This window comes from Thiomonas sp. DCM-2 (assembly GCF_056820905.1).
This window is the reverse complement of record NZ_CM165962.1, coordinates 3,073,691-3,187,312: the sequence shown is the minus strand read 5'-3', so window position 1 is coordinate 3,187,312 and position 113,622 is coordinate 3,073,691. Positions and strand designations below refer to the sequence as shown.

102 protein-coding genes and 1 pseudogene (2 of these 103 only partly in view) are annotated in these 113,622 nt (G+C 65.4%); 72 read left to right on the top strand and 31 right to left on the bottom strand.

From position 1 onward, the window contains the following. A pseudogene (locus AC1ZQA_RS15460) lies at positions 1-287 on the bottom strand (transposase) (its annotated part extends 69 nt beyond the left edge of the window); the annotation flags it as partial. A 145-nt stretch (positions 288-432) separates the two neighbouring features. Between AC1ZQA_RS15460 and AC1ZQA_RS15455 the strand changes: the two are divergent. From AC1ZQA_RS15455 to AC1ZQA_RS15370, 18 genes are all read left to right on the top strand, one after another. Beyond that, on the top strand, positions 433-1,593 hold the full coding sequence (locus AC1ZQA_RS15455) for a Fic family protein (protein ID WP_482677719.1): 1,161 nt from the start codon (positions 433-435) through the stop codon (positions 1,591-1,593). Between the two features lie 19 nt (positions 1,594-1,612). Then, entirely contained in the window at positions 1,613-4,105 is a 2,493-nt protein-coding gene (locus tag AC1ZQA_RS15450; RefSeq protein ID WP_482677718.1) for a type I restriction-modification system subunit M, read from the top strand. Then, positions 4,098-5,420, top strand: a complete 1,323-nt coding sequence (locus AC1ZQA_RS15445) for a restriction endonuclease subunit S (RefSeq protein ID WP_482677717.1) — start codon at positions 4,098-4,100, stop codon at positions 5,418-5,420. The genes AC1ZQA_RS15450 and AC1ZQA_RS15445 overlap by 8 nt, the downstream gene beginning before the upstream one ends. A gap of 2 nt (positions 5,421-5,422) precedes the next feature. Next, on the top strand, positions 5,423-7,255 hold the full coding sequence (locus AC1ZQA_RS15440; RefSeq protein WP_482677716.1) for an AAA family ATPase: 1,833 nt from the start codon (positions 5,423-5,425) through the stop codon (positions 7,253-7,255). Then, positions 7,255-10,596 (top strand): type I restriction endonuclease subunit R, encoded by a 3,342-nt coding sequence (locus tag AC1ZQA_RS15435; RefSeq protein ID WP_482677715.1) that lies wholly within the window; start codon positions 7,255-7,257, stop codon positions 10,594-10,596. The genes AC1ZQA_RS15440 and AC1ZQA_RS15435 overlap by 1 nt, the downstream gene beginning before the upstream one ends. Before the next feature lie 4 nt (positions 10,597-10,600). Next, positions 10,601-11,314: a M48 family metallopeptidase gene (locus AC1ZQA_RS15430; RefSeq protein ID WP_482677714.1), complete on the top strand. Its 714-nt coding sequence runs from the start codon at positions 10,601-10,603 to the stop codon at positions 11,312-11,314. Positions 11,315-11,319: 5 nt separating this feature from the next. Continuing rightward, entirely contained in the window at positions 11,320-12,024 is a 705-nt protein-coding gene (locus tag AC1ZQA_RS15425; RefSeq protein WP_482677713.1) for a hypothetical protein, read from the top strand. A 75-nt stretch (positions 12,025-12,099) separates the two neighbouring features. Continuing rightward, entirely contained in the window at positions 12,100-12,438 is a 339-nt protein-coding gene (gene tnpA, locus AC1ZQA_RS15420) for an IS66 family insertion sequence element accessory protein TnpA (protein ID WP_482676863.1), read from the top strand. Continuing rightward, entirely contained in the window at positions 12,438-12,785 is a 348-nt protein-coding gene (tnpB, locus tag AC1ZQA_RS15415; protein ID WP_482676862.1) for an IS66 family insertion sequence element accessory protein TnpB, read from the top strand. The genes tnpA and tnpB overlap by 1 nt, the downstream gene beginning before the upstream one ends. Before the next feature lie 62 nt (positions 12,786-12,847). Next, the gene (gene tnpC, locus AC1ZQA_RS15410; RefSeq protein ID WP_482676861.1) at positions 12,848-14,443 is read left to right on the top strand and encodes an IS66 family transposase; all 1,596 of its coding nucleotides are present in this window, start codon (positions 12,848-12,850) and stop codon (positions 14,441-14,443) included. Then, positions 14,440-14,988: a hypothetical protein gene (locus tag AC1ZQA_RS15405; RefSeq protein WP_482676860.1), complete on the top strand. Its 549-nt coding sequence runs from the start codon at positions 14,440-14,442 to the stop codon at positions 14,986-14,988. The genes tnpC and AC1ZQA_RS15405 overlap by 4 nt, the downstream gene beginning before the upstream one ends. A 68-nt stretch (positions 14,989-15,056) precedes the next feature. Next, positions 15,057-16,745, top strand: coding sequence for an McrB family protein (locus AC1ZQA_RS15400; RefSeq protein ID WP_482677712.1), 1,689 nt, complete (start codon positions 15,057-15,059; stop codon positions 16,743-16,745). 14 nt (positions 16,746-16,759) lie between these two features. Continuing rightward, entirely contained in the window at positions 16,760-18,115 is a 1,356-nt protein-coding gene (locus tag AC1ZQA_RS15395; protein WP_482677711.1) for an McrC family protein, read from the top strand. Between the two features lie 186 nt (positions 18,116-18,301). Further along, positions 18,302-19,525 (top strand): lysozyme inhibitor LprI family protein, encoded by a 1,224-nt coding sequence (locus AC1ZQA_RS15390; RefSeq protein WP_482677710.1) that lies wholly within the window; start codon positions 18,302-18,304, stop codon positions 19,523-19,525. Positions 19,526-19,678: 153 nt separating this feature from the next. Further along, positions 19,679-20,554 (top strand): SIR2 family NAD-dependent protein deacylase, encoded by an 876-nt coding sequence (locus tag AC1ZQA_RS15385; RefSeq protein WP_482677709.1) that lies wholly within the window; start codon positions 19,679-19,681, stop codon positions 20,552-20,554. Positions 20,555-20,723: 169 nt separating this feature from the next. Continuing rightward, positions 20,724-22,187, top strand: a complete 1,464-nt coding sequence (locus AC1ZQA_RS15380; RefSeq protein WP_482677708.1) for a hypothetical protein — start codon at positions 20,724-20,726, stop codon at positions 22,185-22,187. Positions 22,188-22,371: 184 nt separating this feature from the next. Then, positions 22,372-23,277: a restriction endonuclease gene (locus AC1ZQA_RS15375; RefSeq protein WP_482677707.1), complete on the top strand. Its 906-nt coding sequence runs from the start codon at positions 22,372-22,374 to the stop codon at positions 23,275-23,277. After that, positions 23,274-23,645, top strand: a complete 372-nt coding sequence (locus tag AC1ZQA_RS15370) for a hypothetical protein (protein ID WP_482677706.1) — start codon at positions 23,274-23,276, stop codon at positions 23,643-23,645. Before AC1ZQA_RS15375 ends, AC1ZQA_RS15370 begins: the two co-directional genes overlap by 4 nt. Before the next feature lie 54 nt (positions 23,646-23,699). Here the strand turns inward: AC1ZQA_RS15370 and AC1ZQA_RS15365 are convergent, their stop codons facing one another. From AC1ZQA_RS15365 to AC1ZQA_RS15350, 4 genes are all read right to left on the bottom strand, one after another. Next, a complete protein-coding gene (locus AC1ZQA_RS15365) occupies positions 23,700-24,719 on the bottom strand; it encodes a helix-turn-helix transcriptional regulator (RefSeq protein ID WP_482677705.1) in 1,020 nt (339 codons plus the stop codon). Further along, a complete protein-coding gene (locus AC1ZQA_RS15360; protein ID WP_482677704.1) occupies positions 24,719-26,347 on the bottom strand; it encodes an NERD domain-containing protein in 1,629 nt (542 codons plus the stop codon). The genes AC1ZQA_RS15365 and AC1ZQA_RS15360 overlap by 1 nt, the downstream gene beginning before the upstream one ends. Positions 26,348-26,479: 132 nt before the next feature. Next, positions 26,480-27,796 carry a DUF445 domain-containing protein gene (locus tag AC1ZQA_RS15355; protein ID WP_482677703.1) on the bottom strand — a complete coding sequence of 439 codons (1,317 nt, stop codon included), beginning with the start codon at positions 27,794-27,796 and terminating at the stop codon, positions 26,480-26,482. A gap of 11 nt (positions 27,797-27,807) precedes the next feature. After that, positions 27,808-27,993 carry a hypothetical protein gene (locus AC1ZQA_RS15350; RefSeq protein WP_482677702.1) on the bottom strand — a complete coding sequence of 62 codons (186 nt, stop codon included), beginning with the start codon at positions 27,991-27,993 and terminating at the stop codon, positions 27,808-27,810. A 237-nt stretch (positions 27,994-28,230) separates the two neighbouring features. Between AC1ZQA_RS15350 and AC1ZQA_RS15345 the strand changes: the two genes are divergently transcribed. After that, positions 28,231-29,736 (top strand): DUF2779 domain-containing protein, encoded by a 1,506-nt coding sequence (locus AC1ZQA_RS15345; RefSeq protein WP_482677701.1) that lies wholly within the window; start codon positions 28,231-28,233, stop codon positions 29,734-29,736. A 92-nt stretch (positions 29,737-29,828) separates the two neighbouring features. Further along, on the top strand, positions 29,829-32,051 hold the full coding sequence (locus AC1ZQA_RS15340; RefSeq protein ID WP_482677700.1) for a DUF262 domain-containing protein: 2,223 nt from the start codon (positions 29,829-29,831) through the stop codon (positions 32,049-32,051). A gap of 433 nt (positions 32,052-32,484) precedes the next feature. On the opposite strand, the gene AC1ZQA_RS15335 is transcribed toward AC1ZQA_RS15340, so the two are convergent. Next, positions 32,485-32,712 (bottom strand): DNA translocase FtsK, encoded by a 228-nt coding sequence (locus tag AC1ZQA_RS15335; RefSeq protein ID WP_482677699.1) that lies wholly within the window; start codon positions 32,710-32,712, stop codon positions 32,485-32,487. 134 nt (positions 32,713-32,846) lie between these two features. On the opposite strand from AC1ZQA_RS15335, the gene AC1ZQA_RS15330 reads away from it, so the two are divergent. The 4 genes from AC1ZQA_RS15330 (at position 32,847) to AC1ZQA_RS15315 (ending at position 36,634) form a co-directional block, all read left to right on the top strand. Further along, positions 32,847-34,976 carry an AAA family ATPase gene (locus tag AC1ZQA_RS15330; protein WP_482677698.1) on the top strand — a complete coding sequence of 710 codons (2,130 nt, stop codon included), beginning with the start codon at positions 32,847-32,849 and terminating at the stop codon, positions 34,974-34,976. Beyond that, on the top strand, positions 34,973-35,242 hold the full coding sequence (locus AC1ZQA_RS15325; RefSeq protein WP_482677697.1) for a DUF4113 domain-containing protein: 270 nt from the start codon (positions 34,973-34,975) through the stop codon (positions 35,240-35,242). The genes AC1ZQA_RS15330 and AC1ZQA_RS15325 overlap by 4 nt, the downstream gene beginning before the upstream one ends. 118 nt (positions 35,243-35,360) lie before the next feature. Then, complete coding sequence (locus AC1ZQA_RS15320) at positions 35,361-36,473, top strand: J domain-containing protein (RefSeq protein WP_482677696.1); 1,113 nt, start codon at positions 35,361-35,363, stop codon at positions 36,471-36,473. Beyond that, a complete protein-coding gene (locus tag AC1ZQA_RS15315) occupies positions 36,470-36,634 on the top strand; it encodes a YrrC family ATP-dependent DNA helicase (RefSeq protein ID WP_482677695.1) in 165 nt (54 codons plus the stop codon). Before AC1ZQA_RS15320 ends, AC1ZQA_RS15315 begins: the two co-directional genes overlap by 4 nt. A gap of 88 nt (positions 36,635-36,722) precedes the next feature. Here AC1ZQA_RS15315 and AC1ZQA_RS15310 read toward each other — a convergent pair whose 3' ends face one another. The 5 genes from AC1ZQA_RS15310 to AC1ZQA_RS15290 all read right to left on the bottom strand — a co-directional run bounded on the left by AC1ZQA_RS15310 (position 36,723) and on the right by AC1ZQA_RS15290 (position 38,651). After that, positions 36,723-37,190 (bottom strand): type II toxin-antitoxin system YhaV family toxin, encoded by a 468-nt coding sequence (locus AC1ZQA_RS15310; protein WP_482677694.1) that lies wholly within the window; start codon positions 37,188-37,190, stop codon positions 36,723-36,725. Then, positions 37,190-37,507: a type II toxin-antitoxin system PrlF family antitoxin gene (locus AC1ZQA_RS15305; RefSeq protein ID WP_482677693.1), complete on the bottom strand. Its 318-nt coding sequence runs from the start codon at positions 37,505-37,507 to the stop codon at positions 37,190-37,192. The genes AC1ZQA_RS15310 and AC1ZQA_RS15305 overlap by 1 nt, the downstream gene beginning before the upstream one ends. Before the next feature lie 122 nt (positions 37,508-37,629). Further along, on the bottom strand, positions 37,630-37,857 hold the full coding sequence (locus AC1ZQA_RS15300; protein WP_482677692.1) for a hypothetical protein: 228 nt from the start codon (positions 37,855-37,857) through the stop codon (positions 37,630-37,632). Positions 37,858-37,971: 114 nt separating this feature from the next. After that, entirely contained in the window at positions 37,972-38,400 is a 429-nt protein-coding gene (locus tag AC1ZQA_RS15295) for a PIN domain-containing protein (RefSeq protein ID WP_482679350.1), read from the bottom strand. Next, on the bottom strand, positions 38,397-38,651 hold the full coding sequence (locus tag AC1ZQA_RS15290; protein ID WP_482677691.1) for a type II toxin-antitoxin system Phd/YefM family antitoxin: 255 nt from the start codon (positions 38,649-38,651) through the stop codon (positions 38,397-38,399). Before AC1ZQA_RS15290 ends, AC1ZQA_RS15295 begins: the two co-directional genes overlap by 4 nt. A gap of 550 nt (positions 38,652-39,201) precedes the next feature. Here AC1ZQA_RS15290 and htpX point away from each other — a divergent pair. Then, positions 39,202-40,071, top strand: coding sequence for a zinc metalloprotease HtpX (gene htpX / locus AC1ZQA_RS15285; protein ID WP_482677690.1), 870 nt, complete (start codon positions 39,202-39,204; stop codon positions 40,069-40,071). Positions 40,072-40,139: 68 nt separating this feature from the next. On the opposite strand, the gene AC1ZQA_RS15280 is transcribed toward htpX, so the two are convergent. Beyond that, positions 40,140-40,502 carry a phage holin family protein gene (locus AC1ZQA_RS15280; protein WP_482677689.1) on the bottom strand — a complete coding sequence of 121 codons (363 nt, stop codon included), beginning with the start codon at positions 40,500-40,502 and terminating at the stop codon, positions 40,140-40,142. 247 nt (positions 40,503-40,749) lie between these two features. Between AC1ZQA_RS15280 and AC1ZQA_RS15275 the strand changes: the two genes are divergently transcribed. Beyond that, positions 40,750-41,700 (top strand): IS110 family RNA-guided transposase, encoded by a 951-nt coding sequence (locus AC1ZQA_RS15275; protein ID WP_482679349.1) that lies wholly within the window; start codon positions 40,750-40,752, stop codon positions 41,698-41,700. A gap of 23 nt (positions 41,701-41,723) precedes the next feature. On the opposite strand, the gene purB is transcribed toward AC1ZQA_RS15275, so the two are convergent. Further along, the gene (gene purB, locus AC1ZQA_RS15270) at positions 41,724-43,127 is read right to left on the bottom strand and encodes an adenylosuccinate lyase (RefSeq protein ID WP_482677688.1); all 1,404 of its coding nucleotides are present in this window, start codon (positions 43,125-43,127) and stop codon (positions 41,724-41,726) included. Positions 43,128-43,238: 111 nt separating this feature from the next. Here purB and AC1ZQA_RS15265 point away from each other — a divergent pair, with 111 nt between their 5' ends. Further along, positions 43,239-43,859: a glutathione S-transferase N-terminal domain-containing protein gene (locus AC1ZQA_RS15265; protein WP_482677687.1), complete on the top strand. Its 621-nt coding sequence runs from the start codon at positions 43,239-43,241 to the stop codon at positions 43,857-43,859. 25 nt (positions 43,860-43,884) lie between these two features. Here AC1ZQA_RS15265 and AC1ZQA_RS15260 read toward each other — a convergent pair whose 3' ends face one another. From AC1ZQA_RS15260 to thiL, 3 genes are read right to left on the bottom strand one after another with little or no spacing between them, the layout of a single operon-like run. Further along, the gene (locus AC1ZQA_RS15260; protein WP_482677686.1) at positions 43,885-44,397 is read right to left on the bottom strand and encodes a CinA family protein; all 513 of its coding nucleotides are present in this window, start codon (positions 44,395-44,397) and stop codon (positions 43,885-43,887) included. A gap of 4 nt (positions 44,398-44,401) precedes the next feature. Continuing rightward, entirely contained in the window at positions 44,402-44,923 is a 522-nt protein-coding gene (locus AC1ZQA_RS15255) for a phosphatidylglycerophosphatase A family protein (RefSeq protein ID WP_482677685.1), read from the bottom strand. A gap of 4 nt (positions 44,924-44,927) precedes the next feature. Continuing rightward, the gene (gene thiL, locus AC1ZQA_RS15250; RefSeq protein ID WP_482677684.1) at positions 44,928-45,899 is read right to left on the bottom strand and encodes a thiamine-phosphate kinase; all 972 of its coding nucleotides are present in this window, start codon (positions 45,897-45,899) and stop codon (positions 44,928-44,930) included. A gap of 133 nt (positions 45,900-46,032) precedes the next feature. On the opposite strand from thiL, the gene AC1ZQA_RS15245 reads away from it, so the two are divergent. The 3 genes from AC1ZQA_RS15245 to AC1ZQA_RS15235 all read left to right on the top strand — a co-directional run bounded on the left by AC1ZQA_RS15245 (position 46,033) and on the right by AC1ZQA_RS15235 (position 49,499). After that, positions 46,033-48,321, top strand: coding sequence for an NADP-dependent malic enzyme (locus AC1ZQA_RS15245; RefSeq protein WP_482677683.1), 2,289 nt, complete (start codon positions 46,033-46,035; stop codon positions 48,319-48,321). 406 nt (positions 48,322-48,727) lie between these two features. Next, entirely contained in the window at positions 48,728-49,090 is a 363-nt protein-coding gene (locus tag AC1ZQA_RS15240) for a guanyl-specific ribonuclease (protein WP_482679348.1), read from the top strand. Continuing rightward, the gene (locus tag AC1ZQA_RS15235) at positions 49,053-49,499 is read left to right on the top strand and encodes a barstar family protein (RefSeq protein WP_482679347.1); all 447 of its coding nucleotides are present in this window, start codon (positions 49,053-49,055) and stop codon (positions 49,497-49,499) included. The genes AC1ZQA_RS15240 and AC1ZQA_RS15235 overlap by 38 nt, the downstream gene beginning before the upstream one ends. Before the next feature lie 247 nt (positions 49,500-49,746). On the opposite strand, the gene rsmA is transcribed toward AC1ZQA_RS15235, so the two are convergent. The 3 genes from rsmA to AC1ZQA_RS15220 form a co-directional block, all read right to left on the bottom strand. After that, positions 49,747-50,544 (bottom strand): 16S rRNA (adenine(1518)-N(6)/adenine(1519)-N(6))-dimethyltransferase RsmA, encoded by a 798-nt coding sequence (rsmA, locus tag AC1ZQA_RS15230; RefSeq protein ID WP_482677682.1) that lies wholly within the window; start codon positions 50,542-50,544, stop codon positions 49,747-49,749. Next, a complete protein-coding gene (locus tag AC1ZQA_RS15225) occupies positions 50,537-51,808 on the bottom strand; it encodes a peptidylprolyl isomerase (protein ID WP_482677681.1) in 1,272 nt (423 codons plus the stop codon). Before AC1ZQA_RS15225 ends, rsmA begins: the two co-directional genes overlap by 8 nt. A gap of 157 nt (positions 51,809-51,965) precedes the next feature. Beyond that, positions 51,966-54,227, bottom strand: a complete 2,262-nt coding sequence (locus tag AC1ZQA_RS15220) for an LPS-assembly protein LptD (RefSeq protein ID WP_482679346.1) — start codon at positions 54,225-54,227, stop codon at positions 51,966-51,968. Positions 54,228-54,470: 243 nt separating this feature from the next. On the opposite strand from AC1ZQA_RS15220, the gene AC1ZQA_RS15215 reads away from it, so the two are divergent. The 3 genes from AC1ZQA_RS15215 to AC1ZQA_RS15205 are packed head-to-tail and all read left to right on the top strand — an operon-like array spanning position 54,471 to position 57,686. Next, positions 54,471-55,499, top strand: coding sequence for an aminoglycoside phosphotransferase family protein (locus AC1ZQA_RS15215; RefSeq protein WP_482677680.1), 1,029 nt, complete (start codon positions 54,471-54,473; stop codon positions 55,497-55,499). A 17-nt stretch (positions 55,500-55,516) separates the two neighbouring features. Next, positions 55,517-56,248 (top strand): N-acetylmuramate alpha-1-phosphate uridylyltransferase MurU, encoded by a 732-nt coding sequence (gene murU, locus AC1ZQA_RS15210; RefSeq protein WP_482677679.1) that lies wholly within the window; start codon positions 55,517-55,519, stop codon positions 56,246-56,248. Between the two features lie 34 nt (positions 56,249-56,282). After that, complete coding sequence (locus AC1ZQA_RS15205) at positions 56,283-57,686, top strand: aminopeptidase P N-terminal domain-containing protein (RefSeq protein ID WP_482677678.1); 1,404 nt, start codon at positions 56,283-56,285, stop codon at positions 57,684-57,686. A 12-nt stretch (positions 57,687-57,698) separates the two neighbouring features. On the opposite strand, the gene AC1ZQA_RS15200 is transcribed toward AC1ZQA_RS15205, so the two are convergent. After that, entirely contained in the window at positions 57,699-58,502 is an 804-nt protein-coding gene (locus AC1ZQA_RS15200) for a carbon-nitrogen hydrolase family protein (RefSeq protein WP_482677677.1), read from the bottom strand. Positions 58,503-58,539: 37 nt separating this feature from the next. Next, positions 58,540-62,793: a YhdP family phospholipid transporter gene (locus AC1ZQA_RS15195; protein ID WP_482677676.1), complete on the bottom strand. Its 4,254-nt coding sequence runs from the start codon at positions 62,791-62,793 to the stop codon at positions 58,540-58,542. Between the two features lie 198 nt (positions 62,794-62,991). On the opposite strand from AC1ZQA_RS15195, the gene glnE reads away from it, so the two are divergent. The 25 genes from glnE to AC1ZQA_RS15070 all read left to right on the top strand — a co-directional run bounded on the left by glnE (position 62,992) and on the right by AC1ZQA_RS15070 (position 88,756). Continuing rightward, entirely contained in the window at positions 62,992-65,742 is a 2,751-nt protein-coding gene (gene glnE, locus AC1ZQA_RS15190) for a bifunctional [glutamate--ammonia ligase]-adenylyl-L-tyrosine phosphorylase/[glutamate--ammonia-ligase] adenylyltransferase (protein WP_482677675.1), read from the top strand. Between the two features lie 314 nt (positions 65,743-66,056). Further along, positions 66,057-67,754, top strand: a complete 1,698-nt coding sequence (locus AC1ZQA_RS15185) for a proton-conducting transporter transmembrane domain-containing protein (RefSeq protein WP_482677674.1) — start codon at positions 66,057-66,059, stop codon at positions 67,752-67,754. Between the two features lie 14 nt (positions 67,755-67,768). After that, on the top strand, positions 67,769-68,530 hold the full coding sequence (locus tag AC1ZQA_RS15180) for a hypothetical protein (RefSeq protein WP_482677673.1): 762 nt from the start codon (positions 67,769-67,771) through the stop codon (positions 68,528-68,530). After that, on the top strand, positions 68,515-71,628 hold the full coding sequence (locus AC1ZQA_RS15175; protein ID WP_482677672.1) for a DUF2309 domain-containing protein: 3,114 nt from the start codon (positions 68,515-68,517) through the stop codon (positions 71,626-71,628). The genes AC1ZQA_RS15180 and AC1ZQA_RS15175 overlap by 16 nt, the downstream gene beginning before the upstream one ends. Next, positions 71,625-71,951, top strand: coding sequence for a P-II family nitrogen regulator (locus tag AC1ZQA_RS15170; protein WP_482677671.1), 327 nt, complete (start codon positions 71,625-71,627; stop codon positions 71,949-71,951). The genes AC1ZQA_RS15175 and AC1ZQA_RS15170 overlap by 4 nt, the downstream gene beginning before the upstream one ends. Before the next feature lie 292 nt (positions 71,952-72,243). Continuing rightward, positions 72,244-73,665, top strand: a complete 1,422-nt coding sequence (locus AC1ZQA_RS15165; protein WP_482677670.1) for a form I ribulose bisphosphate carboxylase large subunit — start codon at positions 72,244-72,246, stop codon at positions 73,663-73,665. 74 nt (positions 73,666-73,739) lie between these two features. Then, positions 73,740-74,069 (top strand): RuBisCO small subunit-like domain-containing protein, encoded by a 330-nt coding sequence (locus tag AC1ZQA_RS15160; protein ID WP_482677669.1) that lies wholly within the window; start codon positions 73,740-73,742, stop codon positions 74,067-74,069. Between the two features lie 115 nt (positions 74,070-74,184). Beyond that, complete coding sequence (locus AC1ZQA_RS15155; protein ID WP_482677668.1) at positions 74,185-76,920, top strand: alpha-carboxysome scaffolding protein CsoS2; 2,736 nt, start codon at positions 74,185-74,187, stop codon at positions 76,918-76,920. A gap of 16 nt (positions 76,921-76,936) precedes the next feature. Continuing rightward, positions 76,937-78,502 carry a carboxysome shell carbonic anhydrase gene (locus AC1ZQA_RS15150; RefSeq protein ID WP_482677667.1) on the top strand — a complete coding sequence of 522 codons (1,566 nt, stop codon included), beginning with the start codon at positions 76,937-76,939 and terminating at the stop codon, positions 78,500-78,502. Positions 78,503-78,512: 10 nt separating this feature from the next. Continuing rightward, on the top strand, positions 78,513-78,767 hold the full coding sequence (csoS4, locus tag AC1ZQA_RS15145) for an alpha-carboxysome shell vertex protein CsoS4 (RefSeq protein ID WP_482677666.1): 255 nt from the start codon (positions 78,513-78,515) through the stop codon (positions 78,765-78,767). Then, positions 78,767-79,012: a carboxysome peptide B gene (locus AC1ZQA_RS15140; RefSeq protein ID WP_482677665.1), complete on the top strand. Its 246-nt coding sequence runs from the start codon at positions 78,767-78,769 to the stop codon at positions 79,010-79,012. Before csoS4 ends, AC1ZQA_RS15140 begins: the two co-directional genes overlap by 1 nt. Positions 79,013-79,114: 102 nt before the next feature. Next, positions 79,115-79,411 carry an alpha-carboxysome major shell protein CsoS1 gene (gene csoS1 / locus AC1ZQA_RS15135; protein WP_464925947.1) on the top strand — a complete coding sequence of 99 codons (297 nt, stop codon included), beginning with the start codon at positions 79,115-79,117 and terminating at the stop codon, positions 79,409-79,411. Positions 79,412-79,456: 45 nt separating this feature from the next. After that, entirely contained in the window at positions 79,457-79,753 is a 297-nt protein-coding gene (csoS1, locus tag AC1ZQA_RS15130) for an alpha-carboxysome major shell protein CsoS1 (RefSeq protein WP_464925946.1), read from the top strand. An 84-nt stretch (positions 79,754-79,837) separates the two neighbouring features. Continuing rightward, the gene (gene csoS1 / locus AC1ZQA_RS15125) at positions 79,838-80,176 is read left to right on the top strand and encodes an alpha-carboxysome major shell protein CsoS1 (RefSeq protein ID WP_482677664.1); all 339 of its coding nucleotides are present in this window, start codon (positions 79,838-79,840) and stop codon (positions 80,174-80,176) included. Positions 80,177-80,190: 14 nt separating this feature from the next. Next, the gene (locus AC1ZQA_RS15120; protein ID WP_482677663.1) at positions 80,191-80,622 is read left to right on the top strand and encodes a ferritin-like domain-containing protein; all 432 of its coding nucleotides are present in this window, start codon (positions 80,191-80,193) and stop codon (positions 80,620-80,622) included. After that, positions 80,615-80,881, top strand: coding sequence for a 4a-hydroxytetrahydrobiopterin dehydratase (locus tag AC1ZQA_RS15115; RefSeq protein ID WP_482677662.1), 267 nt, complete (start codon positions 80,615-80,617; stop codon positions 80,879-80,881). The genes AC1ZQA_RS15120 and AC1ZQA_RS15115 overlap by 8 nt, the downstream gene beginning before the upstream one ends. Before the next feature lie 3 nt (positions 80,882-80,884). Next, positions 80,885-81,523 carry a ParA family partition ATPase gene (parA, locus tag AC1ZQA_RS15110; RefSeq protein ID WP_482677661.1) on the top strand — a complete coding sequence of 213 codons (639 nt, stop codon included), beginning with the start codon at positions 80,885-80,887 and terminating at the stop codon, positions 81,521-81,523. Further along, complete coding sequence (locus AC1ZQA_RS15105) at positions 81,520-81,765, top strand: hypothetical protein (protein WP_482677660.1); 246 nt, start codon at positions 81,520-81,522, stop codon at positions 81,763-81,765. Before parA ends, AC1ZQA_RS15105 begins: the two co-directional genes overlap by 4 nt. A gap of 130 nt (positions 81,766-81,895) precedes the next feature. Continuing rightward, the gene (locus tag AC1ZQA_RS15100) at positions 81,896-82,741 is read left to right on the top strand and encodes a CbbQ/NirQ/NorQ domain-containing protein (protein ID WP_482679345.1); all 846 of its coding nucleotides are present in this window, start codon (positions 81,896-81,898) and stop codon (positions 82,739-82,741) included. 64 nt (positions 82,742-82,805) lie between these two features. Then, a complete protein-coding gene (locus AC1ZQA_RS15095) occupies positions 82,806-85,163 on the top strand; it encodes a nitric oxide reductase activation protein NorD (protein WP_482677659.1) in 2,358 nt (785 codons plus the stop codon). A 12-nt stretch (positions 85,164-85,175) separates the two neighbouring features. Further along, positions 85,176-85,805: a hypothetical protein gene (locus tag AC1ZQA_RS15090; protein ID WP_482677658.1), complete on the top strand. Its 630-nt coding sequence runs from the start codon at positions 85,176-85,178 to the stop codon at positions 85,803-85,805. Positions 85,806-85,821: 16 nt separating this feature from the next. Next, positions 85,822-86,646 carry a S1 family peptidase gene (locus tag AC1ZQA_RS15085; protein WP_482677657.1) on the top strand — a complete coding sequence of 275 codons (825 nt, stop codon included), beginning with the start codon at positions 85,822-85,824 and terminating at the stop codon, positions 86,644-86,646. A gap of 58 nt (positions 86,647-86,704) precedes the next feature. Further along, positions 86,705-87,007 (top strand): hypothetical protein, encoded by a 303-nt coding sequence (locus tag AC1ZQA_RS15080; protein ID WP_482677656.1) that lies wholly within the window; start codon positions 86,705-86,707, stop codon positions 87,005-87,007. Between the two features lie 66 nt (positions 87,008-87,073). Then, positions 87,074-88,018, top strand: a complete 945-nt coding sequence (locus AC1ZQA_RS15075; RefSeq protein WP_482677655.1) for a transaldolase — start codon at positions 87,074-87,076, stop codon at positions 88,016-88,018. 27 nt (positions 88,019-88,045) lie between these two features. After that, positions 88,046-88,756, top strand: coding sequence for a 16S rRNA (uracil(1498)-N(3))-methyltransferase (locus AC1ZQA_RS15070; RefSeq protein WP_482677654.1), 711 nt, complete (start codon positions 88,046-88,048; stop codon positions 88,754-88,756). 13 nt (positions 88,757-88,769) lie between these two features. Here the strand turns inward: AC1ZQA_RS15070 and AC1ZQA_RS15065 are convergent, their stop codons facing one another. After that, positions 88,770-89,729, bottom strand: coding sequence for a LysR family transcriptional regulator (locus AC1ZQA_RS15065; protein WP_482677653.1), 960 nt, complete (start codon positions 89,727-89,729; stop codon positions 88,770-88,772). 366 nt (positions 89,730-90,095) lie between these two features. Between AC1ZQA_RS15065 and AC1ZQA_RS15060 the strand changes: the two genes are divergently transcribed. The 9 genes from AC1ZQA_RS15060 to AC1ZQA_RS15020 all read left to right on the top strand — a co-directional run bounded on the left by AC1ZQA_RS15060 (position 90,096) and on the right by AC1ZQA_RS15020 (position 99,834). Then, the gene (locus AC1ZQA_RS15060; RefSeq protein ID WP_482677652.1) at positions 90,096-91,175 is read left to right on the top strand and encodes a class 1 fructose-bisphosphatase; all 1,080 of its coding nucleotides are present in this window, start codon (positions 90,096-90,098) and stop codon (positions 91,173-91,175) included. A 162-nt stretch (positions 91,176-91,337) separates the two neighbouring features. Further along, positions 91,338-92,213, top strand: a complete 876-nt coding sequence (locus tag AC1ZQA_RS15055) for a phosphoribulokinase (protein WP_482677651.1) — start codon at positions 91,338-91,340, stop codon at positions 92,211-92,213. 18 nt (positions 92,214-92,231) lie between these two features. Further along, positions 92,232-94,259, top strand: a complete 2,028-nt coding sequence (gene tkt, locus AC1ZQA_RS15050) for a transketolase (RefSeq protein WP_482677650.1) — start codon at positions 92,232-92,234, stop codon at positions 94,257-94,259. A gap of 20 nt (positions 94,260-94,279) precedes the next feature. Beyond that, positions 94,280-94,984, top strand: coding sequence for a phosphoglycolate phosphatase (gph, locus tag AC1ZQA_RS15045; RefSeq protein ID WP_482677649.1), 705 nt, complete (start codon positions 94,280-94,282; stop codon positions 94,982-94,984). A 65-nt stretch (positions 94,985-95,049) separates the two neighbouring features. Then, positions 95,050-96,057, top strand: coding sequence for a type I glyceraldehyde-3-phosphate dehydrogenase (gene gap, locus AC1ZQA_RS15040; RefSeq protein WP_482677648.1), 1,008 nt, complete (start codon positions 95,050-95,052; stop codon positions 96,055-96,057). Positions 96,058-96,116: 59 nt separating this feature from the next. Next, positions 96,117-97,322: a phosphoglycerate kinase gene (locus AC1ZQA_RS15035; RefSeq protein WP_482677647.1), complete on the top strand. Its 1,206-nt coding sequence runs from the start codon at positions 96,117-96,119 to the stop codon at positions 97,320-97,322. A 39-nt stretch (positions 97,323-97,361) separates the two neighbouring features. Then, positions 97,362-98,426 (top strand): class II fructose-bisphosphate aldolase, encoded by a 1,065-nt coding sequence (fba, locus tag AC1ZQA_RS15030; protein ID WP_482677646.1) that lies wholly within the window; start codon positions 97,362-97,364, stop codon positions 98,424-98,426. 95 nt (positions 98,427-98,521) lie between these two features. After that, on the top strand, positions 98,522-99,079 hold the full coding sequence (locus tag AC1ZQA_RS15025) for a thioredoxin family protein (RefSeq protein WP_482677645.1): 558 nt from the start codon (positions 98,522-98,524) through the stop codon (positions 99,077-99,079). Next, positions 99,076-99,834 (top strand): HAD family hydrolase, encoded by a 759-nt coding sequence (locus AC1ZQA_RS15020; protein WP_482677644.1) that lies wholly within the window; start codon positions 99,076-99,078, stop codon positions 99,832-99,834. The genes AC1ZQA_RS15025 and AC1ZQA_RS15020 overlap by 4 nt, the downstream gene beginning before the upstream one ends. 62 nt (positions 99,835-99,896) lie before the next feature. Here the strand turns inward: AC1ZQA_RS15020 and AC1ZQA_RS15015 are convergent, their stop codons facing one another. From AC1ZQA_RS15015 to leuS, 4 genes are all read right to left on the bottom strand, one after another. After that, a complete protein-coding gene (locus AC1ZQA_RS15015; protein WP_482677643.1) occupies positions 99,897-100,577 on the bottom strand; it encodes a hypothetical protein in 681 nt (226 codons plus the stop codon). A 99-nt stretch (positions 100,578-100,676) separates the two neighbouring features. Next, positions 100,677-101,768 (bottom strand): DNA polymerase III subunit delta, encoded by a 1,092-nt coding sequence (holA, locus tag AC1ZQA_RS15010; RefSeq protein WP_482677642.1) that lies wholly within the window; start codon positions 101,766-101,768, stop codon positions 100,677-100,679. Continuing rightward, positions 101,768-102,259, bottom strand: a complete 492-nt coding sequence (locus AC1ZQA_RS15005) for an LPS-assembly lipoprotein LptE (RefSeq protein ID WP_482677641.1) — start codon at positions 102,257-102,259, stop codon at positions 101,768-101,770. The genes holA and AC1ZQA_RS15005 overlap by 1 nt, the downstream gene beginning before the upstream one ends. Continuing rightward, positions 102,260-104,905, bottom strand: a complete 2,646-nt coding sequence (gene leuS / locus AC1ZQA_RS15000) for a leucine--tRNA ligase (RefSeq protein ID WP_482677640.1) — start codon at positions 104,903-104,905, stop codon at positions 102,260-102,262. 139 nt (positions 104,906-105,044) lie between these two features. Between leuS and AC1ZQA_RS14995 the strand changes: the two genes are divergently transcribed. After that, the gene (locus tag AC1ZQA_RS14995; protein ID WP_482677639.1) at positions 105,045-106,376 is read left to right on the top strand and encodes an NAD(P)/FAD-dependent oxidoreductase; all 1,332 of its coding nucleotides are present in this window, start codon (positions 105,045-105,047) and stop codon (positions 106,374-106,376) included. A gap of 45 nt (positions 106,377-106,421) precedes the next feature. Further along, the gene (locus AC1ZQA_RS14990; RefSeq protein WP_482677638.1) at positions 106,422-106,721 is read left to right on the top strand and encodes a hypothetical protein; all 300 of its coding nucleotides are present in this window, start codon (positions 106,422-106,424) and stop codon (positions 106,719-106,721) included. Between the two features lie 125 nt (positions 106,722-106,846). Here the strand turns inward: AC1ZQA_RS14990 and AC1ZQA_RS14985 are convergent, their stop codons facing one another. Continuing rightward, positions 106,847-107,719, bottom strand: a complete 873-nt coding sequence (locus AC1ZQA_RS14985) for a LysR family transcriptional regulator (RefSeq protein ID WP_482677637.1) — start codon at positions 107,717-107,719, stop codon at positions 106,847-106,849. 176 nt (positions 107,720-107,895) lie between these two features. Here AC1ZQA_RS14985 and AC1ZQA_RS14980 point away from each other — a divergent pair, with 176 nt between their 5' ends. Together AC1ZQA_RS14980 and AC1ZQA_RS14975 are read left to right on the top strand one after the other, a co-directional pair. Next, positions 107,896-108,465, top strand: a complete 570-nt coding sequence (locus tag AC1ZQA_RS14980; protein WP_482677636.1) for a hypothetical protein — start codon at positions 107,896-107,898, stop codon at positions 108,463-108,465. Beyond that, a complete protein-coding gene (locus tag AC1ZQA_RS14975; protein ID WP_482677635.1) occupies positions 108,465-109,178 on the top strand; it encodes a class I SAM-dependent methyltransferase in 714 nt (237 codons plus the stop codon). Before AC1ZQA_RS14980 ends, AC1ZQA_RS14975 begins: the two co-directional genes overlap by 1 nt. Before the next feature lie 103 nt (positions 109,179-109,281). On the opposite strand, the gene gatB is transcribed toward AC1ZQA_RS14975, so the two are convergent. Genes gatB through gatC form a run of 4 tightly spaced genes read right to left on the bottom strand, consistent with a single transcriptional unit; the run spans position 109,282 to position 113,201 of the window. After that, the gene (gene gatB / locus AC1ZQA_RS14970; protein WP_482677634.1) at positions 109,282-110,730 is read right to left on the bottom strand and encodes an Asp-tRNA(Asn)/Glu-tRNA(Gln) amidotransferase subunit GatB; all 1,449 of its coding nucleotides are present in this window, start codon (positions 110,728-110,730) and stop codon (positions 109,282-109,284) included. A gap of 11 nt (positions 110,731-110,741) precedes the next feature. Beyond that, complete coding sequence (locus AC1ZQA_RS14965; protein WP_482677633.1) at positions 110,742-111,380, bottom strand: LysE family transporter; 639 nt, start codon at positions 111,378-111,380, stop codon at positions 110,742-110,744. A 4-nt stretch (positions 111,381-111,384) separates the two neighbouring features. Further along, positions 111,385-112,896, bottom strand: a complete 1,512-nt coding sequence (gatA, locus tag AC1ZQA_RS14960; RefSeq protein ID WP_482679344.1) for an Asp-tRNA(Asn)/Glu-tRNA(Gln) amidotransferase subunit GatA — start codon at positions 112,894-112,896, stop codon at positions 111,385-111,387. 5 nt (positions 112,897-112,901) lie between these two features. Continuing rightward, positions 112,902-113,201: an Asp-tRNA(Asn)/Glu-tRNA(Gln) amidotransferase subunit GatC gene (gene gatC / locus AC1ZQA_RS14955; RefSeq protein WP_482677632.1), complete on the bottom strand. Its 300-nt coding sequence runs from the start codon at positions 113,199-113,201 to the stop codon at positions 112,902-112,904. 245 nt (positions 113,202-113,446) lie between these two features. Here gatC and AC1ZQA_RS14950 point away from each other — a divergent pair, with 245 nt between their 5' ends. Further along, positions 113,447-113,622: the 5' portion of a rod shape-determining protein gene (locus AC1ZQA_RS14950; protein WP_482677631.1), read on the top strand. Its footprint extends 868 nt past the window's final position; only the first 176 of its 1,044 coding nucleotides appear in the window; it begins with the start codon at positions 113,447-113,449; its stop codon lies beyond the right edge, outside the window.

Below are 113,622 nucleotides of genomic sequence, written 5' to 3'. Positions count from 1 at the left end.
GTTCATTTGAAGGCTGGCAGTTCGTGTTGTGGGCAGCGACGAAGTGGTCGATTCGCTGCAGGAGCTGCTTGACGCTGGTGAACGAACGCGGCGGATGGCCCTGTCGGCGATCATGCCGAAGAAGCCCTCGACCTGGTTGAGCCAGGAACTGTTGGGCGGGATGAAGTGCGTGGTCCAGCGCGAACGCGCAGCCAGCCAGATCTTGACATTCGAGTGGTTGTGCGTGGCATCTTGTCCGCGATGCAGTGGATGCCGAGGGCGGCCGGTACAGCTTGCTCGACACATCGTGGGCGTCTTGGTGGTGAGCGATGCGACCATTCAGACGCTGATCAACATCGAAGCCAAGGCGCGAAGTGCAATTCGGCCCCCCTGCTATTGCTCAAATCGGTTTTTTGTGCAATAAACCCCACGTCTTACTGCACAAAGCCATTCATGGAGCGCGGCGCCACCGGCAACTACGAAACCTCCGTCGCGGCAGGCGAAACCTGCCGCGCGTTCGTGCCTGCGCCGCTGCCGCCCGACCCGGCGCTGTCGGTCGACGCCAGCCTCCAGGAACGACTGGACGAAGCCCATCTGGCGCTGGGCCGCCTGGACAGCATCACCGTCCTGTTACCCGAGACCTCGGTGTTCCTCTACAGCTACGTCCGCAAGGAGGCGGTGATGTCCTCGCAGATCGAGGGCACGCAGTCGTCTCTGTCGGACCTGATGCTCTACGAGGCCGAGGGCGCCCCCGGCGTGCCCCTGGACGACGTGCGCGAAGTGTCCTGCTACGTCGCGGCACTCGAACACGGCCTGGCCCTGCTCAAGGGCGGCCTGCCCCTGTGCACCCGGCTGATGAACGAGATGCACGCCAAGCTGATGACGCACGGTCGTGGCATCGGCAAGGCTCCGGGCGACGTGCGCCGCACGCAGAACTGGATCGGTGGCCCGTCACCGGCACGCGCGGCCTTCGTGCCCCCACCGCCGCAGCGCGTGAGTGACTGCCTGTCCGACCTGGAGAAATTCCTCAACGACCAGCCGATCCGCCATTCGGCACTGATCAAGGCGGCGCTGTCGCACGTGCAGTTCGAGACCATCCACCCCTACCTGGACGGCAATGGGCGCCTGGGCCGCCTGCTGATCCCGCTGGTCCTTGTGCACGAGGGCGTGCTGCGCGAGCCGCTGCTGTACCTGTCGCTGTACTTCAAGGCCTACCGCAGCAATTACTACGAGATGCTGCAGCGGGTGCGCCTGCACGGCGACTGGGAGGAGTGGCTGTGGTTCTTCGCCACCGCCGTGCGTTACTCGGCCGCGCAGGCGGTGGACACCGCCAAGGCGCTCAACGCGCTGGGCGAGGCCGACCGGGAGCGCGTCCGCAGCCTGGGCCGCGTCGCCCCTTCGGCGCTGCAGGTGCACCAGGCCCTGTTCGCCCGCCCGGTCAGCACCATTCCCGCCATCGGCGCCGTCACTGGCCAAAGCCCGCACACCGTGGGCAAGATGCTCGACGCGATGATCGAGCTGGGCCTGGTGCGTGAGGTGACGGGCATGAAGCGCAACCGCATCTACGAATACACCGCCTACCTGGAACTGCTGAACCGGGAAGGCGAACCATGACGATTCTGGAAGCCCACCGATGCCATTGACCCTGCCCCAGTTGGAGCGTCACCTGTTCAAAGCCGCCGACATCCTGCGCGGCAAGATGGATGCCTCCGAGTTCAAGGAATACATCTTCGGGATGCTGTTCCTCAAGCGCTGCTCCGACGTGTTCGACCAGCGGCGCGAGGAGGTGATCCGCCTCGAAATGGAAGGCGGCAAAACCGAGGCCGAAGCACGCGCGTCTGCCGAGAATCAGCGCTGGTACAAGAAGGAAGGCGCGTTCTGGGTGCCGCCGCAGTCGCGCTACGAGACCCTGGTCAACGACGCGCATCAAAACGTTGGCGACCACCTGAACAAGGCGCTCACCGGCATCGAGACGGCCAACACCAGCCTGTACGACGTGCTGGAGCACATCGACTTCACACGCAAGGTCGGCCAGAGCAAGATCCCCGACATCAAGCTGCGCCAGCTCATCACGCACTTCGGCACCTACCGGCTGCGCAACGAGGACTTCGAGTTCCCCGACCTGCTCGGCGCCGCCTACGAATACCTGATCGGCGAGTTCGCCGACTCGGCCGGCAAGAAGGGCGGCGAGTTCTACACGCCCCGCTCGGTCGTGCGGATGATGGTGCGGTTGATCAAGCCCACACTGGCGCACGACGTCTACGACCCCTGCTGCGGCTCCGGCGGCATGCTGATCGCGGCCAAGGAATACATCGACGAGCACGGCGAGGACGGCCGCAAGGCCAACCTCTTCGGCCAGGAGTTCAACGGCACGGTGTGGTCCATCGCCAAGATGAACATGCTGCTGCACGGCATCAGCACTGCCAACCTGCAAAACGAGGACACCCTGGCCGAGCCGCAGCACGTCGAGGGCGGCGAGCTGATGCGCTTCGACCGCGTGCTCACCAACCCGCCGTTTTCGCTGCCGTGGGGTAACACCGAGAAAAACGCCGATGGCACACCCGCCTGGGCGCCCAAGTTCCCGGAGCGCTTTCGCTTCGGCCAGGTGCCGCTGGGTGCCAAGAAGGCCGACCTGATGTTTTTGCAGCACATGCTGGCCGTCACCCGCGACGGCGGCATGATCGCCACCGTCATGCCGCATGGCGTGCTGTTTCGCGGTGGTGAGGAGAAGACCATCCGCGCCGGCATCATCGACGCCGACCTGCTGGAAGCGGTGATCGGCCTTCCGCCCAACCTGTTCTACGGCACTGGCATCCCCGCCTGCGTCCTGGTGTTGCGCCAGCAGGTGCACAACGGCGCCCAGCGCATCAGCGGCAAGCCTGCTGAGGGCCGGGGCAAGGTGCTGTTCATCAATGCCGACCGCGAGTTCTTCGAAGGCCGGGCGCAGAACCACCTGCTCCCCGAGCACATCGAGAAGATCGTCACCACCTTCGACGAATTCCGCGCCATCCCAGGCTTCTCGGCCATCGTCGATAACGCCACGCTCCAGGCCAACGACTACAACCTCAACATCCGCCGTTATGCCGACAACGCCCCGCCGCCCGAGCCGCACGACGTGCGCGCCCATCTGGTGGGCGGCGTGCCCAAGGCCGAGGTGGCGGACAAGGCGACGCTGTTCCACGCGCATGGGCTGAACCCGCTGGACCTGTTCGTCGAGCGCGACGCGAAGTATTTCGACTTCAAGCCCGCGTTGGCCAAGCGCCAGGACCTCAAGCCCGCCATCGAAGGCAACGCCGGCCTCGTTGCCAAGGAGGCCGCGATACGCGAGGCGTTCGAACAATGGTGGCAAGCGCATAGCGGTTGCATCACCGCCTTGCATGGGCAAACGAGCCTGGTGGCCACGCGTGAAGCGCTGCTTGCCAGCTTTGCCGAGGCCCTCATGCCTACCGGCGTCTTGGACGCCTTCCAGGTGCGGGGCATCAGTGCCGGGTTCTGGTACGACAACCTCAATGACTTCAAGGCCGTCTTGGTGCGCGGCCCCCTGGGCCTGATCCGCGGCTGGCGCGACACCATCCTGAGCGAGTTGCAAGACGAGGAAACACGCAAGACTGCCAACCCGCTGGAGCACAAACTCGTCAAGTGCTTGATGAGCGACTTCGTAGAAGCCATCACCGAGCTGGAGGCGAAAAAGGCGGAACTGGACGGCCAGATCAAGGCGGCCAGCCCCAAGGATGCCGAGGCCGAAGACGGTGAAGCCGCCGAAGCTGCGGACGAGGACGCCGATGACGAGAATGCCGTTGACGAAGCCCAGCTCAAGGCGTGGAAGAAGGAACTCGCCGCCGTCAAGAAGCAGCTCAAGGCCAGGAAGGAGAGCTTTGCGGCGCACCTCGATGCCGCCGTCGATGGCCTGACCGCCGAGCAGGCCGCCGGGCTGCTGTTGGTCATCTTGCACAACGACATGTCTTCAATAGTCGAGCGCTACATCGCCGCCCAGCGCAAGGCCATCGTCGCCGCATTCGAGAACTGGTGGGACAAGTACCGCGTCACGCTGACCGAGATCGAAGGCAAGCGCGATGCGGCGGCGCGGGCGTTGCAGGGGTTTTTGGAGGGGTTGGGGTATGTCTGACTGGTCCAATGGTCAGCTTGGCGACTTGATCGCTGCACTCGACGCTGGCGTAAGCGTCAATGCCGAGGATCGTCCTCATGGTGCGGGCGAAGTCGGCGTGCTCAAGACCAGCGCGGTCAGCGGGGGCCGATTTATTCCCCAGGAGAACAAGGCAGTCATCGAGCACGAACGACGCCTAATCGCCGAATCGGTTTTGGGCGATTCGATCCTTGTGAGCCGAATGAATACCCCAGCACTGGTCGGAGAGTCGTGTTACGTGCGCGAGGCGTACCCCTCGCTGTTCTTGCCAGATCGACTCTGGCAACTGAAGCCTAAAGACCGGGCCAAGATCAGTATGCGTTGGCTGTCTTTCGTGCTGCAGTCCGCCGCATATCGCCGTCACGTCGAGATTCACGCGACCGGTACGAGCGGCAGCATGAAGAATCTGCCCAAGTCCAAGCTGCTGGAACTTCCGGTCAGCTATCCGACGCCACCCGAGCAGATGGAGATCGCCGAGATCCTCGACGCCCTCGACACCGCCATCTCCGAAACCGAGGCGATCATCGCCAAGCTCAAGGCCGTCAAGCAGGGCCTGCTGCACGACCTGCTGACGCGTGGCATCGACGCCAACGGCGAACTGCGCCCGCCCCAGGCCGAGGCGCCGCATCTCTACAAGCAGTCGCCGCTGGGGTGGATTCCGAAGGAATGGGACATCACCACACTGGATGCGGTGTCCGCAACTGTCACTAGCGGCTCTCGTGACTGGGCGCGCTTCTATGCTGACAGCGGCGCGTTGTTCGTGCGCATCGGCAATCTCACGCGCGATCACATCAACTTTCGGTTTGACTCCACCTTCTACGTGCGCCCGCCGCGCAACGCCGATGGTCAACGGACGCGGCTGGCGCCTGGTGACATCCTGATTTCGATCACCGCGGACCTGGGCATCGTGGGGGTCGTTCCCGATGGGATGGGGGAGGCGTACATCAACCAGCACATCGCCCTCGTTCGCCCGAGTCACGACGTCGTCAACCCGCGCTTCGTGGGCCACTACCTGGCCAGCCCGGCCGCGCAGACCTACATCAGCAAGCTGAACGATGCCGGCGCGAAAGCTGGCCTGAATCTGCCAACCGTTCGCGGGCTGCTGACAGCGCGGCCTGTGCGTACGGAGCAGGACCTCGTCGCGGAACGGTTAGACGAGATCGACCACCGCATCCAGAACGCCGCAACTGAGTCGGCAAAGCTGCGCGAACTCAAGGCTGGCCTCATGGACGACCTCCTCACTGGCCGCGTCCGCGTGACGCCGCTGCCAGCCACTCAATCTGAAGGGAGCGCTTGATCATGCGCCTGCTGCACTACATTGAGATCGAGAACTTCAAGCGCTTCGGCGACAAGCAGCGAATCGAGCTGGACCACCCAGCGGTGTTGATTGGCCCCAACAACTGCGGCAAGACCAGCGCCATCCAGGCGCTGGCGCTGTGGTCGCAGGCGGTGCGCACTTGGTACGACGTGCGCAAGGATTCCTCGGCCAAGGAACGCACGGCCACGTCCCTCAACCGACTGAACATCGTGGCCGTGCCGGTGACCCGCACGCGTTTCTTCTGGCACAACACCCAGGTGCGCCGGGGCACCAAGGACATCCCCATGCGGCTGACCGTGGGCGTGAGCCACCAGGGACAAATTCGGGCCTTGCCGATGCGCTTCCGCAGCCAGGGCGACGAGCTGGTGTACTGCACGCCGGACGAGTCGGTGATCGGCGATCTGGATTTGATCCGCCATGCGGCCAGCCTGCGGGTGGAACTGCTCTACCCCATGTCCGGGCTCGACATGGAGGAACCCATCCTGCAGCCCGGCCGGGTGGACGTGCTGCTGGGCCAGGGGCGAACGGCCGACGTGCTACGCAACCTTTGCCTCGTGGTGGCCAAGTCGTCCATGGATGACTGGCAGCGTGTCACCCAGTTGATCCAGCGCCTGTTCAACGTGACCTTGGGTATGCCAGAAGGAACCGCGCGCGGCACCATCGCGCTGAGCTACCGCCAGCCGGGGGTGAAAGAGCAGCTTGACATTTCCTCGGCCGGCCGCGGCATGCTGCAGATGCTGCTGGTGTTCGCCTACCTTTACTCGCACAAGCGCAGCGTGCTGCTGGTGGACGAGCCGGACGCGCATCTGGAAATCCTGCGCCAGAAGCAGGTGTACGTGCTGCTGCGCGACATCGCCAGCGAGAACGGCTCGCAGGTGGTGATGGTCACGCACTCCGAGGTGATCCTGGATGAGGCGCTGGACATCAACCTGACCCTGCTGCTCGAAGGCCGCGCCGACGACCTCGCCAGAAAGCACGATATTCGCAACAGCCTCAAGCACTTCGGCGCCGACCACTACGTCAAGGCGCGCGAGCGCGGCTACGTGCTGTACGTGGAAGGCGGAACCGACGTAGACATGCTGCGCGGGCTGGCCGAGCGTCTGCAACACCCGGTGGCGGCGATCTGGGATGAACGCATCAACAGCTTCTATGTGCAGAACAACTACCCTCTGCAGGACCTTGATGCCGAACTGGAGCGCGTGGAAGGCGGCTTCGGGCTGACGCCGCGCGATCACTTCAACGGGCTGCGGAGGCTGCTGCCCGACTTGAAGGGTCTGTCCATCCTGGACAACGACGGCCAGAACCGTCAGGACCGCGACGACGGCGCGCTGCAGATCCGCTACTGGCGCCGCTACGAGGCCGAGAACTACTTCATCACGCCCGAGCTGCTGCGCGACTTCGCCTACCGCCAGTACCCGGCCGACGATCTGTTCACTCAACAGGCCCGCGCTCACGTGGACAATGCCTTGGCCGAAACGCTGCGCGACGAGGTGTTCGGCGGCAGCCAGGCGGACTACGACACCTGGGCCGCCTCCCCGGCCGATGCGGCCCGCCTGATCTGGGAGGCCAGAACCGAGCGGCGCAAGCTGAGCATGTTGGCCGAGTCATTCTTTCGGCGCCTGGCAGAGCGGATGGGTGGCGCGATGCTGCTCAAGAAGGGTGAGCTGCACCGGCTGATCCCTCACGCCGAACTGTCCGCTGCCGCCGCGGACGAGGTGCGGGACAAGCTGGACCTGCTGCAAACGTTGTTCCAGTCCGCGCGGGAGCACGCAGAGGTCGACCTGCAGGCCGCAGACGACGGGGAGCCAAGCTGATGGGCTGGGAGCTCGAAGACGTCGAAAAGCCCTTCGTCGCGCAGTTGCAGGCGCTGGGTTGGTCGCACAGCGAAGGCAGCATTGACGACCCGTCGGTGACTGGTCGCAGCCGCTTCACCGAGGTGATCCAGGAAGGCGTGCTGCGCGAGCGCCTGCGCGCCCTCAACCCCGGCCCCGATGGCCAGCCCTGGCTGGACGAGGCGCGCCTGTCGGAAGCCGTGGCCGCGATCACCCGGCTGGGCACGCACAGGCTGATGGAGGCCAACCAGAAGGCCACCGAACTGCTGATCAAGGGGCTCACGGTCGAAGGCCTGCCGGGCTGGGACGGCGGGCGCGGGCAGACGATTCGCTACATCGACTGGAACACGCCGACGAACAACCGCTTCACGGTCGTCAATCAGTACCGCGTCGACTGCCCGCCGGGCTACAACAGCGGCAAGGCCTTCATCGTGCCCGACCTGGTGCTGCTGGTGAATGGCGTGCCGCTGGTGGTGGTGGAGTGCAAGAGCCCGTCCATTCCCGAACCCTTGGCCGAGGCCGTGGACCAGCTGCGCCGCTACAGCAACCAGCGCAAGGCCGCCTTCGAGATCGACGACAACGAGGGCAACGAGGCGCTGTTCGCCACCAATCAGTTGCTCATCGCCACGAGCTTCGATGAGGCACGCGTGGCCTGTGTCGGCGCGGCCTTCGAGCACTACGCGCAGTGGAAGACCGTCGTCGGGCCCGATGGCTACGGCAGCGAGATCGAGGTGGCGCAGAAGCTGGGCAGGCTCGGACTGTCGGAGCAGGAGCGCCTGATCGCCGGGTTGCTGACGCCGGCGCACCTGCTGGACGTGATAAAGAATTTCCTGCTGTTCATGCAGGTGGGCGGCCAGACCATCAAGTCGGTCTGCCGCTACCAGCAGTACCGGGCGGTGAACCGGGCCATCGCGCGGCTCAAGACGGGCAAGACCCGCCTGCAGCATGGTGAGCACGACCAGCGCGGCGGCATCATCTGGCATACCCAGGGCTCGGGCAAGAGCCTGACGATGGTGTTTTTGGTGCGCAAGATGCGCACCGATCCGCAACTGCGGCGCTTCAAGGTCATCGTCGTCACCGACCGCAAGGACCTGCAGAGCCAGCTCTCGGTGACGGCCACGCTCACCGGCGAGGTGGTGGAGGTGGCGGATAGCACGGCGGGCGTGAAGGCCCTGGCGCGGCGCAAGGGGCCGGGGCTGATCTTCGCGACCATCCAGAAATACCGCGACGCTGACACGGCCGGCGATGCGCCGCTCACAGCCGACGACCTTCCCAAGGTGGAAGAGCCGAAGGCCGTCTATGGCCAAGGCGACAAGGCCGGTCAAACGTCCGCAGATCGGTTCGAGGTGCTGAACGAGGATGACAGCATTCTCGTGCTGGTGGACGAGGCCCACCGCACGCAGGCGGGCGACCTGCACGCCAACCTGCTGGCGGGGCTGCCCAACTGCGCGCGCATCGGCTTCACCGGCACGCCGATCATCATGGGCGAGAAGAAGCGCACCCATGAGATCTTCGGCGAGTTCATCGACCGCTACACAATCAAGGAGGCCGAGGCCGACAGCGCCACGGTGCCGGTGCTGTACGAGGGGCGCACCGCCAACGGCGCCATCAAAGATGGCGCCAGCCTGGACGAGCTGTTCGAGGACCTGTTCCGCCAGCACACGCCGCAGGAGCTGGAGGCGATCAAGCAGAAATTCGCCACCAAGGGGCATATTTTCGACGCCCCGGCGCTGATCGCCGAGAAGGCACGCGATATGTTGCGCCACTACGTCACCTACATCCTGCCCAACGGCTACAAGGCGCAGGTGGTGGCGTACAGCCGGCTGGCGGCGATCCGCTACTTCGAGGCACTCAAGAAGGCGCGGGACGAGCTGCTGGCCGAGGCCGAAGGCCTGAGTCCGCAGGACAAGGCGCTGGACGACGAGGCGCTATGCCAGCGGCCGCCCCAGGTTCAGGCCGTGGTGCAGGCCTGGCGCTACCGCGACATTCTGTCGCGCATCGAGTTCGCGCCCATCATCTCAGGGCAAACAAACGACGCCCCGGCCTGGAAGACCTGGACCGACGGCACGGCGCACGAGCAACGGATCAAGCGCTTCAAGAAGCCGCTGTTCCACGCCGATCCCGGCAAGACCGACCCGCTGGTCTTCCTCGTGGTGAAGTCGATGCTGCTCACCGGCTTCGACGCGCCCATCGAGGGCGTGATGTACCTGGACCGGCCGATCCGCGAAGCCGAGCTGCTGCAGGCCATCGCCCGCGTCAACCGTACCGGCTTCGGCAAGCGCTGCGGAATTGTGGTGGACTACTACGGTGTGGCGCAGCACCTGAAGGAGGCGCTGGCCGCCTACGCCGACGAGGATGTGGAAGGTGCACTGGCCAGCCTGAAAGACGAGGTGCCGGTGCTGCGCGACCGGCACCTGCGCGTGGCGGACCTGTTCCGGACGCAGGGCATCGAGTCGCTGGACGACACCGAGGCCTGCGTCGAGGTGCTCGCCAGTGAGAGGCTGCGGGCCGAGTTCGCGGTCAAGCTCAAAGCATTCCTGGCGTCGTTGGACACGGTGCTGCCCCGCCCCGAGGGCCTGCCTTTCTCGGGCGACGCGAAGCGGCTGGCCTATATCTACGCGCGGGCGCGAAACCGCTACAAAGACACACCAGTTCTCGGCAAGGATGTCGGCGCCAAGGTGCGCAGGTTGATCGACGACCATGTGATCTCGCTGGGGATCGAGCCCAAGATTCCACCGATCCAGCTGCTTGATGCCGAGTTCGACACACACGTAGCCCGCGCGGCCAGCGACCGCGCCAAGGCGTCCGAGATGGAGCACGCGATCCGCTCGCACATCCGCAAGCACACGGACGAGGACCCGGTGCTGTACCGCAAGCTCTCGGAGCGGCTGAATGAGATCTTGCTGCGCTTTAGCGAGCAGTGGAACGAGGTCATCGCGCAGTTGCAGCAGATCATCGATGAACTGCGCACCGGCAAAGCCGGCACCGCCGATGCCCCGGGCGATCTGCCGGAGCATTGCGCGCCCTTCCTGCGCACGGTGCTGGACGTGGTCTGCGCCGGGCAAACGCCCACGCCGGCGGAACTGCTGCGCCTGAAGGACGTCACCGTCGGGCTGGTGGATCTGCTCGTTCAGGAACTGCAGGGCAACCGTGGCATCTGGAGCCCGAGCAAGCGGGCCGACCAGGACAACTTGAACGGGCAGTTGTTCGAGCACCTGATGCGGCTGCGTCCGCCACTGGTGGATGCCGACATGGCGGGCGTGCTGGCCGACAAGCTGATGGAGCAGGCCCGTGCCAGCCACGACAAGCTGCTGCAGGTGTAGAGCGATGCTGGCACCGCTGAAGTTGCCCAAGCTCCAGGTGGACGATCTGCAGTTCCACGTGCGGTACAGCGCCCGCCGCAGCACGATGCAGATCACGGTGGAGCGTGACGGGGAGCTGGTGCTGTCGGCGCCGCCCGAGGTGGACGAGGCCGCACTGCGCGCCTTCGTCCTGAAAAAGCGCTTCTGGATCTACACCAAGCTGGCCGAGAAGGACCGCCTGCAGCGCAGGGTGCCGCGCAAGGAATACGTCGACGGCGAGGGTTTCCTGTACCTCGGGCGCAGCCATCGGCTGAAGCTGATGGACGACCAGGACGTGCCACTGAAGCTGGTGGCGGGCCGCTTCTGCCTGCGCCGCGACGCCTTGCCTGCCGCGCGCGAGCACTTCATGCGCTGGTACAGCGAGCGAGCCAAGGACTGGCTATCGAGCCGGGTGGGCGACTACCGGTCGCGCATGGAGGTGTCTCCGGTCGGCATAAAGGTGCAGGACCTGGGCTACCGCTGGGGATCGTGCGGCAAGGGCGACTGGCTGTATTTCCACTGGAAAGCGATCTTGCTGCCGGCGCGTATCGCCGAGTACGTGGTGGTGCACGAGATCGCCCATTTGCACGAGCCGCACCACACCCCAGCGTTCTGGCTGCGCGTCGAGCGCGCCATGCCGGATTACGCGCGGCGCAAGGCCTGGCTGGCCGAGCGCGGAATGGATGTCGAAGGGATCTGAGAACGATGGCGGACTACTTCACCAGTGACCACTTCAAGCTGCTGAACAAGTGGAAGGGGCAGAAGCGCGATGAGTCGAACCCCGAGCAGAACCGCGCCTACGAGGACCTGAAAAAGGCCTACGAGGTGACGGAGGCGTGGGCGGACAAGGTCAAGGCGGAACTGTTCCCGGTGGGTCGCGTCGAGATCCGCAAGCGCCCAACCAACCAAGGCAATCACTTCGCCTCCTACAACTGGGCCAAGATCTACCCTTCACCCGAGGCGCCGAAGGAACTGGCTTACACCGTCGGAATCGGGGCAGACGACGGTTTCGTAGTCAAGATCGACACCGTCGGCCTCGACGACTCGGACGCGACGCGGCGGACGTATCTGGCGCTGCGTGGCGCCTATGACAACACGGCCCCCTTCGTTGCGAAGCTCCCGGCGTCCGATGGGCTTGGGAAATCGCTCGACCAACTGGCCGCCTGGAGCGTTGAGGCCATCCGGAACTTCAATCTCCGCTACGACGAAGTGGTGGCCAAACTGAACCTGGGTAAGACGCTGAGCGACGAGGACCTGCTCAAGCATTTCGACGGCAAGCCGGCCTTCCAGACCTTCCGCGCCTCGTGGTCGCCGCAGGACAAGGCTCTGTTCTGCCGTTTGGCCAGAGCGGTGTACTCAGCCGGGCTGGACTGGTGGCACATGGGCAAGAGCATCCAGGGTAACCGGTAAGCCAGCGGCGTTCTTTCGTTCGTTTCGGATCCCACGAAGAATGTTTCCCATCGCAGGGATGAGGAGACATTCGAGATGGAGAACGACGCGGCAGAGGTGGCCGAGGTCAAGCGGCGGCGGCACCTGGACGAGGCGTGCTGGCGCGACGTGATTGAGCGTTTCCCGGCCTCGGGGCTGACGCTCAAGAGCTTTTGTCGGCAGGAGCGAGTGTGTGTGAGCAGCTATCGGCGCTGGCGTGAGCGGCTGTCGGGCAAGGTGAAGGCTGCGCCCGTGACGGCCAAGACTGGGCGTATGGAGCAGCGTGCCGCGGGGTTCATCGAGTTGGGCGAAGTCGGTACCGGCGGCATGCATGCGCCCATGGAGTTGCGGCTGGACCTGGGCGGCGGCATGAGCCTGCATCTGGTGCGCCGCTGATGTTCTTTCCTGAGGGGCGCATCCGGGTCTTCTTGTATGGGCAGCCTGCCGACATGCGCAAGTCCTACGACGGGCTGTACGCGCTGGCGCGCCAGGGCTTTGAGGTCGACCCGCTGGGCGGGCATCTGTTCGTGTTCGCGAACCGTCGGGCTGACCAGATCAAGGTGCTGTACTTCGATCGCAGCGGCTGGTGCGTGTGGAGCAAACGGCTGGAGGCCGGCCGCTTTGTGCGCGACTGGGGCGGGCAGCGCAGCGCCGAGATCGACTTCACCGCGCTCAAGCTCCTGCTCGAGGGGCTGCAGGTGACGCGGCAGTTCAAGCGGCATCGACACGTGGAGTGGCGATAACGGGTTTTGCAATGTGGCAAAGCCCGATTCCCTTCGGGCTTTGCCATGGGCACAATGCTTTCATGCGTGCAGACCCCGCTCAAGTGCAGACCTATACCGCCCAGATCGTGGCGGGCATGGCGGTTGAGGCTCTCGTGCGGTTGCTGCAATCGCAAGCGCAGACCATCGTTGAGCAGCAGCGGCAACTGGCGTGGTTCAGGCGACAGATCTTCGGCAGCAAGAGCGAACGGCTGCAGAGCGTGGCCGATGCGCAGCAACTTCATCTCGGCCAGATTCTGGGTGATCTGCCGATCCCGCCACAAGCCCCCGAGGCTGGACGCCAAGTGGCCGGGCACACGCGGCGCGCACGCACGACAGATTGTGCTGGCGACCAGGACGCGACGGCGTTCTTCGACGCCGAGCGGGTCGAGGTGCAGGTCATCCACCTGCCGTGCGCCCAGGCGCAGGGGTTGCGTGCCGAGGAGTACGAGGTCATCGGCGAGAAGGTCAGCTACCGCCTGGCGCAGCGCCCGGGCGCCTATGTGGCGCTCAAGTACGTGCGCCCGGTGATCAAGCGGCTCGACACCGCGACCCTGCACTGCGCGCCGGCGCCGGCCAGCGTGTTCGAGGGCAGCCGCGCCGACGTGAGTTTCGTCGCCGGCATGGCGGTGGACAAGTTCCGCTACCACCTGCCGCTGTACCGCCAGCATCAGCGGCTGGCCGATGCCGGCTTCAAGCTCAGCCGGGCCTGGTTGACCCAGCTCATGCAGCAGACTGCGGCGCTGCTCGAGCCCATCGTGGATGCGCAGCTGGCCTCGATCCTGGGCGGGCATGTGATCACGATGGACGAGACCCCGATCAAGGCCGGCCGCGCCGGGCCGGGGAAGATGAAGGGCACGTACTTCTGGCCGGTGTATGGCGAGCACGACGAGGTGTGCTTCCCCCACTTCGCCTCGCGCCGCCATGAGCATGTGAGCCAAGTTCTTGGACAGTTGCCCAGTGGCACGGTGCTGCTGAGCGATGGCTACGCGGCCTATGCCCGCTATGCGAGGCAGACCGGAGTCACCCACGCGCAGTGCTGGGCGCACGCGCGGCGCCTGTTCTTCGAGGCGCAAGACGCCGAGCCGCGGGCGGCCACGCAAGCCTTGCAGCACATCACCGCGCTGTACCGTATCGAGGCCGAGATCCGCGCCGCCGGGTGGGAGGGTGCGGCCAAGCTGGCGCATCGCGCCACCCACAGCCGGGCGCGGGTGCAGGCGTTCTTCGCCTGGGTCGAGCAGCAGTTCGCGCAGCAGGGCCTGCTGCCGAGCAATCCGTTGACCAAAGCGCTGGCCTACGTGCGAGAGCGACGGGCAGCGCTGTCAGTGTTCATCGATGACCCGGCGGTGCCCATCGACACGAACCACATCGAGCGCGCGCTGCGTCCGATCCCGATGGGGCGGCGCAACTGGCTGTTCTGCTGGAGCGAGGTCGGCGCACGCCATGTGGGCATCCTGCAAAGCCTCATCGCCACCTGCGTGCTGCAGGGTATCGACCCGTACACCTATCTGGTCGACGTGTTGCAGCGCGTGGGCCGACATCCCCAGTCCCGGGTGGTCGAACTCACCCCCAGGCTGTGGACGCAGCACTTCGGGCAGGACCCGCTGTGCTCGGACCTGGACAGGGCCGCGCCCCGATGACGCAGCGGATCTCCACGCGCATTGTTGCCCAGGCGATCCTCACCGTCGACCGCATGGATCTGCGCGCGCGCGAGGCGCTCGCCGACGAGATCCATGCGCACCAGCCCACGCTGCTTGCCAGTGTGCTGGTCCTGCCGCGCCTGGGCGCCAGGCTGGAGCAGGTCGAGATTATCCTCAACATCCTCTTCGTGGTGTACCAGGCGATGAAGATCAGCGGACATGCATGGCCGATGGTCTGCGAGGATCTGCAAGATCGCTGCCTCGACCGCCTCGTGGCGAAGATGCTCTTCCTCGACGGCTTGACCACGCTGCAGCAGGCGCAGGCGCTGCAGCAGCAGATCGACTCCCACGCCGAGCCCAACCTGCTGGCGTTCGTCTACAGCCGCCTGCAGGATCACGACCTGCTGGACGTGAAAACCGATGCGATCATGTTCATGCTTCTGGCAGCGGTGAACCTCACCGAGTGCGTCGCAGCAGTATGCCCATCGCACACCACCAAGGCGGTGCAGCGGCGCACTGCCCGACGCGTGAAGACTGCTGCCTGATGCTGCTGCATCTACCCACCCAATAGCTCGAGCGCAATCACGCCGCTGGCTGAACGCTTACCATCCAGGTGCGCTTCGGGCGCAAGAACCCGGGCAGTGAGCGCGCGGTGGGGGTGCTGGGCGTTGTCCGCGGAACCCGGGCCCGCAAACTGACCTGGACCCGACCCTTAGGACCGGTCGCCAAGCTCAACCGCGAGCTTCTGACCGACGATCTGGTGACGAAGATCGAAACGGCGCTCTCGACCGAGCGCGAATCGCTGGACGACTGGCTGGTGCTCGAAACCGAGCGGCCCGGCCTGTGGCCCGATCAACTGCGGGATGACCCGCCCGATCCGGGTGAAGACATGTACGACGACGAGACCAGCGATAACGAGGAGAGGCGGCAGCCCGTCAACCGCATCTACTACGGCCCACCCGGAACGGGGAAGACCTACGAGCTGTCGAAGCTGCTCAAGCGAGAGTACGAGCAGGCCATGACCGCGGTGTCCGATGCAGAGTGGCGCGAGCAACTGATCGCAACGCGGATCGCCAACCTGACCTGGTGGGAAGGCGCGGCCGCTGCCCTGTACGAACTAGGGGGCAAAGCAAAGGTCGGGCAACTCCACGACCATCCGTTCATCCAAGCCATCGCTGCAGACAAAGGGCGCAGCAAGAACATACGGCAAACGCTCTGGGGCACGCTACAGCACCACACGATCGAAGAATCGAAAACCGTCAACACCAAGCTTCGTCTCGTTCCCGCGGTGTTCGACAAGATGGCTGACTCGACCTGGCAGCTCACTGGTGACTGGAAGGAATCGTGTGCCGACCTCATCGAAGCGGTGAAGGCCTACCAGGCCGGGGCTCCAACGTCCGGTACGGTGCAACGCTACAGCTTCGTCACCTTTCACCAGTCTTACGGTTACGAGGAATTCGTCGAGGGGCTGAGGCCGGTGCTCGATGGTGATACGGAGGCCGGCGAGATCCAGTACGAAATCCGCGCAGGTGTCTTCAAGGATCTGTGCCGCCGGGCCCGGTCGGCACCGGACCAGCGATTTGCGATGGTGGTCGACGAGATCAACCGGGGCAACATCAGCAAGATCTTCGGCGAGCTGATCACATTGATCGAACCCGACAAGCGCGAGGGTGCCGAGAACGCCGTGTCGGTGACGCTGCCCTACTCGGGCGAGACTTTCTCGGTGCCGGCCAACGTCGACATCATCGGCACCATGAACACGGCGGACCGGTCCTTGGCGCTGCTGGACACCGCGCTGCGCCGTCGCTTCGAGTTCGTGCCGGTGATGCCGGATGCCCGCGATGACCCGGGCGCGCCTCTGGCGGGCTTGCGAGTGAGTTCGGGCGAGCAGGTGATTGACGTTCCCCGCATGCTCGATGCCATCAACCAGCGCGTCGAGGCGCTGTACGACCGCGACCATTGCATTGGCCATGCGTACTTCACGCCCCTGGCCAAAATGCCCGATGGCGACGAGCGGCTGGTCGCCTTGCAGCAGGTGTTCAGCACCCGCATCCTGCCCCTGCTCGAAGAGTACTTCTTCGAGGACTGGCAGAAGATTCGCCTCGTCCTGGCCGACAACCAGAAGCCGGAGACCGCGCAGTTCGTGCGCGAAAGCGCCGATCACGAGGACGATCTGGCGCGCCTGTTCGGTGGCGACCACGGCTTGGACAGCTATGCCACGAAGCGCCGCTACGCGGTGCAGGACGCCGCCTTCTCCAACCCAGATGCCTACATCGGCATCTACCAGACCTTGTCGGCCTGACTGCCGGTGCCCCGGTGAACGGCATCACGATCTACGAGTTCGACGCGCTGATGACGGCGGGGTCGGATGCCGCGGATGCTGAGGGTGTGCATCGCATCCCCGACAAGGTCTATGTCTGGCTGGAGGATCAGTGCCTTCGAGCCGCCGAGGCGGGAGAGGCGGCGTGGCTGCGCCTCACGCAACGCCGGGGGCGCCGAGTGGTGCAGGTCACCAGCTTCGTCGGCGTGATCCGCGCACCGCATGGGTTCCAGATCGAGGTGCTGCCCAAGGTCGGCAAGGCCATCGGCGGTGGCGCGAAGGAAGCGCGCCAGCTGCTGATCGAGATGCTCTGCTGCCTGCAGGGTTTCCGTCACGTTCAGACCGACAGCGCCAAGATTTCGGCGGCGCGCATGCCGCTGCTGGAGGTCTTCATCGCGGAGTTCCTCAGCACGGTCGAGCGCCTCGTCAAGCGCGGGCTGCGCAGCGACTATTCGAGCCGGCAAGACAATCTCTTCGCCTTGCGAGGCAAGCTGCTGATAGCGCCGCACCTGCGACAGAACCTGTATCGCGGCGACCGATTCTTCACCGCGCACGACGATTTCTCGATCGACCGGCCGGAGAACCGCTTGCTGCACGCCGCGTTGCGGCGCGTGTTGATGCTGTCGGCGTCCCAGGCCAACCAGCAACTGGCCCGCGAACTGAAGTTCGTGTTCGCGGACGTGCCGGCGTCGACGCAGGCCCGGATCGACTTTCAGCGGGTGCGTCTGGATCGGGGCATGGGGTACTACGCCGACGCGCTGGCGTGGACCCGCCTGATCCTTGACGAGGAGTCACCCCTGACCGGCACGGGCGGCTACCGTGCGCCTTCGCTGCTGTTCCCTATGGAAGCCGTGTTCGAAGCATTCGTCGCCAAGCACCTGGCAAGGCAACTGGCGCGGCCACTGATCCTAAAGACCCACGTCCGCAGCCATTACCTGGTACGTCACCGGGAGCAGAACTGGTTTCGGCTGAAGCCCGATCTGCTGATTCGGGACGGTGGCCGCGACGCCCTGGTGCTGGACACCAAGTGGAAGCTGCTGGACGGCTTGAAGGCGAACGGCAGTGACAAGTACGGCCTCTCGCAGGGCGACTTCTACCAGTTGCAGGCCTACGGCCAGAGCTACCTGGACGGCCAGGGCGATGTCGTTCTGATCTACCCGAAGACCGCCGCTTTCGACCAGCCGCTGCCGGTGTTCGAGTTTCCGAAGTCGGAGGAACTCCGACTATGGGTGTTGCCGTTCTGCCTCACATCGCGACGACTGGCTGTTCCACACGACGCGCCGTTTGCCGATGTGTTTGCGTACAGCGGCACTGCGGAGGCCGTCGACGCGGAGTTGTCAGCTGTTGGTTGACAACTGCCAGCTCGAGGGAGCCTGCTCCATTACTGAATCAGGCAAGCAGGGTAGTCAGGACTGCATTTTCGCTTCGTCGATGGCGCTGACGGTGACGACATGGATAGTGGGATTCAATGAATTCCATCCTACGCAGCCGGTGCGACGTTGCCTGTCGCACCCAGCCCTCACAATTCTGCTCGTTCTATGAAACTGCGCAAAGGCCCAGACTTGATGCTCCTGACAACCCTCCTGCGGCTGCTCGTGGCCGCTCTCCTCGCAGGTCTGACGCTCTGTGCCCAGGCCACCCCGGTGCTGAGCGATGTGCAATACAGCGCTCTGATGCATGCAAACCCGCATCTCGGCGACGCCGACGCAGCGCTCAACGCGGCCTATGCTGCCGCGATCGACGGCTTGAGTGAACCCGACCGATCTGCGCTGCGCAAGGAGCAGTTGCGCTGGATCCATCAGCGCGATGCAGCAGCCGCAGCGGCCGGGCCCATTGACTCTGCGGCATTCGTCCAGGCATTGATCGACCAGACCAAGGCACGCACCGCGCAGCTGGAACGGTTGGTGAAGCCGACCGCTGCACCCAGCGCGCCGACATCGACACCGACGGCAGCGCCGATCGCGTTTCCAAGCACGGTGTCAACAGCCGTGGCCACCGCCCCGCCTGAGGTGGTCGCAGCATCGCATGCGCAGTCTGGATCTGACGCAACGCCAGCCCCTAGCGACAGTCCTCCAGTGCCGGCCACCCCCCTTTCGCTGCAGGCGGTAAAACCCGCGTCACCCACTCCTCCACAATCCAGCTCGCAGCCCCCACAGAAAGCTGCCCACCCGGCCACCGAGTTCCTGGCGCGCCTTGCCTGGGGTGGATTGATCCTCCTGATTGCGCTTGGTCTGACCGGCGCAGTGCGTGGACTGTCCGGGCGCATCGTGGTCTACACCGATTACACCGATGCTGCACTGGCAACGCTGGGATTCTGGGGTGGGTTGCTGGCGTGGGTCGTTCTGAACGCCGCGGCCAGTGTGCTGGACATGCCGCCGCTCGCCAACGCTGCGCTTCCTGCGTTTGTGCTGATCGTCGTCGCCAGTGTCATGGTGTCGGCCCGCACCGCATGGCGGGTGAATGCATCCGCCTGGTCGGCGGTGCTGTCGATCGCGGCCAAGCTCCTGGTCACGCTGGTGTTCATCGCGTATGCGCTGTTGTACCTGTCCACGGGTGTGGATCGCAAGCAGCGCGCGGATGAATCGGACCTGGCCTACGCCCTGCGCATGCAGCAGGAACAGGAGCGGGCGCGCGCCAATGCGGTCAAGTTGGCCGTTCTCACTGGGGCGACGGTGTATCTGGTGCACAAACTGACACGCAATCCCCGCTGTGTCAGCCTGCACGACTATCTGCGCATGGAGCGACTTGCCGGGCCGGCCTGACGGTGCGGCCTGCCCGCACGATGTCTCCCTCTGCAGTCCGTCCCCACCCCCCCCACCTCACCTCCGACCATGTCGACCGAAACCCCCTCCATCCAGCATGCCGCAGACCTCATCCGCGCAGCCGATTCCCTGATCGTCGCTGCAGGAGCCGGCATGGGGGTGGACTCGGGCCTGCCGGACTTTCGGGGAACAATGGGCTTCTGGCGCGCGTATCCCGCACTGGGCCAGAGAGGGCTAGGGTTCACGGATGTGGCTACGCCGCGGGCATTCCACGCGGATCCGCGGCTGGCCTGGGGCTTTTACGGCCATCGGCTGGGCCTCTATCGCCGTACCCGGCCGCATGACGGGTTTGGTCTCCTCCTCGACTGGGCATCACGCAAACCACACGGCATCAGGGTGTTCACCAGCAATGTCGATGGTCAGTTCCAGGCTGCGGGGTTCGACCCGGATTGGGTGAGCGAATATCACGGGTCGATCCACGCGCTGCAGTGCCTGGCGCCTTGCAGCAAAACCACCTGGATGGCAGCGGATTTCGATCCAGTCGTGGACGAAGCCGCCTGTCAATTGCGCAGCCCGCTGCCACGCTGCCCGCATTGCGGCGGGCTGGCGCGCCCCAACGTCCTGATGTTCGACGATTCGGACTGGATCGAAATCAGGCCGACCCTGCGTGCCGATCTGGACCGCTGGGTGATCCGCGCCATGCACCCGGTTGTCCTCGAAATCGGCGCCGGCACCGCTGTGCCCTCGGTGCGTTTGTTCACCGCGCGTATGCACCGGCTGTTTGGCGCGCGCATCGTGCGCATCAATCCGGGTGACGCGACGGTGGCCGAGGGCAGCGGCATCGGACTGGCGATGGGCGCGTTGCAGGCGCTGCGTGCTATCGACGTGGCGATGGCAGATTTGCTCGTAGCGTCGACTGCGTTCAAGAACACAACCTTCCTTTGCGGTGAATCAGTCGTTGCTCTGAGTGCTGAGGGCACCAAGTACTTCGATTTGGATCGGGCGGAAGATAAGCGGCTGCAAAAATGACAGCCTCTAACATGTCAGTTGATGCACAAGCGCTCGATGTTTGCACCGCGCAGATAACAAGACACGCGAGTGATTTTTCGGTGTGCGGCAACATTTCGTCGCTTTCCTGCTAGCGCATGGAGCGACGGACAGTAGGACAGGTAAAATTTTTCCACGGGGGATTGACTACATGAAAATATCAAAATTTCTATTTATTTCCGCAGTTACTTTCAGCGCATCGGTTGTAGGGTTTGCTCGCGCCGATCAGAGTGCAACATGCGTCCCACCGGCACAGTGGACGCAGGCGGAGCAGAAATTCGTACAAGAGGCGAGACAGACCTATACCAGTAAAGGGTTCGCTTTCGACGATCAGCAGGCTTGTGAGGCAGTCGGTGCGATGCGTGCGCGCATGGCCGCGCTGATGGGGAGCGTTGGCGCTCTGCAAATGTTGGCAAATCCAGCAAATGCGCAAGCTCTGCAGCATGCTTTGCCACTGCCTCAAGTGGCACAACAAACCCCAACAATGGGCGGTGCGAACCCGGCACAAGGCGCATCGACCGAAGCGAGCCTCGGTGCCAAGATTGCCGCGCTGCCGCATAGCCAAGGTGGCGTGCAATTCGAAAGATTGCGCGATGGATTTACTGTCAATGGCCAACGCTATGTGGATCCAGAAGGTCGAATTGTGACATTCGGATTCGATTCAAAGAGTGCAGATTTTACAGATGTTGTCCAGGTGTCGCCAACTGATTTTGTGATTAAATTCGGACGCGCCTTGCCTGGAGTAACGCCAATTAAAATCGCTCAAGCTTCCAAGATCGGAAATGAGTGGAGCATCACTACAGTGGCAGGAGAGCGGCTCACCGGGCAAAACATCATTCCTGTGTCACGCGGCTTCGTCGTCACAAGAGATGATGTGGGTTTTCTTTACAAGCCAGGTGAGGGGATCAAAAACATCACTCCGCCGCAAGGCTACACAATTGCGTGGTTCCAAAATGGTGACATTGGTTCAACTGGATACATTTTGCTGGCACGAATTCCCAACTATAATCCAAGCGGAAGCGGATTAGGATCGCTTATCGGTTCGTTTAAAGCGATGGGGGCAGATCTCGGCCTAACCAAGAAAGATGATTTTGCTTTGATGCGGATCAGCGATGGTCATATGGTCCAGATTAATGTCCCGCTCGAAGGACAGGAGGTGTTAGTGATGAGTAACTGCAGGAAAAAGAACGCAGCGATCAATATTTGCAATAATGCGACATCATATAATAGCCTCTATGATCAAAACGGATTCAAAAACTCAGGACATTATTTTTGGCGAATTTATTGGTTTGAGTCTAATGGTCGCCCGATTTCAGTCACAGAGGAGGAGGGCGTTACCAATATTTACCTAACTGACCTAGATACTGGTAGGCGTGTGGTTTTGTTTCATCGTGCTCTGGGGATTACTGATTTTTCTGTGCAACAAGATCCGGACGGCGTAGTTAATGTCGATGCAAAATGGATGTTTTCGAATCATCGCGCCGAGAATGTTGCCACTTTACTTGACAGGACTCCAGCTGTCGCCGCCTCTGGCGTCGTTGCTGAGGGTGCGGCTGCCTCAAGTCCCCTTACGGCTGCCTCTGCTCCGATTGTCGGCGCCTCCGGTGTGAAGTGACCGGTTGACCGGAATGCAATAGAGTAAGCCGCCAAAGGTTCAGCCTCGCGAAAAGGTCCGTACGGATGCCGGCAGCGGTTGGGTTTAATAAGTTCGGCGCCATTGGGCGAAGCGAGGCTTGGCTTGAGTGTTCATCTCGGTTTGTACCGGCGGCATGCTCCGGTTTTCGAGAATCAGAGATCAAATGGCCCTCCGCCGCAACGCCAAGAACCTCCATGAAATCGGCTGGACACTGCTTGCCGCAGGCGGCGGCAGTCTGTTCGCGCTCGCAGTCCTGCGCAGCAGCCTCTTGACACCTCTGCTGGCAGCGTTGCGTCCCTGGGCTTGGTTGATGGTCTCTCTGGGGGCGTTCCTGCTCGGCCTCCATGCGCTGCAATCGGGGCGCGGCAACACAAACGCGCCGCGTGTCGAGCCGGGCTTCGGACGTTCTCTGACGCACAGCCGGCATGCCGCTGGCGATGGGCTCATCGACGATGACCTGCACGACCGCTGGCGTCCTCCGCAATCCACCGCCGAGGCACCGCCGCGCCCAGTCGTCTGGACGCGGGCCGTCTTCGACCTGATCGAATGGCGGCGGTTTGAAGCCCTGTGCGAGGCCTTGCTGCAGCACGAGGGATATATCACCAGCGCGCAATCCTTCGGCCCCGACGGAGGCATCGACATCCGGCTCTACAGCGATGCTGGCAAGGCCCAACTGAGTGGCATCGTCCAGTGCAAGAACTGGACGCGCAACACCATCGGCGAAGTGCAGATCCGCGAGTTTCTCGGCCTCAAGACAGACCACCGCGTGGCCACGGCCCTCTACATCACCTCATCCAGCTTCATGCCCGCTGCGCAGGCGCTGGCCAGCCGCCACGGCCTCACCCTGGTCGATGGGCAGGCACTCTTGCGCCGCATCCAGGCGCAACCACCCGAGGTTCAGCAAACACTGCTGGCCGTCGCGACCGAAGGCGAGTACTGGCGGCCCACCTGTGTGCAGTGCGGCACCAAGATGGTCCAGCGAACCAACGCCAAGACCGCAATCCCGTTCTGGGCCTGCGCCCAGTGTCGGCACACCCTGAGAGCCCGGCGCGGCGAGGTGCCCAGATGAAGCCGGTTCCCCGGGCCACTCTCAGCTGGTTCGCGGTGGCACTGGTCGCGCTCGCGATGGCGATCCGCGCGTTTCGCACGCCGGTGCCTTTTGTGGTGCAACCCCCACCGCACAGCACGGTGCTGCCATTGCCCACATTGCAATCCCAACCGGCACAAGCTGCATCCGGCGTCCATCCCGCCATCACGCATCAAACCTTGCCTGCTGGTGCAAGGCCATCGATCGCAGCCGGGCATCGCTTGCTCAAATGCGTGGTGAACGGTCAGGTCACCTACACCAACAACCCGCAGGAATGCCCTGTGGGCACCGCATCCAGCGTGACGGTCTATCCCACCCAGGGTTACCTGCCGACAAAACCGCTGTCCTGAGTCGTCCGCCAGATCTCGCGCGCTCGTTCGGCGGGTCTGCGGGCAGACCGTCCCTCAGCCCCGATACTGCCCCCACATCCGCTGGATCTCCTGCGCCATCTCGGCCCTGAGCGCCTGCGGCCCCACCACCGTGACCGCCGCCCCATAGCCCAGCAGCCAAGCCTTGAACTGCGGCGAGACGCGCACGATGGCGCTGAGTTCGAGAAGACCATCCTCACGCTGCGCATGCACTTCCTGCGCTCGTCCTATCGGCGCGTCGAGCAAGGGCTGCCCGGCGAAGGCGGTGAAACGCAGCCGCACCCGCTGCTCCTCGCCTCCCAACTGGAACACGCCCGTCGCAAGATACGCGTCGATGTCAAAATCCACCGGTCGTTCGGTCGCCACATCGAGCACTTTGACGCCGCGGATGCGGCTGACCTGCAGCACCCGCAGATTGGCAAAGCGTGCAATCCATGCCACCAGATAGAGGTTCAGATCGCGGCTGACCAAGGCCAGCGGCGAGACAGTCATGCGGCTTTGCGCCCCCTGGGCATTGCGGTAGTCCAGCTGCAATTGCACATCCTCGTACAGCGCCTGGGTGACGGCGCGCAGTACTGCAGGCGAGGCGGCAGGCGGTGGCGCCACTGGTCGGGCGTTGATCACGCGCACCTTGTGGGCCAACCACGCCTGCGCCCGCTGGTCATGCCGCAGCCGCTCCTGTGCCTCTCGGAAGAACGGCTGCAGGGTCTGCACCATGCCCTGTGGCAGCAGCCCCTGGCCGAAGCGGTCGATCCACGCCAGCGCCAGGGCCTCGTCCACGCTCAGCCCCGCAATCGCCCGACGCTGGCTGTTGCGCACGATGCTCCAGCCGTAGGGCTTGGAGCGGTCGTCGCACACCACCTGTCCGAGCCAGGCCGAGCCGTCGCGCAGGAACTCCAGGTCGCGCTCGATGGTGCGTTTCTCGACCACATAGCCCGCCGCCTGCAGCTGGTTGATCAGATCCCGCGCGGTGATCCGCCCCGACCCCTGCGCAGGCAGTCGCTGCAGGATGTCGATGCGGCGTAAAAACGTCTGTGCGTCTAGATTGACGGCCATCAGGCATCCTCCAGTCGAGCCGCCAGCGCGGCGGTGGCCTGGGCCGAGAGCACGCAGTGCAGCTGCCACTGCGCGCGGGTGAAGGCGACGAACAGCAGGCGCTCCAGCCGAGCATCGAGCGCCGAGAAATCCATCTCGGTGAGCACGATCACGGCAGCCGCCTGTCCCTTGAAACGGTGCACGGTCTCCGCCAGCAGCGTGCCCGGGCTGTACAGCGCATTGCCCTGCGCATCGAAACCGGTGAACTGCCGCAGCCTCTGCCCGGCCAGTTCGGTTTGCCGCAGCAGCAGCGACGCGTCACGCCCACGCAGGGTCAACACCACGATCTGCTCGGGGCGCACACCCGCGGCGAGCAACCCAGCGATCACCTCGCCCGTCTTGCGCAGTCCGCCGGGATCGTCGGCCTCGCGCGGGATAAAGGCCGGCAGATCGCCGTCGATCGGGCAGCGCGCCGTGATCGGCGTGGAGCACAGCCCCAGCGCCTGCATGGTCTGCACGATGCGCCGCGGGCTGCGAAAGTTGTCCGGGCAGGACAGACCCACGGCATCGGGATGGTTCCAGATCGTCCGGTTGTACAGACGCTGCCCGCAGTCGCCCAGCAGCCAGGTCTGGCCACCTGACATGACGCTGCGACGCAGCGCGTCGACCCATCGGGCGTCCAGATCCTGCAGTTCATCGATCACCAGCAAGTCCACGTCCGCCGCGCAATCGGCCTGCAACAGCGCGGCTTCAGCCTGGGCATAGACATCTGCCGCGCTGAAGTCCGGCGCTCCGTGCACCGCGCGCCAGACCGCCAGGGCACGCTCATGAAATGTCTCCACCGCCACCGATTCGGGCAGCAGCGCACGCATCTGCAAGGCCAGCGGGCGGTTGAAGCAGACGTAGCGGGCGGCTCGCCCGGCCTGCGCCGCATCCTGCAGCAGACGCAGCGCCAGCTGGGTCTTGCCGGCACCGGCCGTGGCCTCCACCCGGAACAGACCGGTGCGGGACGTCAGTCGGGGCGCCCAGGTGGCCAGGCCATCGGACAGCCGGGTGACCGCCTGATCCAGCCAGCCGATGCGCGCCGTGGGATCGGGCGCGAGAGCAAATGCGCCGTCCAGAAAACGCTGCACGCGTTCCACTGTGGGGGCATCAGGCGGTGCGGACGGGACTGCGGCGCGCACCCGGTCACACAGTTGCGGCAGATCGTGCGAATCGACAATGCGCGCGCGCGGGTAGTTCACGCTGCCGCCCGCAACCGCCTGATCGGGCAGAACCAGCAGCTGCGCAACATAGACATGCAGGCGCTCTTCCTTGAGCCGCTGCCGCAACGCGGCGTGCTGCACCCGGGTCTGCTGGGCGATGTCCTTGTCGCGGTCGCCATACTGTTTGCGCAATCCCTGCGGCCCGACGTCCACCGGCCCGGCCTTGACCTCGAGCAGCACCAGACTGGCGTTGGGCGCCAGCACGATGGCGTCGATCTCGCCAAACCACTGCACCCCATCCTTGAGCGACGACCACACCACGTTGTGAAACACCGTGTGGTCATCGGGCAGTCCGGCCGCGAGTTGGCGCAGCACTTGCAGCTCGCGCTGCATGCCCAGACCTTCGGCATGCAGGCCGTCGATCGGCGGGCGCAGGATGGCCATGGGCGAACCTCGAGCAGTCAAAGGGGAGGGGGAATGCCGGGGGGCATCGCACCGCCGACAGCGGCAGGATAGCCCAGACGCTTATTGCCGAGGCGGCAAGCCAATCGCCGCCAATGCGTACCCCCAGAGCGTTCAATGCCCCCACGGCAGCACCACCGCATACAGCAACAGCCCGATCATCCCGCCCACCAGCGTGCCGTTGAGCCGGATGAACTGTAAATCCCGGCCCATGCTCAGTTCCATCTCGCGCGCGATCTCCCGGTCGTCCCAGCCCTTGACGGTCGATGCGATGTGCGCGGTCACGCCCTCGCGCAAGTCGTGGGCGAGCTGACCGGCAGCCGACAGGATGTGCGCATTGATTGCCTCGCGCAGGGTGGCGTCAGTGGCCAGCTTGGCACCGATGTTGCTCAGCGCCGCATGCAGATGCAGTCCCACATGCGAGTTCGGATCGGCCAGATCCCGCCGCAGCCAGGCCTTGACCTCCTGCGCCAGGCTCTCCACATAAGTGTGCACCGCCGGGCTGTCGATCAACTGGGACTTGAGCTCGGCAACGCGTGCAGCCAGTGCCGGGTCGGTGCGCAGCCGGGCGATGAAGGCGGCGACCTTGTCGTCATACGCCAGCCGCACCGGATGCGTGGAGTCGCGCAGCACCTCCTGCAATTCGTTCATCAGCGCACTGCTGATGCGCTCGGCCATGTTGTCGGCCAGAGAGTCAACCGACTTGACCGCATTGACCATGCCGACGATCGTGGGCCATTCCTTGCGGGCGTACTTCACCAACAGCGCCGAGACCCGCTGCCGCACCTCGGGCTGGTTCAGAAAATCGCCCAGCTTCTCCAGGGTGCCGTCGAGCAGTTCCTGGTGGCGCCCGTCCCGGGTGAGCACGGTGAGCACTTGTCCGGCGGTCTGCGCCGCATCCCAGCGCTGCAATGCATCAAGCACCAAAGCCTTGAGTCCCTGCTGCAAGCGGCGGTCATCAAGCCAGTCCAGCGCCTGCAAGCCCCACTGCCGGGCGGCGTCCACCCAATGCGTGACCCGCTCGGCGTCGCTCAGCCACTCCCCCAGACGCCTTGCCGGGTCGAACACCGCCAGCTTGTCCAGCAAGGTCTTGGGATCGAGGAAGTGATCGCGCACGAACACCGCCAGGGTGTCGGCGATGCGGTCTTTATGACGCGGGATGATGGCGGTGTGGGGAATGGGCAGTTCCAGCGGATGGCGAAACAGTGCCACCACGGCAAACCAGTCGGCCATGGCGCCGACGGCGGCGGCTTCGCAGAACGCCTTGATCCAGCCCCAACCACCCTGGCCGCCAAGGGCGGAGCTCAGCACGAGGCCGGCCAGAGCCGCCAGCAGCAAGCCCAGGGCAATGCGCTGCATGCGCAGCAGCGCAGACACGCGGGGATCCTCCGCGGGAACGTCAGGCGTCGGGGTGGAGACGGTCGAGGACATGGGGGCTCCGTTCAGGCTTGGGCGACTTGCGCAGGCGCACCGCGCCACGCCTCGATCAGGCCGATGACACCGGCCGCAAGCAGGCTGCCGAGCAGAAGAACAAACGCCAGTCCGCCCAGCAGCACGCCTGCGAGGACGAGCAGGCCCTTGCACAGGGCAGCGAAGGTGGCGATGAAGGTGGAGAGGAGGATGAACATGGGGGGCTCCTGAAGACGGGTCGGACAGCGACCCTGCAGGCGAAGGATGCGCGGGTGACGCGACACCCTGTGACGCATGGCGACAAGGTGGCGGATTTGCCCGAGAGATGATGCGCCATCGGAAGGCGAGGGCTCGGTCATGGCATGGGGCGATCCGCAGGGAACCTATCCCGCATGCGGCAGGAAGTATCGCACGCTGCGCGCATCATTGCACCATCGCGATTCTGACTGCCCCCCATGCGCTCCTTGTCCAAATCCAAGTTGATGGCGTTTCGCCAATGTCCGCGCCGCCTGTGGCTGGAGGTGCATGCACCCCAGCGCAAGGAGGATTCGGCACAGACGCAAAGCAGCTACCGCGCGGGACTGTCCGTCGGAGAAATTGCCCGCAGCCTGTATGACCCGCAGGGCCAGGGCGTGCTGATCGATCTGGAGACCCTGGGGTTTCCAGCGGTGTTCGACGCCACCGCGCAGGCGCTGCAAGAGCGGCAGCCGATCTTCGAGGCCGCGTTCACTGCGGGCGGGGGCCTGGCGCTGGCTGATGTGTTGCTGCCGGTCGGCGCGTCCGCGTGGCGCATGGTCGAGGTCAAGTCGTCCGCCTCGGTCAAGGACCCGCAGCGTGAGGATCTGGCCATCCAGGCGCATATTGCCACGCAGGCGGGAGTGGAACTGGCAGGCGCCGCAATCGCGCACATCGATTCCTCCTGGGTCTATCCCGGCAGCGGAAACTACGCCGGATTGCTCAAGGAGGTCGACCTCACCGAGCAAACATGGGAACAGATGCAGGCGGTGCCGCAGTGGATCGCCCAGGCGCAGGCCGTGGCCAACATGCCGGAAATGCCCCAGCTCTCGACGGGCCCCCAGTGCGATGATCCCTATCCGTGCGGTTTTTATCCCTACTGCCGCAGTCTGGAGCCTGCGGTGGAGTTCCCCATCCAGTGGCTGCCACGGTTCTCCGCGCAGCGCTGGGTCGATCAGGGCGTGGTTGACCTGCGTGACCTGCCGAGTGAGGTGCTCAACCCGCAGCAGCAGCGGGTGCGGGACTGCACCCTGCGCGGCGAAGTCTTCTTCGACCGCGCAGGCGCCGCAGCCGATCTGGCGGTGTATCCCCTGCCGGCGCTGTTCCTCGACTTCGAGACCATCCAGTTCGCCGTGCCGATCTGGGAGGGCACACGCCCCTACCAACAGATTCCCTTCCAGTACAGCGTGCACCGCCTCGATGCCCAAGGGCAACTCACCCACTGTGAATTCCTCGACCTGTCTGGACAGGACCCGTCCCGTGCGTTTGCCGAGCAGTTGATCCGCGATTGCGGCACCCGTGAGCCGGTGTTCGTCTACAACTCGGCATTCGAAAGGGCACGCATGACCGAACTCGGGGAGCGCTTCCCGGATTTGGCGGATGTGCTGCGGGCGATTGTCGAGCGCGTGGTGGATTTGCTGCCTATTGCACGGCAGCGCTACTACCACCCGGCGCAGCAGGGTAGCTGGAGCATCAAGGCCGTGCTGCCGACGGCGGTGCCGGAACTGTCGTATTCCGCGCTGGAGGGCGTGCAGGACGGCGGAGGCGCGCAGGAGGCGTTTCTGGAAGCGATCGATCTGGGCACGGAGCCGCAGCGCAAGGCGGAACTGCAACGGCAGCTGCTGGCGTATTGCGCGCTGGATACCTATGCGATGGTGCGGCTGTGGGGGGTGTTTGCGGCGCTGGCGGGAGATGAGATTAAACGGGATTCGGTTATTCTCAATTGATATCAATTCCAATTCGAAGGTCAAATATGACAGAAAATTGCAAATCCAGATACTTTTCAACGTATAGATTACAAGACGTTGCGAAATGGCGTGTGTTGCAGCAGACGGCCGATGAAACGGGTATACCGCAAGTCAATATCCCACCGGTGCAGCGTGGGTTGGTATGGGATGTCAGCCAAATCGAGCTTTTTTGGGATTCGCTACTGCGTGGTTTTCCGTTTGGGGCGCTAGTTTTTGTGCCTTTAAGAAGTGATCCAAATCGTTTTGACCTATTTGATGGCCAACAACGCTGCGATGCCATCTACTGGGGATTTCAACCGGATTTCGAGGAAGATCTACGCCAGAACGACAAGATACGGCAGATCCTGTGGTTGGATTTGCTACCAGGCGATCGGCTCAAAAATTCAACTCGGCGCTTTCTGGTGCGCTTGACGACCAGAGCTCACCCGTGGGGATTTTGGCGAAGTGACGATGCTGCTGCGATTTCTTTGAGGGACAGGCGTGAATTTTTCGGAATAATGGAGGCGATTAGAACGAAGCATTGCAATGCTGATAAAAAGCATGGTGATTTTGAGGCAGGTTGGCGCCCCTCGCTCACAGAGTGTGTTCCTTACGACGCGGGATTTCCCGTACCGATGCCCTTGCTTTTCCAGGCCATCGATAAACAGACACAAAAGATCGACTGGAACAAAGTCGCCGAACATCGTCTTGTGCAGTTAGCTGAGGACTGGAAAAACACGAAGCTCGAGGCGGTTCTGACGAACTCTCAATACAAGGCCAACATCGAAGCGATCGAGAGAGCCTTGTTCAACGCGATGAACACTCCTGTGGTAGCCGTTCACCTTGCTCCAGATGTGAGCGATGGAGTGGATGGGTTTGAAGATCTGTTTATCAGACTCAATCGAAACGGAACGCCGCTCAGCGAAGAAGAACTGGCTTATTCGATGATCAAGGTCGGTTGGCCAGAGATCGAAAATACGATGGATGCGATCGTTGAGGCTCAGAAGCAGCATGCCAGTGAGGCGCGCTTAATCCGTATGGGCATGCGCGCAGCGCTTACAACCCATGAGGCGACGAAACTCGAACCGGCTCCCTCGCCGTCTTTAATACGTGCGATATTCGCATCAGCCGAGCCCAATAGTGCTGAGACTAAAGAGAATTTGCAAAAACGTGGAGACCTTCAAAAATTTTTCAAGCTGAAAGAGGTTTCGGAAGGCAAAAAAACTGCCAGTGTCATCGAAGCGCTTGAATGGATAGACAAACAACTCTGCTTCAACGAGCAAGACAGAAATTTTGGTATTCCGCCGTATTTACGTAGCGCAATCGCTTGGCGATCACCCGAGGTGTTTTCTTGGTTGATGCTGTTAGCAGGCCGTTATGAATATGAGGCTATCGATGATGAACTAGCAAAAGTAATTCTGGCTTTTGCGCTTTGTCTTCACTGGTTTGCGGAAGATAAAGAACGGGCTGTCAGCCGTTTGATTGAATTGTCCCACAACCGTGGTGATCTCTCGATGGTGAAATTGAACGACTTCGATAAAGATGATCGTCGTTTGATTTTGTGGCCTATTTTGACCCAGGAGGAACTGGTTGAAGCGATTCAAATCGTGCGTGTTGCGCAAACGGGAAATGAACTGTTCCTCAAAGAATGGAAGTCAAGCATTTGGCAGGGGGTCGTGACACTGCGAGAACCGGATCAGCGCGCGTCATTGCCTGAAAAAATTGAACAGGTCTGGGGAAAACGTCCAGGAGGAATCGAGCGCAGTTGGGAGGACGTCGGTAATTTAGTGGAGCGAATTCACCACCAAACTGAATTTTTAGTTTACGCTCAACGAAAATACATTAGCAAAGTCTTCAAAAAATTCGACCCGTCCGACCAGCGACTTTGGAAGGGGCACAACAGACCGTGGGATTATGACCACATTCTGGCAACCAACAGATTGGACGGCAGAACAGGTTCTGCAGGTCCCTACCATTCAATTTGCAAGCTCTGGCAAGGCACGATCGGCAATCTCGTTGCTATAGATCTCGTCCACAACCGAAGTGAGGGAGATAATTCCCCAGCTACCAAGCTGCATGCATACAAGCAACTCGTCACGGAGTATGAATGGGATCCTTTTCTTCGCCTCGACGGACTGGATCAAACAGGTGATGGCTTGCCAAACCTAGATGATTTTGATCTCGACATCGCGAAAACTGCCGATTATGGTGCGTCCGTTCGTTTCGTTCTTGCAAGTCAGCGTCGAATGGTCGAACTTTATCGCCATTGGTTTGACGAATTAGACGTGAAAAGGCTGATTGGCCCGACGGCGTAGTGGCGACTCGATCGAAAGTGGCTCGGCTCAGTTTTGGGCGCTGCGTACTTTGCGTCGGCCTAAGCTAAAACTTTTTAATCTAGGAGGAAACAATGGGATACATCTGCTCAATTTGCGGTCATACATCCAGTTCGGCGATGGCGGGCTCTTGCTCGCATTCGCCATCAAGATCACACATTTATATCGAACAAAATCCTACGGGCTATCTCTGTAAATTCTGTGGCCATACTTCCAGTAGTGCGATGGGCGGATCCTGCAACGCGAGTCCATTCCGAGCGCACCAATACATAGCCCGGCATGGTGGAGATTACACGTGCATGTATTGTGGCCATAAATCACACGATGCGATGTCTGGGACTTGCAGCAGCAGCCCACACAAACACCACGAATACCTGTAACCGGTCGAGGTCGCTGCTTCACAGTTCGTCGGCGGTCAAGGGCAGTGTCTCCCATTGATCGCCCACCTTTTGTCCTCCCCCTCCATCCTCACCACCACCCCCTCCGCCTGCATACGCTCAAACAGGGCGCACGCCCGCGCGTAGCCCAGCCGCAGGTGCCGCTGTACCAGCGACACGCTGGCCTCGCGCTGTTGCAGCACCAAGGCCTTGGCCGCCTGATACAGAGCCTCCTCCGATTCCGTCGAATCGGTCGTCGTGTGCATGTCTTCCTCCATCCTGAGCAACGCAGCGTGACCGCAGGCCAAAAGCCTGTGATCTCCAGCGGGGCCAGTGTCGCGCCGTCTTGCGACACGAGCTGTCGCAGCGTCGATCCACAATGCCCTCTGGAGGATGTCTCATGCCCGCACCAGCCCAAACCTTTACCGTCTTCGAGCAAACCTTGGCCCCAGCCCTTCGCCTATGGATGCTGCGCGTGCTCTCGCCACTCGGCGAAGTCGGCGCCCTGATCGAGCGATGTGGCAGGGAGGAGCAGATTCTCTGCGCCCTGGGAATCGACCTCCATCCGCTGGGCGCCTTGACGGCCCAGTCCCGCACCAACGCCGTCAAGGCCTTGCTGTATGACAAGTGGAAGGCTGCGGAACAGGCTAGCGACCGGGACGCCCTCGACCCGGTTCTGGCCAACAACATCCAGCGCCTGGGCGATCTGGTCGGATTGCATGCCGCCGAGCAGCAGGTCCTCGCCTTCGTCGTCTGTCTGAGACAGACCAGTCTTCTCGAGGCCGTGACCGATCTGTTTGGCCCTGTCGATGTGCATCAGGCACAGATCCGCACCGCCGCCGTGTTGCAACTGCCGCTGCCCGTGGTGCAGTCTGCCTTGTCGTCCAAGGGTCGCCTTGCTCAGTGCGGCCTGCTGCGCCTGGACCGCGATGGCGCGCGCGATCTCACCAATATCTTCACTCTGCTGTCGCGCGAGTTCACCGCCGGTCTGCTGCTGCCCGATGTGGATCTGCTGAGTCTGCTGCGCAACCGCATCACGCCTGCCGAGCCGCCCGAGTTGACCCTGGCTGACTATGCCCACCTCGAGCCGCATGTCAGCCGTCTGCGCGCCTACCTCCAGCGTGCGGAAGCGCAGGGCCGCACCGGCGTGAACGTGCTCCTCTATGGGCCACCTGGTACTGGCAAGACCGCACTGACCAAGGCGCTGGCTGCGTCCATCGGCGCCGAACTCTACGAGGTCAACACGGTCGATGCCGATGACGATCCGATCCGGGGCATGGACCGGCTCAACGCGTACCGCGCGGCGCAGCAGTTTCTGCAACAACGCCGTGCGCTGATGCTGTTCGACGAAGTGGACGATGTGTTCGATTCCGGCGATAGCCCGCTCGTTCGCCTGTTTGGCGGTCGGTCCAGCCACGGCCAGCACAAGGGCGCGATCATCAAGACCCTGGAGAGCAACACCATCCCGACCTTCTGGCTGACCAACGATGTCAGGGGGCTAGACCCTGCCTTCGTCCGCCGGTTCGACTGGGTGCTGGAACTGCCGATCCCGCCACGTGGGGTGCGCGAGCGACTGATCGACCAGCACGCCGACGGGCTGATCGATGCCCGTGCCCGCCAGCGCCTGGCCGACTGCGAGCAGCTCGCGCCGGCACTGCTCACCCGCGCAGCCAGCGTGACGCGGGTCTTGGCAGACGATCTGGGCATTGATGCCGCGCAGGACACCTTTGTCAGCCTGGTGGACAACACACTGCGTGCGCAGGGGCACCCATCGCTGCGCGTGGGAGGACTGGATGTGGCACCCGACACCTATGACCTGGCGTTTCTGAACGCCGACACCGATCTGGACGGACTGATTGCTGGCGTGCGGGCCCATCGCAGTGCGCGGGTCCTGCTGCACGGTGCCCCTGGCACCGGCAAGACCGCCTTTGCCCGCCATCTCGCTGAGCGGCTGGATCAACCCCTGCTGGTCAAGCGGGCGTCTGACCTTTTGTCCAAGTGGGTCGGAGAGTCCGAGCAGAACGTGGCGGCGGCGTTTCGACAGGCGCAGACCACGCGCAGTGTGCTGCTGATCGATGAGGTGGACAGCTTCCTCCAGGAACGGGGCAAGGCCCACAACGGCTGGGAGGTCACCCTGGTCAACGAGCTCCTGACCCAGTTGGAATCCTTCGATGGCCTGTTGCTGGCGACCACCAACTTCCTGGAGGGCCTGGATGGTGCCGCGCTGCGGCGTTTCGATCTCAAGATTCAGCTGCGACCGCTGTCGGCCGCGCAGGCCTGGGCGTTGCTGCAGCGGCATTGCGCAGCCGCCGGGCTGCCCGACCCTGATGAAACGCTCCAACCCGAGGTCGATCTTCTGGCAGGCAGGGTCACTCCGGGAGACTTTGCTGCGGTGGCGCGCAGAGCGCGATTCGCTCCGCTACCAGACGCCAAGGCGTGGCTGGTGGCCCTGCGGCAGGACTGCGCACTGCGGCCGGGGCTGGGGCAGCCAGCGGGGTTTGTCCGCCTGGTCGAGCGCAAGGCGTCATGAGCAGGAGGTCAAGGCGCGGCCAGCGCCGCCAGGATGGGCTGGTCGTTAGGGTGATGCAGCATCTGCGCAACACGCACCCGCACTCGAGGAAGCCAGTTGGCTTGAGTCAAACCGGATTGGTCCCTGAGGTCAGACCACTGGCCACCGGGGCGTCTGCCACAGCGGGTGCCTGGCGCATGAAACGCGCACGATTGTCTCCAAGGTACACGACGTGCTGGGAGGAGTTGGCGGTGGTGGGGGGCGGGAGGCAGGTCGCCTTGCGATGAACGGTGGCATTCAGCAGTCTCCCGTTCAGGAAGTGCGCGCCACTGGAGCAAAATACGCCCCATCCCAGTCGCGGGACGCCCCGCATCGCCCGCACCCGCCCTCCAGCCCCTGCCCATCGTGCCCCGCTCCCTCCCCGCCATCACCCTACAGCCGCCTGCCGCCGACAAGCCGCTGGGCAAACAGCACAAGACCTTCAACACCCTGGTCGGCAAGATCCAACGCGCAAGGTCCCGGCTGCAGCAATGGCACGAGGCGATGCAGCGCGCCGCTCAGGCCCAGGCAGCGCACATCGACCCCAAGATGCGCCGCCTCAATGCGCACCGCAAGGACCTCGTGCTGGCCCTGGATGCCCTGCAAGACGATCCCCGGTACAACAAGACCGACCGCAAGCGCCTGCGCAACCTGATCGAAGCGCTCGGCCTGGCCTGCCTGGACATGCAGCCCGACGCCGAGATCGAGGCGATTCTGAACCGGCAGCGCACGCCCAGACGCGAGGAACGCTCCGGCGCGATGGATGACCTGTTTGGCTTTGACGCGTTCGACGCAGCCGACGCGCAGGCACCGGATGCCAGCGACCCGGATTCCTTCGACGGCGCGTTCGATGACAGCGCCGGATTTCAGCAGCAGCCCCCGGCCGATGTCTCGAGACCGCCCCGGGATCACGCCCCGACCCTGCGCGCCATCTACCGCAAACTCGCCAGCGCCCTGCACCCCGACCGCGAGCCCGATCCTCAAGAGCGTGCCCGCAAGACTGCCTTGCTCCAGCGCGCCAACGCCGCGCACCAGAGCGGCGACCTCCTGGCCTTGCTGGGGTTGCAGCTCGAAATTGACTTGGTCGACACCACCCAACTCTCCTGCCTGGGCGATGCGCAGATCAAGGACTATGTCCAGGCGCTCAAAGCGCAGCTTGCCGACTTGGAAGAGGAAATCGATTCGATCGAGGACGGTTTCCGCTCGACCCTTCCTGTTGCAGCCACCGCGCGAAGGCTCGACCCTCGCACGATCGATACCTTGGTTGCGCAGGAACTCGATGCGCTGAACCATGTGGAGCAGGAGCTCAAGACGGTGCTGTCGCGCAAGACGGACATTCGCTTCATGCAATCGTGGCTGCGGGAGCAGGACCGGGCCAACCAAGCCTTGGCCGAAGAGGCCTGGGATCAGGCACTGGCCGCGTTTGACGAACTGCTGGCTCAGGAGTTTGCGCCTCGCCCACGCCGCCGCCGCCGATGACCGCTACCGCCACTGACCAGCCTGTGCGCCTGTCGGGCTCGGTCGAGCGCGTGATCTTGCACAGCGAGCAGACGGGGTTTGCTGTGTTGCGCATGAAAGTGCGGGGGCAGCGCGAAATGGCCACTGTGGTGGGGTCGGCTGCCCGCATCAGCCGTATCTGAGGTCTGGACGTTTGCCGGTGCAAGCATGGCCATGGCCCATCTATCGCGGATCAATCTCGGAGGGCTTGGCCTGGTCGAACTGAATCCTTCAGGCCGGATCGTCCGTTTTGCGCCAGTCAGTTTGGCTCTCGGTCAAGAGCGCGGCCCAATCGTCCGGTGGATTACCACGCCCAAGCATCCTCTCGAACACCGTGTACGGATCAGACTTGCTGCCCGCCGAGCGCAAGGTCTGCGCGTCGTTGACCCAGGCAAACACGATCATCCGGCCATGGGAGTCGTAGCGGAAGAACAGCCTGAACCGGCGTCCGATCTTCGCGCGCCGCCAGTGCCGGAAGGCTGGTCCCAAAGTATTGCCCTGCCGGAATTCGTCGCGCGAGGGATCGCTCGGCACCCCGTCCAGGATCAACTGGCTCAATGCCCTGAACAGTTTGACGTTGGCGTTTTGCGCAAAGCCGAGTGGGTCGTTGCGTTCGGCCCGCTCAGCGGCGGCCTGGAGTCTGCGCAACTGCTCAATGACGCCCTCGTGAAACAAGAGCGTCCATCCATGACGTTGCATCAGAGCGCCACGTCGCCGTCGATGTCCTCATCGATGTTCACTGCGTGGCCCACTTGTGCCAGCAATGCTTGTGCCAAATCCTCCGGTAAGGACTGGATGCGTCGCCCGGCTCGAATGTCCGCTTCCAGCAGCCCCAGGAAGGCGCTGATGGCCGGGTCCTCTTGTTCGGCCTCTGCGCGGGTCACGACGACTTCGCCGCCACGCAGGTCGAACGCCACCTTGCTGCCCGTGCCAACACCCAACGCTTGTCGAATGGACTTGGGGACGGTCAGCTGACCCTTGGAAGTCAGGGTTGCGACTGCGTGGATTTCGGGCATGGCAGTACTCCGGAGGGCAACTAGAATAACCAAAATGTAAGGAAAAATCCTTGCATAGTCAATGCAAGCTTCTGGGCGGCAGCGTGCGCTGCGTTGGCTGCAAGGTTTGTTGCCAGACCCCGTTACGCTGGTTCAATCACGCGTGCGACGTCGCCCTGGCATGCGGCGCACTGACCCACCAGCAGCAGATTGCCACCCTTGATCGTGCCGCTGAAATGGGTGATCGTTGTTCCGCGATGGCACTGCCCGCACCAGACGTTGGACAGCAGCCGCTGGCGAATGTCGGCAGGAATGGCGTTCCAACGCTGGCGAGCGGGTCGAGTGAAAACGGGGAGCGATTCAACGGTCATGGTTCAGCTTGCCCGCGACGGGCGTCCTTCAAGAGCGACAACAACTGCTGTTTTTGCGTTGACAACGCGCCGAACACGAGGTCAGGAACGCTGCCGATGGAAGCGCGGACGGCCTCACCCTTGCGGCTCCCAAGGATTGAGCACCGCCACCCCGCACCCCTGGAAGTCCGAGACATTCCGCGTCACCAGAGTCATCCCGTGAACCATTGCGGTGGCAGCGATCAAGCTATCCCGGAAAGGGCGTGGGTCCGGTACATGAAGCGCGGCACTGCGCAGCGAGACTGCCGCGTCCACGGACAGAATGCGCCCAGCGAAAGCGGGCAACACCTGCGTCTGGAACCAAGCCCGAAGCAAGGCGCCCTGAGACCCATCGCGGCGCTCGACCAGCAAAACGCCCATTTCCAGCTCCTGCACCGTGATGGCCGATAGATACAGATCCGTCGCATCCACGCGATCGGCCCATTGCGCCACATACGCATCCCCGCGGCTCAGGCGAACCTTGCGCAACTCCGAAACGACATTGGTATCGAGAACGAACATCAGGAAAGATCTGCAGGACGTGCCAGCTCACGCGGGTGCGGCGTCTCGAGTTCGACATCCGCAACATCCGGCATCGCCAGCAGATCGGCGATCTTCCTCTGACTTGCGGTCAGGCGCCGATATTGCTCCATACTCATCAGGACATGCGACGGACGCCCCCGGTCGGTGATGAACACGAGCCCGTCATTCGCGGCCTTTTTGGCCTCGCTGGCTCGTTGGTTGAATTCGCGGCTGGAGAGGGTAGTGATGGTCACGGGGACACCTCGCTCAAACAATGTATGGAGGTTACTACATCTTCCGCGCGCGGAAGAGCGCAGGCAGTGTCGTTGGAGGAGTCTGCCGGACGTACGCCGGTCCTGCGCCCGAAAGATTTGGGTGGGGCCGCGTGGCATGAATGTCAAAAAATGGAAAATGCAAAATTAAAAAACAGACCGGCATGACTCGGCGTCTTCAGACATTCCATGGCGTAGCGCCCCCATGTTCGACCGCCTTATGACTCAAAAAGTCAATATAAACCATGTGTTTACATCGCTTTGCACCGTTTGTTGCCAGTTGGGGGAAGGGGTCTCATAACCCGAATGTCGTTGGTTCAAATCCTGAGGGGCCAAAATAGCCACAAAACGGCTCGAAATCGCCTCAATTCGCCACGTCAATCCCATCATGTGGAACCACATTCTCCGCATGTCACCAGTGCGCTGAAATCAGCGCCTTATTCAGTGTTGCCTTAATCCTTGAGCTGGCTTGAACTTTCGATTGCCTGCACAATCTACAGCGCTGCTGTATCCAAACGTATCGGAGTGACACATGTTCAATCTCATCAAAACCGCCATCCTGATGGCCGCGATCACCGCGCTGTTCATGGTGATCGGCTCCATGCTGGGCGGCCAGAAGGGCATGGTGCTGGCGCTCTTGTTCGCCCTGGGCATGAATTTCTTCAGCTACTGGTTCAGCGACAGGATGGTGCTGAAGATGTACAACGCGCAGGAGGTCGACGCAAGCAGCGCGCCGCAGTTCTACGCCATGGTGCAGGAACTCGCGCAGCGCGCTGGCCTGCCGATGCCGCGGGTCTATCTCATCCAGGAAGACGCGCCCAACGCCTTTGCCACCGGCCGCAACCCGGAACACGCCGCGGTGGCTGCGACAACCGGCATTCTGCGCGTGCTCAGTGCCCGCGAGCTGCGCGGGGTGATGGCGCATGAACTGGCGCATGTGAAGCACCGCGACATTCTCATTTCCACCATCTCCGCCACCATGGCGGGTGCCATTTCCGCGCTGGCGAACTTCGCCATGTTCTTCGGCGGCCGTGATTCCGAGGGACGACCGGCGAATCCCGTGGCCAGCATCGCCGTGGCGCTTCTTGCTCCGCTGGCGGCCAGTCTGATCCAGATGGCCATTTCCCGCGCCCGCGAGTTCGAGGCCGACCGTGGCGGTGCCGAGATTTCGGGCGACCCGGCCGCGCTGGCCGCTGCCCTGCAAAAGATCGAGGCCTACGCGCGCGGCGTGCCCTTCGCTGCCGCGGAGGCGCACCCCGCCACCGCGCAAATGATGATCCTCAACCCACTGCACGGCGGAGGGATTGCCAAGCTGTTCAGCACCCACCCTGCCACCGAGGAGCGGGTTGCCCGGCTGATGCAGATGGCGCAGCAGGGCAACGTCAACGCCTGGCAGGGCTGACCGTCACGGCGTCTCGCAAAAAAACGGCCCGGCAGATTGCGTTGCCGGGCCGTTTTTTCTGAAGCGTTCTACCTCCGACGCCCCAGTTGCAGGCCCTCGAGCGCGCTGTCGATGATGACCCCGGCAATGCTGTACAGAATGGAGCCAAGCAGCGCCGCGCCAAAGCTGCGCACTGCAAAGCCATCGATCACGCCCGACGCGGCGTAGAACATTGCGGCGTTGAGCACAAAGAAAAACAGCCCGAGGGTGAGAATGGTGATCGGCAGGGTGAGGATGAACAGGATGGGCCGCACCAGCGCATTGAGCAGGCCGATGAACAGCGCCGCCCACATCGCGGCAGCAAATCCCGACACCTGGACGCCGCTGTACAGGTAGGCCACGGCCAGCAGGGCACAGGCGGACAGCAGCCACTTCAGCAGGAGTTTGAGCATGATGGGCTTCTTGTATGTTCAAACCAGACCAGCGCGGTACAGTCCAATCATCGCTGAGGTGACCAGACCGGACCGTGCAGCCTGTAGCCTCCTCGAGTCGACGAGCGTGCTCGCCAGCTCGTTTTTGAGTCGATTGCGCACGGACCCCGTGCTGGTCTTTCTGGTGCCCGAACGGTTAGCCGAGCGGCGTTTGGCCTGCTCGCATGCACAAGGAAGGGAGATGAAGACCATGTCTGGATCATCCGTGATGGTGGGGATCGACGTTGCCAGTGCGCACGTCGATGTGGCGTGCTTGGGAGCGGCTTTGCCAGTTGAGTTGGCCCATGTCCCCAACGATGCCGAGGGGCATTGTGCGCTGGCCGACGCCTTGGTCAAGCTGCAACCCGCGCTGGTACTCATGGAAGCCACTGGCGGCTACGAGGCGGCGCTGGCGTGCGCGCTGCAGGCGGCGGGACTGCGCGTGGCGGTCATCAATCCGCGCATGGCGCGTGACTTCGCCCGCGCGATGCAGCGCCTGGCCAAGACCGACCGCATCGACGCGGCGACCCTGGCCGAGTTCGCGGCCGTGCTGGCCCAGCGTCCTGACTGCGAGCGCTTCGTGTGCCCGCTCAGTGAGCCCGAGCAGCAGGATCTCGCCGCCCTGGTGACCCGCAGGCGCCAGCTCGTGGCCATGCAGTTGTCCGAACGCCAGCGCCTGCGCTTGGCGCGCCCGGTTGCCCACCCGAGCATCGAGGCCTTGCTCGAGGTCATTGCTCGCCAGCTCGACGACGTCGATGCCCAGATGCTCAGCCATGTCGAGCAGCACCACGCCGCAATGGCCAAGCTGCTGCAAAGCGTGGCGGGCATCGGTCGCATCGCCGCTGCCACGCTGATTGCCGAGCTTCCGGAACTGGGGCGGCTCAACCGCCGCCAGATCTGCGCGCTGGTCGGCGTGGCCCCTTACGCCAACGATTCGGGCTCCAGCCGGGGCCGAAGGCGCATCATCGGCGGGCGCTTCGAGGTGCGGCGCGCCCTGTACATGGCCACGCTCACCGCAACACGATGCAACCCTGCCATCCGCGCCTTTTACGAGCGCCTGTTGGCCGCGGGCAAACTCAAGAAGGTGGCCTTGATCGCCTGCATGCGCAAGCTGATCACCCACCTCAATGCCATCGCCCGGAACCACCTGAACGCTCAACATCACCCTCTCACCGCTTGACTTTCAACACGGTTACTCAAAGGTCAGCCATCCGCGACCAGGCGTTTTGCCAGCGCTGCCGCCAGACCGGTGTAGTTTGACGGGGTCAGCGCCAGCAGGCGTTGCCGGTCGGCCTCGGGCAGGTTCAGCCCGGCGATGAACGCGCGCATCGATTCCTCGGTGATGGCCTTGCCGCGGGTGAGCTCCTTGAGCTGCTCGTAGGGGTTGGGCAGTCCGTGGCGGCGCATCACGGTCTGCACCGGCTCGGCCAGCACTTCCCACGCGGCGTCGAGATCTTCGGCCAGGCGTTCGGGGTTGACCAGCAGCTTGTCCAGACCGCGCAACAGTGCGTCCCAGGCCAGCACGCTGTGACCGAGCGCCACGCCCATGTTGCGCAGCACGGTGGAATCGGTGAGGTCGCGCTGGAACCGCGAGATCGGCAGCTTGTCGCTCAGGTGCCGCAGCAAGGCGTTGGCGATGCCCAGATTGCCCTCGGCGTTCTCGAAGTCGATCGGGTTGACCTTGTGCGGCATGGTCGACGAGCCGATCTCGCCTGCCTTGGTCTTTTGCCGGAAATAGCCCCAGGAAATGTAGCCCCAGATGTCGCGGCTGAGGTCGATCAGGATGGTGTTGGTGCGGGCCACGGCGTCGAACAGCTCGGCCATCGCGTCGTGCGGCTCGATCTGGATGGTGTAGGGGTTGAATTGCAGCCCGAGCGATTCGACCACTCGGCGCGAGAACGCCTCCCAGTCGACCTCGGGATAGGCGGCCAGATGCGCGTTGTAGTTGCCCACCGCGCCGTTCATCTTGGCGGTGAGCTGCACTGCCTCGATTGCGGCGATGGCGCGCTGCAGGCGGTGCGCGACATTGGCGAACTCCTTGCCCAGTGTGGTCGGACTGGCGGTCTGGCCGTGGGTGCGCGACAGCATCGGCTGCTCGGCCAGTTCTGCCGTGAGGTCGCGCAGACGGCGCAGCACGCGCTGCAACAGGGGCAGCAGCGCCTCGCGCCGGGCGCCGCTGAGCATCAGCCCATGTGCCGTGTTGTTGATGTCCTCTGAAGTGCAGGCGAAATGGAAAAACTCCGCATGCTCTTTTACACCGGGCAGATTCGCGGTCTGTGCCTTGAGCCAGTATTCAACCGCCTTGACATCGTGGTTGGTGGTGCGCTCGATCGCCTTGATTTCCGCAGCCTGCGGGCTGCCGAAGCCCTCCACCAGCGCCTGCAGCGCGGCGCGTGCCGCAGCAGGCAGCGGGGGGAATTCCGGCAGTCCCAGGTCGGACAGGCCGATGAACCAGGCCACCTCGACCTGCACGCGGCTGCGCATCAGGGCGGCTTCGGACAGATGGGCGCGCAGGCTGTCGACCTTGGTGCAGTAGCGCCCATCCAGGGGCGAAAGCGCGTCCAGAGTGGACAGCGGCGCGGATTGCGGAGAAGGATTTGTGCTCATGTCTGCATTGTAGGAAGTGGGAGACGCCGGTCTGTGCGGGGCAGGCATGGCCCAGCCTCCCATCAAGGCCGGTTGATATACTGAATTGCCTTTCTATTGCTGCTCCACAACATGAAACTCATCGGCTCCCTGACCAGTCCTTACGTGCGCAAGGTGCGCATCACGCTGGCCGAGAAAAAAATCGACGCCAAGTGGGAAGAGGAAAACGTCTGGGCGGATTCGACGCAGATCATGCGCTCCAACCCGCTGGGCAAGGTGCCCTGCCTGGTGCTCGACGATGGCGAGGCGATTTTCGATTCCCGCGTGATCGTCGAATATCTCGACACCCTCACCCCCGTGGGCAAGCTCATCCCGGCCGGTGGTCGCGAGCGCGCCGAAGTGCGCACCTGGGAAGCCCTGGCCGATGGCGTGATGGACGCCGCAGCCACCGCGCGGCTGGAACAGACCTGGCCCGGCCGCACCGAGGCGCAGCGCTGCCCGGCGTGGATTGCGCGGCAGATGAGCAAGGTGGAGTCGGGCATCAAGGCCATGTCGCACGGCCTGGGCGACAAGCCGTTTTGCTGCGGCAACCACTTGAGCCTGGCCGACATTGCCGTGGGGGCTGCGCTGGGCTATGTGGTGTTTCGCTTTCCCGAACTGGGTTGGCAGCAGCAGTATCCCAACCTCGCCAAGCTGTACGACAAGCTGATGCAGCGCCCGTCGTTTCACGATACGGTTCCGCCGCAGAGCTGAAACAAAAAGGCCGTCAGGGTTGTCTTCATGCGGCTTGCGCCGCATCCTGCGCCCAGCGCAGGGCAAATGCCGCGGCCTGCAGCCGCACCGCGGCGCGGTCCCCCTCGAACAGCCTGTGACGGGCCTGGCTGTGCGCCGTATCGCCATCGCGCCAGGCCAAGCCAAACCACACCGTGCCCACCGGCTTGTCCGGCGTGCCGCCGCCCGGCCCGGCAATTCCGGTCACTGCAACCGCAAGGTTGGCTTGTGCATGCTGCAACGCGCCCAGCGCCATGGCGTTCGCCACCTCGGGGCTGACCGCGCCCACTTGCGCAAACAGGGTGGCGTCCACGCCCAGCAGATCGGTTTTCGCGGTGTTGCTGTAGGTCACCATGCCGCGGTCGAACCAGTCGCTCGATCCGGCGACGCTGGTCACAGCCGCAGAGACCAGACCGCCGGTGCAGGATTCGGCGGTGACCAGCCGCCAGCCGCGCTGACGCAGGACCGCGCCGAGCGCGGCGGCCTGCCTGCAAAGCGTGTCGAAATCGGGGGGCTGCATGAATTCAGAACAGGGCGTAGAGCCGGATGCCCAGCGCCATCACCAGCAGGGTGAAGGCGGCGGCGATCAGGTCGTCGAGCATGATGCCGAAGCCGCCTTTCACATGGCGATCGGCCCAGCCCACCGCCAGCCATTTGCCCGCGTCGAACGCACGAAACAGCAGGAAGGCGGCCAGTTGTTCGGCCCAGCCTGAGGGGGTGACCAGCAGCAGGATGAGCCAGAACGCGATGATTTCGTCCCACACCACGGGCGAGGCGTCTTCGAGGCCGAGGGCGCGCGAGGTGTGGCCACAGGCCCAGACACCGAGGAGGGCGCCGACGCCAATGACGACGGCCCACGCCAGCGGGGACAGCCACAGAGACAGCAGGGCGTAGCTGGCCCAGGCGAACAGGGTGCCGGCCGTCCCGGGTGCGATGGGCGACAGGCCGCTGCCAAAGCCCAGCGCGAGCACATGCAGCGGGTTGCGCCACATGAAGCGCCAGCTGGCGCGAGGTTGCGGTGTGGAGAGTGGGGGTGCGGCGGTCATGGGGTCAGGCGCTGCGGAAATGGTCGAAGCCTGCAAAGGCATTGTCCAACACCTGGCCGTGGGCGTCGATCAGTCGCAGACCGGGCTGAGACGCGATGCGGCCGATGCGGGTGACCGCGGTGGCGGCTTGCGCTGCCGCGGCCTGCACCGCGTCGCGTGCAGCGGGCGCGGCAGTGAACAGAAGCTCGTAGTCGTCGCCACCGGCGAGCTGGCACAGGCGGCGGCGCTGCAGCGGCTGCGTACGCAGCGCCGCAGTCGCCGGGCAGGCGTCGGCATCGACCGTGGCTCCCACGCCGCTGCGCCGCAGAATGTGGCCGAGATCGGCCAGCAGGCCGTCGGATACATCGATGGCCGCGTGCGCCACGCCACGCAGCGCCAGACCCAGCGCGACACGCGGCGCAGGCCGGTCCATGCGGGCGAAGGTCTCGGTCTGATCCGCCGGGGACAGCGCCCATTCGCCCAGGCGATGCCCGAGCGCCAGCCGCGCATCGCCCACGGTGCCAGAGACCCACAGATCGTCGCCGGGCCGTGCACCGCTGCGCAGCAGCGCCTGTCCTTGCGGCACGGTGCCGAGCACGGTGATGCACAGATTGCGCGGCCCGCGCGTGGTGTCGCCGCCGACCAGCTCGATGGCGTGCGCGTCCGCCAGCGCGAACAGCCCGCGGGCGAAGGCCTCCAGCCAGGCGGTATCGGCCTGCGGCAGTGCCAGCGCCAGGGTGAAGGCCAGCGGCTGCGCGCCGACCGCGGCCAGGTCGGACAGGTTGACCGCCAGTGCCTTGTGTCCCAGCGCCTCGGGGTCGGCATCGGTGAGGAAATGCCGGCCCTCGACCAGCATGTCGCTGGAGACGGCCAGCTGCTCGCCCGCAGCGGGTGCGGGCAGCAGCGCGCAGTCATCGCCCACGCCCAGCGCGGCGCGGCGCACGGGTCGGGTGAAAAAACGGGCGATGAGGTCGAATTCGCCGAGCGAAGCGGTCATGGAAGGCTGGAGGAAGCAGAGCGTGTTCGCTGCATGTTCGCACAATGGCGCGCGGACAGGCTCCTAGAATCGCTCGCTTGCGCAGCGACAAGATGCGAAACGTTCACAACGGCTGCGCGATGCGGAGACAGACATGTCCAGCCCCGAAGATCCCAAGGCCAAGCTGCGCCAGGCCGCCCTCGAATATCACGAATTTCCCCGGCCCGGCAAGCTCGCCGTGGTCGCCACCAAGCAACTGTCCAACCAGCGCGACCTGGCGCTGGCCTACTCCCCCGGCGTGGCGTCCGCCTGCGAGGAAATCCACGCCCGCCCGGATGACGTCTTTCGCTACACCGCGCGCGGCAATCTGGTGGCGGTGATTTCCAACGGCACCGCGGTGCTCGGTCTGGGCGACATCGGCCCGCTGGCGGCCAAGCCGGTGATGGAAGGCAAGGCGGTGCTGTTCAAGAAGTTCGCCGGCATCGACGTCTTCGACATCGAGGTCAACGAAAAAGACCCGGCCAAGCTGGTGGAGATCATTGCCGCGCTGGAGCCCACGTTCGGCGGCATCAACCTCGAAGACATCAAGGCGCCGGAGTGCTTCGAGGTGGAGCGCAAGCTGCGCACCCGCATGAACATCCCGGTGTTCCATGACGACCAGCATGGCACCGCGATCATCGTCGGCGCGGCCATTCTCAATGGCCTGAAGGTGGTGGGCAAGGATATCGCCCAGGTCAAGCTGGTCTGTTCGGGCGCGGGGGCTGCGGCGCTGGCCTGTCTGAGCCTGCTGGTCGATCTGGGGCTGCCGCGCAAAAACATCTGGGTCAGCGATCTGGCCGGGGTGGTTCACACCGGTCGCGCCGAGCTGATGGACGAGGACAAGCGCCGCTTCGCGCAGGACACCCCGGCGCGCACCCTGGCCGAGATCATCGACGGCGCCGACGTGTTCCTCGGCCTGTCCGCCGGTGGCGTGCTCAAGCCCGAATACACGCAGCGCATGGCCGAGCGGCCCATCATCCTGGCATTGGCCAACCCCACGCCGGAGATCCTGCCGGAAGAAGCCCGCGCGGTGCGGCCCGATGCCATCATCGCCACTGGGCGTTCGGACTATCCGAACCAGGTCAACAACGTGCTGTGCTTTCCGTACATTTTCCGCGGCGCGCTCGACTGCGGCGCCACCACCATCACCGCCGAGATGGAGGTGGCCGCGGTGCACGCCATTGCCGAACTGGCGCAGGCCGAGCAGAGCGACGTGGTGGCCGCCACCTATGTGGGCGAGCCGCTGCGCTTTGGCCCCGATTACCTCATTCCCAAGCCCTTCGATCCGCGGCTGATGATCAAGATCGCTCCGGCGGTGGCCGAGGCCGCGGCGAAATGCGGCGTGGCGCGCCGACCGATTGCCGACATGGACGCCTACCGCGACAGCCTGCAGCAATTCGTCTATCAGTCCGGCGCGCTGATGCGGCCCATGTTTTCCATCGCCAAGAAGGCGGCGAAAAAACGCATCGTCTATGCCGAGGGCGAGGACGAGCGCGTGCTGCGCGCGGTGCGCGTGGTGGTCGACGAGCATCTGGCACGGCCCATCCTGGTGGGGCGGCCCGCGATCATCGCGCAGCGCATCGACCGCTTCGGGCTGCGCCTGGAACAGGGGCGCGATTACGACGTGGTCAATACCGATCACGACGAGCGCTACCGTGATTTCTGGCAGAGCTACCACCAGCTCGCGGGCCGCAAGGGGGTGACCCCGGCGATGGCCAAGATCGAAATGCGCCGCCGCCTCACCCTCATCAGCTCGATGATGCTGCACAAGGGCGAGGCCGACGGCATGCTGTGCGGCACCTGGGGTCATACCCATATTCACCTGCACTACATCGATCAGGTCATCGGCCGCCGCCCCGGCGCCAATGTCTATGCGGCGATGAATGTGCTGGTGCTTCCCGGGCGGCAGGTGGCCCTGGTCGACACCCATGTCAACTTCGACCCCAGCGCCGCTGAAATTGCCGAAATCACCAGCATGGCCGCACGGGAGCTGCGGCGCTTCGGCATCAGCCCCAAGGTGGCGCTGCTGTCGCATTCCAACTTCGGGTCGTCGACCGCACCCAGCGCGGTGAAAATGCGGGAAGCCCTTGCCGTGCTGCGCGCGCGCGAGCCCGATCTGGAAGTCGATGGGGAAATGCAGGGCGACACTGCAGTCGATCCAGCCTTGCGCGCCAGTCTGATGGCCGACTCCACCCTCAGCGGCGAGGCCAATCTGTTGGTGTTTCCCGATCTCGACGCGGCCAACATTTCCTACAACCTGCTCAAGGCCACCGCGGGCAACAACATCGCCATCGGCCCGATCCTGCTCGGTGCGGCCAAGCCGGTGCACATTCTCACCGCGTCGAGCACGGTGCGCCGCATTGTCAACATGACCGCGCTCACCGTGGCCGAGGCGAATCTCTGAGGCACTCTTTCAAGCAAACGCCGGGCCGCCCCAAGTTTCCTTGACCCCCACGGGGGGGCGGTTCGGCGAGCCGCCCTGGGGCGCTCTCAGTCCGTCCCAGGCGGCCCTGCGCTGTTCACGGGCCTGACGGCAGACCGTAAAACCTGCCTAAAAAATGGGCGAATCCTTGTATTTTCGTGGCGATTTCGCTACGATCGGGTCTTTACTGATATGGGCTTGCGGCGAGTGCCTGTTCTGACTCTCGCCAAGCATTTGCTCCTATTTTTACGCTTTTGCGTCCAACTGCCTCTAACCGCGCATCAATGCGCGCTGCAGCATGAATCGCCGGTGCATTCGTTCCACGCTGCGCTCCCTGCTCCTGACCGCACTCCTGCTGGCCACGCTGCCATTCGCGGTGCCTGGATGGATGCCCGCGCAATGGTCCGCCCTGTCCTCGGTGCAAGCCCGCGAACTGCCTGACCGGGCAGCCGAATCTGGTGCGATTCCTGTTGTGTCTGTTGCCGACCTGCCTGAGCAGGCGCGTGATGTGCTCCGGCGCATTGAACAGGGTGGTCCGTTCGCCTACGACAAAGACGGCATCGTCTTCGGAAACTATGAACGGCTTCTACCCTCCAAACGCCGTGGCTATTACCGTGAATACACCGTTTCGACTCCAGGCGCCCGCAACCGGGGGGCGCGCCGCATTGTGTGCGGTGGAGTCCAGCACCATCCGGAAGTCTGTTACTACACCAATGATCACTATGCCAGTTTCCGACGCATCGCAAAATGATGCCGATCCCGCCGTGCTGCTCAAGTCAGTGCGGCCCAATATCGTGCAGTCGATCCGGGCTTACCGCGTTGCCCAGCTGCAGGACGCAGCCGAGACGACCGGCCAGCATTTTCTCTACGCCAATCTTTCCGAGGCAACCACCAAGCAGGAGGTGCTGGAAACGATCGCGCGTTCCTTCCAGTTCCCGAAGCACTTCGGCAAGAACCTCGACGCCCTGCACGACTGTCTGACCGACGTGGTGCATGGCAGCGGGCCGCAGCCGGGCATGGTGGTCGTGCTCGAACAGTTGCCCGCCACGCAGCGTTTCGACAAGGAGGCGCGGGAAACTCTGCTCGACGTGTTCCGTGATGCCGCCGATTTCTGGGCGGAGCGCGGCGTTGCCTTCAGGGTCTTCTATTCTTTTCTGTAACCCGCACTCCTGGCCGGGAGGAGATGCGGGGCGAAGCGGTACCGGAAACCAGAGTCAAGGCCGTCAAGGTCTGCACACCCTGGGAAGGGGCCTGGGCGCAGCTGGTGGTTTGAACGCCTCACCCCTGAACTGAACATGGCGCAAGGCGGTTCGCCCTGCGCCATGTTTCATTTGGATTAATCCATCCCCGCCTAGGGGCAACGCGGGTGCACCAATAGCGTTAAAAGGCCCTAGACCGACGTCGGGGTCAGGCTTGCGTTGGCAATGCCTGCGCCAGAGCAACGTACTCCGCGGTGCTGACTTCCTCGGCGCGACGTTGCAGGTCGAACTGGCCGCCAAAGCCCTGGCGTTCCAGCCAGGGGCCGAGGCTGTGCCGCAGCAGCTTGCGGCGCTGCGAAAACGCAGCCGTCACCAATGCCGAGAGCACGCCGCGGTCGAGGGCCGGCAGGGCGTGCGCAGGCAGCGGCACCATGCGCACCACGGCAGAGTCGACCTTGGGCGGCGGGTCGAAGGCCTCGGGCGGCACGTCGAGCAGATTGTCCATGCGGTAGCGCCACTGCAGCATGACCGACAGCCGCCCGAAGTCGCGCCCGCCAGGGGCGGCCACCATGCGGTCGATCACTTCTTTTTGCAGCATGAAGTGCTGATCCCGCACTTGGCCTGCGACATCCATCAGGTGGAACAGCAGCGGCGTGGAAATGTTGTAGGGCAGGTTGCCGACGATGCGCAGATCGGCGCCCAGACTGGCGAAATCGAAGTCCAGCGCATCCGCCTCGATCAGCTCGACCCTGTCAGGCGCCTGCCTGCGCCAGCGCGCGGCCAGATCGCGGTCGATTTCCACGGCGGCCAGATGCGGAATGCGCTGCAGCAGCGCCAGAGTCAGGGCACCCAGGCCGGGGCCGATTTCCACGAGCCGCTCGCCAGGCTGCGGGTGAATGCAGTCGACGATGGCTCGAATGATCTGCTGGTCGATGAGGAAATGCTGCCCGAAGCGCTTGCGGGCGACGTGTGAGGTCTGCGCCGCGCCGCGCCTGCGCTCAGTCATTTTCCGGGATGTGCACGTACGTGCGGGCGCGCACATCACGCACCAGCTCATCGAAATCCTGCGCCGCCTTCTGGCGCTGCAGCACTTCCTTGGCCAGGGCGCGTTTCTGCGCTTCGGCCAGGGGGCGCACGGCGCGGTCGACCAGTTGCAGCAGCACCATCTTGTTGCCCATCACCACGGGCGCGGACACATCGCCCGGGTTGAGGCGCTCCAGCGCGGCGTCAAGCACGGGGTCGAGCTGTCCGGGCAACACCCAGCCGAGATCGCCGCCTTTGGCGGCAGTTGCCGGATCTTGCGACAGTTCGCGCGCCTTTTCGCTGAATTTGACCTTGCCGCTCTGCACCGCCTGTGCGACGGCGTCGAGTTCCGCCCTGGCGCGGGCACGCTCGGCATCGGTCGAGGCGCGCAGCACGATCTCGCGCACATCGCTCTGCATCGCGGTTGTCGGCGCAGCGCCTTCACCGCTCGCATTCAACAGCTTGAGGATGTGAAAGCCGGCGGCGCTGCGAATGACAGGACTGACCTCGCCGGGCTGAAGATTGCGCACGGTGTCCACGAACAGCGTGGGCAGGCGATCGGCAGGGCGCATGCCCAGATCGCCACCTTGCTTTGCGCCCTCGCCTTGCGATTCCTGTTTGGCGAGCTGGGCAAAGTTGGCGCCATCCTTGAGCTGGGCGGCGATGGCGTCCATCTTTTGCTTGACAGCGGCCACCTGCTCGGGGCTGGCGCCCTGCGGCACCGGCAGGAAGATCTGCGCAATGTCGTATTGCGCCTGCGCGCTGGTGGCTGCGGCGTTCTGCTTGGCGAGGAACTCGTCGATCTGGCTTTCCGTGACCGGGGGCAGTTGGGCCATGGTGCGCTCGCGTAGGCGGCTGATGAGGATTTCGCGCTGGAGCTGATCGCGGTAGGTGGCCCAGCCCATGCCCTCGCGTTCGATTTCCCGCCGCAATTCGGCCACGGTCAGCTTGTTGTTGCTGGCAACCTGCGCCACCGCGCGGTCGATGGTGTCGGCGCTGACATTCATGCCGATCTGCTCGGCATATTGGGCCAGCGCCAGTTCGTCGATCATCTGGCCCAGCACCTGAGTGCGCAGTTGCGCGGCAGGCGGCAGGGTGGCGCCGGCCGCCTGCGCCTGCTGGCGGGTGGCCTCGACGCGCAGACGCAGGTCGTAGTCGGTGATCACCTGATTGCCGACAATGGCGGCGATGCCGTCGCTGGAGCGTGTGCTGCCGAAGCTCGACGGCATGGCCGGCGGAGCCGCCATCGGCGGCGTGGCGGCGGTCGCGGCCCCCGGGGCGGACAAGCCGGCGCCCGCACCCGAGCCCGGCGGCAACCGCAGGCCCTGCGCATGTGCACAAACACACACAGTCCCCAGGACGGTGGCCAGGAGGGCGGCCAGAAGGGTGCGAGACAGACGGGACTTATTCATAGTTGGAAAAGCGGCTCGGGGGCGCGGTGGATTGCTTGAGGATCTGATAGCCGGGGATATTCTGCTTGAGCGCAGAGATCGGGTTGTTTCCCAGACGCGAAAAGCCGACGAGTTCGAGCTGGAACAGGATGCGGGTATAGGCCGTGGCCGGAGTGAGCGAGCTGCGCTGCAGCACCACGCGCCCGACCCAGCAGCCGCCGTCGTACTCGAAGCCAAGCAGACCGTCGTTGAATCGCTTGTCGAGAATGCTGTAGTTGGCCTGCCCCACCGAGTACCAGCGCGGGCTGAGCTGCCATTGCCACGCGGTGTTGATGTAGCGCAGCGGAATCTGCCCGGACGCCGCGCTCTGATAGAGGTAGCTGGTGCTCACGGTCTTGTACGCATCGGGCGACCAGCGCGCGCCGGCGGCGATCTGCTGGGACTGCCTCAGGCGCATGTTGTATTGCAGCGCGGCGTTGGCACTCCAGTGCGCATCGAAATTGACGCTGGCCAGCGCGAAGGTGTCGTTCAGCCCGGCGGGGACCGGGTTGCCGCTGAGCACCACGCGCTGCGGCGAAAACAGCACCCGCTGCGCCAGGGTCAGCCGCCCGAGCTCCACCCCGGTCTGCGGATCGAGCAGCCGCGTGGTGACACCGCCGGTCAGGTTGTTCGCATCGGCGATGCGGTCATTGCCCGAGAACACATTGTCGGTGTAGATGGTCGACAGATTCAGGTCGAGGTCGGCGCTGTCGAAGTTCGGCAGGTTCTGCTGGTTGCGGTAGGGGGTGTAGACGTAGTAGAGGCGCGGCTCGAGCGTCTGCGTCAGGGCGCGGCCGAATAGCCGGGTGCGGCGCTCGAACACCAGCCCGCTGTCGAGGCTGAAGGTGGGCACGGCGCGGTCGGCGGTGGTGGCGCCGTCGGGCATGGGCGTGTCGGTGACGTAGCGGGTGAGGTTGAACGACAGTTTCGGGGTGACAAAGCCGCCGGGCCGCACCAGCGGATAGCTGATCTGCGGGTTGAGATAGAGGCGGTCGCCGGAGAGCGCCGTAGGGTTGGTGAAGCGGGTTGCTGCCGCGTCGAACTGCCAGGAAGGTCCGGTGTAGTTCGCGCTCTGCAGATGGGTGTAGAGCTGCGGCTGCTGGTTGTACGGCACGCCGATGGGGGCCGCAGTGTTCTGCAGGGTCTGCCAGCGGTTGACGCTGAGTTGCATATAGCCCAGCGGCAGGCCGTAGGTCAGGCTGGCCTGCTGCGGCAGGGTGCGGTTGGCGCCGATGACCGGGTTGACGCCGCCGAAATCCTGCCACCAGTTGTCGTCGGACACCTGCTGGTAGTTGAGCGCGTAGCTCAGGCCGTGGCCGAGGTTGCCGTTCTGCTGCAGATACCCGGCCCAGCGGCTGCTGCCGCTGTCGCCACTGTCGGACGGCAGCAGGTCGATCTGGCTGCGCCCGGAATAGGTGGGCTGCAGCCAGCGCGTGGCCAGGCTGCCCATGAAGCCGCGCCGCAGGATGATGCGGGGGGTGAGCGTGGCGTCGTAATTCGGCGCGATGTTCCAGTAATACGGCACGGCCAGGTCGATGCCGTTGCGGCTGTCCACGCCCAGCGTGGGCGGCAGCCAGCCGGACTTGCGCGCATCGCTGAGCGGAAAGCTGGCGTAGGGCAGCGGCAGAATGGTGGCGCCCTTGAACACCACGCGGGCGTCGCGTGCCACCCCGGTGTTGTCGGCCAGGTTGAGGTCGAGATGCGTGGCCTGGACGAACCAGTCCACGGGGCTGGCGGTGCAGGTGGTGTAGGTGGCGTTGTCGGCCTGCACATGCTCGCGGCCGAGAAAGTCGATGGTGTCGGCATGGCCGTGGCCCTGGGTGACGCGAAAGGAATAACTGGCGTCGGGCATCTGGCCGCGGTAGGTGTCGAGTTGCATGCGCAGCGCCGGGCCGGTGAACAGATTGCCGTCGCGCAGCACGCGCACATCGCCGTGCGCCACCGCCTCGTTCTCGGCAAAGGAGTAGCGCAGCCGGTCGGCCTTGATCACCACGCTGTGCTTGCGCAACTGCACGTCGCCGCTGGCATGCACATACACATTGTTCTGCCCGGTGATCCGGTCGGCGATGACGAACAGCGGCTCGAAGGGCTCGGCATCGGCGGGCAGGCGCTGGAGCAGATCCAGGCTGGGGGTGAGCTGCAGCGGCGCCGATGCGGTGGGGGCGGCTGGGGCGGTTGGCTCGGCGCCCGGCTGTTCTGCGCGCGCCGACTGTGCCCAGCACAGGGCGAGTGTCACCGCCAAGGGGGTGAGACGCAGCGCATGACCGACGCATCCGCACGGCCCCGCAGCGCGCGGGCGCGGGGAACGGGGCGAGAAGTGGAGAGGCACGGGAATCGGGCGGATGGCGGCGGAGACGTCGGTGCAGTCGCCACGAACCTGAGCAGCGCCGAAGCCCGGCGTCTGGCCGCGCGCAGCGATGCCTAAAATGCCAGCGGATTATAGGGAGCGCGTCCTCCCTGCACCGGTTGCCTCCACCCCATGTCCTCCCCATCTTCGAATCCACGCGCGCAGGCACTTGAACACTGGCTGCAGGGCATTGCCCCGCAGCATGGCCTGCAGCCCGAGAGCCTGCAGCCCGCATCGAGCGATGCGAGTTTTCGTCGCTACTTCCGCATCGCGGCGGACGGCGGCACCTTGATCGTGATGGACGCGCCGCCGCCGATGGAAAACGTGCGGCCGTTCGTGCGCGTTGCCGCGCTGCTGGCCGCTGGCGGCGTGCAGGTGCCGCTGGTGCTCGACCGCGACGAGGAGCAGGGTTTCGTGCTGCTGTCCGACCTGGGCTCGACCACGTATCTGCAGGCCATCACCGCGCAGCCCGACCGCGCCGATGCGCTGATGCGCGACGCGCTGTCCGCTTTGGTTGCGCTGCAGCGCATCGACGGCGCGGGCGTGGTGCCCGCCTATGACCGCGCGTTGCTGCAGCGCGAGCTCGACCTCTTCCCCGAGTGGTTCGTGCATAAACACCACGGCCATGCGCTCACCGACGCGCAGCGCAGTGCGCTGCAGCGCGTGTTCGCCGCGCTGATCGACAACAACCTGGCACAGCCGCAGGTGCTGGTGCACCGCGACTGGCACAGCCGCAATCTGATGGTCACGCCCGAGCGCAACCCCGGGGTGCTCGACTTTCAGGACGCGGTGATCGGGCCGATCACCTATGACCTGGTCTCGCTGCTGCGCGATGCCTACATCGCCTGGCCCGAGGAACAGCAGCTCGACTGGGCGATCCGCTACTGGGAACGCGCACGCAAGGCCGGACTGCCGGTGGCCGCCGATGCCGCCGACTTTTACCGCGACCTCGACTGGATGGGCCTGCAGCGCGCGCTCAAGGTGCTGGGCATTTTCGCCCGCCTGCATCACCGCGACGGCAAGGCGCAATACCTCGGCGACCTGCCCGTGGTGCTGCAGCACACCCGGCTGGTCGCGGCGCGCTACGGCGCCTTCAAGCCCTTGCTGCAACTGCTCGACCAGATCGAGCAGCGCAGCCCGCAGGTGGGCTATACCTTCTGAGCGCGCTGCGGCCAGCCATGCACGCGATGATCCTCGCCGCCGGTCGCGGCCAGCGCATGCGCCCGCTCACCGACACCTGCCCCAAGCCGCTGTTGCGCGTGGGTGGCAAGCCGCTGATCCAGTGGCAGATCGAGCGGCTGGCCGCAGGCGGCTGGCGCGACATCGTGATCAACACCGGCTGGCTGGGCGCGCACATCCCGGCGGCGCTCGGCGATGGCCATGCCTTTGGTGTGCGGCTGCGCTATTCGCCCGAGCCTGCCGATGCGTATGAGACCGGCGGCGGCATTTCCACCGCGCTGCCGCTGCTCGGCGACGAACCGTTCGTCGTCGTGAGCGGCGACATCTACACCACCTTCGACTACGCCCGCCTGCAGTCCGTCGCCCGGCGGATCGCCGCCGACCCGCAGCACACCGCAGCCCACCTCGTGCTCACCCCCAACCCCGAACACAACCCAGATGGCGACATGGGGCTGGACGCGCAAGGCCGCATCCGGCGCGACGGCGCGCGGCTGAACTACGGCAATATCGGGGTGTTCCATCCCGCGCTGTTCGCCGGTCAGCCGCAGGCGCAGGCGTGGAAGCTGTTCCCCTGGCTGTACGCCGCGGCGGACGCCGGGCGGGTGAGCGGCGAGCTGTTCAGCGGCGCATGGCACAACATCGGCACGCCAGAGCAACTGGCCGCGCTCGACGCCGCGCTGACCCACGCCGCGCAAGACCCTGCGCCCGGCGCGCCGCGCCGAGCGGACTAGGCTTTTCCTCCTTTTCGACGTTTCCTGACCCGCCATGCCCGATCCCAATCTGCTTGCCCGTTGCGCCGCGCGCCGCGCCCAAGTCGTTCGCCAGCTTGCCGCAGCCGGCGGCGGGGTGGCCGTGCTGCCCACTGCGCCCGAAGCCCTGCGCAACCGCGACGCCGACTATCCCTACCGTCACGACAGCTACTTCTACTACCTCACCGGTTTCATCGAGCCGCACAGCCTGCTGGTGCTGCAGGCCAGCGCCTGCGGGCAGAGCCGCAGCGTGCTGTTCTGCCGTGACAAGGACATGGAGCGCGAGATCTGGGACGGCTTGCGCTGGGGCCCGGAGGCCGCGCGCGAGGCCTTCGGCTTCGACGCCGCGCTGTCGATCGACAGCCTCGACACCGAACTGCCCAAGCTGCTCGCCGACCAGCCCGCGGTGTGGTGGCCGTTCGCGGTGCAGCCCGGGTTCGAGGCGCAGATCGCGCGCTGGCTGGCCGCTGTGCGTGCGCAGGCCCGCGCCGGGGTCACCGCGCCGCACACCCAGCACGATCTGTGCGCCGTGCTCGATGAGATGCGGCTGTTCAAGGATGCGTACGAGCTCGACACCATCCGCCGCGCCTGCACGATTTCCGCCACGGCCCACATTCGCGCGATGCAGGCCAGCAGCCGCGGCCTGCGCCAGCCGCCGCCGCAGGGCTTGCGCGAATACCACCTCGAAGCCGAACTGCTGCACACCTTCCGCCACGGCGGGTCGCAGGCCCCCGCCTACGGCTCCATCGTTGCCGCCGGCGCCAACGCCTGCGTGCTGCACTACCGCGCCAGCGACGCGCCGGTGCGCGCGGGCGACCTGGTGCTGATCGACGCCGCGTGCGAACTCGACGGCTACGCCAGCGACATCACCCGTACCTTTCCCGCCGACGGCCGCTTCAGCGGCGCGCAGCGCGCGCTGTACGACGTGGTCCTGGCCGCGCAGCAGGCCGCGCTGGACGCCGCGGTGGACGGCGCGCGCTTCACCGACCCGCACGACGCCGCGCTGCGCGTGCTCGCGCAGGGGCTGCTCGACCACGGCCTGATCGATCGCAGCAAGGCCAGCGATGTCGATGGTGTGATCGCCACCGGCACGTACAAGCGCTTTTACATGCACCGCACCAGCCACTGGATGGGCATGGACGTGCACGACTGCGGCGACTACGCCGAGCCGGGCGAGACTGTGGAAATCCAGCCCGACGGCAACCGCAAGCGCCCGTCGCGCATCCTGCACGAGAACATGGTGCTGACCATCGAGCCGGGGCTGTATGTGCGCGCCGCAGACGATCTGCCCGCTGCGTTCCACGGCATCGGCATCCGCATCGAGGACGACGTGGCCATCCGCGCCGCAGGCCAGCCCTGCGAAGTCCTCACCGCCGCCGCACCGAAGACGGTGGCCGACATCGAGGCGGTGATGCGCTGAGCGCCGCTGCGGTCAAAGCACGCGGTGCTGCAGCGCCGGCAGGCTGGCGCGGTGGCGGGCGATGCGCTGCGGGTCGATGGTCGCGGTGACCACGGCCTCGCCCTCGGCCTGCATCGCCAGCACTTCGCCCCAGGGATCGACGATCATGCTGTGGCCCCAGGTGCGGCGGCCATTCTCGTGTACCCCGCCCTGCGCGCTGGCTGCGACATACGCCAGGTTCTCGATCGCGCGGGCGCGCAGCAGCACTTCCCAATGCTTCTCGCCCGTGGTGTGGGTGAAGGCGGCGGGCAGGAGGAACAGGTCACATGCCGCGGGCTGCGACAGCGCGCGGAACAGCTCGGGAAAGCGCAGGTCGTAGCAGATCGCCAGGCCGATGCGCAGGCCCTCGCAGTCGAATGCGACCAGCTGGGTGCCGGGGGTGATGCTGTCGGCCTCGGCGTAGCGCTCGGCGCCGCGCTCGAAGGTGAACAGGTGGATTTTGTCGTAGCGCGCAACCTGCTCGCCCGCGGGGTTGAACACCAGCGTGGTGTTGCGCACGCGCTGCGGGTCTGGGTCTTCGAGCGGCAGCGTGCCGCCGACCAGCCACAGGCCGTGGCGGCGCGCGGCGTCGGCGAGAAAGTCCTGGATCGGGCCGCTGCCGAGTTGTTCGCGCACGCGCACCTTGTCGGTGTCGGTCTGTCCCATCAGGCAGAAGTATTCGGGCAGCACGGCCAGGCGCGCTTGCTGGGCTGCGGCCTGGGCGAGCAGCTGGTCTGCGCGTTGCAGATTGGCGGTAACCGAGGTGCCGGAAACCATCTGGAGGGCGGCGACTTTCATGGCGGGGCGGTGGGATGATGGACTGCGCCAGCTTACTTCAGGGCGCTGCCGGTGTGGCGCCGCCGGGTTTGGGCGCGTCCAGCGCGACTTCGGTGACGTTGGGCGTCAGCCAGGTGCCTGTGATGTCGTACACATGGGTGAAGGCGCGCGCCAGCGGCTCGCGGGCGATGTATTGCGCCAGAAAGGTGCCCAGGCCGATGACCGGGTTGACCAGGGCATAGGCCAGCGAGGCTGCACCGGCGTTGATGTTGGGCACCACGACCACGCGCAGGTTCTGCGTCTCGGTGGCGAGGTTGGTGCTGCCGTCGATGCGCACACTGGCGGCCACGCCGCTCATGCGGAAATCGCTGGTGCTGGCCACGCCATTCTTCACCGTGACATCGGCGCCCACCTTGTCGAATGCGAAGCCCGAGGAAAACAGGTCGCGGAAGTCCAGGGTGAAGCGGCGCGGCAGGCTTTGCAGACTGAGCACGCCCAGCAGCTTGGCGATGCCCGGATCGGCCTTGAGAAACTGGCCTTGCCCAAGCTGCAGCGTGAACTGTCCGTCCATGCTCGGAAAGTCCAGACTGAGTGGTGAGCCCAGCCAGGCCAGATGGCCGGTGATCTCGCCCTTGCCGCCCTTGAGCAGCCCGGGCTTGCCCAGGGTGGCGAGCAGGTCACCGGCATCCGAGATGGCGAGCTTGAACTGCATCGCGCTGCGTCGCGCGGGCGAGGTGGAATCGGCGCTGCCCGGCGCGGTGAGCTGCGTGCCCAGCGCGGTCCAGCTGCCGCTGCCGGTGAGCGCTCCGCCTGGGCCGATGAGCGCAAAACGGGTGAGCTGCCACTCCTTGCTGCCGTCGACCCGGCCGCGGTTGACCGCCTGCACGTCCAGGCGGTCGAAGTGGTGGCCGTGCAGATCGACATTGTCGGCCACGATGTCCAGCGCCGGAATGCTCTTGGGTTGCTCGTCGAACAGATGCTCCACGTCCGAGTCGCTGGACTTGGGCAGTTCCAGCCGCGCCAGCCGGGCGCTCAGGGTGCCCGGGTTGTTGCCGCTGCCGATCTGCCAGCCCAGATAGCCCGTGAGCTGTTGCGCATTCACATTGGCCTGCAGCAGATCGCCATTGCGGCTGCCGCCGATCACCACCTGATTGATCACGCGGTGCATCACGGTCAGACGGCCGATGTCGAGTGCCGCCGTGGTGGGCAGCAGCGCGGTCAGGCCACGGTCATTGCCTGCGCGGAACACCACGGGGGTCTGCGTCGAACCCTCGGGAAGCAAGGGTTTGAGCGCGGCTTCCCAGGCATCCAGATCGAGCGCGGGCAGGCGCACATTGGCCTGCACGGAAGTGGAGGGTTGCGGCAGCGCCGCCTGCGGGCCAATGGCCAGCCCACCGCTGAGCACGCGGAAGTCATTGGGGGTGCTCGCCCCGCCCCCACCCGGTGGGGGAGGTTGGGAGGGAGCCGCCGCCGCTGCAGGCGGCTCCTCGATGACATACCGCGCCTGGGCGATGCCGCCCAGATCGATCCGCACCACATTGCGCCGCGCGCCCTCGGGGCCGGGCGGCAGCGGGGTGCGGGTATAGAGCAGCGATTGGGCGGCGGCCGCGGGTTTGCCCAGCGGTGCGGGCAGGTCGATGCGGGCGCCCACCAGATTGCTGCGCAACTCCAGCGCGGCCTCGGGCGCGCCGCGCTGCTGGGTGATGTTCAGGGTGTAGGGTGCCTGACCCTGCAGCACCTTGCCGAGGGTCTGCATCCAGTCCTGGTCGGCGGTGCGCAGGCCGGCGCCGCTGAAGCTGCCGCTGGCCTGCAACTGCAGCGGCTGCCCCTGCTGCTGCCCGCCGCGCAGCGCGACCGGGCCACCCAGCACGTCGGGCGCATTCAGCGCGAGGTTGAAGCCGGCGTGGCTGAAATCCACCGTGCCGCGCACCTTGGCGAAGGGCGGCAGATCGCGGCTCCAGCGCACGTCCACACCCTGCAGCGTGGCCTGGCCCTTGAGGGTTGCTGCGCGGAGGTCGTTCAGAGGCAACTTCAGGGCGATGTTCAGAGCGATCGGCCCTTGCGCCTGCACGGTGTCGAACACGCCGTCGAGCCGTTCGTTGATCGGGCTGTCGATGAGGTAGCGCAGCGCGTCGGTTGCGGGCGCCTGCGCCTTGCCGCTGATGCTCAGTATGCCGTCGTGAAAGGAAGGCAGACTGCCATTCACCGCCGTGATGCGCGCGCCATACGCCTGCGCCGAGACATTGCGCACCTCCAGACTGTGCGAGGTGACCAGCAACGTGCCGTTCACCTGCGTGAACTCCGGCCAGAGGGCATTGGCATGCACGGCGTCGGGGTTGGCGGTTTCGCCCTGCGGCAGGACAGCGCGCGGTGCGTAGTTGAACACGCCGTTCTCGATCTGCGCGCTCACCTGGAAGGTGCCGCCCTTGGCAGGCGTGTCGAACGGAAAGTTCTCCACCTGCCCCTTGACCGTGAAGTCCACCTGCCGCGCGCTGCCCGCGGCGATGGCGCTGCGCAGATAGTCGCGGGTGTGCAGGGGGATGTCGATGGGCAGGTAACGCCACACCGCGCGGGCGTCGGCGCGGGTGAGCTGGCCCTGCAGATCCAGGCTGCCCAGGCGTCCCGGCGCGCTGCGCCAGATCAGGCGCGCCCGACCCGCGGCGTCGTCATTGTCGAAGGTCAATCGCTGCGTGCTGATCTGCCAGTTCCCTTTGGCATCGCGCGTCCAGTCGAGATCGGCCTGCAGGTTCTCGAAGCCCAGCCGCGCGGGGGCGAAGACCAGCGGCAGGTCGAGTCCGCCCTTGTTCATGGTGAGCTGCGCCTTGCCGCCCGATTGGCTGGCGCTCAGCGAGCCGCTCAGGCCGTTGACGCCGGGCAGATCGGCAGGCAGTTGCAGCGCCTTGGCCGCGTCCTTGCCTTGGTTGATCAGTGGCTGCGGGTCGGCCGGCGGGGTTTGCTCTCCCAGCCCGGCGGGGCTGTTCCAGTGCAGGTCGGCGAACTGGGTCTGCACGCTGTATGTGGACGGCGGGCCGGTGGGCGCCGTGCCCTTGGGCCAACTGGCCTGCGCGCTGAAGCGAAGAAGCCGCCCCTGCGGCTGCAGCGCGGTCAGGCGCGCATGCCACAGCGCAGGCAGCGGCAGTCGCTGCGCCAGCGCGGACAGCGCGCCCAGGTCGAGCGCGCCGGTCTCCAGCCGGGCCTGCGTCGTGCCGCCCTTGGGTTGTTGCCAGCGCCAGTTCACGGTGACAGGCGCCAGGGTCTGGCCTTGCGCGGTGCGGAATTGCAGGTTCTGCAGACTGGCGTCCTCACCGCCGGGAAGCGGCGCCCAGGTCATGCGGGTGCTCAGGCTGTCGAGTGCGAAGGGCGGCAGCGCGGCGGTGGCGCGCAGGGGCTCGGGGGCCGTGGCCTGTGCAAGCTGGATCGCCACGCCGCGCAGCGCCAGATCGGCAGTCAGCGCGGCCGGCGCGCCATCGTTGACCTGCGCCCAGGCGCGTACCGAGCCGCGCCCGGTCTGGGTGCTGACCGGCAGAGTCAGCGGCAACTGGGGTTGCAACGCCGCCAGATCGACGCCCAACACCTCGCCGTAGAGCTGGCCCTTCCAGCGCGCGAAGTCGGCGGTGTGGCGCAGGAACAGCGGCTGATGGAAGTTCGCGCGCAGATCGATCGGGCCGCCAAAGCCCGCAGGCGGCGTGGCGGTGAGCGCGGCGCGGTGGGTGAGCAGGGTGTTGCGCAGCAGGATGTTGACCTTTGAGAGCGGCAGCGGCGGCGCGTGCTGCGCGGCGTTCACCCAGGTCAGGCGGCTGTCGAGGATCAGGATTTCGTTCTGCTCGAACAGCCAGTCGGCGAACTGCTGCGCCGCGTCGTTCCTGCCGGCTGCGGACAGCGCGATGCGGATGCCGCCGATGTCCAGATGGTCGGCATCGGGGCGGGTGATGGTGAGGTTGGCGCCGCGGATCACCAACTGGTCGAAGCTGAGCGTCAGGCGGGTGAGGCTTTTCCAGCTCGGCGCGGCTTCGACCGCGGCGAACTGCAGCGCGGGCCGCCCCTGCGGGCCGTCGATGCGCACATCGTGCAGCGCAAACTGCGGCATCAGGCCGTTCCACTGGGTGCGGATCGCACCGATGTGCACCGGCAGCCCCAGCGCGCTGCTGCTGGCCTGTTCCACCCACGGGCGCAGCTGTTGCGCATTGGGCAATACCGCGTAGCGCAGCGTCAGCAGCCCCAGGCCGAGCACGAAATACACCGTCAGCACGAGCAGAACAGCCGCTTCCCAGATGCGGGTGGCGGCGCGCAGCGAGAGATGGAGCCAGGACAAGGGAAGCGGGGCGCGGAGCAGGGAAGAATGACGCCTTCGATGGTAGTCAATCGCCTGCATCCCGCTGCCATGAAACGGCGCAGATTGCTGGTCGTCACGGATTCCAGCGCGTCGGCGTCAAACTCTCACTCAAGCCAGTGCAGCCCCAGCAGGGCTGGAATATGCTGCGCCATCTTTTGCAGTGGTCAGGTCGAGTCGATGGAGTTGCCGCAGTTTTCCCGTTTTTATCGCCGCCATGCCGGTCGGTTCGACGATGTGCTGGCGTTGTGGCCGCAGGGCATCCCGGGCCGCGCCGCGCTCGACGCCGCCACTGCCGCGCTGCAGCAGTCGGGTGCGGCGCTGCCCACCGCGCTGCGCCGGGTGCGCAACGCGCTGATGCTGCGGCTGATCGAGGCCGATCTGGCCGGGGCGCCGCTCGAGGCCATCTGCATCGGCATCAGCGATCTGGCCGAAAGCGTGGTGGCCGCCGGGCTGCGCGCGGCGCATGCCGAGTTGCAACCGCGCTTTGGCGTGCCGCGCACTGCGGGGGGCGAGGTGGCTCAGTTCCTCGTGGTCGGCATGGGCAAGCTGGGCGGGCGCGAGCTCAATGTGTCGTCCGACATCGATCTGGTGTTCGTGTATGACGACGACGGCGAGACCGACGGCCCGGTCTCCCTGAGCAACCGCGAGTATTTCGGCCGCGTGGTGCGCGCCTTCGTGCCGCTGCTGTCCGATGTCACGGCAGACGGCTTCGTGTTTCGCGTGGATACCCGCCTGCGGCCCAATGGCGACAGTGGCCCGCCGGTGGTCAGCCTGGCCATGCTCGAGGAATACTTTCTGGTGCAGGGGCGCGAATGGGAGCGGTTTGCCTGGCTGAAGTCGCGCGTGGTCTCGCCACTGGACACCCCGGCTGCCGCACGCGCGGCGCAGGCGCTCGAAGGCGTGGTGGAACCGTTTGTCTGGCGGCGCTATCTCGACTTCGGCATGCTCGAGGCGCTGCGCGCGCTGCACCGGCAGATTCGCGCAGAGGCGACCAAACGCGCCGCCGCACGGCCCGACAAAGCCAACGATGTCAAGCTCGGCCGCGGCGGCATCCGCGAAATTGAATTCACCGTGCAACTGCTGCAGGTGGTGCGCGGCGGGCGCATGCCGCAGATCCGCGAGCGCGCCACCCTGCCCGCGCTTGCGCTGCTGGTGCGAAACGGCCTGCTGCAGGCCGAATCCGCCGAGCGGCTGGCCGCCAGCTACCGCTTCCTGCGGCGGCTGGAGCATCGCATCCAGTATCTCGACGATGCACAGACCCACAGCATGCCGTCCGAGGACGCCGATCTGCAGGCACTGGCCTGGGCCATGGGCTTCGTTGACGATGCCGCCGGGCAGCGCACCGGCTGTCCCCGGGGATGCAAGCTGCTGCGCGAACTCGACAATGTGCGCGAATTCGTCGCCAGCGAGTTCGACGCCCTGCTGCACAACGGCCCGCAGTGCACCGGCTGCAGCAAGCCGCCGGAGACCATGGACGCGGTGCGCCACCGCCTGGCCAAGGCCGGGCTGGCGCACGACACCATTGTCGCGCGGCTCAAGGCGCTCGAAGCCTCGCCGCGCTATGGTGCGTTGAGCGAAACCGGGCGGTTGCGGCTGCTGCGCGTGCTCGACCGTGTGATCGGCATGGCCGCCGAGCGTCCCACTGCCGAGGTGTGCCTGAGCCGCATCATCGACCTGCTCGAGGCCATCGGTCGGCGCGAAACCTATCTGGCGTTTTTCGCCGAGCAGCCGGCCGCGCTGGCACGACTGTGCAACGTGCTCGAAACCTCGGCCTGGGCGGCGGACTACATCAAGCGCCATCCCGCCGTGGTCGACGAGCTCATCAGCCCGGCGAGCGAGCGCTTCAATGCCGCAGCCTATCGCCTGGAACTGCTGCGGCATTACGCGCAGCTGAGCGAGCGCGGGCGCTGGGACGCGGGCGAGGGCATGGACCTGCTGCGGCAGAGTTTCCATGCCGAGATGTTCCGCACCCTGTCGCGCGATCTGGCCGGGCTGATCAAGGTCGAGCAGGTGGCCGATGAGCTCTCCGCGCTGGCCGACGCCACGGTGCAGCTCGCGCTGGAGTGGTGCTGGAAGGAACTGCCGCAGCGCCACCGCGAGCAGCCCGCGTTCGCGGTCATCGCCTACGGCAAGCTCGGCGGCAAGGAGCTGGGCTACGGCAGCGACCTCGACATCGTCTTTCTCCACGACGACCCGGCAGACAACGCGCAGGACATCTACGCCACCTTCGCCCGCAAGCTGGTGTGGTGGCTCACCGCGCATACGGCGGCCGGTCGGCTGTTCGAGATCGATACCCGGCTGCGGCCCAACGGCAACGCCGGGCTGCTGGTGACAAGCCTGGACGCGTTCGACGCCTACCAGCGCGGTCGCGGCAGCAATACCGCGTGGACCTGGGAGCACCAGGCGCTGACCCGCGCCCGCTGCTGCGCCGGCGATCTGGCCATTGGCGCGCGCTTCGAGGCCATCCGCACTGCGGTGCTCACCACCCGGCGCGACCGCGACGCGCTGCGCAGCGAAATTCTGGCGATGCGGCAGAAGGTGGCCGACGGCCATCCCAACCGCAGCGGGCTGTTCGATGTCAAGCACGACCCAGGCGGCATGGTCGATGTCGAATTTGCCGTGCAGTATCTGGTGCTGGCGCATGCCGCCGACTATCCCCAGCTCACCGCCGACCTGGGCAATATCGCGCTGATCGGCATGGCCGAGGCGCTGGGCCTGTTGCCCGCGGGAGTGGGGCGGCCCGCAGCAGACGCCTACCGCGAACTGCGCCGCATCCAGCACCGCGAACGTCTGGCCGGGGCCGAGGCGGCGCGCGTGGCGGCAGACAGCCTGCAGCCCGAACGCGCCGCAGTGCGGGCGCTCACCCGCGCCGTGTTTGGCGAGCTGGGCGTGGAGCAAGCGCCGCAAGCGCAGGCGCTGGGCAGCTGATCCATCCGCGTGCGCTGCGCGCCCCGGGCCATCGGGCGCCAGTCGCGGACCTCCCCTTGTCGCCACGAATCAGACGCTGCGGCAGCAAGCCGCACCGCGTCGAGCCGCACGGCGCTGGATGGGAAATCGAAAATGATTCAGTCATTCTGAACTCGAAAACAGAATTTATCAATTTTGCTGATCTAGCGCGGCAGATAGCATGCACGTTGCCCTTGTCCAGTTGCCTTGGTGAGCGGCACCGGAGCTGCAGGGTGGTGTGTTTGCGCCCTGTGGTGTCTCTTTCGCAGACTTCCACTCAGTGAGCCCCAAGCCCGATGAACTGGATCGATCTAGCCGTCCTGGCCTTGCCCCTGCTGCCTTTGCTGTCGGCCACGTTCGTGCCCATGTTCTGCGCAGGCCACAGGCGCCGCGCGGCACGGTGGAGCATCGCGTTCATCGTCATCACCCTGATGGCGGCGGCCGTGCTGCTGGCCCATCACCTGCGTCAGGGGCTGGACGCGCCAGCGGTGTTCGTCGGCATCGGCCAGATGGGGCTGCTGCTCGATCCGTTGAGCATGGCCATGGCGGTGCTGGTGGCCAGCATCAGCCTCATCGTTCACGTCTATTCGTTCCATTACATGGCCGAGGAGCCCGGCTATGTGCGCTTTTATGCGCTGCTCGACCTGATGACGGCCGCCATCCTGCTGATGATCAGCGCAGGCGATCTTGTCACCCTGCTGGTGGCGTGGTTCGCAGTCGGTCAGTTGCTTTACTTCCTGCTGGGGCACAACACCGAACGGCCCGCTGCAGGGCGCTACGCCTTCTGGACCTACATCACCTATCGCCTGGGTGACCTGGCGCTGGTGGGGGCCGCGCTGTTGCTCGTGCAGGGATATGGCGCGTGGGACTTGCCCACGTTGTTCGAGCGCATTGGCGCCAATCCGCATGTGGCGCTGGGCGGTGTGGCGGTGGTGCCGCTCGCAGCCTTGCTGGCAGCGCTGGCGGCGTTTGCGCGCTCGGCGCAGTTTCCGCTGCACACCTGGCTGCCCTACACCATGGATGGCCCGACGCCGGTGTCCGCATTGATGCACGCGGGGATCGTCAATGCCGGTGGGTTTCTGTTCAACCGTCTGGCTCCGGTGTTCATTCATGCGCCGGATGTGCTGCATCTGGCCTTTGTCGTGGGCCTGATCACGGCCTTGCTCGGCTCGGCGCTGATGCTCACGCAAAACGACATCAAGAAGTCGCTGGGCTATTCGACCATGGGGCAGATGGGCTTCATGATCATGGAGTGCGGGCTGGGCGCGTTTTCGCTGGCGGTCTATCACTTGATCGCCCACGGGCTGTTCAAGGCCACGCTCTTCCTCAGCTCGGGCAATGTGATTGGTGACACCCGCAAGGACGACAGCGTTCCGCCCGACGACATCTACACCTTCGTCGCCGAGCGCCGCCCGACGCGCACGGTCAAGGTGCCCTGGCTGCTGGCCGCGCTGATCACCGTGCTGGTGCCTGCGGTGGTGCTCGGGCTGTCACACTGGCTGGTGGCGGCCAATTTCTTCAACAAGCAGGGCGCGGTGATCCTGCTGTTCTTCGGCTGGGTGACCGGCGCACAGGTGTTCTTCTCCATCCACAAGCTGCCGAGCGAAAACCCCTGGCGGTCGCTCACGCTGATCTTCCTGTCCTTCCTCATCGTGGTGGTGGGCTACACCCTGATCGCACACGGCTTCGAAGCCTTCCTCTACCCGAACCCGGTGCTGCGTGACGCGGGCTATGCCGCGGCGGGCATCAATCTGCTGGCGTTCGACATCCTGGTCGTGTTCCTCACCGTGGTGCTGGTGGGGGCGTGGCTGGTGACGTTCTATGCGCACTCTCTCAATCTGGAGGGGCGTCCAGGCAGTCTGTGGAATGCGGCCTATCTCAATCTCTACACCCTGTTTTCGCGCGAGTTCTATCTCTCGGACGTGTATGTCCAGACCGCGCGCGGCGCGGTGAACTGGGCCAAGCGCATCAACGTCTGGCTGCGCTGGGTCTGACCGCAGGACGCATCATGATCGAACTCCTCATCGCCCTGTTGCTTTTGCCGTTGTTTCCCCTGAGCCTGCTGGTCAACGCCGCCCTCCAGGTCCTGCCGGTGTGGCTGCGCATTCCCATGTTGCTGGCGCTGCCGGTGATTGGCGCCGTGGCGCTGGGCATGACACCCGCGCCGGGCGGACCACTGGCGCTCGGGCTGAGCGTTCTCGCTGGCTTCACTGCGCTGCTGTATGCCTGGCGGCTGCTCGCGGTGCGCGAAGTCTTCATCTGGGCGCGCTTGCAGGCCACATCGGCCTGGCCGCTGGTCTGGATGGCCTGGCTGCATGGCATGTCCCCCGACAAGCTCGTGGCCGTGGCGCTGGCCGTGACGGTGCCCGCAGCCGTGCTCATGCTCATGGCCTGCGCCCTGCACCGACGTCTGGGTGCGGCGTATGTGGGGCTGGTCGGACGCATGGGGCCGGCCTACCCCAGGCTGACCGGCGCCTGGGTGGTGGCCTTGCTGGCGGCGCTTGCGGCACCGCCGTTTCCGGGCTTCTTCGCCCTGCTGGCGGTGATGCATCAAATTTCTGCAGGGCTGGTGGTGGTCGTTCTGGCGGTGTGGCTGCTGTGGAGCTGGGCTGCGGCGGTGCTGTGGCAGCATGGCCTGTTCGGGCCGGAGTTTCCGCGTGCCACTGGAACGGCCGACCTGTCCCTGACGGGTTCCACGGCCTGGCTCATGCTCGCTGCGGCTGGGGTGGTGTTCGGTCTGATCGGAGGGTGGGCATGGTGGATGCACTGAACCTGGGCCGGCGTCTGCGGGTCCGCTCGACCGCCTATGTGGCCGCTGAGCCCGTGCCGTTTTTCTGGCCGATGCGGACCTTCATTCACCACAATCCGCTGTACGGTCTGGAGCACATGCCGTTCGAGCAGGCCGTGCAGCGCGCGAAGGGCTTGTTTCACGCGCGGATGTTCTTGCCGCGCAGCAACTATCAGCACTGGCAGCGTGAAGGCAAGGTCAGTGAGGTTGCGCTCGAGCAGGAGCTGGCAAGGCGCGGCCAGTCCCTGCCTGCCCTCGCAGGGATCGACTGGCCAAGGTGGTTGCGGGCGGTCATGCAGTCCGGCTCGGACCAGGACCCGGTCGATGCGCAGGCGCGCCCCGCCGACGTGCACGCCGTGCTGCGCTCTGCCGCCTTGCCCGAAAGCGCCAGCGATGCGCACGCATGGCTGGAGCCCTTGCAGCAGCGCCTGCGCAGGCACACCATGCCCGAGGCAGTGGACGCGCTTTGGGGCACGCAGATCGCGGGCGAGCTCGATGAGCTGGTCATCAAGAGCTGCCTGGACTTTTTCGACGAGGATCAGTCGTCCTGGCGCATGCCGGGGCGCGAACGCGGCCTGTTCGCGGCCTGGAGCGAGATCGCCCGCCGCAACGCCCGGATGTTCCTGCGCGGGCTCAACGTGCGCCGCATCCTGGACGCCGTCCAGGACGCCGAAGGCGCGGTGGTGCACGTCATGGGCGCGTTGGGAATCGAGCCGGATGACTGGTCGGGCTATTTCACCCGCGAGCTCACCCGTCTGCACGGCTGGACCGGCTTCATCCGCTGGCGTTCCTCGGCCAAGCATTACTACTGGGCGCAGCGCTATCCGGCCGACATCGTCGACCTGCTGGCGATTCGCCTGGTCGTGGGCCTGGCGCTGGTGCAGGAGAGTGCGCGCCAGCATGGCACCCCCGCCACTCGCAGCCAGCTCGACACCCTGCTGCGCGAACGCACGGCCGAATGTGTGCTGCGTCTGGCGCTGCACAGCGGCGAGGTGCTGCCGGCCTGGGCGCACCGCATCGATGATGCACTGGCCCGGGGCAACTGCGCGCGCTGCGAAGCCTTGCTGCAGGACTACGCGCCGCAGGCCCGGCTGGCACGGGCGCAGGCGCAGGCCGTGGCGCTGCGCGAGCTGGCGCAAGCGGCTGGCGCCTCCGCCGCACTGGAGCAACTGGACGCCGAGGGCATGGCGCAACTCCTGCAGGGGCTGCAAGCCTTTGCCGATCAGGAAGGCATGGTGTGGACATTGGCCATGGAGGCACAGTCCATCGACCACCTGCTGGCCAATATTCAAGTGCCGCAGGATCTGCCGGCGGGCAAGCGGCCATTTGCCCAGGCCATGTTCTGCATCGACGTGCGCTCCGAGCCCATTCGCCGCCACCTCGAGCGCGTGGGCGACTACCAGACCTTCGGCATCGCCGGGTTCTTCGGCGTGCCCGTCGGCTTTCTCGGCTACGGCAAGGGCAGCGAAGAGCATTTCTGCCCGGCAGTGGTCACGCCGAAAAACCTGGTGCTGGAACTGCCGGCCGCGCTCGACCCCAGCGACGAGGACTTTGTCAGCACCCTGGGCCACGTGCTGCACGACCTCAAGAGCTCGGTGCTGTCGCCGTACGTGACGGTGGAAGCCGTGGGCATGCTGTTCGGGCTGGATCTGTTCGGCAAGACCCTGGCGCCGCTGGGCTACAGCCGCTGGCGCAGCCGCATCGACGCGCCCAAGCCGGTCACGCGCCTGCTGCTCGACAAGCTCACCCGCGAGCAGGCCGACTCGATCATCCGTACCTTGCAACGCGCGATGATCGTCAAGGCGCTGCGCGCCGAACTGCGCATCGAACGCGAGCGCGTGGACGATGCGCTGGTCCGCGAGCTGCGCGAGACCGCGCTGCGCCACCGAGACGGCCCGACCCGGCTGCAGGCGGATTTCGGCGTCAACGCCAAGCAGGAAGCCGAGTTCATCGACACCCTGCGCGAGGTGTACCGCGTCGATCCCGACTACACCAATTACCAGCTCGTGCGTCTGGGGCGCATCGGCTACTCGCTCGACGAGCAGATCAATTACGTCCACACGGCCTTGACCATGATCGGCCTGACCCAGACGTTTTCGCGTTTTGTGCTGATCGTCGGTCACAACGGACAGACCGAAAACAACCCCTACGAATCTGCGCTGGATTGCGGCGCCTGCGGCGGCGGCTCGGGGCTGGTGAATGCGCGCGTGCTGTCACAGATGGCCAACAAGACATCGGTGCGCGAAGGGCTGCGCGAGAAGGGAATTTCCATCCCCGAAGACACCTGGTTCCTGCCCGCATTGCACACCACCACCACCGATGCGCTCGATCTGCTCGATCTCGACCTGCTGCCGCCGCGCCTGCTGGTTTACCTGGAGCGCCTGCGCAATGGCCTGCGTGCAGCGTCACGGCTGGCCGCCGCCGAGCGCATGCCCAAACTGCTGGCAGAGGGTCGGCCGATGACGCCCGCCGAGGCCTACCGCATGTCGCATCGCCTGGCCGTGGATTGGGCACAGCCGCGGCCGGAGTGGGGGCTGTCGAAAAACGTGTACGGCATCATCGGCCGACGCAGCATGTCGCAGGCCGCCGATCTGGAAGGTCGTCCCTTCCTGCTGTCCTACGACTGGCGCTGCGACCCCAAGGGACGGCTGCTGGAAAACCTGCTGGCCGCGCCCGTGGTGGTGGGCGAGTGGATCAACCTCGAGCACTTCTTTTCCACCGTGGACAATGCCCACATGGGCAGCGGCAGCAAGGTCTATCACAATGTGGCCGGGCGTTTTGGCGTGATGACCGGCAATCTCGGCGATCTGCGCACCGGGCTGCCGTTGCAGACCGTGATGCGGGATGGCAGGCCATATCACGAGCCCATGCGCCTGATCGCGCTCATCGAGGCGCCGCTGGACTTCGCCGCGCGGGCGCTGGAAGGTGTGGTCAAGGTCAAGAGTCTGGTGCTGGGCGGGTGGATTCGCGCCATCGTCATCGACCCGACCCAGGGCTACAAACCCTATGTCTACAACAATGGGCAGTGGGAAGAGCGCGTGCCGCTCGTTCCGCTGCCGCACGAGGAACTCGCCACATGAACGCCATCAAGCTGCATCCGCTGAAGAAGCTGGAAATCATTCTGGAAGGTGTGCACAAAGAATTCGCCACCGACCTGCTCGATCATGCCGGAGTCAAGGGCTACACCATCATCAACAACATCTCGGGCAAGGGAAGCCACGGCTTCTATGAAGGCCATCTGATGTTCAATGAGGACGATGCGCTGCTGATGATCATCGTCGCAGTGCCCGAGGAGCTTGTTGGCCCCTTGCTGGAGGGTTTTCAGGCGTTTTTCGAGGTGCACTCCGGCGTGGTGTTCGTCTCCGACATCCAGGTCGGGCGGCTGGTCAAGTTCCGCGATTGATGGGGCATCCGGCGCGCAAAATCGTTCAGACAATCTGAATGAATGTGTTGCCGATATAAATTGATTCTTATGTGAGCTGGCAAGTATCCTACGGTTTCTTTTCGGGCATCGGTGGGTTGTTCCAGAGGGCTGGAGCCCGCGCAGAGGCTGAAAAGGCAGGGCACGCAAGGTCGCAGCCGACAGGCCGCACAGGGCGTTGCATGCAAGCTGAGGCAGATTTCGGGTGGCCGCCCTTGTGAAACGGTCAAACATTGAATTTTTTGTTGCGTTTTATCGCTAAGGAGTGATCGATATGGCAGTCAAGACCTATCAGGCCGGCGTCAAGGAGTACCGGCAAACCTACTGGATGCCGGAGTACACGCCTCTGGACACCGATCTATTGGCCTGCTTCAAGATCACCCCGCAAGCGGGCGTGGATCGCGAAGAAGCCGCCGCCGCCGTGGCCGCCGAGTCCTCGACCGGAACCTGGACGACCGTCTGGACCGACCTGCTGACGGACATGGACTACTACAAGGGCCGCGCCTATCGCATCGAAGACGTGCCCGGCGACGATACCTGCTTCTACGCCTTCATCGCCTACCCCATCGACCTGTTCGAAGAGGGCTCGGTGGTCAACGTGTTCACTTCGCTGGTGGGCAACGTGTTCGGCTTCAAGGCCATCCGCGCCCTGCGCCTCGAAGACATCCGCTTCCCGATCGCCTACGTCAAGACCTGCAACGGCCCGCCCAACGGCATTCAGGTCGAGCGCGACGTCATGAACAAGTATGGCCGTCCGCTGCTGGGCTGCACCATCAAGCCCAAGCTGGGTCTGTCGGGCAAGAACTACGGCCGCGCCGTGTACGAATGCCTGCGCGGCGGTCTGGACTTCACCAAGGACGACGAGAACATCAACTCCCAGCCGTTCATGCGCTGGAAGCAGCGTTTCGACTTCGTGCAGGAAGCCACGCTGAAGGCCGAAGCCGAAACCGGCGAGCGCAAGGGCCACTACCTGAACGTCACCGCGCCGACCCCCGACGAGATGTTCAAGCGTGCCGAGTACGCCAAGGAAATCGGCGCGCCCATCATCATGCACGACTACATCACCGGCGGCTTCTGCGCCAACACCGGTCTCGCCCAATGGTGTCGTGACAACGGCATGCTGCTGCACATCCACCGCGCCATGCACGCCGTGCTCGACCGCAACCCGCACCACGGCATCCACTTCCGCGTGCTGACCAAGATCCTGCGTCTGTCGGGTGGTGACCACCTGCACACCGGCACCGTGGTCGGCAAGCTCGAGGGCGACCGCGCCTCCACGCTGGGCTGGATCGACCTGCTGCGTGAATCGTATGTGCCGGAAGACCGCAGCCGCGGCCTGTTCTTCGACCAGGACTGGGGCTCCATGCCCGGCGCCTTCGCCGTGGCTTCCGGTGGCATTCATGTCTGGCACATGCCCGCGCTGGTCACCATCTTCGGTGACGACTCCGTGCTGCAGTTCGGCGGCGGCACCCTGGGTCACCCCTGGGGCAACGCGGCCGGCGCTGCGGCCAACCGCGTCGCGCTCGAAGCCTGCGTGCAGGCCCGCAACGAAGGCCGTCAGGTCGAGAAGGAAGGCCGCGAGATTCTCACTGCAGCCGCCCAGCACTCGCCCGAACTCAAGATCGCCATGGAAACCTGGAAAGAGATCAAGTTCGAGTTCGATACCGTCGACAAGCTGGACGTCGCCAACAAGTGATCGCGCCCGTCGCGGCAGCCGTCCGGTACGGCTGCCGCGCCACCTGACACCGTTTGCCTCAAAAGGAATTCATCATGGCCACTGTGCAAGCCTACAAGTCCACCAAGAAGTTCGAGACCTTCTCCTACCTGCCGCAAATGACCCCCGAGCAGGTCCGCCGCCAGATCGCCTACGCCATCGCGCAGGGCTGGAACCCCGCCGTCGAGCACACCGAGCGCGGCACGCCCGCCAAGGTGAGCTTCTGGTACATGTGGAAGCTGCCGATGTTCGGCGAGCAGTCCGTGGATGTGGTGCTGGCCGAGCTCGAAGCCTGCCACCGCGAGTTTCCCGATCACATGGTGCGCTTTCTCGCGTATGACAACTACGCCCAGAGTCAGGGAACGGCATTCGTCGTTTACCGCTGAGCGCGGGTTGGGTGTGGCTGCCTGAAGGGGTCACGCCGCCGGTGCATTGCCGCGCCTTTCCATGGACGCGGCGATGCACCCCCGAATCCACGAGGTTTCTGCATCGAGGTCCACCATGACAAACCCTGCCGATCGCCACGCGCAAGCGACCCTTTCGGGTCGCGAGCTGGCACTCAAGCGGCGCCAGGCCATGGCGCTGCATGGCAAGGCCGGATCGGCCAAGCCGTCCGGCGCGCCATCGCGTCCACGCTATGAGCCGACTGCTCCGGCCCCGCAATCGCGGCCCGCATCTGCAGTCTCTGCAGCGTCTGCCCTGCGTGTGTCCTCCGCGACGGCAGCGCACATGACGCCGCCGCAAGCCCAGCTCAGTCCGGCACGCGCTCGGCGCCTGGCGCTTTCACAGCAGGGCAAGGCCGCAGTGCAGAAATCCAGTTCCATGGCACCGGCGCGTCCGAGTGCGCATCTGCGCCCCACGGCCGAGCAGATCCATGCCATCGCCAGCGGCGCCACGGCCTCTGCCAAGGCGGCATCCTGCGGCTGCTCCGCAGAGACATCCTGCGGCTGCGACGGCGCAGGTTCGGCGGCGACAGCGGGCGCTTCGCGACCAGCTCTGACCAGTGCTCCGGCCGACGCGCCGGCTGCGGTGCGTACTGTGCCGTTGGCGGGCGGGCGGGCGCTGGCCCAGGCACGCCGCGCCGCATTGGCGCAGGATGGCAAGGCTGGTCTGCGCCGCGTGGCCCAGGCGACCAAGATCGCCGCGTCATTGCCCGGCCAGGACTGGCAGGCGGCGATGAGCAAGGGCGCCACCGCGCGCCAGGTTGCGATGCAGCGTCGGCATGTGCAGTCGCTGGTCGGCCGTACCGGTGCGGCGAGTGAATCAACCACACGGCACTCCGGTCGCATGAAGGCGCGTGATGTGCGCGCTGCAGCCCCGGTGAAGGTCGAGGAAGGCCACACGCTGTCCGGCCAGCGCGTGACCGGCACCCAGGTCGAGCGCAGCCAGCGTGTCAGCGGCAATGAGCCCGGCTCCTGCCGCGCGATCACGGGCACTGAATATATCGGTGCCGAGCAGTTCGACGTGCTGTGCAAGACACGTCCGGCTCCCAATCCGCCCAAGGTCGGCGTCAGCACCACGCTGCGTGAACAGCGCGTGACCGGCACCGAAGTGGGCCGGTCCACCAAGGTAACGGGCGACGAGGCCGGTTCCTGCCGCGGCATCACGGGTTCCGACTACCTGAGTGCCGAGCGTTATCAGGAATTCTGTGACACGCGCCCTGCCGCCGGCGCAGAAAAGGTGGCGCGTGGCACGACCGAAATGGGCCAGCGTTTCACCGGTGCTCTTGTCGATCGTCCGGTACAGGTCAAGGTCACCGGCGGTGAGCAGGGTGCGGATCGCGCGGTCACTGGGACCAGCTACAGCACGGCCAGCGCCGACCTGGCGCCCAACAAGGTGGAAGTGTCCACCACGGCGCAGGGCCGCACGGTGACCGGAACGGGCCTGGGCGCACGCAAGGGCATGACCGGAGACGAGGCCGGCGCCTGCCGCGCCGTGACGGGCTCGCAATACCTGTCGACCGAACAGTTCGTCCAGATGTGCGACACCCAGGCGCCGACTCAACCGCGCAAGGTGAGCGTGATGTCCAGTCGCGATGGCCAGAGTGTGACCGGCACCGATGTGGGTCGCAGTGCGCATGTGACGGGCAACGAGGCGGGTTCCGCACGTGCCGTCACGGGCAACCAGTATTTCAACGCCAGGGATTTCGGCGGCGCCGCAACAGCGGCCCCGGCGAAGGTTCAGGTCATGCAGACGCTCAGTGGCCGGTCGGTGACTGGTTCCGAGATCGCTCCAAGCCCAAAATTGTCCGGTGATGAGTCATTCGGGTGCCAACCCGTCACCGGCGTCGACTACATCGGCACCCAACAACTGGCCGCAGTGTGTGAAACCGCGCCCGTCATCCAACCCGTTGCCAAGGTCTCGGTGGATCAGACCTGGGGCGGGCAGAAGGTGACTGGCGGCAACGCGGGCCGCAGCCAACGTGTCACCGGCAACGAAGCCGGCGCCTGTGCGCCCATCAGCGGCAACAGCGACTTCGGCCAGGGACAGTATGCGCAGTTCTGTGAAGCGCCTGCATTGCAACAGCAACGCAATCTGCAGCGCGACAGCGCCACGGTGTCGCTGCGTGCCATCACCGGAGACCGGCCCGGCGCGGGGGGCTCGGTGATGACTGGCGATGAGCGCGGCGCCTGCGAAGCCGTCACCGGAACGCCGTACCTGGGCCTGGACACCATGCCCAGTCAATGCGCCACCAGCGGACGCTTCGTGCAGCGCGCACGTCCGGAGGCAGCGCCCGTGCGCGAGCCCGCGCCGACGGGTTTCAGCATCATTACCCGCGGTCATGCGTCTCTGGGGCGCGAGCGCGACCAGACCGTGACCGGCAATGGCCTGGGGACAGACCGCCTCACCGGCTCGATCAACAAGGCCGAAGGTCTGATCACCGGCACGCCGGAATTCCGCAAGCAGGATGTGCTGCGCCTGCAATCGCTGCACCAAGAGCAGAAGGATGCGGTGCTACAGCGTGCCGCACAGCGCCTGAGCGGTGAAGGCAGTCAGCAGGGCATCAAGGTGTCCGGCGATGTGTGGCTGGAAAAATCGCGCGTGTCTGGTACTGAAGGCGCATCGAGCCTGGTGCGCAATCTCTCACTGCGTGGGCAACCGCGCGGCGCAGGAACCAATGCGGTTACGTTCCGCGAGGTCGAGCGCCCCGAGATTCCCTCATCGCGCGTGACCGGCTCGTCCGGCACGACCGAGCGCGGTGCTCCGGTGACGGTGTCTGGCGGCGCACGCGGCTGAGGCGAGGATCGCACCGATGAATACGCTCAAGCGCAGAATGGCTCTCCAGGCGGGTGGGGCCGGTCTGTCCACAGGTCAGGCGCATGCACCGCGTGCGCAGTCTGTTCGCTTGGCCTTGCATGCCGCCGAGCGGGAGATTGCGAACCCGGCATGCGTGATCGGCCCGGGCCAGCGCTGCGAGCATGCCCTGGTCGACTCCGAACTCAACCAGCGCCTGTCTGATTACGAGCGCACGGTGCGTGGCCGTTTCAGCGGGATCGTGGATGTGCTCAAGGACATCTCCGCGCTGCAGCACGCACCGGATTTTGCCGATCGTGCCCAGCGCCACGCGCAGGACCGGCTGGGCTACACCCTGCCGCAGCAGCTGCTCGATGACGCCTGGGTCTCCGGTCTGGACATGAAGGCGCTGCATGCGCATTGCATCTTCCAGAGTTTCAAGATCTGCATCGACCAGACCGAGGCGGATCAGTCGCTGTGGCTCGATCGCATGGCGATCACGCCGGAATTTCTCGCAGCCTGCGGCTATCACACCGTGGACATCACCCCGTGCGCCGACGGACGGCTGCAGGGCCTGCTGCCCTTTGTGTTCCGCATGGCACCCAACCGCAATGTCTACCTCAAGGCGTATGCCGGGGCGATGTTCGATGTCGAGGCCGACATGGTCGACTGGGCGCACCGCGAGGTCGAGCGCCTGAGCGGCGCCATTCCAGGCGGCGAGTCGCAGAACTACCTGAAGATCGCGGTCTACCATTTCAGCAGTTCGCACACGCATGAACAGGGCTGTGCCTTTCATGCCAGCAATGACAAGCAGGCGGTCGAGTCGGCCAAGCAGCGCCTGGACGAACTGCGCGTGGCCATCGAGCGCACCTATGGAGTGGGTGCGGCGCCGGCCATCCTCCTGATTGGCCTGGATACCGATCTCGATTCGCTGCGCATCCACCTTCCCGATGCCGATGGCGATGTGAACCCGTACCGCTACGTCGATACCGGTGCGCTCTATCGCGAGACCATCGGCCTGTCTGCGGACGCGGCGCGGGCGCACATCGCCCTGCGTGTCGACGAGACGCAGCAGATGGATGGCTGGGCGCAGGGGCGAGGTGCCATGGAGCCCGGGATGCGGCAACTGGTGCTGGCGCTGGCCGAGGCCAATCTGTCGCAGATCGAGTACGTCATCCACCATCATCAGGGCCGCTACAGCGTGCTGGGTCATGACGAGGAGTTCATCTGCGCCGGGGAAGCCACCGACTACGTGCAGATGCGCAACAAGTATTACTTCGCTCACCTCGACACGGTCGAGGAGGGTGCGCCCGACATCGACGTGGGCATCAAGATTTTCACGGGGCTGAACGTGCAGCATGGGCTGGCGGTGCCGGTGCTGGTGCACTTCCATTATTCCTCGCGCGTGCCTGGCTCGCGCGAACGTGCGCTCAAACGCGCCAGGCGCGTCAAGGCGGCGATCGAGTCGCGGTATCCGGCGCTGCAGGCGCGGGAACTCCTCATCTGCCGCATGGCGCTGTCCGACCGCTTCGATACCGAACGCTGTGTGTTCGTCGACGACGCGGTGACGGACGCAGGACATTGAGGACAGACCGATGCGCATCATGCGAGTGGAAAAGACGCTGGTGTCGACGAATCGAATCGATTCGTTTGGCCACCGTCCGCTGCTCGTCGTCCAGGACAAGCCGGGCGGCACGCGCAGCGTGGCAGTCGACGCCGTGGGCTGCGTGCCCGGGGACTGGGTGATCTGTGTCGGGTCGTCGGCAGCACGCGAGGCTGCAGGCAGCAAGGATTTTCCGTCCGATCTGACCATCGTCGGCATCATCGATCATTGGAATGCGGAGGCCTGATGGAAATCTGGCGCGTCAAGGATGAACTGGTCTGCACCCGGCGTGCGCCGGGGCTGAAGTCAGCATCCTTGCGGGTCTTGCAGGGGCAAAGAGGCAATATTGAAGTGGCCACCGATCCAGTGGGTGCGCCGGTGGGGAAATGGGTGTTCACCACCCTGGGCAGTGCGGCAAGGCTGGCGATGCCCGATCCCACCATCACCACGGATCTGACCATTTGCGGAATCATCGAGGGCTGGGAGGAGTGAACCCGTCAGGGTTTTCCGGGCAGTCGTATGGGCAAGGGAGCACCTCGGGCACCGGCTCGGTGCTTGTTGGTGTGAAGTCGACTTTTAGACAAGGAGTGACAAATGGCTGAACGGATGGGCATTGCCCTGGGAATGATCGAGACGCGCGGACTGGTGCCGGCAATTGAAGCGGCGGATGCCATGTGCAAGGCAGCGGACGTGCGCCTGATCGGGCGCCAGTTCGTCGGTGGCGGCTACGTCACCGTGCTGGTGCGCGGTGAAACGGGAGCGGTGAACGCGGCAGTGCGCGCGGGTGCCGATGCATGCGAGCGGGTGGGTGACGGCCTGGTGGCTGCGCACATCATCGCCCGCGTGCACAGCGAGGTCGAGGGCATTCTGCCCGAAGCGCCGACGGCCTGAGCCGACGGCAGGCATTGGTAATTGCAACCCTTAGAGGAGCGGAAAATGGCGAATGTGAATGGAATTGCCCTGGGCATGATCGAAACCCGCGGGCTGGTGCCGGCGATCGAAGCGGCTGATGCCATGTGCAAGGCAGCAGAAGTGCGGCTGATCGGCCGTCAGTTCGTGGGCGGTGGCTACGTCACCGTCCTGGTGCGTGGCGAGACCGGCGCGGTGAACGCGGCAGTGCGCGCAGGCGCCGACGCCTGCGAGCGCGTGGGTGACGGCCTGGTGGCTGCGCACATCATTGCCCGTGTGCATAGTGAAGTCGAGGGTATTCTGCCCTCCGCGCCGAGCGCCTGATCGGCGTTCAGCATGAACGCGCCTACCCCGCCTGCATGGTTGCGCCCAGCGGCGGTCGAGGTGAAACCTGATGGAGATTCAGCAATGACAAGTGTGACGGGCATTGCCCTGGGCATGATCGAAACGCGCGGACTGGTGCCGGCGATTGAAGCCGCCGACGCGATGTGCAAGGCAGCGGACGTGCGACTGATCGGTCGCCAGTTCGTCGGTGGTGGTTACGTGACTGTGCTGGTGCGCGGCGAAACCGGCGCGGTGAATGCGGCAGTGCGCGCAGGCGCCGACGCCTGCGAGCGCGTGGGTGACGGCCTGGTGGCTGCGCACATCATCGCCCGCGTGCACGGCGAAGTCGAAGGCATTCTGCCGAGCAAGCCCGACGCGGACGGCGGCGGCCGTGATGCCGAAATCACCTCGACGCGCAGCTGAACGGGGCAGCGCAAATGGCAGTGGATCCCCGCACCCTGGGCTGGATGACCCGCGCGCTCGGTCATGAAATGACCGCGGTGCAGCAGTATCTCGCCCAGAGTGTGCTGGCCCGGCTGTGGGGCGATCACGCCCTCGCCGCAGACCTGCGCCGCGAGGCGCTGGAGGAACTCGACCACGCCAGCGCGCTGATGGAGCAGCTCATCCTGCACGGCATTGCGCCCTGCGCTGGAAACCTGCCCCCCGCGCGCCTGGGGCGCAGCCCGGCCGAGTTGCAGGCACACGACGCGCAGCTGGAAGTCAATGCGATGCGTCTGTACGCGGATGCGCTGCGTCACGCACAGCGCGTGCGGGACAGCGATTCCGCCGCACTGTTTGCGCGTCTGCTCGATGAGGAATCACACCATCTGCAGCGGGTCCAGCAAAACGAAGGAGCCTCCCATGGATGAGTCATCCACCAGCTGGCGCGAGCAGGGCAAGCCACCGACGCTGTTCAAGCGCTTCGGGTTCGGCAGCTACGGCCAGACGCGCGCCTTCCTGGATGCGCTGGCCGCGCTGTCCGAACAAGCCGGACAACACCCGCAGAACATCAATTTCGGCACCACCTACGTCAACATCACGCTCGATGCCATCGACGGCAAGGTTCTCGGCGAGGCCGAGCATGCCTTCGCAGCACGCATCGACGCGCTGGCGCAGGGATCGGACTGAGTCATGGCCGCAGCCAAGGTGCTGGCCGTCATCAACCAGAAAGGCGGCGCCGGCAAGACCACTCTGGCGATGAATCTCGCTGCTGGATTGGCGCGGCAGGGCCCGACCGTCGTGGTCGATCTCGACCCGCAAGGCTCCGCGTTGCAGTGGGGCGGTGCTGGCGCGCAGCCCTACCCCGCCATCGTCAAGCAGATGTCCGGACGCTGGGATGGCGCTGCGCTGCGGCAAACGTACAAGGCGTACCGGCATATCGTGCTCGACTGCCCGCCTTCGCTCGACAGCCATGCCTCCAGCCAGGCGCTGCGTTCCAGCGATGTGGCGCTGATCCCCGTGCTGCCATCGCCGGTCGATCTGTGGGCCAGCCTGCGCCTGCCGCAGGAGGTCGAGTCGGCCAGGGCGCACAACCCGGGGCTGCGCGCATTTCTGGTGCTCAATCAGATCGAGCAGCGCAGTGCCTTGTCCGCTGCCATGCAGGACGCGCTGGCGGAGTTTGGCCTGCCCGTGCTGCGCGCTGCCATGCGCCGCAGGGCGATCTACCGCGCTTCGGCGCTCGACGGCCTGTCGGTCTACCAGATGGGCGCCCGTGGACAGGGCGCAGCCGAAGAAATCGACGCCATACTCAAGGAGGTTTATCCATCATGAGCAGCATCAAGGACAAGTTGACCCAGAGCGTGCGTCAGGCGCGTTCCGCCCAACCCGCCAAGACCACGAGCCCGGCTCCCGCACGCAAGAGCGCGGCAAAGCCCGCCGCGCCTGCCACGAAGGCCGCGTCAGCCACCCAGCCCGCAGCCCAGCAGGTGCCGGGAGCAGGCAAGCAGCGTCTGGCGGCCGAGCCGACATCATCTGCCTCCACGCTGTTCCCGCAGCGTGTCTGGCCCGACTGAACATTGCTTGCGCCGGGCCATCCCACGGTGGACCGGCGCCCAGTTGAAAGAGATCGCCATGCGTCACGACGACTATGTTCGCACTTATGCACCCCGCCAGGATGCCCGTCCCGCGCGCTCTGCCTCGGTCATGCCGACGGCGCCCCGGCCGGCCGCTGACATCCAGGCGCCTGCCGCCATCGGCCTGGACGCTTACCGTGTCACCCAGGAGCCCTACTACCGCGCCGTGGGCGATGAGGTCGACCTGTACGAAGCGGCGTATTCCGTGCGTTTGCCGGTCATGCTCAAGGGCCCGACCGGCTGCGGCAAGACGCGCTTTGTCGAATACATGGCATGGAAGCTCGGCAAGCCGCTGATCACCGTGGCGTGCAACGAGGACATGACCGCCGCCGACCTGGTGGGCCGCTACCTGCTCGACGCCAACGGCACCCGCTGGCAGGACGGCCCGCTGGCCATGGCCGCGCGGCTGGGGGCGATCTGCTACCTCGACGAAGTCGTCGAGGCGCGGCAGGACACCACGGTGGCCATCCACCCGCTCACCGACGCGCGGCGCATCCTGCCGCTGGAGAAAAAGGGCGAGATCATCCAGGCGCATCCCGATTTTCAGGTGGTCATTTCGTACAACCCCGGCTATCAGAGCCTGATGAAGGATCTGAAGCAATCCACCAAGCAGCGGTTTGCTGCGCTGGACTTCCACTACCCCGAGCACGAGATCGAGGCCGAGATCGTGGCGCATGAATCCGGCGTGGGTCTGGACGTCGCCAAGAATCTGGTGCACATTGCGGAGCGCTCGCGCAACCTCAAGGGGCATGGTCTGGACGAGGGCCTGTCCACCCGCATGCTGATTTACGCCGCCTCGCTCATCGCGCAGGGCGTGGCGCCGCTGGGTGCCTGCCGGATGGCGCTGGTGCGCCCGATCACCGATGACCCGGACATGCGTGACGCGCTGGACGCGGCGGTGACCACCTACTTCTGACGCGCAGGCACGGCCCGGCTGCTCGCCTGCAGGTCGAGCCGTCGGACCGTGCGATGAGCCCATCATGGCGATCCATCTCGAAGAATTCCAGGAGCTAGTCGACGAGCTGCCCAGCGGGGCGCAGGATGTCCTGCGCGCCTCCTGGAACGAGGCGGCGCGCGCCTTCTCGTCACGCGGGCTGGACAACTACCTCAAGGGCGCGGTGGCGTTGCATCAGCTCGGCCGTGGCGAGGATCTGGTGGTCACCTATCTGCAGTCCATGCCCGAACTGGCGCGCGCCATCGGCGAGGATGTGCTGCCCGACGTGGTCAACTTCCTGCTGGCCATGTCCTCCAAGACATCGGGCCATGTGCTGGCGCTGATCGTCGGCACCGCGCCGCTGGCGGCCCAACGCCTGGGCGACGAAGAACTGTTCCGCCAGTTCCTCAGCGTGCTGTCGCTCATGCTGGCGCAGGCGCCACGCGGGCTGCGGCCTATGCTGGAAAACCTCGAACGGCTGCTGTCGCAGCTCACCCTGGGGGGCTTGCGTCGCTGGGCACAATGGGGCGCGCAGGCCTACAAAGCCGATTTCGACGGGCAGGTCGCCTATTTTTCTCTGCAGAGTCCCGATGCGCTGTCTGTCCTGCAGCAAGAGCGCAAGGGCACCTTGTTCGTGGACGTGCAGCGGCGTCTCAACATCTACCTGCGGGCCATGTGGGGGCGCGACTTTTTCATGCGCCCGACCGCGGGGGATTACGAAAACCGCGAAGGCCTCAAGCCCTACATCGAGCGCTACGTCATCCACATCGCAGACGCGTACGACGACTACCGGCCGCTCGGCGCGGACACCCCGCCCGAGCAGATGGTTCCGGCGCTCGACGTCTACCGTGCTGCTGCCAACCATTGCGCGGCGCATCTGATGTTCACGGTCGAACCGCTGTCGATGCAGATGCTGTCCCCGCTGCAGATCGCGCTGATCGAGGTGATCGAGGATGCGCGGGTGGAGGCGCTGGCGATCGCGCAGTTTCCGAACATGCGCGATGCCTGGCTGGCCTTGCAGCCGCCGCCCGACTTCAGCGAGCCCAGGACCGTCGGCGATCTGCTCAACCGCCTGGCGCGCGCGCTGCTGGAAGACGCCAGTGCCGATCCGCACCCCTGGGTGCAGCAGGCGGTGAGCCATTTTCGCGCCCAGCCCGACCTGCTAAACCCCAAGTTCAGCTGGAACGTGGGCATCGACCTGTCGCACAGCCTGGCGGCGCTCGACCTGCCCGATTTCAACAAGCGCACCGACGGCCTGCGCGCGATCTACCGCGACGACAACCGCGCCATCTGGGAGCTGGAGGAGTACGACGAGGCGCAGGCGCTGGCCGCCACCTGGGAAACGCAGCAGCAGGTGCGGCGCAAGGCCAGCGTGATGGAGATGGTCAACGAGGTGGACAACGAGTTCGCCGGGGACGATGCGCAGGAGGTTTGGATCCTGCCCACCGAGTTCTACCTCGACCAGGAAGGCGTGACCATCAATTCGCTCGAAGGCCGCCCGCCGATTTCCGAGCCCTTCCACTATCCCGAGTGGGACTATCAGATCCAGCTCGATCGCCCCAGCTGGGCCACCGTGCTCGAGCGCCACCCACCGGTGGGCGACCTTGCGGTGATCGACGCCATTCTGGCCGCGCACAAGCCGGTGGTGTCGCGGCTGAAATTCCTCATCGAGTCGATGATCCCGCAGGGCCTGCAGCGCATCCGCCGCCAGGAAGACGGCGACGACATCGACATCGATGCCGCAGTGCGCGCCTACACCGATCTGCGCATGGGCGTGCAGCCCGATCCGCGCATCATGGTGCGGCTCAAGCGCGCGCAGCGCGATCTGGCCGTGATGGTGCTGCTCGACATGTCCGAGTCGTCCAACGACAAGGTGCGCGGGCACGACTACTCGGTGCTCGACCTCACCCGCTCGGCCACGGTGCTGCTGGCCGAGGCGCTGCAGCGCATCGGCGACCCGTTCGCGATCCACGGCTTTTGCTCCGACGGGCGGCATGATGTGCACTACTACCGCTTCAAGGATTTCGACCAGCCGTATGGCGACCTGGCCAAGGCGCGGCTGGCCGGCATGAAGGGCAGTTACTCCACCCGCATGGGCACGGCGCTGCGCCATGCGGGCTACTACCTGGCCCAGCAGGCCAAGCGCAAGAAAATCTGCTTTGTGGTCACCGACGGAGAGCCTGCCGACAACGATGTGCGCGATCCGCAATATCTGCGGCACGATACCAAGCGCGCGGTCGAGCAGTTGCTGCAGCAGGGCATCACGGTCTATGCGCTCTCGCTCGATCCGCATGCCGACCTGTACGTTTCGCGTATCTTCGGCGTCAAGAACTTCACGGTGATCGACAAGGTCGAGCGCCTGCCCGAAAAACTCCCCATGCTCTACATGAGTCTCACCCGCTGAGGCGCGCACGGCATGAAAATCTCCCTGCGCACCTTTGTCTTCATCGACGCGCTGCAGCCGCAGCTCGCGTCCTACCTGGCCACGTCCTCGCAAGGCTTTCTGCCCATTCCGGGTGATGCCTGCCTTTGGGTGGAAGTGGCGCCCGGCATGGCGGTGCACAACCTCTCCGACATCGCGCTGAAAAAGACCAATGTGCGCATGGGCGAGCAGGTGGTCGAGCGGTCATTCGGCTCGATGGAAATCCACTACCGCAACCAGAGCGAGGTGCAGGCCGCGGGACAGGTCATCCTGCAGCAACTGGGAACCCAGGAAGACGCACGTCTGCGCTGCAAGGTGGCCTGGAATGAAATCATCCGCGCCATCACGCCGGACCACGCCACCCTCATCAACCGCCAGTTCCGCAAGGGCTCCATGATCCTGCCGGGCAAGAGCATGTTCATCCTGGAAGTCGAGCCAGCGGGCTACATCGTCTATGCCGCCAACGAGGCGGAAAAGGCAGCGCATGTCACCCTGGTGGACGTGAAGCCCTTCGGCACCTTCGGCCGCCTGACCATGATGGGCACCGAGGCCGAGGCCGAAGCGGCGCAACGGGCGGCAATTGGCGCCATCGAGCGCTTGAACCAGTCTGCCACGCATCACTGAACCGGCCTGACGCCACATGGACATCGATTCCACCGCCAAGCGCCTGCTGTTTTCCACCGTGCGGGTCGATACCGTGCTCGACGACGGCAGCGAGGGCTCCGGCACCGCCTTTGTCGTGCGCCACGCGCATGCCCGTGGTGTGTCGGACTTTGTCGTCACCAACCGGCATCTCGTTGAAGGCGTGCGTCGCGGTGGCCTGGTGTTCACCCAGAAGCAGCAGGGCCGTCCGGTGTTCGGCCAGCGCTTCCAGCTCAATATCGACGAATTTCCTGCCGCATGGCACCTGCACCCGGACGCCGAGGTCGATCTGGCCCTCATTCCGCTCGCCCCGCTGCAGCAGGCGGCGCAGGAGCAGGGCGTGGAGCTGTATGTCGAGCCGATCGACAGCCGACTCATTCCCGACGCGGCCACCTGGCAGCAGTTCGACGCCCTGGAAGATGTGCTGTTCGTCGGCTATCCCAGCGGGGTGTGGGATCAGGTCAATCTCATGCCCATCCTGCGGCGTGGCACCACGGCTACGCCTGCGGCGCTGGACTTCGAGGGACACCGCCAGTTTCTCATCGATGCGGCGGTCTATCCCGGCTCCAGCGGCAGCCCGGTCTTCATCGAGCGGCGCGGCGGGCAGGTTTCCCGGCGCGAGTCCACCCGTGATCTGCTGTTCGCCGGCGTGGTTGCTGCCGTGTTCTTCCGCGAGGAAGCGCATCACATCGTTCCGGCTCCCGTCCCGGCAAACAATCGCAGCATGGCACTGGGGTCCGAGATGATCGATCTGGGTCTGATCATCAAATCCGATAAAGTGTCCGAACTCATCCACTCCTACCTGCAACGCTGGGTTGCCTGAACGGCTGCGGCGCTGGTCTCGCAGACCCTTGCCGCACCACGACCCAAACGAGTTCACCATGCAAGACAAACCGATCTATCCCGGCTATCACGCCGATGCGCACGGCATCACCCAGCTGGGCCGAGTGGTCCTCGATGCCTGGGTGTTCGGGCTCTTGCCCGAGACCGAAGACTGCAAGGGCTGGGATCTGCAGCGCATGCAGGGCCTGATGCAGCGGGTGGAGGCCGAGTGGGATCAGTACGGCAACCTGCCCAGTCGCCTGCCGCCCGAGCTGCTCGAGCGCCATCGCGCCCTGTATGAGCGGGCCATGCGGCGCGCCCAGGAGAAGGGATGGAGCGCGGAGCTCGACGACGACGATTGACCTGCCGGGAGGCTGCCGGTGCTCCTCTAAGATGAGCGTTTCGCGTCTGCTGTCTCGCCGTCTCCCATGTCTGCACTTGAATCTCTGGCCGCGTCCACTGTCGTCGTGGTCGATACCGCCGATCTGGACTTGCTGTCCCGCTGGAGCGCGCGGGATGCCACCACCAATCCCAGCCTGATCCGCAAGGCCGCAGCCGACCCTCGCTATGCCCATCTGGTGACCACGGCGGTGCGCGGCTCGGCCGACGTGAACGACCGCCTCGACGCGCTGCTCGTGGCCTTCGGGCTGGAGATCCTGCAGCGGCTTCCCGGGCGCGTGTCCACCGAGGTCGATGCGCGGCTGTCGCACGATGCCGACGCCACCGTGCAGCGCGCCCGCGCGCTGATGGCGCGTTACGCTGCCGAGGGTGTCTCGCGCGAGCGCGTGCTCATCAAGATTGCCGCCACCTGGGAGGGCATACTTGCCGCGCGCAGGCTCGAAGCGGAAGGCATCCATTGCAATCTCACCCTCCTGTTCAGCTTCATCCAGGCGCAGGCCTGCGCGGCGGCCGGCGTGCAGTTGATCTCCCCGTTCGTCGGTCGCATCACCGACTGGCACCGCCTTCGGGCGGGTGCCGCGTGGGACGCCCAGTCCCGTCGTGGCGCCAACGATCCAGGTGTTCAGGCCGTGGTGCGCATCTGGCGGTATTACAAGCAACAGGGCGTGCCGACCGAGGTGATGGGGGCGAGTTTCCGGGATCTCGACCAGATCGCTGCGCTCGCCGGTTGTGACCTGCTCACCATTCCGCCCTCCCTGCTCGATGCGCTGGCCGCGAGTGATCGGGCCATGCCCGCCCAATTGACCAACGCACAGGCCGATGCCGTGCAAGACCCCGATGCGCCCGTGTTGAGCCAGACTGCCTTTGTGCAGGGCATGCAAGACGACATCATGGCCACTGAAAAGCTGCAGGAAGGCGTTCGTCTGTTCAGCGCAGACACCGAGGCTGTGCTGGCCCAACTGGCTGCGGCCTGATGCGCGCGTCCATTCAGAGCCATTGCCGTGTCCTGTCGCTTCTTCATCCCGCCGTCTGAGGCCACCCTCGCGCCCGGTCGGCTGCCGATGCCAGAGGCGACGGCAAGGCACGCCAAGGTGTTGCGTCTGGCTGCGGGACAGGCGGTGACCGTGTTTGACGGCACCGGCGGAGAGTGGGCCGGCGAATTGCTCGACGACCGCTGGCTGCAATTGCGGGAACACCTCCCGATCGAGCGTGAGGCGCACGCGCGGGTCATGCTGGCCATGGGCATGCCGGCGAACGAACGCATGGATGCCCTGGTGGAAAAAGCCGTGGAACTCGGCGTGACGGCCATCCAGCCCTTGATCACACGGCGCAGTGTGCTGCGGCTGCAGGGCGAGCGCGCGCAGCGCCGGGTTGCCCACTGGCAGGGGGTGGCAATTGCTGCCTGCGAGCAATGTGGACGCAATCGCGTGCCGGTGATTGCGCAGGTGGCAACCCTGCCAGATTGGCTCGAGCGCCTGTCACGCGACCACAGCGTCACCCAGCGCTGCCTCCTCAGCCCAACGGCGACAGCACCGCTGCAGCCCTTCGCCTCCGGCGAGTCGGGCTGGGTGGTTTCAGGCCCGGAGGGTGGGCTGGACGAAGAAGAAACCGCCATGCTGCTGCGTCACGGTTTTCATACTGTGAGCCTGGGGCCAAGGGTGCTGCGCGCCGATACAGCGCCGCTGGCGGCGCTGATGCGCGCAGCCGGGTGAACGACGCTGCGTTTCAGGACCGGGTATTTGCCACGTCCATGCCGTGCGGCCAGATCGCGTTGCCAAAGGTTTCGGCAAGAAAGGACTCTCCGTGTTCCAGGATGAAATAGCGGAAAGTTTCGGCCCCAGGTGACAGCAGCTTGGCCAGGCTGTTCACTGCATACCAGCGGCGCAGCAATGGCATGCCTTCAATCGAGGGGACGGCAAGCAGGCCGCTGCTCAGTTCCAGTTCGATGGTGTGCAAGGACAGGAAGCTGATGCCCATATTGGCCATGACTGCCTGCTTGATGGTCTCATTGCTCTGCATCTCGGTGAACATCGGCAATTCCATCTGATGCTGGTTCAGATACTCCTCGAATGTCGCGCGCGTGCCTGACCCCGGCTCGCGGATGATGAAATTGAATTGGGTGAGCAAGGAGGCCGGATGGGGTCCGCCCGTCGCCAGAGGGTGCTGCGGCGAGGCGATGATGCCCATGGGATGCGCGGCAAACGGCTCGGCCCGCGTGGCCACGTCGCGCGGTGGGCGTCCCATGATGGCGAGATCCAGCTCGCTGTTCTGCAGTTGATTGACCAGCTGCTCGCGATTGCCCACCGAAAGACGCAGTTCCACATGAGGATATTCGGCATGGAATCGCGCCAGCAGCCGCGGCACGAAATACTGGGCCGTGCTCACCATGCCGATGGTCAGTCTCCCCGCCTTGATGCCGCGCAGCCGCGCCATGGCATCTTCAGCGTCCTTCAGCGTGGCGAGTACCTTGCGCGCGTAGACAACGAGATATTCGCCCGTCAGCGTCAGGCTGACCGACTTCCCCTGACGCTCGAACAAGGGCAGCCCGACCTGGGCTTCCAGCTCGCGAATCTGCATGGAGACGGCGGGCGGCGTCAGATGCATTTCCTTTGCCGCTTTGCCAAAATGCAGATGGCGAGCAGCTGCGCTGAAAACGCGGAGCTGACGGAGGGTGGCATTTTTCATCAACTTTCCTGATCTCAACGTCAATAAATCGTGAATTTACCTTAATTCGAATTGCCGCTTAAATTCGCAACATGCGATAAAGGTTTGTGGCAAAAAAGCCGTAACCGAGTGGTATTCGCGCCGTTTGTGAACGGGCTCCGAAGTTCGCTTCAGGAGCTTTTACCGCAGCCGATGAAGTCTGTTCATGCGAGTCTCCGTTTTGGGGCTGCGGGCTTTTTGAAGTGACTTGGCGCTTGCGTGGTACTTGCGCAGTGCGCGCGGCAGGTTGCTTCAAAAAGTCATCAGGCCTCGCGCCAGCGGCTTGCCCTGCATCTGTGTGGCAGGGGAATTTGCTGACCGAGGCCTATCACCATTGGGAGCCACATCATGCAGTCCGGTCGCACCACAGTCTCAAAATTCCTCATCGAGCAATTGCACGGCACGGACGATCAGGCCGATCTGGCCGCGTTGCTGGTGGACGTGACCGCTGCGGTCAAGGCCATCTCCGCCATGACGTCCAAGGGGGCGCTCGGCGGCTTCCTCGGCGCGCTCGACACGCACAACGTACAGGGCGAAGTGCAGAAAAAGCTCGACGTGCTCTCCAACGACGCCATGATCCAGGCGTGCGAGTGGGGTGGACTGGTGGCCGGCATGGCCTCCGAAGAGATGGATGACCCCTATGTGCTGCCCAAGGAATACGAGCGCGGCCCCTACATGCTCATCTTCGATCCGCTCGACGGATCGAGCAACACCGATGTCAATGTGTCGGTTGGCACCATTTTCTCGGTGCTGCGCCACACCAAGATCGGCGACCCCACCGTGGCCGACTACCTTCGCCCCGGCGTGGAGCAGGTCGCTGCCGGCTATGCCATCTACGGCCCGTCCACCATGCTGGTGCTGACGGTCGGCAAGGGTACGCACGGTTTCACCCTCGATCGCGAAATCGGCAACTTCATCCTCACCCATCCCAATCTGCAGATTCCCGCAGACACCAGCGAATTCGCGATCAACACCAGCAACGAGCGTTTCTGGGAACCGCCTGTGCAGCGCTACGTCGCCGAGTGCAAGGCCGGCAAGACGGGGGTGCGCGGACGCGACTTCAACACCCGCTGGATCGCCTCGATGGTGGCCGATGTGCATCGCATCCTGATGCGCGGTGGCATTTTCATGTACCCCAAGGACACCAAAGACCCGAGCAAGCCGGGCCGTCTGCGCCTGATGTACGAAGCCAATCCGATCGGCATGATCATCGAACAGGCGGGCGGCGCAGCGTCCACCGGGCGCGGGCGTATCCTTGAGGTGCAGCCCACCTCGCTGCATCAGCGCGTGCCGGTGATGCTGGGTTCCAGGAACGAAATCGAGCGCCTGGAACGCTATCACGCCGAATACGATCGCGGCGAAGACAAGGCCTTTGAATCTCCGCTGTTCAAAGAGCGTTCGCTGTATCGCGACGAAGCCCGCAGTTGATGTTCGCCGCTGCCGCGTGAACTGCGCGCTCTGGCCTGTGCCGAAGCGGAGCAGGCCAAGCGGCAGCGATTGTGCTTCATGCCTGATCAACCCTGGCGGTGGCCCGCATCAAGACGAGCGCCGCATGCATTGATTTCCTTGTATTGAAAAGAGGCTCGCACCATGTCTGTCAAACATCCCATCATTGCCATCACCGGGTCGTCGGGCGCCGGCACCACCACGGTGATGCGCAGCTTCCAGCACATTTTCCGCCGTGAGAAACTCACTGCGCAGATCGTCGAGGGCGATTCTTTCCATCGCTTCAACCGCATGGAAATGCGTGAGGAAATGAAAAAGCAGGAAGCAGCGGGCAACCGCCACTTCAGCCACTTCGGCCCCGACGCCAATCTGCTGGGCGAACTGGAAGCCGTGTTCAAGGCCTATGGCGAGACCGGCGGCGGCAAGGTGCGCAAGTACATTCACGATGCGAGCGAGGCGGCCGAATTCGGCGTCGAGCCCGGCAACTTCACCGACTGGAAGGACATCAAGCCGGGTTCCGACCTGATGTTCTACGAAGGTCTGCATGGCGGCTATGCCGACGGCACCATCGACGTGTCCAAGCAGGTCGATCTGCTCGTGGGCGTGGTGCCCATCATCAACCTGGAGTGGATTCAGAAGCTGCACCGCGACCAGATCCAGCGCGGCTACTCGCAAGAGGCCGTGATGGACACCATCCTGCGCCGCATGCCCGACTACGTGCACCACATCACGCCGCAGTTCTCGCGTACCCACGTCAATTTCCAGCGCGTGCCCACGGTCGACACCTCCAATCCCTTCATCGCCAAGGACATTCCCACCCTCGATGAAAGCATGGTGGTGATCCGCTTCGCGAACCCCAAGGGCATCGACTTCCCCTATCTGCTGTCCATGCTCCACGACTCGTGGATGAGCCGTCCCAACACCCTGGTCGTGCCCGGCGGCAAGATGGGCATTGCCATGCAGCTGATTTTCACCCCCATGATCCTGCGCTTGATGGACCTCAAGCGTCGCGCTGGCTGAACCTCCGGGATACCCACCATGACCACCCTGCAACTCGATACCCAACAGCGCCGCCGTCTGGCCAACGCCATCCGCTTCCTCGCCATCGACGGCGTGCAGGCCGCCAACTCCGGCCACCCCGGCGCCCCCATGGGCATGGCCGACATCGCCGAAGTGCTGTGGCGCAATCACCTGCACCACAACCCGGCCAATCCGCACTGGGCAAACCGCGACCGCTTCGTGCTGTCCAACGGCCACGGCTCGATGCTGATCTACGCGCTGCTGCATCTGACCGGCTACGACCTGCCGATCGAAGAACTCAAGCGCTTCCGCCAGCTGCACAGCAAGACCCCGGGCCACCCCGAGGTCGGCTACACCCCGGGCGTGGAAACCACCACCGGCCCGCTGGGTCAGGGCATCGCCAACGGCGTGGGCATGGCGCTGGCCGAAAAGGTGCTGGCTGCCCAGTTCAACCAGCCCGGTCACGCCATCGTCGACCACCATACCTATGTGTTCCTGGGCGACGGCTGCCTGATGGAGGGCATCAGCCACGAAGCCTGCTCGCTGGCTGGCACCCTGAAGCTGAACAAGCTCATCGCCTATTACGACGACAACGGCATTTCCATCGACGGTCATGTCGAGCACTGGTTCTCCGACAACACCGCGCAGCGCTTCCTGGCCTATGGCTGGAACGTGATCGGCCCGATCGACGGCCATGATGCGGTCGCCGTGGAGAAGGCCACCGCCGAGGCCAAGACCAGCGACAAATCCACCCTCATCATCTGCCGTACCACCATCGGCTGGGGCTCGCCGAACAAGGCCGGCACGCACGACGTGCACGGCGCCGCGCTCGGCCAGGCCGAGGCCGATGCCACCCGCCGCGCGCTGGGCTGGGACTACGGCCCCTTCGAAATCCCCGCCGACATCTACCAGGCCTGGGATGCCAGGTTCCACGGAGCCAAGCTCGAAGCCGACTGGAATGCGCGCTTCGCTGCGTATGAAAAGGCGCATCCCGAGCTTGCCGCCGAGTTCAAGCGCCGCATGGCGGGCGATCTGCCCGCCAACTGGGGCCAGACCGTGCAGACCCTGTATGCCAAGGCGCGCGAGGTCACCGCAGCCACCGCCACCCGCAAGTCCTCGCAGATCGCGCTGGAGACGCTGGTGCCTGCGCTGCCCGGGCTGTTCGGCGGCTCGGCCGACTTGACCGGCTCCAACCTGACTGCAGTGAAGGCCTCGCATTCGTTCGAGAAAGCTGCACCGGGCACGGCGTTCAACTATCTGTCGTATGGCGTGCGCGAGTTCGGCATGGTCGCGATGATGAACGGCATGGCGCTGCATGGCGGCTTCCTGCCCTATGGCGGCACCTTCCTGATGTTCTCCGACTACTCGCGCAACGGCGTGCGCATGAGCGCGCTGATGAAGCAGCGCGTGATCCATGTGTTCACGCACGACTCCATCGGCCTGGGCGAAGACGGCCCGACGCACCAGCCCATCGAGCAGCCGTCCAGCCTGCGCCTCATTCCCAATCTGGATGTCTGGCGTCCGGCCGATGTGCTCGAAACCGCAGTGGCCTGGAAGCATGCCATCGAGCGCAAGCATGGCCCCAGCGCACTGCTGCTGTCGCGCCAGAATCTGGTGTCGACCCCGCATCCGGAAGACGCCGAGCGCTTCATTTCGCGTGGCGGCTATGTGCTGTCCGAAGCGCAGGGCGGCAAGCCGCAGATCGTGCTGATCGCCACCGGCTCGGAAGTGGAAATCGCCCTCAAGGCGCAGACGCAGTTGCAGGACGGCGGCATCGCCACCCGCGTGGTCTCCATGCCCTGCACCAATGCCTTCGACCGGCAGGACGCGGCCTATCGAAACGATGTGCTGCCCGCAGGCGTGCCGCGCGTGGCCATCGAAGCCGGGCATCCCGACTTCTGGCACAAGTATGTCGGCCTGAACGGCGGCATCGTCGGCATTGCCACCTTTGGCGAATCCGCGCCGGCGCCGCAGCTCTATCAGCACTTCAAGGTGACTGCAGAGCACACGGTTGCCGTGGCCAAGTCCGTGCTGCAAGCCGCCTGAGCGCACTGGAACCCGCAACCATGTCCGGACTGTTCGATCTGGTGATGTTCGACCTCGATGGCACGCTGGTGGAAACCGCGCCGGAAATCGCCGATGCGGTCAACGACCTGCTGCGTGACCAGCAACTGCCCGAGGTCTCCGAGCATCTGATCCGCGCCTGGATCGGACACGGCACGCGCGAGCTGCTGCTGCATGCCTATGCGCACGCCACCGGCCTCGAGGAAGAGACGGTGCGGCGTACTGGCACGCTCGACATCCTGATGCCGCGCTTTGCCGAGTTCTACGCCGCGCGCACCGGGCAGCGCAGCCGTCTCTACCCCGATGTGCTGGATACCCTGCGCGCTCTGCGCGGCGCACAGGTGCGCATCGCCCTGGTCACCAACAAGGAGCAGCGTTTTGCCACCACGGTCTTGATGGTGCACGGCATCCGGCATTACTTCGACATGGTGGTTGCCGGGGACACGCTCGAAGCCAAGAAGCCCGATCCCCTGCCGGTACGCTACTGCCTCGACGCCCTCAAAGTGCCGACCGACCGGGCGCTGTTCGTCGGCGACTCCGAGATCGACGTCGCGACGGCGCGGGCCGCCGGTGTGGCGGTGTGGGCCGTGCCCTATGGCTACAACCATGGCAAGCCCATCGCCCTGGCCACGCCGGATCGCGTCATCCCCACGGTGGCCACAGTCGCCGAGGCCGTGAACGCACCCGCCCTGAACCTGGCGGATTGATCGCAACGCGCAGACGCCCACACAGACACCCATTTCCGTTCCCTCACTTCATTCAGGAGAGTTTCATGACCATTCGTGTTGCAATCAATGGCTTTGGCCGTATCGGTCGCATGGTGTTCCGTGCCGTGGCACAGGAAGCCGAGTTCAAGGACATGGAAATCGTTGCCATCAACGACCTGCTCGAACCCGACTACCTGGCCTACATGCTGCAGTACGACTCGGTCCATGGCCGCTTCAACGGCACCGTGGGCGTGGAGGGCAACAACCTCGTAGTCAACGGCAAGAAGATCCGCCTGACCGCCGAGCGCGATCCCGCCAACCTGAAGTGGGGCGAGGTGAATGCCGACGTGGTGGTCGAAGCCACCGGTTTCTTCCTCACCCTCGACACCTGCCAGAAGCACATCGACGCCGGTGCCAAGAAAGTGGTGCAGTCCGCCCCATCCAAGGATGACACGCCGATGTTCGTCTATGGCGTGAACCACGCCAAGTACGCCGGCGAGAAAATCGTCTCCGCTGCCTCCTGCACCACCAACTGCCTGGCCCCGGTGGCCAAGGTGCTCAACGACAGCTTCGGCATCAAGCGCGGCCTGATGAGCACGGTGCATGCCGCCACCGCCACGCAAAAGACCGTGGACGGCCCGTCGAGCAAGGACTGGCGCGGTGGCCGCGGCATCCTCGACAACATCATCCCCTCCAGCACCGGCGCGGCCAAGGCCGTGGGCAAGGTCATCCCCGAGCTGAACAAGAAGCTCACCGGCATGGCCTTCCGCGTGCCCACGCCCGACGTGTCGGTGGTCGACCTGACCGTCGAACTGAACAAGGAAGCCAGCTACGCCGACATCTGCGCCGCGATGAAGGCCGCTTCCGAAGGCCCGCTCAAGGGCGTGCTCGGCTACACCGAAGACAAGGTCGTCTCCACCGATTACCGTGGCTGCTCCATGCCGTCGATCTTCGACGCCGAAGCCGGGATCGCCCTCGATTCCACCTTCGTCAAGGTCGTGTCCTGGTACGACAACGAATACGGCTACACCTGCAACATGATGCGTTTTGTCAAGCACGTCGCCAGCCACTGATGTCGTTGCCCTGCGGATCTGCGCGCAGATCCGCAGGGAGCTGAACCGAGGAGAGACTGATGCAAATTCTGACCTTTGAAGAAGTGTGCAAGCGCGGTTTCGCTCAGGACAAGCGCGTGTTCATCCGCGCCGACCTGAACGTGCCGCTCAACGACAAGGGCGAGATCACCGAGGACACACGCGTGCGCGCTTCCGTGCCCGCGGTGAAGATGGCGCTCGACGCCGGTGCCGGGGTGATGATCACCTCGCACCTGGGCCGCCCGACCGAGGGCGAGTTCAAACCGGAAGATTCTCTGGCTCCCGTGGCCAGGCGCATGAGCGAGCTGCTCGGCGTGCCGGTGCGGCTGCAGGCCGATTGGGTCGATGGCGGCTTCGATGTGCGCCCCGGCGATGTGGTCATGCTCGAGAACGCCCGGGTCAACAAGGGTGAGAAAAAGAACGACGACGCGCTGTCACAGAAGATCGCCAAGCTCTGCGACATCTATGTCAACGACGCCTTCGGCACCGCGCACCGCGCCGAGGCCACCACCTACGGCATCGCCAAATACGCGCCGATCGCCTGCGCGGGTCCGCTGCTGGCCGCCGAGATCGACGCCATCAGCCGCGCGCTGGAAAAGCCCGCGCGCCCGCTGGTCGCCATCGTTGCAGGCTCCAAGGTGTCGACCAAGCTCACCATCCTGCAGGCGCTGGCCGACAAGGTCGACGGCCTGATCGTCGGCGGCGGCATCGCCAACACCTTCATGCTGGCCGAGGGCCTGCCCATCGGCAAGAGCCTGGCCGAGCCCGATCTGGTCGATGAAGCCAGGAAGGTCATGGACAAGATGAAGGCACGCGGTGCGGAAGTGCCCATCCCGCAGGACGTGGTGGTTGCCAAGCAGTTCAGCGCCACGGCCGAAGCCACCGTCAAGGACGCCAAGGATGTCGCCGATGACGATCTGATTCTCGACATCGGTCCCAAGACCGCAGCCGCGCTGGCCGCCAAGCTCAAGACCGCAGGCACCATCGTCTGGAACGGGCCGGTCGGCGTGTTCGAATTCGATGCCTTCGCCAACGGCACCAAGACCCTGGCCGAGGCCATCGCTGCCAGCCCGGCGTTCTCCATCGCGGGCGGTGGCGACACGCTGGCGGCGATTGCCAAGTACGGCATTGCCGACCAGATCGGCTATATCTCCACCGGGGGTGGCGCCTTCCTCGAAATTCTCGAGGGCAAGACCCTGCCGGCTTTCGAGATCCTGCAGCAACGCGCCAAGCAGCCCCTGTCCTGAAACCGCTGAACCCGATTCATTTTCCTTGAGGAGACCGTCATGGCCCTGATTTCCCTGCGTCAACTGCTCGACCACGCCGCCGAGCATTCCTACGGCGTCCCCGCCTTCAACGTCAACAACCTCGAACAGGTGCGCGCCATCATGGAAGCCGCCGACGAGACCAACTCGCCCGTCATCCTGCAGGCCTCCGCCGGGGCCCGCAAGTACGCCGGTGCGCCCTTCCTGCGCCACCTCATCGAGGCCGCGGTCGAGGAGTGGCCGCACATTCCCGTGGTCATGCACCAGGATCACGGCACCAGCCCCAGCGTGTGCCAGCGCTCCATTCAACTGGGCTTCAGCTCGGTGATGATGGACGGCTCGCTCGGTACCGACGGCAAGACCCCGACCACCTACGAATACAACGTCGATGTCACCCGCAAAGTGGTTGAAATGTCGCATGCCTGCGGCGTGTCGGTCGAGGGTGAACTCGGTTGCCTGGGCTCGCTCGAAACCGGCATGGCCGGTGAGGAAGACGGCATCGGCGCCGAAGGCGCGCTCGATCACAGCCAGCTCCTCACCGACCCGGAAGAGGCCGCCGACTTCGTGAAAAAGACCCAGGTCGATGCCCTGGCCATTGCCATCGGCACCAGCCACGGCGCCTACAAGTTCACCCGTCCGCCCACCGGCGACATCCTGGCCATCGGCCGCATCAAGGAAATCCACGCCCGCATCCCCAACACCCATCTGGTGATGCACGGTTCCTCCTCGGTGCCCCAGGAGTGGCTCAAGATCATCAACTCCTACGGCGGCGACATGGGCGAGACCTATGGTGTGCCGGTGGAAGAGATCGTCGAAGGCATCAAGCACGGTGTGCGCAAGGTCAACATCGACACCGACCTGCGCATGGCTTCCACTGGTGCCACCCGCAAGTTCCTGGCCGAGCACCCGAAAGAGTTCGACCCGCGCAAATTCCTCATCGCCTCGACCAAGGCCATGAAGGACATCTGCAAGGCGCGCTACGAAGCCTTCGGCACGGCGGGCAATGCGGCCAAGATCAAGCCCATCACCCTGGAAGACATGTCCAGGCGCTATGAAAAGGGTCTGCTCGATCCCAAGGTGAACTGATTCCCGTGCTTGACCAAGACTGACCGACAACCCCGGCACCTGCCGGGGTTGTCGTCTGTGCGACCTTTTGTTTCCACCCTCGCGAGGAGATGCACATGGCTGCCACTGCCGACCCGCTGCAACGCGGCTTTGCCGCCCCTGATTTTTCGCTGCCCGGCATCGACGGGCGCAGCCATGCCCTGGCCGACCTGCGCGGCCCCAAGGGGCTGCTGGTGATGTTCATCTGCAACCATTGCCCCTACGTGCAGGCTGTGGCCGACCGCATCCGGCGCGACACCGACGAATTGCGCGCGCTGGGCATCGGCGCGGTCGCGATCAACAGCAATGATGTAACCGCCTACCCAGAGGATTCCTTCGACAACATGAAGGTGTTTGCCGCTCGGCACGGCTTTTCCTTCCCCTACCTGTTCGACGAATCGCAGGCCGTGGCCAAGGCCTACGGCGCCGTGTGCACCCCCGACTTTTTCGGCTTCAACGCCGATCTGAAACTGCAGTACCGCGGCCAGCTCGACGCCTCGCGCAAGCAGGCCGCGGCGCCCGATGTGCGCCGTGATCTGTTCGAGGCCATGAAGCAGATCGCCGTCACAGGCATTGGTCCCGACGAGCAATATCCCAGCATCGGCTGCTCGATCAAGTGGAAGGACGCGCCATGAGCACGCTTCAGGCCCTGATTTTCGACGTGGACGGCACCCTGGCCGAAACCGAGCGCGACGGCCACCGCATCGCCTTCAACCAGGCCTTTGCCGATGCCGGTCTCGACTGGAACTGGGACGTGCCGACCTACGGTCGCCTGCTCGCCATCACCGGCGGCAAGGAGCGCATGCTGGCCTATTGGCAGGAGATCGATCCGCAGGCAGCGACACGCCCGGAGGCAGCTGGCCTGATCGCCGAACTGCATCGCCGCAAGACCGCGCATTACGTGCGCCTGGTCGCCGAAGGCGGCATCAGCCTGCGCCCCGGCGTGCGGCGGCTGCTGGAGCAGGCCCGAGGCGCCGGGCTGCGGCTGGCGATCGCCACCACCACGACACCCGACAATGTCGAGGCTCTGATCAACGCCACGCTGGGCGCGGGTGGCATGCGCTGGTTCGAGGCCGTGGGCGCGGGCGATGCAGTGCCGCGCAAGAAGCCCGATCCCGGTATCTACACCTGGGTGCTGGAGCGCATGGCGCTGCGCCCCGAACACGCTCTGGCCTTTGAAGACTCGACCAACGGTCTGCGCGCCGCGCAGGGCGCCGGGCTGCGCACGGTGGTCACCACCGGGGCCTACACCCATCATGAAAACTTCGACGGCGCGCTGGCCTGGCTCGATGGCCTGGGCGATGACGCCGTCCCGGCCTCGGGACAGGTGCAAGGCCAGCCGTGGACGGGTGTGGTCGGACTGGCTGAACTGCGGCAGTGGGCGGCTTGAAATGGCCCCAGGGTCGGCACGCCGACCCTGCGTTTGCTTGAGAACGCGTGTGCGAGCGGGGTTCAGCCGATCACACTGAGCGATTTCGGCGGCAGCAGCACGCCTTGCGCATCCTGCGCGTCCAGCGGACGCTGCAGGTGCTCGATCCGTGGCGGTTTGGCCGCGCCGGGCTGCTCGGTGTACTGATCCAGCCGCGCGGTCTTGCTCACCCAGGTTCCCAGGCGCACGCGCACCGGCTGCGCACTCTGGTTGACCACCAGCACGCGGCTGCCCTTCAGACCGATGAAGCTCGCGCCGGTGATCGCAGACGCCTGTTTGCCGTCTGCGCCGGCCGCCTGCAGCGGAGCGCCGGGAAAGTCGAGCTTGACCAGATTGTTCGCCTGCTCTGCCGCGCGCGTCCAGGCTGCGGCGAGGGCACTGGGCGCCGGGCACAGCATGGCCCGGGGCAGCGTGGCCTGCCCGGCGGGTACCGCGGCCTGATCCAGGGTGAGCAGCAACTTGGCCGAGGCGTCGAGCTGCGCGTCCCACGCCGGGGTGGCGATCTTGATGCCGTGGCAGGGCTGCCGCACCGCGGCAAGCAGCTCGGTGGGCAGAATGCGCATCACATCATCCGGGCCCGCGGTGAGGCTGGGTGCGCCAGCGGCTGCAGTTTGCGCAAATGCAGCGAGCTGCGAGGTGGCCATTGCCAGAGTGAGAGCGGCCAGGGTTCGGGTCAGGCGGGTCGTGGGGCGATGTTGGAACATGATGAATGATGGTGAAAAACGCCGCACCAGGGCGGCTCAGTGAGGGTTCGAAACCTGCACAGCAGGGTGCCGTGTGGGACTGGCGAATGGCGCCAGAGTTCAGAGCGCTGCATGCAGCACCAGCCGCCGCCCCTGTCGCGCGCTCGGCGGGGTGGGCCAAAGCGCGTCGAGCATGGACAGCGCCAGCACCTGCAGTGCGTCCCACGGTGCGCGCGGCAGGGTGTCGGGCCGCAGGCCCTTGACGGCCAGATCGCATTGCGCGGCGAGCTGCAGCAGGCGCTCCAGATCAGGGGTGCGCAGGCGCGGCAAGGCGCGTTCCAGCAACTTCTCCTTCACGCCCCAGATGCGATTGGCGCGCAGCAGTGCGGGCAAGGCCTGCCCGGCGTCCAGCCCCTGGCGGATGCGCAGCCAGGCGCGCACGTCGTCGGCCAGTGTCCAGTGCACCAGCACCGGGGCCACGCCTTCGGCCTGCAGTCCGGCGAGCATGCGCAGCAGCCGGGCCACGTCTCCGCCGAGCACCGCCTCGCCGAGCTTGAACACGCTGTAGCGCGCCACGTTCAGCACCGCCTGCTCGACCATCTCGGGGTCGAGTGGGCCGGGTGGACACAGCAGCGCGAGCTTTTCGATTTCCTGATGCGCGGCCAGCAGATTGCCCTCCACCCGCGCCACCAGAAAGTCGATCAGCGCCCGTCCGGCGTCGCCTGCAGGCAGGGTGAAGCCGTGGCGCTGCAGCCGTGCAGCAATCCAGCGCGGCAATTGCGCCAGTTCCACGCTGTCCACCCGCACCGCGACACCGGTCTGCGCCAGGGCGCTGAACCAGGCGGATTTCTGCGTGGCCGCGTCCAGCCGGGGCAGCACGACCAGCGCCATCACCTCCGGCGAGAGATGCCCGGACAGTGCGGTCAGCGCCTCGGCCCCATCGCGCCCGGGCTTGCCGCCGGGAATGCGCAGCTCGATCAGCCGCCGCCCGCCGAACAGGCTTATCTCGCGGCTGCCCGCGAGCAACTGGCTCCAGTCGAAACCGCGTTCCACCGTGTGGCTCTCGCGCTCGTCGAAGCCTAGCGCGCGTGCGCGCGCGCGTATGGCATCGACCGCTTCGTTGACCAGCAGCACCTCGTCGCCATGTACCGCATAGAGCGGGCTCAGCTTGCTGGCGAGATGGGCCTCGAGTTGATCGGCGGCGATCTGCATCAGTTGGGCATCCTCACCGCGGCGAGCTGGTACATCAGACGGTCGATCAGTTCCTCGCGCATGCCGCGGTAGAGCAGGTCAGACTCGTTGGCCTTGGCCAGCGTGGCACTGGAGTTGTAGCTCAGGTTGCTGGTCTGCGACAGGTCGGTGGGGGCGATCAGCACCTTGCCCTGGGGCGTGGCGAGCTGAAACCGCACCGTGTAGCGCAGCAGGTATTGCGCCACCGTGCCGTCTGCATTGTAGGCCTGCGCGGTCTGCGTCTGCGATTCGCCCAGCAGGGTGAACACGGCCTGGGCCGATTTGGCATCTGGCGCAATGCGGGTTGCGGTGGTGGCCGCAATGCGCCGCTTGAGCGCAATGACAAAGGCCGAGGTCGGTGTGCCCTGCACGAACAGCGAATGGAACGACAGATCGGTCGATCCGCGCAGTTGAAAGCCGCAGGCGGACAGCAGCGCGAGCGGGGCGAGAACGACGACACTGCGGCGCTTCATTCAGACCACCACATTGACCAGCCGACCGGGGACGACGATGACTTTCTTCGCCACCTTGCCCTCGCTGAACCGGGCGAAGTCCGCGCTGGCCAGCGCGGCGGCTTCGATGGCGGCCTTGTCGGCGCTGGCGGGCACATGCAATGCACCGCGCAGCTTGCCATTGACCTGCAGCATGAGTTCGATGGTGTCCTGCACCAATGCGGACTCATCGACCTGCGGCCAGGGCGCGTCGAGCAGATCGCCGTGTTGGCTTGCAAAGCCGAGTTCCACCCACAGGGTGTGGGCGATATGCGGAGTGGCGGGGTAGAGCACGCGCAGCAGAACGCCGAACCCCTCGCGCAGCGCAGCGGGCATGCCGACTGTTGCCATGTCTGCACCTTCGAGGGTGTTGAGCAGTTTCATCGCGCCCGACACCACCGTGTTGTATTGCATGCGTTCGTAGTCGAAGCTGATCTGCCGCAGGGTCAGATGAACGTCGCGGCGCAGCGTCTTGACGGCGGCGAGCGCGTCACCTGCGGGCAGATCCGGCGCAGTGGTCATCGCGGCGGCGTGGCGGTGGGCCAAGGCCCACACCCGCCTGAGGAAGCGGTGTGCGCCTTCCACCGCAGCGTCGTTCCATTCCAGCGTGGCCTCGGGCGGGGCGGCGAACATGGTGAACAACCGCGCGGTATCGGCGCCGAAGCGGTCGATCAGTTCCTGCGGATCGACCCCGTTGTTCTTGCTCTTGCTCATGGTGCCCACGCCGCCGTAGTCCACCGCCGAACCGTCGGCCTTGAGCCGGGCGGAGGTGATCTTGCCCTGCGCATCGAACACGTTCTCGACCTCGTGCGGCCAGAAGTAGTCGATGCCGCCCTGCGCGGTTTTGCGCGAATAGATGTGGTTGAGCACCATGCCCTGCGTGAGCAAGCGGGTGAACGGCTCGTCGGCCTTCACCAGCCCGAGGTCGCGCATCACCTTGGTCCAGAAGCGCGCGTACAGCAGGTGCAGAATCGCGTGCTCGATGCCGCCGATGTACTGGTCCATCGGCATCCAGTAGTCGGTGCGGGCATCGACCATCGCGGCGGGGTTGTCCGCGCAGGTGTAGCGCAGGAAGTACCAGGACGAATCGACGAAGGTGTCCATGGTGTCGGTCTCGCGCTGTGCCGGCTTGCCACAGCGCGGGCACGGCACATCGACGAACTCGGCACATTTGGCCAGCGGGTTGCCGCTGCCGTCGGGAATGAGGTTTTCCGGCAGCACCACGGGCAAATCCTTTTCCGGCACCGGCACCGCGCCGCAGTCCGGGCAGTGGATGATGGGAATCGGCGTGCCCCAATACCGCTGGCGGGAAATGCCCCAGTCGCGCAGCCGCCAGGTGGTGCGCTTCTCGCCCAAGCCTTTGGCTGCGAGGAGTTCGGCGACCTTGTCCACCGCGGCGCGGTGATCCAGCCCGTCGAGCACGCCCGAGTGCACGCACACCCCGCGCTGCTTGTCGCCGTACCAGTCGGCCCAGGCGTCGGCGGAGAAGGTCTCGCCTTCCACGCGGATCACCTGCTTGATCGGCAGGCCGTATTTCCTGGCGAAGGCGAAGTCGCGCGCGTCGTGCGCGGGCACGCCCATCACGGCGCCGTCGCCGTAGCTCATCAGCACATAGTTGCCCACCCACACCGGCACCGCCTCGCCGGTGAGCGGATGGGTCACGGCCAGCCCCGTGGGCATGCCTTCCTTTTCTTTGAGCGCCAGCTCGGCCTCGGTGGTGCCGCCCTGCTGGCAGCGGGCGATGAACGCGGCCAGCTCCGGGTTGCCCGCTGCGGCATGCGCGGCCAGCGGGTGTTCGGGCGCGACCGCGCAGAAGGTCACGCCCATGATGGTGTCGGCGCGGGTGGTGAACACATACAGCCTGCCGTCCTGGATCAGCGTGCCGGAGGCATCGCGGATCTGGTGCGGGAAGGCAAAGCGCACCCCCTCGCTCTTGCCGATCCAGTTCTCCTGCATCAACCGCACGCGCTCGGGCCAGCCGTGCAGATAGTTCTTGTCGCTGGGGTCGGCCACCGCGGCGAGCAGTTCCTCGGCGTAGTCGGTGATCTTGAGGTAGTAGCCGGGGATTTCGCGTTTTTCCACCACGGCGCCGCTGCGCCAGCCGCGTCCGTCGATCACCTGTTCGTTGGCCAGTACGGTCTGGTCCACCGGGTCCCAGTTGACCACCTGGGTGCGGCGTTCGGCGATGCCTTTTTCCAGCATCTTGAGGAACAGCCACTGGTTCCACTTGTAGTAGTCGGGCGCGCAAGTGGCGACCTCGCGGCTCCAGTCGATCGCCAGGCCCATGGCCTGCATCTGCCGTTTCATGGTGGCGATGTTGTCGTAGGTCCACTGTGCCGGGGGCACCTTGTTTTTGATCGCCGCGTTTTCTGCAGGCAGGCCGAAGGCGTCCCAGCCCATGGGCATGAGCACATTGTGACCGTTCATCCGCAGATGGCGGGTGAGCATGTCGTTGATGGTGTAGTTGCGCACATGGCCCATGTGCAGCTTGCCCGAGGGGTAGGGCAGCATCGAGCAGGCGTAGAACTTGGTGCCCGGCTTGTCCTCGCGCACGCGGTAGGCGTCGGTGGCTTGCCAATGGGCTTGCGCGGCGGCTTCGACCGCGCTGGCGTCGTACTTCTCGTTCATCTTGGAGCTTGCAGGTTGGGGCCGCACCGGGGCCCTGGCAGGGACGGCGGCTAGGCGTGCATGTTAGTGGTCACGCCGCCGCTTGCGCCCGCCGCAAAGCCGGTCTCCAATGACGCCATCGCAACCACGGCGCAAGACCATGCCACTGAACGCAACCGATTCCTCGCAGCCGCGCATTGTCATCGTCGGCGGTGGCGCGGGCGGGCTGGAGCTCGCCACCCGCCTGGGCGACACCCTGGGGCGACGGGGCCAGGCCGACATCACCCTGATCGAGCGCGGCCGCAGTCATCTGTGGAAGCCGCTGCTGCATCAGGCGGCCGCCGGCACGCTGGGCATCGATGACAACGCGCTGAACTACCTCGCCCAGTCCACCTGGCACCATTTCAAATACCGGCTTGGCGCGATGGACGGTCTCGACCGCGCGCGCCGCGAGGTGCTGGTTGCGCCCACGCTGGATGACGCCGGCCGCGAGATCGTGCCGCGCCGTCGCATCGGCTACGACATTCTGGTGATCGCAGTGGGCAGCCAGAACAACGACTTCGGCACCCCCGGCGCGGCCGAACAGGCCATTGCCCTGGACACGCCCGAAGACGCCCGGCGCTTTCATCGCCGCCTGGTCAATGCCTGCATTGCCGCCAACACCCAGACCGAGCCACTGCGGCCGGAGCAGCTCAAGGTCGTGGCCATCGGCGCCGGGGCGACCGGGGTGGAGCTGGTGGCCGAGCTGCACAACGCCACGCGGGTGCTGGCCGCCTATGGTCTGGACCGCATCGACCCCGAGCGCGATGTGCGGCTCAGTCTGGTCGAGGCCGCGCCCCGCATCCTGCCCGCGCTGCCCGAGCGTCTGTCGGCCGCAGCCGCTGCAGAGCTGGCCAAGCTCGGCGTGCAGATGCACACCGGCAAGCGCGTCACCGAGGTCACCGCCACGGGCGTGCGCACGGCGGATGGCGACTTTCTGCCCGCTGAGCTGGTGGTCTGGGCGGCGGGTGTGAAGGCGCCGGATTTCCTGCGCGAGATCGACGGTCTGGAGACCAACCGCATCAACCAGCTTGTCGTGCGCCCCACCCTGCAGACCAGCCGCGATGACACCATCTACGCGCTGGGCGACTGCGCCGCCTGCGCGTGGGAGGGGCATGACGGCAATGTGCCGCCGCGTGCTCAGGCGGCACACCAGCAGGCCAGTCTCGTCGCCCGCCAGATCGCGCGGCAATTGCAGGGCAAGCCGCTGCTGACCTTTCGCTATCGCGACTTCGGCTCGCTGGTGTCGCTGGGCGAGCACAGCACCGTGGGCAATCTGATGGGCGGGCTGTCCAGGGGCAGCCTGTTCATCGAAGGGCATTTCGCCCGCTTCATCTACTGGCTGCTCTACCGCATGCACCTGCACGCGCTGCACGGTTTCTGGAAGACCGCCTTCCTCACACTGGCGCGCATGATCTCGCGCACCACCGAGCCGCGCATCAAGCTGCATTGACACGCCTTGGGGGACAATGCGCATCCAGACCACCGGGGATCGCCCATGAGCATGAAAAAGACCGACCTTGAAAAACATCTTGCCAAGAAACTCGACGGCAAGCTGAAGTCCGGCACCATCCCGCAGCGTTTCGGCCAGGGCGCCAAGGCCGCTGCCGTGAAAGCCGAGACCAAACCCAAGGACGCCGCGCCCAAGCTGGTGCAACTGACCTGCAAACTGCCCGCCGATCTGGCGCAGCGCCTGCGCGACCGGGCCGTGGAAACGGAAGGCGGCGTGAACACCATACTGACCCAGGCCGCGACGCTGTGGCTGGAGTCGGCTGCAGTGACAGGGCAGAAAAACTGATCGCGGCGGGCGGCCCGGGGTGCTCAGCCGGACGTGGGAAGCAAGCATGTCCATCGCGAAGCTCTTGTGCCGATCGTGCTGTGAAGCGCGACCGGTCCCCAGTCATAGCTTGAACGCCTCATCACTCAGGCCAGACCCTGCGCCAGCGCATCGAACACCACACGGATGGGCCGCGAGGTGCGCAGCTCGCGGTGGGTGACCAGCCAGATCGGGAAGCGCACGGGCGGCAACTCGTTCAGCACGCGGACCATGCCCGGGGTGTCGCGGGCGATCTCGTCCGCCATGGCGCCGATCCCCATGCCCTGGCGCACCAGCGCCCATTGCGCCAGCGAGTGGTCGGCGTAGCAGCTGAAGTTGGCCTCGCGCAGAGGTAGGCCCTGCTGGCGGAGAAAGGCCAGGAAGTGGCCTGAACGGTCGGCGCCCACGAAGGGCAGATGGGCCGCCTCCTCGGCGCGGTGTGGGTGGCCGTGGGTCTTCACCCATTCCTCGGTCGCGTAGAAGTGGGCCGTGGCCTCCCGGACAAACCGGGCAATCAGGTCCGGCTGATCGGGCTTGACATGGCGGACGGCGATGTCCGCCTCCCGGCGCAGCAGGTCGCTGTTGGCATCGGTGGCGATCACCTCGATGGCAATGGTCGGTTCCTTCTCGCGCAACTGCCGCACCAGCGGGGCCAGGAAGTGGGCGGCCATCCCGAAGGTGGCCGAGACCGACACCACACCGCCCACCGCCTGCGAGCGGCCGCTGGCCGCCAGTCTCAGTGCATCGGCGGCAGCGCCCATGGCGCGGGCATGCGCCAGCAGGTCCTGCCCGGTTGGCGTCAGCGCCATGGTCTTGCCCACCCGCTCGAAGAGGGTCACGCCCATGCGCTGTTCGATGGCCGCCACCTGACGGCTCAGCGTGGGCTGGGTCAGGCCCAGCTTGCGCGCGGCCGCCGACAGCGAGCCGGTTTCCGCGGTCTCCAGAAAGGCCTTGAGCTGGTTCCAGTCGAGGTGATCCATGCAAATTTGTATATGTTCACTGCAATTTACCGCAGTTCCTCTTGAAGTTGCGCATGGATAGCATGCGTCCATTGCGCAAACGACTTCAGTTGTTGACCATGCCGACTTCCGCCATCACATCCCGCGCCGAAATCTCGCCAACCGCTGATGCGGGTGGTCTGGCGTCACGAAATTGCATGCACGCCATGCGCAAGCGTTCCCTGTTTGCCGCTGTGCTTCTTGTTGCGCTTTGCGGCTGCGCTGCCACCACCAGCACGCGTTTCACGCCCTCGCCGCAGCCACCGGTGTGCCATGCGTCGTCCACTGCATGGGTCGTCTGGGCTCCGCAGTGGCGTGCTGACCAGAAGGATGTTCAGGCACGAGAGCTTGCAGCAAGCGAAGGCATTGCCCGGTTCTTCCGGGACTCGGGTTGCTTTGCATCGGTCACGGTGCGGCGAGTCCCGCAGCTGTCCGCGCCGTACGTTCAGTCGGCCGCCGCCGACGCGGCGCAGCGCTCCGACACACTCGTTGCCCTGGCCGTTCGCGAGCTCGGGCCGTTCGTCAAGATCGGCGCGTCCGTGGCGCTGGTTGAAGGCGGAACCGAAGTCGTCCTCGACATCGAGGAGTACAAGCCGCCCAGCGAAAAACGGCGTGCATTCTCAGTGCATTGGCGCAACGGTGGCCCAGGCATCATCAAGGGAGTGGCCACGCTGCCACAAGACATGGAAGCCGCATTGGCTGCGGCGTTGCAGCCGGGGGCACGGTGATGCCCGGCCCTTCGCTGCACCGAACATGCGCCAGCCCGCTGCGGGCACTGACGCCCGCAGATGAACTGGAAGGATCGGCTGCCCGCAAGGCCCGCTTCTGGGACCGCATCGCGCTCAAGTACGCGGCCGCCCCCATCGCCGACATGGCCGGCTACGAATTCACGCTGCGGCAGGTGGAACACCTGCTGACCGCCGATCAGGACGTGCTGGAAATCGGCTGTGGCACCGGGACCACCGCCTTGCGCCTGGCGCCCTTCACGCGCCGTCTGCTGGCCACTGACGTGTCCGCCTGCATGATCGCCATCGCGCAGGAGAAGCTCGCTGCCCAGTCGGTGCCCCAGGTGTGCTTTGCCGTGGCCGACGCCGAGGAGCCGGTGGCCGGGCCGGATGCATTCGACGTGGTGCTGGCCTTCAACCTGCTGCACCTCGTGACCAATCTCGATCGCACGCTGCAACAGGCGGTGCGGGCCTTGCGGCCGGGTGGCCTGCTGATTTCCAAGACGGCCTGTCTCACCGAGTTGAACCCGCTGATCCGTTACCTGGCCGTACCCGTGATGCAGGCCGTTGGCAAGGCGCCCCACGTGCTGTGCTTCGACGCCGACGCGCTGCAGGCGGCCATCGCCCGCCAGGGCATGGACATTGTCTCGGTCGAGCGACACGGCACCCGGGGCAAGGACTTCCGGGTCTTCATCGTGGCCCGCAAGCCGGACTAAGCGTCCTCGCCCCGTTTCGGAGAGGCATTGGGGTCAGGTCTGGCTCCGCAGCGCGAGCCCCCTTGAGCTCTCCTGCCGTGCAGAGTTCAGCCGCAACGCCGCCTCACCCGACCGCCTTGCGCAACATCTCTCCGACCTGCTGTGGATTGGCGCGGCCGCCGGTGGCTTTCATCACCTGGCCGACCAGGGCGTTGAGCGCCTTGTCCTTGCCGGCGCGATATTCCGCGACGTTCTTCGGATTGGCGGCGAGCACGGCGTCGACCGCAGCCTGCAGCGCGGCGCTGTCGCTCACCTGCGCCAGGCCGCGGGCGTCGATGATGGCGTCCACGTTGCCGCCGTGTTCGCCCGTCCACAGCGCGCCGAAGACCTCCTTGGCGGTTTTGCTGGACAGGGTGCCGTCGTTGATCTTGCTGGTGAGCGCCGCGAGTTGCGCGGGGGTGACGGGGCTGGCGCCGATGTCGCGCTCCTCACGGTTGAGCTGGGCGGCGAGTTCACCCATGATCCAGTTGGCGGCGAGCTTGGGCGCCGCGCCTGCGGCCACGCAGGCCTCGAAGTAGGCGGCATGCGCACGGGTCTGGGTCATCTGTGCGGCAGCCTCGGCGCTCAGGCCGTGGGTGCCGACAAGGCGTGCGGCCATCTGCCGCGGCAGCTCGGGCAGGGTGGCGCGCACCTGCTCGATCCACTCGGGCGAGATCACCAGCGGCGGCAGATCGGGGTCGGGGAAGTAGCGGTAGTCGTGCGCGTCTTCCTTGGTGCGCATGGTGCGGGTTTCGCCCTTGTCGGGGTCGAACAGCCGGGTTTCCTGCACCACCTTGCCGCCATCTTCGATGCGTTCGATCTGGCGGCGCACCTCGAACTCGATGGCTTTCTCGAGGAAGCGGAAGCTGTTGAGATTCTTGATCTCGCAGCGTGTGCCCAGCGGCTCGCCGGGTCGGCGCACCGACACATTGGCATCGCAGCGGAACGAGCCTTCCTGCAGATTGCCGTCGCAGATGTCCAGCCACACCACCAGCGCGTGCAGCGCGCGGGCATATTCGGCGGCCTCGCGTGCGCTGCGCAGCTCGGGCTCGGTCACCACTTCGAGCAGGGGCGTGCCCGCGCGGTTGAGGTCGATGCCGCTGGCGGCGTTGCCTGCGCGGTCGAACAGTCCGGCTTCGTGCAGCGACTTGCCCGCGTCTTCCTCGAGGTGGGCGCGGGTGAGCTGCAGGCGGTGCGGCTTGCCGTCCACCAGAAACTCGACCACCCCGCCCTGCACCACAGGAATTTCATACTGGCTGATCTGGTAGCCCTTGGGCAGATCGGGGTAAAAGTAGTTCTTGCGCGCGAACACCGACTGCGGTGCGATGGTCGCGCCCAGCGCCAGACCGAGGCGGATGGCCCGCTCCACCGCGGCGCGGTTGGCCACCGGCAGCACACCGGGCAGCGCCAGATCCACCGCGCAGGCCTGGGTGTTGGGTGCGGCGCCAAACGCAGTGGACGCGGCCGAGAACATCTTGGACCGGGTGGAGAGCTGAACGTGGGTTTCCAGCCCGATGACCACTTCCCATTGCATGATGCGATTCCTTACGTTGAACGGCGGAACGCCGAGAGCAGCAGCGCGGCCCCGATGAACAGGGTGCCGAAACTGCGCTGCAGCCAGAGTTGATGTTGCGGCGCACGCAGGGCGCGCAGCACGCGCGCGGCCAGCAGGGTGTAGCCATTCATCACCACGATGTCGGTGATGAACAGCGACAGCCCGCACAGCAGATATTGCGGCAACTGCGGCTGGGCCGGGTTGATGAACTGCGGCAGCACCGCCAGCATGAACACCAGGCCCTTGGGGTTGCTGGCGTTGATGAGAAAGCCGCGCAGCACGAGCTGCCAGCGGGTGGGGGGCACCGTGTTCCTGGCGCTGCCATCGGCCTCGACCAGACCCTGCGCCGGAGCGCGCCATTGCTGCACGCCCAGCCACAGCAGATACGCCACGCCGAACCACTTGACGGCGCTGAACGCGGTTTCGCTCGCGGCCAGCACCGCCCCGAGGCCCGCAGCGACCACCACCAGAATGGCCGCGATGCCCAGTTGCAGGCCGAGGATGTTCCACACCCCGAGCCGCCAGCCGTGGCGCAACCCGGTGGTCATGCAGGAAATGGCTCCCGAACCCGGCGACAGGCTGATGAGCCAGCTCGCGACAAAGAAGGTCAGCCAGGTGTGCCAGTCCATCGCGTCAGACCGGACTGCGCCGGTGCCAGTCGGTGACCTGCTGGTACTGGTGCGCGACCTGCAGCAGACGGCCTTCGGCGAAATGCGGGCCGATGAGCTGCAGGCCCACCGGGCGGCGGGCATTGGCGCCCGCGCCGAAGCCCGCAGGCACGCTCATGCCCGGCAGCCCGGCCAGACTGGCCGAGAGGGTGTAGATGTCGGCGAGGTAGTTGGCCAGCGGGTCGGCCTTTTCGCCCCGGTTCCACGCCACCGTCGGCGACACCGGCCCGGCGATCAGGTGGCACTCGGAGAATGCGCGGGCGAAATCGTCGGCGATCAGGCGGCGGATTTTCTGCGCCTGCAGGTAATAGGCGTCGTAATAGCCGTGCGACAGCACATAGGTGCCGATCATGATGCGGCGCTTGACCTCGGGGCCGAAGCCCTCGGCGCGGCTTCTGCCGTACATCTCGGCCAGGTCCTTGTAGTGCGTGGCGCGGTGGCCAAAGCGCACGCCGTCGAAACGGCTGAGATTGGAGCTGGCCTCCGCCGGGGCGATGATGTAGTAGGCCGGGATGGACAGATCGGTCAGCGGCAGCGACACGTCCACCAGCGCAGCGCCGAGACGTTCGAGTTCAGCGAGGGCGGCGCGCACCGCGGCGTCGACCTCTGCGGCCAGACCGGCACCGAAATACTCGCGCGGCAGCCCGATGCGCAGGCCGGCCAGCGGCTGCGCGGCGGTGGCGCCGGGCAGGGGCTCGCCCAGCGCGGCGACATAGTCGGGCACGGGGCGGTCGACGCTGGTGGCGTCGCGCGGGTCGAAGCCGGTCATGTGTTGCAGCAGCAGCGCGCAGTCGTACGCAGTTTGCGCCATCGGCCCGGCCTGGTCGAGGCTGGAGGCGAAGGCGATCATGCCGTAGCGCGAGCACAGGCCGTAGGTTGGCTTGATGCCGGTGATGCCGCACATTGCCGCGGGCTGGCGGATCGAGCCGCCGGTGTCGGTGCCGGTGGCGGCGGCGACCAGGCGCGCAGCGACTGCCGTTGCCGAGCCGCCGGACGATCCCCCGGGAATCGCCGCGGCGTCCCAGGGGTTGTGCACCGCGCCGTAGGCCGAATTCTCGTTGGCCGATCCCATCGCGAACTCGTCCATATTGGTCTTGCCGACCGTGATCATGCCGGCACCGGCAAAGCCATCGGCGCCCGCGCCCAGCCGCGCCACCACGGTGGCGTCGAACGGGCTGACGTAGCCTTGCAGCATGCGCGAGCCGGCGGTGGCGGGCATCGCGCGGGTCACGAACACATCCTTGTGCGCCAGCGGCACGCCCAGCAGCGGCCGCGTGTCCCCAGCGGCGCGCGCGGCGTCGGCGGCCTGCGCCGCGGCAAGCGCGCCCTCGGCATCGACATGCAGGAAGGCGCCCAGGTCGGCATGCGCCTCGATGCGGTCGAGCGCGGCGCGGGTGAGTTCGACGCTGGAGACCTTCCGGGCGGCGAGCGCGGCGCACTGGGTGCGCAGATCGGCGGTGGCGAAATCGTTGGACATCGTGCTCATTCGACCACCCTCGGCACGAGGAACAGCCCGTCCTGCGCGTCGGGGGCGTTGCGCAGCGCGGCGTCGCGGATGTCGCCCTCGGTGACCACGTCGTCGCGCAGGCGCAGCGGCATGTCCTGCACGGCGGACAGCGGGTGCGCCAGCGGCGCAACGCTTGCGGTGTCCACTGCGCGCATTTGCTCGACCACGGCAAAGAACGCGTTGAGATCGGTCAGCATGTGTTCGCGCTCGCTGGCGGACAGATCCAGCCGGGCGAGCTGCGCCAGGCGGTCGATATCGGGAAGGGTGAGGGACATGGTGGGGCAGTGGCGATCGGGGGCGCGCAACACATGGCAGACCATGCCGCCCGGCAGGTGGGCGGATCGGGGAGCTTCCCCTGCAGAGACGCGCGGAAAACACCATTTTAAGCGCATGCATGGGTTATGATGCTTCGATTTGGCGCACGGGATTTGTCAGAAAAATCAAGCCCGTTTGTTGCTTATTTCACACACCACCAGAAACCACCTGAAAGCCCGGCGCGCAGTTGGCGCCCACTCATTCCATGTTCCGAACATTCCGGCAGTATTTTTCGACGGATCTGGCGATCGACCTTGGCACCGCCAACACCCTGATTTATGTGCGCGGCAAGGGCATCGTGCTCGACGAACCCTCGGTCGTTGCCATTCGCCACGAAGGCGGCCCCAGCGGCAAGAAAACCATCCAGGCCGTGGGCAAGGA

Coding starts and splice junctions, on each gene's coding strand:
- AC1ZQA_RS15370 (WP_482677706.1), top strand. CDS start 23,274: ATGAAGCCGGTTCCCCGGGCCACTCTCAGCTGGTTCGCGGTGGCACTG.
- csoS1 (WP_482677664.1), top strand. CDS start 79,838: ATGACAAGTGTGACGGGCATTGCCCTGGGCATGATCGAAACGCGCGGA.
- AC1ZQA_RS15245 (WP_482677683.1), top strand. CDS start 46,033: ATGTCCAGCCCCGAAGATCCCAAGGCCAAGCTGCGCCAGGCCGCCCTC.
- AC1ZQA_RS15020 (WP_482677644.1), top strand. CDS start 99,076: ATGAGCACGCTTCAGGCCCTGATTTTCGACGTGGACGGCACCCTGGCC.
- AC1ZQA_RS15330 (WP_482677698.1), top strand. CDS start 32,847: ATGCCCGCACCAGCCCAAACCTTTACCGTCTTCGAGCAAACCTTGGCC.
- AC1ZQA_RS15240 (WP_482679348.1), top strand. CDS start 48,728: ATGCCCGCGCAATGGTCCGCCCTGTCCTCGGTGCAAGCCCGCGAACTG.
- tkt (WP_482677650.1), top strand. CDS start 92,232: ATGACCACCCTGCAACTCGATACCCAACAGCGCCGCCGTCTGGCCAAC.
- AC1ZQA_RS15335 (WP_482677699.1), bottom strand. CDS start 32,712: ATGCACACGACGACCGATTCGACGGAATCGGAGGAGGCTCTGTATCAG.
- tnpB (WP_482676862.1), top strand. CDS start 12,438: ATGTTCTTTCCTGAGGGGCGCATCCGGGTCTTCTTGTATGGGCAGCCT.
- AC1ZQA_RS15260 (WP_482677686.1), bottom strand. CDS start 44,397: ATGCAGCCCCCCGATTTCGACACGCTTTGCAGGCAGGCCGCCGCGCTC.
- AC1ZQA_RS15360 (WP_482677704.1), bottom strand. CDS start 26,347: ATGGCCATCCTGCGCCCGCCGATCGACGGCCTGCATGCCGAAGGTCTG.
- AC1ZQA_RS15005 (WP_482677641.1), bottom strand. CDS start 102,259: ATGAAGCGCCGCAGTGTCGTCGTTCTCGCCCCGCTCGCGCTGCTGTCC.
- AC1ZQA_RS15160 (WP_482677669.1), top strand. CDS start 73,740: ATGGCCACTGTGCAAGCCTACAAGTCCACCAAGAAGTTCGAGACCTTC.
- AC1ZQA_RS15035 (WP_482677647.1), top strand. CDS start 96,117: ATGCAAATTCTGACCTTTGAAGAAGTGTGCAAGCGCGGTTTCGCTCAG.
- AC1ZQA_RS15385 (WP_482677709.1), top strand. CDS start 19,679: ATGGGGGTGGACTCGGGCCTGCCGGACTTTCGGGGAACAATGGGCTTC.
- gatB (WP_482677634.1), bottom strand. CDS start 110,730: ATGCAATGGGAAGTGGTCATCGGGCTGGAAACCCACGTTCAGCTCTCC.
- AC1ZQA_RS15375 (WP_482677707.1), top strand. CDS start 22,372: ATGGCCCTCCGCCGCAACGCCAAGAACCTCCATGAAATCGGCTGGACA.
- AC1ZQA_RS15215 (WP_482677680.1), top strand. CDS start 54,471: ATGTCCTCCCCATCTTCGAATCCACGCGCGCAGGCACTTGAACACTGG.
- AC1ZQA_RS15430 (WP_482677714.1), top strand. CDS start 10,601: ATGCTGGCACCGCTGAAGTTGCCCAAGCTCCAGGTGGACGATCTGCAG.
- AC1ZQA_RS15280 (WP_482677689.1), bottom strand. CDS start 40,502: ATGCTCAAACTCCTGCTGAAGTGGCTGCTGTCCGCCTGTGCCCTGCTG.
- AC1ZQA_RS14995 (WP_482677639.1), top strand. CDS start 105,045: ATGCCACTGAACGCAACCGATTCCTCGCAGCCGCGCATTGTCATCGTC.
- AC1ZQA_RS15455 (WP_482677719.1), top strand. CDS start 433: ATGGAGCGCGGCGCCACCGGCAACTACGAAACCTCCGTCGCGGCAGGC.
- parA (WP_482677661.1), top strand. CDS start 80,885: ATGGCCGCAGCCAAGGTGCTGGCCGTCATCAACCAGAAAGGCGGCGCC.
- AC1ZQA_RS15185 (WP_482677674.1), top strand. CDS start 66,057: ATGAACTGGATCGATCTAGCCGTCCTGGCCTTGCCCCTGCTGCCTTTG.
- AC1ZQA_RS14990 (WP_482677638.1), top strand. CDS start 106,422: ATGAGCATGAAAAAGACCGACCTTGAAAAACATCTTGCCAAGAAACTC.
- csoS4 (WP_482677666.1), top strand. CDS start 78,513: ATGCGCATCATGCGAGTGGAAAAGACGCTGGTGTCGACGAATCGAATC.
- AC1ZQA_RS15425 (WP_482677713.1), top strand. CDS start 11,320: ATGGCGGACTACTTCACCAGTGACCACTTCAAGCTGCTGAACAAGTGG.
- AC1ZQA_RS15065 (WP_482677653.1), bottom strand. CDS start 89,729: ATGAAAAATGCCACCCTCCGTCAGCTCCGCGTTTTCAGCGCAGCTGCT.
- AC1ZQA_RS15180 (WP_482677673.1), top strand. CDS start 67,769: ATGATCGAACTCCTCATCGCCCTGTTGCTTTTGCCGTTGTTTCCCCTG.
- AC1ZQA_RS15055 (WP_482677651.1), top strand. CDS start 91,338: ATGTCTGTCAAACATCCCATCATTGCCATCACCGGGTCGTCGGGCGCC.
- AC1ZQA_RS15140 (WP_482677665.1), top strand. CDS start 78,767: ATGGAAATCTGGCGCGTCAAGGATGAACTGGTCTGCACCCGGCGTGCG.
- AC1ZQA_RS15090 (WP_482677658.1), top strand. CDS start 85,176: ATGAAAATCTCCCTGCGCACCTTTGTCTTCATCGACGCGCTGCAGCCG.
- AC1ZQA_RS15380 (WP_482677708.1), top strand. CDS start 20,724: ATGAAAATATCAAAATTTCTATTTATTTCCGCAGTTACTTTCAGCGCA.
- AC1ZQA_RS15440 (WP_482677716.1), top strand. CDS start 5,423: ATGCGCCTGCTGCACTACATTGAGATCGAGAACTTCAAGCGCTTCGGC.
- AC1ZQA_RS15170 (WP_482677671.1), top strand. CDS start 71,625: ATGAACGCCATCAAGCTGCATCCGCTGAAGAAGCTGGAAATCATTCTG.
- AC1ZQA_RS15265 (WP_482677687.1), top strand. CDS start 43,239: ATGAAACTCATCGGCTCCCTGACCAGTCCTTACGTGCGCAAGGTGCGC.
- AC1ZQA_RS15200 (WP_482677677.1), bottom strand. CDS start 58,502: ATGAAAGTCGCCGCCCTCCAGATGGTTTCCGGCACCTCGGTTACCGCC.
- AC1ZQA_RS15095 (WP_482677659.1), top strand. CDS start 82,806: ATGGCGATCCATCTCGAAGAATTCCAGGAGCTAGTCGACGAGCTGCCC.
- AC1ZQA_RS15205 (WP_482677678.1), top strand. CDS start 56,283: ATGCCCGATCCCAATCTGCTTGCCCGTTGCGCCGCGCGCCGCGCCCAA.
- csoS1 (WP_464925947.1), top strand. CDS start 79,115: ATGGCTGAACGGATGGGCATTGCCCTGGGAATGATCGAGACGCGCGGA.
- csoS1 (WP_464925946.1), top strand. CDS start 79,457: ATGGCGAATGTGAATGGAATTGCCCTGGGCATGATCGAAACCCGCGGG.
- fba (WP_482677646.1), top strand. CDS start 97,362: ATGGCCCTGATTTCCCTGCGTCAACTGCTCGACCACGCCGCCGAGCAT.
- tnpA (WP_482676863.1), top strand. CDS start 12,100: ATGGAGAACGACGCGGCAGAGGTGGCCGAGGTCAAGCGGCGGCGGCAC.
- tnpC (WP_482676861.1), top strand. CDS start 12,848: ATGCGTGCAGACCCCGCTCAAGTGCAGACCTATACCGCCCAGATCGTG.
- AC1ZQA_RS15365 (WP_482677705.1), bottom strand. CDS start 24,719: ATGGCCGTCAATCTAGACGCACAGACGTTTTTACGCCGCATCGACATC.
- AC1ZQA_RS15355 (WP_482677703.1), bottom strand. CDS start 27,796: ATGTCCTCGACCGTCTCCACCCCGACGCCTGACGTTCCCGCGGAGGAT.
- AC1ZQA_RS15075 (WP_482677655.1), top strand. CDS start 87,074: ATGTCTGCACTTGAATCTCTGGCCGCGTCCACTGTCGTCGTGGTCGAT.
- AC1ZQA_RS15175 (WP_482677672.1), top strand. CDS start 68,515: ATGGTGGATGCACTGAACCTGGGCCGGCGTCTGCGGGTCCGCTCGACC.
- AC1ZQA_RS15085 (WP_482677657.1), top strand. CDS start 85,822: ATGGACATCGATTCCACCGCCAAGCGCCTGCTGTTTTCCACCGTGCGG.
- AC1ZQA_RS15115 (WP_482677662.1), top strand. CDS start 80,615: ATGGATGAGTCATCCACCAGCTGGCGCGAGCAGGGCAAGCCACCGACG.
- AC1ZQA_RS15015 (WP_482677643.1), bottom strand. CDS start 100,577: ATGTTCCAACATCGCCCCACGACCCGCCTGACCCGAACCCTGGCCGCT.
- AC1ZQA_RS15435 (WP_482677715.1), top strand. CDS start 7,255: ATGGGCTGGGAGCTCGAAGACGTCGAAAAGCCCTTCGTCGCGCAGTTG.
- AC1ZQA_RS15305 (WP_482677693.1), bottom strand. CDS start 37,507: ATGCCCGAAATCCACGCAGTCGCAACCCTGACTTCCAAGGGTCAGCTG.
- gap (WP_482677648.1), top strand. CDS start 95,050: ATGACCATTCGTGTTGCAATCAATGGCTTTGGCCGTATCGGTCGCATG.
- murU (WP_482677679.1), top strand. CDS start 55,517: ATGCACGCGATGATCCTCGCCGCCGGTCGCGGCCAGCGCATGCGCCCG.
- AC1ZQA_RS14975 (WP_482677635.1), top strand. CDS start 108,465: ATGCCCGGCCCTTCGCTGCACCGAACATGCGCCAGCCCGCTGCGGGCA.
- holA (WP_482677642.1), bottom strand. CDS start 101,768: ATGCAGATCGCCGCCGATCAACTCGAGGCCCATCTCGCCAGCAAGCTG.
- AC1ZQA_RS14965 (WP_482677633.1), bottom strand. CDS start 111,380: ATGGACTGGCACACCTGGCTGACCTTCTTTGTCGCGAGCTGGCTCATC.
- AC1ZQA_RS15105 (WP_482677660.1), top strand. CDS start 81,520: ATGAGCAGCATCAAGGACAAGTTGACCCAGAGCGTGCGTCAGGCGCGT.
- AC1ZQA_RS15325 (WP_482677697.1), top strand. CDS start 34,973: ATGAGCAGGAGGTCAAGGCGCGGCCAGCGCCGCCAGGATGGGCTGGTC.
- AC1ZQA_RS15390 (WP_482677710.1), top strand. CDS start 18,302: ATGAAACTGCGCAAAGGCCCAGACTTGATGCTCCTGACAACCCTCCTG.
- gatC (WP_482677632.1), bottom strand. CDS start 113,201: ATGTCCCTCACCCTTCCCGATATCGACCGCCTGGCGCAGCTCGCCCGG.
- gatA (WP_482679344.1), bottom strand. CDS start 112,896: ATGTCCAACGATTTCGCCACCGCCGATCTGCGCACCCAGTGCGCCGCG.
- AC1ZQA_RS15300 (WP_482677692.1), bottom strand. CDS start 37,857: ATGACCGTTGAATCGCTCCCCGTTTTCACTCGACCCGCTCGCCAGCGT.
- AC1ZQA_RS15155 (WP_482677668.1), top strand. CDS start 74,185: ATGACAAACCCTGCCGATCGCCACGCGCAAGCGACCCTTTCGGGTCGC.
- thiL (WP_482677684.1), bottom strand. CDS start 45,899: ATGACCGCTTCGCTCGGCGAATTCGACCTCATCGCCCGTTTTTTCACC.
- AC1ZQA_RS15225 (WP_482677681.1), bottom strand. CDS start 51,808: ATGGCGGCTCCGCCGGCCATGCCGTCGAGCTTCGGCAGCACACGCTCC.
- AC1ZQA_RS15165 (WP_482677670.1), top strand. CDS start 72,244: ATGGCAGTCAAGACCTATCAGGCCGGCGTCAAGGAGTACCGGCAAACC.
- gph (WP_482677649.1), top strand. CDS start 94,280: ATGTCCGGACTGTTCGATCTGGTGATGTTCGACCTCGATGGCACGCTG.
- AC1ZQA_RS15255 (WP_482677685.1), bottom strand. CDS start 44,923: ATGACCGCCGCACCCCCACTCTCCACACCGCAACCTCGCGCCAGCTGG.
- AC1ZQA_RS15350 (WP_482677702.1), bottom strand. CDS start 27,993: ATGTTCATCCTCCTCTCCACCTTCATCGCCACCTTCGCTGCCCTGTGC.
- AC1ZQA_RS15060 (WP_482677652.1), top strand. CDS start 90,096: ATGCAGTCCGGTCGCACCACAGTCTCAAAATTCCTCATCGAGCAATTG.
- AC1ZQA_RS15275 (WP_482679349.1), top strand. CDS start 40,750: ATGGTGGGGATCGACGTTGCCAGTGCGCACGTCGATGTGGCGTGCTTG.
- AC1ZQA_RS15120 (WP_482677663.1), top strand. CDS start 80,191: ATGGCAGTGGATCCCCGCACCCTGGGCTGGATGACCCGCGCGCTCGGT.
- AC1ZQA_RS15445 (WP_482677717.1), top strand. CDS start 4,098: ATGTCTGACTGGTCCAATGGTCAGCTTGGCGACTTGATCGCTGCACTC.
- AC1ZQA_RS14980 (WP_482677636.1), top strand. CDS start 107,896: ATGCACGCCATGCGCAAGCGTTCCCTGTTTGCCGCTGTGCTTCTTGTT.
- AC1ZQA_RS15315 (WP_482677695.1), top strand. CDS start 36,470: ATGACCGCTACCGCCACTGACCAGCCTGTGCGCCTGTCGGGCTCGGTC.
- AC1ZQA_RS15405 (WP_482676860.1), top strand. CDS start 14,440: ATGACGCAGCGGATCTCCACGCGCATTGTTGCCCAGGCGATCCTCACC.
- AC1ZQA_RS15345 (WP_482677701.1), top strand. CDS start 28,231: ATGCGCTCCTTGTCCAAATCCAAGTTGATGGCGTTTCGCCAATGTCCG.
- AC1ZQA_RS15310 (WP_482677694.1), bottom strand. CDS start 37,190: ATGCAACGTCATGGATGGACGCTCTTGTTTCACGAGGGCGTCATTGAG.
- glnE (WP_482677675.1), top strand. CDS start 62,992: ATGGAGTTGCCGCAGTTTTCCCGTTTTTATCGCCGCCATGCCGGTCGG.
- purB (WP_482677688.1), bottom strand. CDS start 43,127: ATGAGCACAAATCCTTCTCCGCAATCCGCGCCGCTGTCCACTCTGGAC.
- leuS (WP_482677640.1), bottom strand. CDS start 104,905: ATGAACGAGAAGTACGACGCCAGCGCGGTCGAAGCCGCCGCGCAAGCC.
- AC1ZQA_RS15100 (WP_482679345.1), top strand. CDS start 81,896: ATGCCGACGGCGCCCCGGCCGGCCGCTGACATCCAGGCGCCTGCCGCC.
- AC1ZQA_RS15025 (WP_482677645.1), top strand. CDS start 98,522: ATGGCTGCCACTGCCGACCCGCTGCAACGCGGCTTTGCCGCCCCTGAT.
- AC1ZQA_RS15080 (WP_482677656.1), top strand. CDS start 86,705: ATGCAAGACAAACCGATCTATCCCGGCTATCACGCCGATGCGCACGGC.
- AC1ZQA_RS14985 (WP_482677637.1), bottom strand. CDS start 107,719: ATGGATCACCTCGACTGGAACCAGCTCAAGGCCTTTCTGGAGACCGCG.
- AC1ZQA_RS15235 (WP_482679347.1), top strand. CDS start 49,053: ATGATCACTATGCCAGTTTCCGACGCATCGCAAAATGATGCCGATCCC.
- AC1ZQA_RS15450 (WP_482677718.1), top strand. CDS start 1,613: ATGCCATTGACCCTGCCCCAGTTGGAGCGTCACCTGTTCAAAGCCGCC.
- htpX (WP_482677690.1), top strand. CDS start 39,202: ATGTTCAATCTCATCAAAACCGCCATCCTGATGGCCGCGATCACCGCG.
- rsmA (WP_482677682.1), bottom strand. CDS start 50,544: ATGACTGAGCGCAGGCGCGGCGCGGCGCAGACCTCACACGTCGCCCGC.
- AC1ZQA_RS15150 (WP_482677667.1), top strand. CDS start 76,937: ATGAATACGCTCAAGCGCAGAATGGCTCTCCAGGCGGGTGGGGCCGGT.